Here is a 113,316-nt window from a genome sequence, read left to right as displayed (position 1 = left end):
CCGGCCTCCCGTTTCATGAGGGCGAGGAGCCGCGCGGCGAGCGTCGCCTCGAGGTCCGCGAGCCGAACGGACGAGCGAAGCGGACCGACGGGCCTGCGTGCGGCGTCGCGGCCGCCGCGGCACGGCCGCCTCCTGTCGGTGCGCTTTGGTGGGAGGACTGGTCGCGGGTCTGCGGGGTGTCTGGGCATCGCATGCTCCTGTCTGGCGGTGTCGGAGGGCAAGCGCGGGCGACGGCGGCGGGAGGCCGCGCGTTCCGGGAGGGTGGAGGGGAAAGGGAGGATGGAATCCGGCGGGCGGCAGGGACCGACGGCCGAGTGCCGACGGCGCACCCGGGCGAGGCCGGGTCAGTCCCGGGATATCGTCGGGACGGCGCGTGCTGGAACGCCGGGGGTATGGATCCTGGATCGGGACAGCGGCCGGCCGGAGCGCCGCGGGAAGACGGGACGCATGGAGCGATGAATCCTACGAGGCACAATCGGTCATCGTTCGCCGGGAGGTGCGTTGCCGCCCGGCGCAGTTCCTGTGGGCTTCAGGTGAATGCCATTGACGAAAGCAAACATTTTGTCGTCGCTTGAGTCAAGTACGATTCGCGACATGTCGTTCAGCGGGGTTGTCAGTCCGACATCACATCCGGCGTTGCGGCCGACACCGAGCACCGTGTGGGCGCCCCTTGCCGGGCAAACGGTTGATGGCCGGGATCTCCCGGATCGAATCGAGCCCGGCCGGTTGGCGCGGGAGCCTCCTCAACGGGCTCGGGGCGGTAGGCATGACCCGAGGCGAGCATCGGCGCTGACAATTGACGCCGATCCGCGTGCTTGATCGATGACGGATTGGGGATAGGTGCGGCCGGTAGGGCCACCCCTCGGTACAACGGCGGACGGGCGGCGAGGAGGGAACCTATCCCGGTGTGGTTGATCCGGCTGCCCAACATGCCATGGCGCCACGACCCTCAAGCACCGCGCGTCATTTCAGGTCGGTGTGGTGAGCGGCCTCACGATAGGGAACGTTGCGGCGTCATCGTGGACAGCCGCTTCGTGCCGACGATCTCGGTTCCTCAAGCAGCCTCAGGGCGATTTCCGGCCGCCGAACCGATCCTGCCAGCCGAGCAGACGTGACGCATGAGATTGCCGCGGACGACCCTCAACGCGCTCTCGAACGCTCGCCGCTGCTCCATGGAAAATCCGTCCAAGGCATGGTCCTGCACAAGGCGGGACGCCGGGGCGATGCGCTCGAACACGGCTGTAGCCTCGGCCGTCAGGTGGATGCAGCGGGCGCGACGATCCCGGGGATCAATCCGGCGATCGACGAGGCCTCGCTTCTCCAGCACCTCCAGCATGGCGGACAAGGTCATCGGCTCGATCCCCATGAGGCCTGCAAGGTCGCGCTGCCGAGTGCCTTCGAAGCGCGCCACGTAGGTCAGGGTGCGAACTTCGCTGCCCGTGAGGCCCAGGTCGGCGTCGGAGAGGGCGCGCTCGACGGCTTGCCGCCACAGCCGCGCCGCGTCGCCCAACAGGAAGTTCAGTTCGCTGCCTGGTAGGATCCTATTCATCATGCACCTCATCCGTAGGCCGTGAGTTCCTCCCACCGATCACGAACCCCCTGCCAGCACTCTGGCGTGCGCCTCGTGGAAGATGCTTCTGGCTCGTCAAGCATGCATGGGGCTGCTTGATCACGTCAGAGCCAGCGGATCGTCGGGAATAATCTTGTGCTGCGACCGATCACCATCCGTAGCTGGATCGTGGAAGGGGCGCTCAACCTTGGCGAAGGCACTTCACATCGTCCGGGCGCTGAACACCATCCGTTAGCCGATGCCACGAGGAAAGCCGGTGCGAGCGGCAACCGTTGAGCTTCTGGCACGTCATCAGCCGGACTGAACGGATGCGAGACCGATGAGCAACTGCCCTTCCTATCCTGTTCCTCACGACGAGGAAGCCCGCCTCTCCGCCCTGGCAGCCATGGCCGTCATCAACACGCCGCCCGATCGTGCCTTCGACATCATCGTGGACCTCGCTGCCCACCTCTTCGAGGCTCCGATCGCGCTGGTCTCGCTTGTCGGCCGCGACAAGCAGATCTTCAAGGCACGCGTCGGCCTCGATGTCTGCGAGACAAGCCGGGACGTGTCCTTCTGCGCCCACGCGATCACCCGCAGGGACGAGGTTCTCGTTGTTTCCGATGCGAGGCGGGACCCGCGCTTTGCGACAAACCCACTTGTCACGGGCGCGCCGCACATCCGCTTCTATGCAGGTGCGCCCCTGATCGGCATCGGCGGTCAGCCGGTCGGGACGCTGTGCATCATCGACAGGGTGCCGCGCCCTGACCTGTCCGAGCACGAGCGCACGACGCTCCAGAAGCTTGCCCGCATGGTGGTCTTGCGGATGATGACGCGCGACGTGATCGAGGCCAACAAAGCCAGGCTGATGCCGCTCTCGGCTTGAGGAGAGCCGAGAGCGTGGGGAGGGGCTCACACGCGCGGTGCCGAATGCTGCCGTCACCTTGTGCAGGGTCTGAGCGCGCGCTTGCTTTGGGCGGCCACCCAATCCGCCATCCAGGCAAGGCTGGACATCGCCGCGAAGTCGCGGCGTCCGAAGAACGGGGCGGTGGCGCGATGGTCGGGGAAGGAAAGACGGAGTTCCAAGCCTCGGCTTGTGCATCCTCAAGCCTATCGAACTTGCCGGCAGTTGCTGCCCGCTTCGCACCTCACCGCGCAGTTCCTTCAGGTCGAGGCAAGACTGTCTGACGACATGCGGTTCTTGCGACCCTTGCGGGAGGCATCCATTTGATGCGGTGAGCAGGTCATGCCTGTTGGCACGTTCGACCATGCCGCCGGCTCGGACTTATCGTACGATCATCCATGTCGGATCAAGCGATGCCCATGGTGGGTTTCAGGACCGCGTCGCAGTTCGCTCGTGCGACAACGTCGCTTCGGCGGCCCCACCCGTTCTTCAGATGGGGTCGGGTCCGCATCTTACCTCGACTGGGCACGTCCACGCCGGCAACCGCGGCAGGGTCCAGGAGTTGTTGATTTGGAAACGGTCGCGGGCTAGACATGAGCCTGTCCTGGAGATTGATGATGCCTACCCTGACATTGGAGCGAGGAATTCCTGCGCCGGCTCAACGTCGTGTGAGCGTCGGCGATGGAGCTACGTCGGTAGGTGGCAAGAGGTCTTCCGTCGCCATGCCCCGTGCGGCAGCGGACACGGAGACCACGAGGAAGAGGTTGGTTCGCGTGGCCGACGAGGTCGACGAGGGCAAGGCGTGGCTGGCGACCGGGATGGACCGCACCGAACTGCACAAGCGTCTCTTCGGCCGCTGATCCCCGACCTTCCTCATGCGTTTGAAGCTGCCGCGCATCCAGCGGAGACCGAAGCTCGTCTATATCGCTGACAGTTGGCGCGACACGATCGGCATGGCCCAGCGTCCTGACCTGCTGCCGTTCTTCGACGTGATCCAGGATTGCATCGAAAGCGGGCACGAACTTCCCCGATGGGCTTACCGAAAGGGTATCGGCGTCACGCATGACGAGCTTCTGGAGGAGGACGGGATCATGCACCTCCACCTGGGCAGCAGGGATAGCAACGAGCTCCTCTACCTGATCCAGTATGCCGACCATGTGGCATACCTGGAGATCAACAATCACCTCCATTTCACCACGAAGCCGATCGGCGCCGTTCTGAGGCGCTTCCACGCCAAGGCAGTCGACAGGGTGGAGGCGCGGATCGCGGGCGAGGTGGCCGATCGGCTCCGCACGGTCAAGACGAGCATAGCCAAGGGCTTGCTCCCGAAGAGATGACAAGGGAGACGCCCTGCCCAGTTAGGCATCGGGCTCCCTTTCGCCCTTTCCGCTAACGTCCTCGATCGGAGAACCGCCCTGCGCCGCGGCAATGAGCTGCGTAGGCAACAGGCCCGAGCAAGGACGGCTGAGCCAGGCGTTCCGGAGCGGGACAGCCATCGGGTGCACGAGCGGCACGCCCCGGCTTGTCGTCGGGGCCCATCAAGCCGTGCCAACCCTCCGGTTCGACAACCCGACCCACCGGGCTGCTGCCGGCGGGCTCCTGTCGTCGGCAGTCCGGGCTAAAGACGCGCCTCGTGCAAACCACGGAAAGCGCCCCTGCCAAGCAGCCCTCGACACTTCAGCCACGACCGACGACGCGGCAACGAACGCACCTATCGCGACCCTCATCGGCGTCGGGCCTCTGCCCACGGCGATGTTGCCGCGCCCCCACCCCCCGACGGGTCGCAACTCAGAGCCAGGTGTTCAGCTCAGGCAGCCAGGAGCCTACCCAGCCATGCCGGCAGCTCGCCGGCCGATCCTTCCGTCTGCGAACTGCTCCGCGGCCGCTTCGTGGAAGGAGGCGCCGAGCCTCATGTGGCTGACCCTTTGCCGGACGTATGTCAGGCACTCACCATGTAAGTCTTTGCCCCACCTGGCTCGATGCCGTTAATCGTGGTCCATTCGGAGCCTTCATGAAGGGGAGCCGCATGGCCGCTCAGCATCCGTCGCGTCAGCCCAGGCCCATGAACCTATCGGGAAAGCGCATCCTGATCGTCGAGGACGACTACTTCATCGCCTTCGACATGGCCTGTGAGTTTCAGGACCTGGGCGCGGTGGTCCTGGGACCCGTCCCGTCCATGGCGCAGGCGCTCGCCCTCCTCGCCGCCGACGATGCCGTAGATGGGGCGACGCTCGACATCAACCTGCCGGACGGGGCGGTCTTTCCGTCGGCGGAGGAACTGCAACGGCTGGGCGTGCCCTTCGTCTTCTCCACCAGCTATGAGGAACAGCTCATCCCTGCCGCCTTCCGTCACGTGCCCTACCACCAGAAGCCCCAAGAAGCCGCGTGGTTGGCGCGCTCCCTGTTCGGAGACGGCTGACAGGAGCGGGCAGGCCGAACCCAGCCGTTCAATCGGAGCAAGTCCGGGGTGCGGGCTCGGGCGGATGCGGCACCTTGCTCCCGGTGCCCACCACGTTGCCGGAACCATTCATCGCGCCGCGGGCAACATGGGTCGGCGGCTCCGGCGAACACCCGGGCGGCATTGGACCCGCGGCCCTTCCGGCAAGATCATCTGTCGCCGGGCAGCGCTCGCGGACGCGGCGCGTGGGTCAACGAACGTTGGTGGAGGGCGGTCGATGGCGCCGGCGCGAAAGGTCGGCGGGGGATCGGGGCACAACCTGCTCGGCTTCTGGCGCCTCGACCCGACTTCGCAGGTCGTGCATGCCGACGAGAGGGTCTGCGCGGCCTTCGGCGTGGCACCCGAGGAGGGGCACGCCAGGACAGCGCTTTCGCGCTTCGCCGCCAAGATCCACCCAGAGGATCCGGAGCCTTTCGCGGCCAGCCTGCGGGAGGCGTACGAGAACGGAACGACCTTCGCCCCCACCTACAGGATCGTCGACGGCCATCCGGAACCGCAGCCCGTGTCTGGGCTCGGCCGCGCCTTCCATGGCCAGGGAGAGGTAACGCGGTACTATGCCGACGCTCTCTTCGAGGCACGACCCGCGAAGCCACAGGGCCACGCGCGCATCGACATGGTCAACCACCTCATCGCCGCCCTCGACCTCGCGCGGGAGCTCGACGAGGACATCCTGTCCCGGCTCATCGAGGCCGTCCTCCTGGAGGCGGGCCGCCGCCTCGCCGCCAACCATCGGGAAGATGCCGGACGGAACCGCCTGAACGCATCTATGTGCGTGGATGTCGCCCTTCATCGAGGTTGGCGAGTTCCCGCTCGAGGCGGATGCGGTCTGCGAGGTGAAGGCGCTGAAGGTCCTCGAGGTTCGCGAGCATTCTAAGTGCCTCGGCAGCGTCGTGACCTGCACGCTCCAATCTCTCCACGAGATCGCGTTGCCGCATGACGAGGCGGTCGGCCAAGGCGATGTGTTGGTGGGCCTGTGCAAGGCGTTGCAGGATGGAGCGCCGATCCATTCGGATGAAGTAGCAGGCCGGCTTCGTCTTGTCGTTGACGCCGATGGTTCCGGGGTCGGCGGCGATGGCAGGCTGCGGCGCGCTTCGCTTCGCCGGACGCCGCATTGCGGCAAGGACCCGCCGTCGCGGGAGAGACGCGACGGCGGGCTGGACCAACCATCATGCATTTCGGTCTACCGATGAGCGTGGGTCGGGAGGTCACCCGCGCGTCGGAGCAATGGCGGACGCGAGTTGCGCGTTCCGGAGGAAATGCATGAGCGACAACATGTTAGGTCGGCTTGTATCAGCCGGCGAAGCTTTGCGGGCCATCATCTGTCCAGCCATCATCAAATGATTGCCATGACTTGCCCACCGTGCCTGTTTGAGCGCGGACAACCTGCGGCGGATGGACCGATCATGACCCATGACAGCATGGACCAGGAGCCCCGGAACGCCTTCCGGCCCCAGCCGCCCAGCTTGAGGAACAAGCGCGTCCTGGTTGTCGAGGACGACTTCTTCGTGGCCGAGGAGACGGTCCGCGACTTCGAGGACTTCGGCGCCGAGGTGGTGGGGCCCGTGTCCTCGTTGACGCTTGCCTTCGATGTCGTCCTCAACGGGCAGGCCATCGATGGCGCCGTGCTCGACATCAACCTTCTGGGAGAGAGGGTCTTTCCTCTGGTCGACGTCCTGCGCAGGCGGGGCGTGCCCTGCGTCTTCGCGACGGGCTACGACCGGTGGACGGTTCCAACCGACTACCAGAGCGTTCCGCTCCTCCAGAAGCCGGTCGTCACGGCCGAGGTCGCAAGAGCCCTGTTCGGCTGACCCCGGGCCGATCCGCGGTCGGCTTCGGAGAGAAAGGGCTGTTCACGATGCGTGGTCGATCTCCGCGCATTCGGCGCTCCGGCCGGGTCCTGCGGCTTGTGCGGCGGGGCTGCGGGTCCGGCCATTGCCGCATCCCGGATCGGGCGCGGACGGCGCGCGTTGCCGCGCGCGGTCGCGTGGGGGGGCGGTGAGATCGAAGGCCGCTTGCACCGAAGCGGAGGCGGTGCGCCAACGGTCAATGCGGGATGGCCTTCGATTGGCGGAGTCGAAGTCCCGTGGCCCGTTCGCTTCCGTGCGGCGCCGCTTGCGGGCCACATTCCCCTGGGCGACCCTGAGGTGGCAGACGGGGGAGCGCGCATGACCATTCTGAGCTTCAAGGACATCTCGACCGGCCACCTCACCGACGGGGATGCGGCGATCCTGGACGGGGCCGACCATCCCGTGACGGTCATCCCGTACGAACACGGGTGGATCGTCTCGACCGCGTCGCTGGCGTCCGAGGACGTCCGGGACGAGACCCTGGCGCGGCTGCGCCGCTTCGGCTTCTCGGAGCCGTTCCTCGCCGCCGCGACGGCGGCGGGCGGCAGCGGCTGCTGGCTGCTTCGGTTCGACGCCGACGCGGACATCGACCCCGACCTCCCGATCGGCGGATACGGCGGGGTCGAGGAGAGCCCCGGCGATCCCGACAGCGCGACCGCACCCTCCCTGCGCACCGGAATGGCTTAGGAAGCCGGCATCGCCTCGATCGTCGGCATTCCCGGTGCGCGTCGGCTCCGCCGACGCGGGACGACCGCCCCTTCGGGCGCTCGCGTTGCCGTACGGGGAGGCGGGGTCAACCCACGCTCCGTTCGGGCCAGGTGGACGGGAGGGCGGAAGGACCGCCGCCGCGGGCCGCGCGGTCAGCGGGAAAGGATTGGACGAAGGATTCGACCAGCGGCCGGGCGTCGCGGCCCGCCTTGCGACCGTGCCGGGTCGACGCCGCGCCGTGCTTGGGGCACTATGGCCCTGCCGCGGCCTACGGGGCTGGGGCGGACTCGTGAAGGTCCGGCGGACACGGGCAGTGGCGCCGCAAGCCGACGGAACGCTTGGAGCGATGAATCCTACGAGGCACAACTGGTCGACGTTCGCCGGAAGCGTCGGCGCCCGGCGCCACGCCCGGTGGACACCGGATGCGGGCCTTTGACGAAAGACGGCATCCTGTCCACGTTCGGGGCCGGGTCGTCCCGCGTGGATGCCGACGTTCGCGAGCGCTCCTCGCCCTTTCCGGGAATGCTGCGCCCCGCCGGACGCATCGACGGGATCGCCTGCCGCGGCGCCCGCGCGATGCTCGGGCTCTCGCAGACGGAGCTGTGCCGCCTGGCCGAGTGCGGCAGGAACCTGCTCAACGAGTTCGAGGGAAGCGGCCACGTCCCGCGGGCGTCGAGCGTCGCCCGCATCAGGACCGCGCTCGAGATGGCGGGAGCCATCTTTCTCGATGCCGGCGACGGGACGATCCTCGTCGGGGTATCCGGCAGTTCGAAACCTGTCGCCATGGGAAGTCCATCCGCGGCGACGGAGGCCTAGCGGGGCACTTCCGCAGCTTGCGGCCTCGAGGATCTCACCGCTGCGGTGCGCTCGCGCGGCGACGGTTGCGAGCCGCCTTGTCCACGTGCGGCATCACCAGGAGGTCGCTTGGGAGCCCGCATGGCGCGTGAACGCAGGCTGGCTTGAATCGCGCTTCCGGAACGATCTCCTCGGGAACAGGATGGGGTCAAGCCCGTGCGCCGCCGCCAGGATGCGCAAGTTGCCGATCGGCATGGTGACCTGTCGAGCGTGCCGATGCCGGGGTGCAACAGGGGCCATCCAAGAAAGCTGACCATCCCGATGCATGGACGGCGAGATGCCGGGCGCATCGGATCGAGTGCGAGTTCCCACTTGTCGATGTCAGGAGGCCGCTTCCATGCCGAGGGCAATGAAGAAGTACCGAGTCGAGCTGCGCGTGATCGTCCGGGAGATCTGGGAAGTGGAGGCTGAGGACGCGAGCGAAGCGGAGCTCGGCTACATCACCGATCCTGATGCGTTCATATTCGATCGCGAAGACGTCGAGAGCGATGTCGTGAGGGTCTACGAAGTGAAATGACAGGGCAGGCCGTCCAAGGCAGGCTGGATTCCATGACGCTCGGCGGCGAAGCTCTTCGTTTCAGGGAATCGGCGGTGCAACGCAGATGCACGGCTCGCTCTGACGATTGATCGTCGAGCGGGGCCAAGCCGCCTCGGGTCAACCCGGCTGACAGGATACCGCGCTGATCGGCGTCGAAGCTTCAAGCCGATCCCAAAGGCCCGGCAAGTGCGTCTCGAACGAAGCTGCGGAATGCCTCATCCTCTCCGGGGATCGTAAACATGCGTCCGGTCTCCAGGCCGCAACCCATCGTCGGCGTTACGCGGCCTTCATCCCAGTCCGGCAGTCGAAGGAGCGCTATCGGCCTTCGGAGCTGGGTGGCGAACCTTACCGTATGGGCGGTTCCAATCCTTGAATTCCACTCGGTTGGTATGAGAACCCTTCCGAGCGCCGCCTGAAGTCGGTTTCGGCGAACGAGGTTCTTCGCACTGTGGCCTTCATCAGGCAGGTACTCCGTCGCGATCGCGCCCCCGCCTTCGATGATGCGTCCGCGTAGATCTCCTGCGCCCGGGGCATGGTCCGAGAGAATTCCTGATCCGAGGACGGCAACAGTCGGAACGCCAGCGCGGATGGAAGCTTCGTGGGCGAGTTGGTCAACGCCGACCGCCAAGCCGCTCACGGTTGCCGCGTTCCAGATCGACAGGCTTGCACCAACGTACTTCGTCAGCCATCGGCCGTCCTCGCTCGGGTTTCGCGTGCCGACGACGGAAATCGACGGTACCGACAGAGCCGATAGGCTACCCCTGACGAACAGCCAGTACGGAGGACTGGACAGATCCAGCAGGCGTTTCGGAAACGCATCTTCATGCCGGAACACGACGTGTGTGCCGTCTCGGGCAAAACCATCAGCCCAGTGGCGAGCTCTTGCAATGGCTCGAGCCCGTACGCTCCGCCAATCAGCCCAAGAGGCGCTGTCGATCCGAGCGCCGTGCCGCCGCAAAAGCTCGATCGCTTCATGCTGGATTTCGACAGACAAGACCGACTCAAACGTCTGCCCGCTGCCTGCAATGGAGGCGAGGCTTTCCGCGCCTACACCTTCGATCGAAGCCAGCGCAAGGAAGGCGATCTTATCGGGGTCGATCAAAGCTTGTGACAGCTGCTCATTCCTCGCGGAGGGGCGGCTTTGATTCAACGTGTTCATCCCGACCCATATCTTGGGTTTGTCCCGGCGAAAGTCGTTTGGTGCAACCGTCATGTTTCCTTTGGCTGTGCGATTGGCATGGGGCCGCAGTTTCGACGTCGATCAGCGCGATGACCTGTGGAGCGAGTTGGCTGCAAGCGTGTCAATAGGCTCTGTCGATCAACATCGTGCCTCGAGTTCGTCATTCAGATCCCCGACAGCTTTGCATTCTGATCGGTTGTGCAGCGCGACTGCGGTCAACATTCAGAACACGGCTTCCGGCTCCCAGAGCGCCATCACCTGCGCCTTGACGGCATCGTACTCGCGGGCGAGGTCGGGGTCGACGCGTCTCCTCGTGCCTCCGGGGCGGGCCGCCGGGCGTCGCGGCTTGCGCCGCTTCGTCCGCGGCCTGACGATCGGTCCCGCGTCGGCCTCGTGGAACGGGTTCGGGTCGAACTCGCCCTCGAAGAGCGGATCCGTCCGGTAGTCGATGCGGTCGAGCAGCCGCTCCCGCCCGTCCGAGAGCACGAGGATCCGTCCCTCCGCCTCCGACCGGGTGCACCCCGCCATCCCCAGCGTGTCGAGCGCGTCGCGCCAGCCCGCATCGGTCCGCGCCCCGAAGCAGGCGAGCGTCCGGCAGTTGTTGACCATCGTCCTCCAATCGTCGGGATAGGCGGAGCGGAGCTGCGCCCCGTCCTGCCAGAGCGAGAGGGTGGACAGGCCGTAGCCGCGAAGCAACGTGACCGCCGTGAGGAGGGGGCCGTAGTGACCGAGCTGGGCGGCCTCGTCGACGACGAACAGCGTCCTGCCCGCGGGCGGGCGGGTCCGCCGCTGGACCGACGAAAGGAACGCCCACGACCACAGGCGCAGCAGCGGCGCGTGGGTTTTCAGGAGGTGGGGCGGCAGGACGAGGAAGCAGGTCGTCGGATCGCCCCTCGCGAAGGACTCGAAGTCCACGCCCCCGCACTCGAGGCTGCGCTCCACGGGCTCCCCGCGGATGAAGCCGACCGCCTCGAGCGCGTAGTGGAGGATCCCGCCGACCGTCTCCGGCGACCCGAGCTCCATCGTCTCCGCGGCGCGCCTCACCTCGGGATCGTCGCCCTCAAGCTTCAGGGCCGTCGCCGCCGCCCCCGGCAACTGCTCGCCGCGCCTCATGGACCGCGCCCACCCGAACACGACGTCCCGAACCGACACGAGGGTCCGCTCCGGCGGCTTGCGCTCCCTCATGACGTGGACGATCGCCGTCGTCACGAACCAAAGCGCCCGGCTGCGCCAGAACGCGTCCCGCACGTCGTGACGCTCAGGAAGCATCATCTCCGCCACGGCTCTCGCGTCGTCGAGGAGGTCCTCGCTGTCGGGATCGATGAACCGGAGTGGGTTGCACGGCGATGGGCGCAGGCCGCTGACGCGGAACGGGTCGACGACGTGGACGGCGGAGCCGCGCCGTGCCCGGGCGCGCGCCGTCACCGCCGCCGCCTCGCCCTTCGGGTCGACCACGAGGACCGATCCCTCGTCGGGCCAGCCGAGCGTCCAGGGGACGACGAGGGAGAGCAGCTTGCCGGCGCCCGTCGGGGCGATCGCGATGGCGTGCCCGTCGAGCGGCGCCCCGACCGCCGTGCCGGGACCCTCCGGCCGCGGCCGGGTCGCGAAGCCGATGGACGGCCTCCCGGCGGCCTCTCGCCCCACGATCACGCCCCGGCGCGTCCCCGGCCCGTTCGTTCCGTCTGCCATGGCGATCACTCCGTCTCCGGTTTGGGTTGGTGGGGCACGATCTCGTGGGGGTGCATCTGCCAGGGTCCGTCGAAGCACTCGCGCAGGCGGAACACGTCCTCCGCGATCGGCTCGTCGTCCTCCATCACCACCATTCCCGAGGAGTCGATCCTCATGAGCGAGCGGAAGAGGCTCCCTCCGTAGACGAGCGTCGCGAGGAGGGCGGACGGGCCGTCGACCTCCTCGATCGGGCGGACCGCAGCGGACACGGTCTCGACCTTGCCGGGACGCACCATCTCCGGCGGGATCTCGTCCATGCCCTCGACGACCTGGAAGCGGGTGCCGCCCCCTTCCTCGCCGTGGACGCAGCTACAGAAGAAGCGCAGGTAGTGCCGGACCGTCGCCGGGTCGTCGAGGCCCTCGAGATGTTTGGAGTTGACCATGTGGAGGATGCCCGCCGATCCGTTGAGGAGCAGGGGCCTCTCGCTTCCAAGGAGGACGCGGGCCACGCCGAGGCGCTTGCCGAGCGGCCGGCCCAGGATCTCCAGGAGCGTCCAGCCGGGATAGAAGGGCAGGCGCAGGGCCCGCATGCGCAGGAAGCGTCCCGTCAGGTTCGGGAAGGCCCGCGCGTCCGCGAAGCGCTCCAGGAGGCTCCCCGTCCGCGCCACCACATCGTCGGGCAGGTCGAGCCAGTCGCCGGGATAGAGTGGCGGCGCGGGCCAGGGGGGCGGTTCGCCGATCCCGCGGAGCGGCGGCTTGAGGGGCGGCATCATGCGTTCTCCCTTCGTCGTGCCCGTTCGTGCGGAAAGCTGCCGTTGGCCGGACCGCCGCTGGCCTGCGGCGATCCGCTGAGGGGCGGTCGTGGAGACGGGTCGGAACCCGCCCCCTTGGCCTCACTCGTCGTCGAGGACCTGCGCGAGGGTCGAGAGGAAGCCCGCCCCGTCGTCGAACTCCCAGGCGAAGCCGATCTCGTCGAGGCGCTCCCGCCGCTCCTCCTCGCCCGCCCCCGCCAGCGAAACGAGCTCGTCTCGCAGGGCGCGTCGCTCCGTCGGGTCGAGGGTGTCGAGGAAGGCGTCGAGCGTGGGACCGAGGTCGCCGTCGAGGTCCGCCGTCTCGTGGAACACCTCGCCGGAAAGGCGCTCGAGCAGTTCGCGTCCGATTTCCATCTCGCCTCTCCCTCACCTTGCCGCCTTGCGGTCGGTCGCGGCGCCCGCCCGGCGCGTCGGGGCCTCGCGTCCGACGAAGAGCTTGGCCGTGTGCGGGTAGACACCCGCGGAGCCGCCCTTGCGGAGGATGAACTCGCCCCGCGAAGCAGGCGCGTGGCGGCCCGTGCCGGATCCCGGCATCGTCGTGTAGACCGTGCCGACGGGCTTTGCGGACGAGAACCCGAGCCTATAGCTGTCGCCCGGCTTCGCGGTCCGTGCCCAGGCCGCGACCTGCGCCCTCTCGCGGCGCATCGCCTGCTCGTAGATCCGGTCCATTGTCGGGCCGTTGCGGAACGAGCTGATCCGGGAGGGCCGCGCCCTGAACTGGGAGAGCGCCTCGGCCGCCTTCCGTCCCTTCCGCCCCCGCCTCGCCGCGGCCTCGAAGGAGAACCTCATGTCCATCGACTGCGTGCGGGAGGCGAGGTACGCGGGCGAGGCGCCGACGTGCTTGTGGAGGTGTCCCCCCGCGGCGGCCGAGGCCCGCACCGCCGAGCTCCTCGCCGTCCTCACGGTCGGGGGAGTGATGACCTTGGGGCCACTCCCGCCCCGGGGCGCCGCCCGGGCGTCCCCGCCGAACCCGAACAGGGCCGCCGCTCCGAGGATGGCCGCGCCGACGAGGAATTCGCGTCTAGTCCGCTTCATGGTCCTTCTCCTTCTCCTTGAACTCGATGTCGGCGTAGGCGAGGGCGCAGGCCGGGCTCGGCCACACGCAGTCGGCGTAGGTGAGGGTTGCGATCGGGCCCCGGAGGCGGCGCACGCCGAGGACCGAGCCGTCGAGGCGGGCGGCGGCCCCCACGTGCTCGCGGACGAGCGCGGCGAGGGCGGGCTGGTCCGCCATGTCGGGCGAGGGGACGAGGATGGCCGCGTCCATGAACTCGAGGCGCCGCCCGTTCGCCTCGCCGAGCGCGTCCGAGGCCGCCGCGAGAAGGCCCGAGGCCGCGTCGGCGGCGCCGTCGGCGCGCGCGCCCCAGGCCGGGTCGGCGACGAGGCCCTTGAGAGAGGCCACTGCGTCGGAACCGACCGAGAGGCCGCGGGCGGCGGCCGAGACCTCGTCCTCGAGCAGCCCGTCCCAGTCATAAACGATGAGGGCGAACGGCCGCGACGCGTCCACGGACGGGAGCTCGAACTCGCATCGATCGGCGTCGGGGCAGGGCACTCCGGAGCACGCCACCCGGTCCTGCACGGCGCAGGCCACGAGGTCGGCGGCCGAGATCGTGCTGACGTCGAAGGGCAGCCAGTAGACGCGCACGCCGTCCCACTGGAGCTGCGACGGGTGGCGGCCGTTCGCCGTCACCGTCACCGACGGACCCGCCGCGGCCGGACCTCCGGCCCAGAACAGGAGCATGGCGCCCGCAACGCGGAGCATCTGGGCGATCGCGCGCGCCATGACCGCTACGCGGCGGGAGAGAGCGCCCGCGATGTGTGGTGCGGTGGGAGGGCTTGGCAGGGTATCCGCTGGTCCGGTCATGGTTCGGATCCTTCGTTCCGGTGGGACTGCCGGGCCGTTTCCGGCAGCGGGAATGCGGGGCGGCACATCGTCCGCCCCGCACGTCTCAGTCCTTCGGCGCGAAGCGCGAGGAGTTGATGCTGTCGACCTTGCGGTCGACGTTCCTGATCGCCTCGTACCCGCTGGCGACGATCCCCTCGGCAGCCGCGGCCATCATCCCGGCCATGGCGTTCTGGGCGAAGCCCTTCACGGCGGGATGCATGTCCGACGACGAGATCTTGGCGTCGATCCTGGTTCCCGCCTCGCCCAGCGCGACGACGGAGTCGCCCGTCGCCTCGACGATCCTCCGCTTGGTGTCGCCACCGAGCGCGCGGATCTGCTCGGACGCCTCGCCTGTCGCCTCGAAGACGCGCCCCACGATGAGGAGCTTGGCTTCCTCCGCCCGGGCCTCGCCGTCCAGGAGCTCCACGTCCGCGGCCTGCTCCCACTTGCGGCGGTCGACCTCGCGCACGATCTCGGCGTGGTCCAGCGCCCGCTGGCGGTTGTTCCGCCTGTTCTCGAAGTAGCCGAGGCCCGAGTCGCGCCTGGCGACGGGGGCACGGGCGAGGTCATGGCTTCCCTGCCCGCGGACGGTGACGAGCGTCCCACGCCCGCCGCCGCCGAGTCGGTCGTTGTTCATCTGCCTTCTCCTTCTCACTCTGCGGCAGGGGGACCATCCCCGTCGCCGCGCCCGAAGATCGTGAAGCCGTCCGCCTCGGTCTCGCGGCGGAACTTGTCCATGAAGACGACGTTGTTGCGCTCGGCCGCGATGTCGGCGGCGAGGCCGAGTGAATCCTTGGCCAGCCGCAGCAGCCCGGCCCGCCGCCGGTGCTCGGCCGCGAGGTCCAGCAGACCCGGCCTGCCGATCCCGCCCACCATGAGGACGGTGAGCTCCACGGCGACGATGCCGGCCTCCAGGAGGAACGCGTACAGCTTGAAGGCCCAGGACTCGGCGAAGAGGTCGCCGAGGATCGAGATCCTCGTGAACAGGTTGTCGGTGAGGACGCGCCGGCCGGGGTTTCCGGCGACGGCGGCCTCAACGAAGGCGTTCCCGCCCTCGATCGTCTCCGCCTTGGCGGCGGCGGCCGCCCTCACGTCCGCGACGAGCCGGTCCCGCCGAGCGTGATCCGGTTCCGGCGCCACCGGAGGGGCGAGGGAGGTCAGAGCCGCCTTCGTCTCCGCGATCCGCCCGTCGATCTCCCGGAGGCGGGCCTCGCCCGCCTCGGCCGCCAGCGTCGCGAGCCTGAAGTTGCCGCCGGGACCGGCGGCCCCCGTGGCGCCCTCGCAGAGCGGGTTGGCGGAGACGCCCTCCACCTCGCAGGCCGCCAGCGCCCGATGCCTCGCCACGTCCGCGCTGACGGCGTCCCATTGCTGCTCAAGGGCGGACCTCGCCGCGGTCAGGCGCCGGGCCTCGCCCAGGTGCGCCTCCATGGCGGACCCATGGGCCGAGGCGGCTTCCGCCTCCCCGGCGTCGAAGGACCCGAGTTCCGCGACGGCGGAGGTCTCGGCCGCCTCGGCGGACGCGCGTATCTTGCCGAACTCGCGCTCCGCAGCGGTCCTGTACGGCTCGTCGATGGCCTCCTGCATCTCGGCGCGGCGCTGGTCGATGCTGCCGTCCATGAACTGGATGGTGCCGCCGACCCCGATGCCCGCCATGTAGACGAAGGCCGCCGCGTACCTGACGTATCTCGCCGGTCCCGGCGGTGTCGGAGGCGCGCCGCCCGCGACCTCCCAGTGCTCCTTGGCCGCCCTGTGCTCCCGCTCCACGCGGACGATCGTCAGGTCGGTGCTCATCCAGAGCAGGCTGCTCAGGGTACCGGTGGCGACCGACGCAGCGAGCGACAGGCCGAGCCCCTGCAAGCAGAAGGCCGTGACGGTTGCGTGGAAGGCCCCTCCCAGGAGGAGCGTGCCGGTGAACAGTCTCGCCTTCGAGCGCTCGCCGAAGGACGCGTTCCTCAGATCCTCGGGGGAATGCCCCCAGATGTGAGCAGTCGTATCGTCTACCCTTTTCGCCATCTCGACCTCCTTGGTCTTCGATGGCCGCATCATCGGCGGACCGCGGGGCCGCGTCGTCCGATATCGTCGGTAATCCGTTAAGATTCGTCGGTTCGGCGGGTACCTTCGCGTCCCGGCCGGCGGCGCGGCGATCTCAACGTACTGTCCGTACCTTTCGCGCGTCCGCTTTCCGCGACCGGGCGGCTCCGGCGGGAAATCCGTACCGATCGTACCGACGCGCTTGCCGCGGACCGGACGTAGGGTAAGGTGCGACGTCTCCACCTCGCCGGGTGCCGCCATGGCCGATCTCGATGACGTGCGTCTCCTGTGGGCCGAGCTCGCGCGCAGGGGCTTTCCCGAGAGCCTCGGGGAGAAGCCGCTCGAGGTGGAGGCGGGTGGCGCGCGGATCGTCTGCCGCAAACCCCTGGGGCTGCTGATGGCCACGGGAGGCGATCTCGGGATCATCCCGCGCCTCCTCTGCATCGAGGCCCTCGTCGGCGAGCAGCGCGGCACCTTCTTTGGCGACGTGGCGAGGGAGGCCCGCAAGCTCGAGCCGGACGAGCGCAGGCAGCGGCGGATGCCGACGCACGGGGGCAACATCCAGAAGATCGTCCAGATCGCCCATCATCGCGTCGGCGGCTTCAAGCTCCGGAGGTTCGAGCGCGGCATCTCGACCCTCGTGGCGAGGCGCCGCGGGCTTCCCTCGTTGGATCAGGAGACCGAGCGGGCCATGTTCGGGCGCCCGTTCGTCGGACCAGACGCGATCGACGCCTATGTCGCCTGGTTGCGCGGGGATGCCGGGGCCGTCGACGGGTCGCAGGATCCGCCGACCGTGGAGGCGGCGGGCGCGGGGAGCGGTGGAAGGGGCGGTGGGGACTTCCTCATGTCGGCACCCGATCGCGCGGGTTTCGCCGCATGGGTGGAGGGCGCGCTCGCGAAGGGGGCCGGGAAGCCGACCTTCGTCAACATCCACGGCAAGGGCCTCTGGTTCGGGCTCTCCGCCTGCGCGCGGTGGGTCGGCGACCTGGCGCGGGAGGAGAGGAGGACCCTCCTCCTGCCGACGCGGACGCGGACCGCTTCGGGCGGGTTCGAGATCCTCAACATCTCGCAGGTGCTGGGCCGCCTGCGCGCCTTCGCAGAGGGGCGGGACAGCGGGGATGCCGGGGGCGGCGCGCCGATGTCGGATGCCGATGGCCTGTTTGACGTGGTCCATCGCATCCGGCTCTCCCTCGCCGAGCGGCCCGCGATCCTCGTCTTCGACGGTCACCACGTCGACGACCGGATGACGCTGCTGGAACGCAGGATCGCCGACGACTACCTCGACTCGCTCTGGGCGCGCCTTCTCGAGCCGCCGATGGGCGGGGACCCGACCCTGGACCTGGCGACGTTCCGCGACAACCGGATCGTGGTGACGTCCAACGAGCGCCTCGACGAGGTCCGCCTCAAGCGGTTGGCCCGGGTGCCGGGAGCCGTCTCGCCCCAGACGTTCCGCCTGCCCATCCTCGACGGGGCGGAGTGGTCGGGCGCGGTCGACAGGAACCGGGTGCACCCGCCGACGGGCGACGGAAGGGACGGCGACACCATCGGGCACGCCCTGCGGCGCGTCTCGCAAGCCGACGGTTTCAAGTCGGACGGCACGGACGCCATCAACCTCGTCGAGGCGGTCCTGAGCGTCGCGCTGGAACTCGATCCCGACAGGTTCCCCGCGCGCGTAGACGAGCTCGTCCGGCGCTTCAGCGGGCGCCGCCTCGTCATTGTCGACAAAGCGGTCGAGGCCTTCCTCGCGATCCTTGCCGAGCGTTCGCCCCTCTGGCTGGAGATCGCACTCGTCGTGTCGATGACCCCGGACGGCTTGCGGCCAGGCACGCTGCGCCGCCTCGCGCGGGCCGGGCGCACCGTCCCGTGGACGGTGCTGCCGGAGATGGCCGCGAGCGAGGGGCGGGGGGAGCTGGCGGCGGAGATCGACCGCCTGTGCGGGCACGCCCTTCCCATCCTCGGGCTGGTGCGCAACGACGCCTTCGAGGGCCTCGACGGGACCTCCCCGAAGGGTGGATCGTCCCACCCGCTCGAGTACGGCCTGTCGGCCACGGACGGCGACGACACGTCCGCCCGGTCGGTCGACTACCTGTTCCCGGAGACGAAGCTCCTCGCGCGCGACGCGGCCGCAAGGCGGCTTTCCCGGCGGGACTTCCACGCCGTCCACCGCCTCCTCGCCGAGGACGCGCTGACCCAGCAGACGATCTCCCTCCGACACCTCGACAACACGGGCCTCCAGTCGATCCGGCCGTGGCGGCGCATGCTCTCGGTGATCTACAGCGGCCTCCAGAGCATCCCCGTGTCCATCGACGCGTCCGGCGCGATGTCGGTCGACGACGACCTCGAGTTCGGCACCCGGTCGTTGGTGACCTCCTCGAGGCCCTCGCAGTTCTGGCTGTATCTCTACGCCTTCTGCTATCGGAGATTGATCGAGAACCCCCCAGCGTGGAACCTGTCGCGGCTTTACGGCCTCGACGAGTTGAAGGGGGACATCCTCACCTACTTCGACGAACCCTGGCAGCTCTGGCCGAAGGCCATCCGGCCGGACCCGGCTCCGCCCATGGGCGCGGGGCTGGTCGAGTGGATGGGGCGGCTCGGAAGGGGCTTCGCCGACATTCCCGCGGACCACCGGGCCGCCCTCGCGCAGAGCTACCTCGCGGTCGGCGAGGTGCCGACGGCCGAGGGGACCCTCCTGTCCGCGCCGGATGTCGGAACCTCGTCAGCCCGGGCCTCCCTCGGACCGGAGATCCCGCACGGGGCCTTCAAGCGGCTGTTCGAGATCAGGCTCCTGAGCGGCGAGAGCATCGATGCCGCGGCCGTCGAGAGCCGCATCTCGCGCGCGCTCACGGCGTGCGGCGACGGCGAGGGGCTCAAGGCGGCGCTGGACGAGGCGCTGGAGCGGCAGGCCCGCAGGTACCTGGCCGTGCTGAGGCCGCCGGACCCGAGACTCGGGACCGCCACGCCGAGACTGCCCCCCAACGCCTTCGCGATGCCCCCCGAGATCGGCGAGGTCGCGGCTCGCCTCGGGGACGGCCGAAGCGCGGCGGCGGTCCTCCACGAGATCAGCGACGTCTATGCCCGCCTCGGCGAGCTCGGGGCGACCGTCGCGGACCTTGCGGGGGCGGCCGGCAAGCTCAACCGCCCGGCGGACGTCGGTTCATCGGGCGAGGGCAGGCTGCCGATCATGAGGGCGTTCCTGTCGGGTCCGGAGGACACGCTGGAGGAGCGCATCGACGAACTCTTCTGCTCGTCGTTCGCCCGGCTCGTCCTGTCCGAGCAACTGCGGCTCGCCACCTTCTCGATGGATCCGCTCGGAATCCATTACCTCGCGTCCGGCAACGCCGCCCGACAGATCGTGCGCGTCGCCCTGAAGCTTGAGGGACGTCGCTCTGCGGCCAAGCGGTGCCGTGCCGGCAACGAACCGAGCGTCTTCAGCCAGCAGGCCCGACGGACCCTGGACGGACTTTCGCGGAACCTGTTCCGCTTCAGCAGGGAGCGCTCGGCCCAGATCGTCCTCGAGGCCACCATGCTCCGGCTCCTGAGCAACGGCGACAACCTGGCGACACGCCTGCGAATCGCCGAGGCGTTCCTGGCGGAGGCGGACGCGCTGCTCGTCGGCCTCGGGCGGCGGGTCCGGGCCGGCCTGCGGCTCCGGCTGGAGCGCGCGAAGATGAACCGCACCTTCGTGGAGAACACCGAGCTGGAGGAGGACGAGAGGCGCAGGCGTCTCCTGCAATGGGAGTTCGACGTCAATCGCCTGAGGTCTCTCGCCGAGCCGATGCCGCTCCCGCTCTGGCGGATCCTCGCCCGCCTTCAACACGAGCGGTTCAGGCGGTACAGGGACGGCGTCCCGGCCCCGGGTGTGGGATGACGCCATCCGGCGGGCGTCAACGGCACCCTGCCGACCCACCCGCATCGCTGACCCCGGCAGCCGTGAATTCAAGGATTTGCGGGGCCGTTGCAAGTGATTGCGCGAACTCTGCAAGGAGCCAGGCTGACCTTGGGAGCTCGACTTCGCGACGTCAGCCAGCTTTCATGACTGCGCAGTCGCGCAAGAGCGTTCATTGAGGGTGCGAGACGACCGTTGCGAGCTCAGCCCGCGCAACAGGTGGTCGCGCCAATCGGCGCGGAAGCCGCGCGTTCGTAGGCACTGTAGACCATCCCGGCAACGTCATTGTCCGGCTATCGCGCAAACGGGGTTGCTCAAGGATCTGAGCGCTCCCTTGCGCCCCCAGCACCGCGGGGGTCTCCGAGCGGCGGTCCGGCCGGGGCTCGAGGCCATGGCCGGGGTCCGCCCGAGGCGCATCGCGGCGCCCCCACCGGACGGGGCGCTGGGCTCCGCCTCGCCGTGCGGACGAGGGATTCGCGCCCCCCGCGCTCACGACGGGTCGGACGGGACGTACTCCCGGCCCGGTGCGTCCTGTCAGGACGGGCCTCCTGCCGATTGCGACCTTCCTCCACTGCGCCCACGCGTGGCCTCGGCCGATCCACTCGGGGCCTTGCCCACGAGGTCGCGCCAGCAGTGTTCCCACTGCTTGGCGATCATGCCGTGGGCGCCGTAGCCGCGCCCGTGGTCCTTGGCAGGGTCGCCCGTCCTCGTCCGGCCCCTGCGCGACTGGGCGTGGAGCCAGCGCTGCGCCCTGCCGAAGTCGGCCGCCATCGCGCCCCGGGGCGGGATGGTCGTCGAGGCGGTCGTGGAAGGTGCGGACCTGGACGTTCATGCATCCAGGGTGACCCGGCCAGCGACCCCGGACAAGCGGGAACAGCGGTTGCGCTCGCGGGACGATGGAGCCGCTCGAGCAACCCCGCTTGCGCGATTGCCAATTGTCCGAATGAAGGCGGGGCAGGATCGGCTTGGGGCCATCCTGCTCGCGCCAAAGGTCAGCCATCTGTGGATCGGTGCGTAGCTTCGACGCCGATCGGCGCGGTAAACTGTTGAGCGCACTGACCTCAAGCTGGTCGTCACGAATCGCCGATCAACAGGCAGACAAAGGCTTGGACATTCGGGGGGCTCCGCCGCGGGTCCGAACGGCGTCCTTCACCACCTCATAGGGGCCGCCACGGAGCGGACGGTCAGCTTACTGGATCACGCTGTCATGCGGTGCAGCGCTCCATGTCCGACGACACGGTAAACTGGCCCCTCAACGACATGAGGAACTGACCCCCACGGCGGGGCAGCAGCTCTCGACCGCTGTCCCGAAAGCCGGTACGGTATCCCAGACTGGCTTACGCCGCCTTGCGATTCACCCGGCTCTCCGCGAGCTGAGTGAGCTTGGCGTCTGTCGCCTTCTCCTCAGAGAGCGTTTCCGCCAAGACGCTGGCGCAGTCTTCACGGCCCAGTTCTCGCGCCCACGCGATCAGAGTGCCATACTGCGCGATCTCGTAGTGCTCGACCATTTGTGCGGCGTTGGTGAGCGCGGCGTCGAGTACTTGCTTATCGGCGATGTTGCCGGCCATGGAGTTGCCGGCTTTGATGATGCCGTCTATCGCCGGGCAGGTCGCCTCCTCAGGCTCGGCACCATGCATACGGAATACCTGCTCCAGTCGCTTGATCTGGTTCTCGGTTTCCCGCAAATGCGTCTGGAAGCCCTGCTTGAGCTCGGGAGAAGTTGCATTGTCGATCATCGTCGGCAACGCCTCGGTGATCTGCCTTTCAGCGTAGTAGGTTGTCTGGAGCACGTGAACGAATGCGTCGTTCAGCGTCTCGATGTCTTTGGTGAAGAGGCCCATCGTACTCGTCCCTTGCAGTATCTGTTGAAAGCTTTCAGCGAGTGAGAGCTGCGGGAATGCGCAGCGGGCAAAACGCCTCCAGCGAGAAGCGGGAGGCGTCCTGATGTGCTATATGTCTGTGGCGACCTACGAGCTGGTGCCTGACTTGGTGGTGCCCAAAGCCGAACTTGTTCCCGTCGCGGAACCGGTCTCGGACAGAGAACTGCCGCTGGTCCTGCCTGTGCTGGTCCCAGCCCCCATGCCCATAGCTGTTCCCGTTCCCGATATGGTCGAGCCGGCGCTGGATTGGACGCGTAGGTTGTTCTGGACATGGGTGACGCCGGACACGCGCTCGGCGCAATCTTCTGCCCGACGCTTCTCGTCCCGGCTTGAGACGTAACCGTTCAGCGTGACCTCGCGATCCTTGACGCTGACCTCGATGTCAGAAGCATCGACGTAGTGGTCGTCGGTCAGGCGGTCGTTGACGTCATCCTTGATGCGATCGTCCGAGCGGGTGTAGCTGCGCGGACCCTTGCCGGAATGGCGTTGGTCCTGCTCGCGCCGCCGGGCGGCATCCTCGTCGCCGAACCAGGACGAGATCTCGTCGCCCATGCGATCCATGAAGCCGCGCTCGCCGCGGCCACGTTCCGAGTAGTCACGGTCGCGGCCATAGCCGTAATCGGGCGATTGACCCATTCTCGAAGTGCGAGCGCCATAGTCGCGGTCATAAGAACCTGAGCGCTCGCCATAGGAGCTTGCACGGTAGGAGCCCGAGCGCGAGCGGTCGAAATCCACGCCGCTGTAGCTGCCTTGTCCGTAGCCGCGTGAATAGTCTGAAGGGTAGCTGCTCCGCGAGGCGTCGTAGTCGGAACCGCGACCTTCGGAACCGCCGCCGTAGCGTTCGCTTCCATAATCCCGATCCCAGGCTTCATAGCCGCTCAATCTGCCAGAGTCGCCGGACCGGCTGCGGCCAAATCCATAATCGTCTTCGCCGTAGCCACTCTGGCCACCGCGCCCATATTGGTTGGAGCGATCACGATCCTGATCGCCGTAGTACCCACCTGAGCGGCCTTCGCCTCCATAGCCTGATCGGCTGGAGCGATCCGAACTGCGGTACTCATCGTCCCGGCGGCCGTTCCAGTCGCGGCCATAGCCGCCATAGCGCCTTTCATCGGCCATTGTGGCCTCCCTTGTCTTGCCGATTGTCCCGCAAGCCCACTCAGGATGCTTGGTCTCGTAGGGGATGCGAGGACAACGGGACCGAGAGGTGCTTGTTCCTCCGAAGGCTTGACGACACACAGCGGCCGGGTGTCGAGGACTGGGTACCCTGAGGGACATCATGAAGGCGGCTCAAGCCGCCTTTCCACTGATGGGCTCCGTTGCTCCTATGCTCGCAACGAGCGCAGGATCAACGCCAGATTGGGCTCATTCACGACGCCGGCCGCTTTCTCAGGCTCGAACCATAGGCGTTCACGCTGGCCGGCTTCGGGCCACCTATCCTCCAGCCGCTCAACGGGCAGCGGAAAAACAGTGGTGTTGCAAGGAATGGTTGCGCCACTCTCAAGACGCTTCTCGTAGTCGTAAGCGCCGAGCGGCCGCTTGTCAGCCGTGCCGATCACACCCGCTTCCTCGTAGGCCTCGATCGCGGCCGCCCTGTGCGGGTTGCGGTTCTTCGTCGGCCTGCCCTTCGGAATGACTCATCGTCCGGTCTCGCGCGAGGTGATCAACAGGACGTTCAGTTTTCCCTCCTCCTCCCGATAAGGCAAGGCGGCATACTGCTTTCTGCGTGTCATCGAGAAGTCTTAAGGCGCTTGCGACCCGCGGACGTCTTTGTGAGACGATCAAGGTTCCGTCGCTCTCTAAGATCGTTGTTGTTGATCGGAGATGCGCGCCGACCAGGTCGAGGTCAATCCGCTCAACAGGTTACTGCCCCTATCGGCGTCGAAGCTGTGCGCCGATCCACATCCCGGCGCGCCGCCACGTGCCGCGCAACCTCAGCGGCCGCAACGCGCTGCCCGCGCACGTGACCTTCGAGCGCGTCCACCGCGTCTTCTCGAACCAGAAGCGCTGGGCGCTCGGCACCTTCCACGGCTTCCGCGAGAAGCACATGAACGCCTACCTCAACGAGTTCGTCTTCCGCTGGAACCGCAGGCGCTCGTTCCAGTCGGCCATGGACCGCCTCCTCGGCGTCGGGCAGTCGCTGCCGCGGACCACCTACCGCGACATCGTCGGCGACACCTCGGAATGGCGGCGGGCGCACCGGGCTCAGATCCTCGCCATGGTGTCGCCGGACCGCCTGTCGATGGCCAAGGCGCTGGCGCGGCAGGAGGGCATGGACCTCCTCGACGCGCTCGACGAGATCGGTCCGCGCACCGACGTGCGCTACGTCAGGGGCAAGCCGACGCGCCCGGCATTGCCGACGCGGCGGGCGGGCGAGGAGCGCTCGACCGCCCGCTACCGACATCCGCCCCGCGCCAGCAGGGAGGAGGTCGTCGCGGGCCTCTGGCGACACCTTCTCCCCGGATCGGGCGTGGCCCTGCGGGACTAGCGGAGACCCGGGGACGCTCCCTGCGCGTCGAGCGGCTCGTCGCCTTCGTCGGGAGGAGCGTTGGGTGCCCGGTCGAGGATGGCCAAGGCGACACGCTGCCGGGGTTCCATCCGATCGTGGAGCACGCGCAAGACGACCGTGACAGCGTCCGCATCGTCGGCCCGGGGCAGGAAGTAGAGGCTGTGGGATGCCGCACCCCTGCGCCTCGCCACGTCGGCCAACCGTAGGGAGCGCACGCCGGGGCCGATGTCCTCGCGCTCCGACGTGACGAGCCCCCTTGGATCTGTCCCGACCCGCCCGAGCGCCTGCTCGATCAATGCTGAATAGGCCTTCAACTGGTTCGGGCCGAAAAACTCCAACGTATCCTCGAGGATGCGCTCGATGTCTCGGTCGGCTGCCTCGGTGAGTCGTAGCCTCAACGCCGCGTCGCCCTTTGCATCACCCCTTCCGCGATCTCGGACACGGTTCGGTCGGAAAAGCGCTCCGCGCGGGCCTGCTCGAGGCCGATGCCGACCTCACGCCGCAGGATGGCAGCTTTCTCCTGTTCGATGGCCCGCTCGTGGCGGAGTAGACGCAGGGCCTCGCGCACCACCTCGCTGGACGAACTGTAACCGCCGCTGGCCACCATGTCCTCTACGAACTCCACCATCGGGGTGGGTAAGCTCACGTTCATCGTTGCCATGTCGGACCTCCATGGACCCAAGAGATGACGGATTGGCAAAAATTGTCAATCGCCTCCCCCTCGGTGCATCACCAAAAGGCGTTGGAGACTACGCATAATCGTCGTCGGCCGTCACTACATACGGTAGGTGGCTGAGCGAGGGGGATAAGCAGTTTCTAAAATGGGGATGGGCATGAACAACCGAAATCTGCTGCTGGCTGCGACAATCCTGATTGCTGCCGTGCAACCCTCACTTGCCGCCTCGGCAAAGGTTGGGCTTCTGTCCTGCGACGTTTTGAAAGGCGTGGCTTTCATCGTTGAACAGAAGTAATCGATGATCTGCACCCTCACTCCTCAGCACGGCGCTGAGCAGAGCTTTACCTGCTGATCGGCACGGCGCAAGCGGCACCGGATCGTCGCCGACAGCGCGTGCGTGACCTGTGTGAGGACAGGTGAACGGACGACGTCCGAAAGCGAACATCCGCTTCCGGAAAGCCGAACGAGACCCCGCAACGTCTTGGAAGGTCCGCTGGCGGACCTCATGCCAGATCGATGGACTGGCTCTCCGCCAGACGCCGGGCGAGCGCCTCCACCTCATCCCGCCGCCGTTCGACGATCAGCCTCGCGTCCCTGAGGCACCCAGCCAGCATAGCTTCGACCCGAAGGCGTAGGCAGGGGTCGCCCATGATCAGTTCGGCGGGGCCGGTCGTATCGGTCCAGGACACCGAGACCAACTCCGAGCCAAGGCCGAGTGAACGCTCCGCCGAGGCCGCGAGCTGCGTCGCCCGCACCAGGTCGGCGTCCGCCGTCCCGCCCGAGCCGCTTCCGCGCGAGCCGAGCAGGACCTCCTCGGCCGCGAGGCCGGCGAGCAGGACGACGATGTTGGCATCCAAACTCCGCCTCGTGCGGTCGTGCCCCTCGACGCATCGGAAGTCGGTGCGTGGTTCCCTGCCGTTCCTGACGGTCCGGCGCACGGTTGCGCTGACCGGGACGAGACCGGAGCTCTCGGCGAGCTCGAGACCCACGACGACATGGCCCGCCTCGTGCACGCACAGACGCCTGAAGGCCGCATCCGACAGAGTGATCCCCGGAGGGCTCGCGGTCCGGAGGTCGTCCGCCCGCAACGACCTGCGCTCACGACGGGCCAGGCTCCGCGCCTCGCGCACGACCTGGGCGAGCGTCGCCCCGGATGCCTCGCCGATCTCCTCGGCGATGCATTCAAGGTCCATGTCGGCCAAGTCGCCGCGCAGGTGGTGCCGGAGGATGCCGACGCGTCCCCGCAGGTCGGGAAGGCCGATCTCGATCTGCCGCCCCAGGCGTCCCGGCCTTCTGATCGCCGGGTCGATCGCCGACGGGTTGTTCGTGGCGCCGACAACCACGATGCCCTCGCGCCCCACGGAACCGTCAAGGCACTCCAGGAGGCAGTTGACCACCTGCCTCTGGTAGGAGGCGTGCTCGCCGAGCGGCTCGTCGCGGCTGCCGACCGAGTCGAGCTCGTCCACGAAGAGGACGCACGGTGCGGCTTTCCGGGCCTCGTCGAAGGCCGCCCGCATCGCCTTCAGCATGTCGCCGAGATGCCCGCGCGCCTGCCAGGCCGCGACGGAGTGGGCGTGGAGCGGAAGCCCGCAGGATCCTGCGAAAGCGGCCGCGAACATCGTCTTGCCCGTTCCGGGGGGGCCATGAAGGAGGGCGCCGCTCTCGATGTCCTGCCAAGGGAGTTCCGCGGCTCGGAACGCCTCGATGTCGCGCGCGAGGGCGAGGCCCCAGCGCTGCGCCTCGCCCATGCCGGGCAGGTCCTCCAGCCGCTCCGGCCGGACTGACGGTGGCGGGGGAGCGGCCGCAGGCGCCACCTTCTTCCCCGATTCGCCCTCGTGCGAGCGCCGCTGGCGCGACGGGTGGGTGTCGAAACCGTGTCGGCGCAGCCCTCTCGCCAGCAGCTCCATCCGCTGGCGGTCCACGCCCGGCCGCAGGATCAGGTTGGTGACCTCGAGCGGAAGGGACGTCAGGTTCTTGAGGAGCTTGCCGTCCGGCCGGAAGCCGCCGACCTCCTCCGCAACATCGGCGACGAGCGTCACGCGATCCGCAAGGGGCAGGACGGCGTCCGCGAGGATGGCGAGCACCGGAGGGATGACGGAGCGTCGGGAACACAGGACGATGACTGGCCTGGAGGTGCGGGAGATCTCGAGGATCAGGCGATCGAGATGGTCCTCGCGCAGCCGCTTGGGCTCGGTCCAGTCGCGCGCGAGAGCGTGGATGTTCGGAGGGCCGGCCGGGTCGTCCGAGACCAGGTACTCAGCGGCGTCGTGCAGGATCGAGCCGTCCTCAGGCCTCACCCCGTGGATCACGACAATGCCGGCCGCGCCCCGGAGCACGCGCTCCATGCCGCCGTCGACAAGCGTGAGGCGCAGGATCTCGTTGGCGAGGCGGGCAGCGGGTGTGAGCAGCCTCGCGGTTGACGGGGAGGGGCTGTGTGACGGGAGGGAGAGATCGTCAAGCATCGCTCGCCTCCACCGCCGGCGTGCCGAGGCGCCAGAAGCGGCTCTCCGTTCGTGCGAAGCCGAGCTCGAGCGACAGGACGTACAGCGGGGAGGTAAGCGCGTCCTGGCGGCCGGAGAGCCGCGGATGCCCGGACGGTCGGCCATGGAGGCAGGCGACGGGACGGAAGGCGGGTGACCAGCCGTGGAGAACGGGCGCTTGGTGGAGCGTCTCCATCGACGGGCGGACATGCTCGCGCAGGTGTTTCAGGTCACGCAGGAGTTCGGCGGCGCGCTCGATCTCGATGTCGAGCTCGTCCGACCGCACCGCGGCGGTGAGGAGTACCGGCATGGGTGAGGCTCTCGCTCTGGCCGCTCAAGCGGCACGGGACTGACGATCGGCGGATCGGGTCAGCGGGAGAGGCCTATGTGACGGGAACGCCAGTGTGGTGGGCGACGATGTGCCCGGCACGCGTGCCCCGTCGGTGAGGGGAGTGGATGGCATGCTTCGGGACCGTTCCCGATCTTCGCGACCTTCGGCCTCCCGAACAAGCCGGGCGTACCCTCGTGTGCGCGTCGGCGATGGTCGGCGGCGTCCATGCGGGAATCGGGGGCGCTTGAGCGAACAGCCGCACCGCTTGTCTCAGTGCGCCGGACGCAGGCCTCTGAGGGTGGCGGGCCCTTGGGCCGACAATAGAGACGTGAATGGCACATCGGGCACGCTCCTGCGGACGGAGGCGACCTCTCGTCCGGCATCCGGAATGGGATGTCGAAATCAGCGAGCGGATATGCGGGAGGCGGTCGACGCACGCCCACCCGAGATGCGCGCCTTGCGCATCGGGATGCGGAGCTGGGATCGAGCTTCAACCATGACGCCAAGCTAGGGCAGGGAGGATGCCGGAGTCAACGATCCGCGACGGGCCATCGGAACATCGTTTGCGCAGGTGGCGCCCGCCATGGTGGAAGTGAGCCGACATCAGAGCGGTGCTGGCTTGCGGTCGCCAAGCTCGTATCCTGCCTGCACCCATCCAGTAAGTCGCGCTCGCTCCTCCCTGACGATGGTTTTGGGAATGCTGGGGCACCTTGCCATCGAACTCCAAGGGCGCTGTGTCACCCGCCAGAATATGACTGACATATTCATGTTTGTGGCACGGCTCCAGCAATCGTGCCATGGTGGTGTCATGATTGACGATTCCCCTCTCTTCATCGTCCTGGTCACGAGCGCCGTCATGGGGCTGGCGTTCGCCTTTGTCGGTCACGCGTTGCTCTAGGATGGCTTGAAGCCAAGTGGCCATCGCACTTCCGCCGGAACGCGAAGCCATGCTCCCCCAAATTGCCGAACGACTCGGCAGGTCGCCGGCCGACCTGATCGGTGAGTTGATCCTCGGCTACGTCGGGAACGGCACCATCGATGACCGCGCCGATGGCGTGTCCCTGGCGGTCGACGGTGGCCACGTCTTGTTCAGCATCGCCGCGAAGAGAGAGGGAACGATCCGGGGCGGCTTCCTGAACGCAGCGGAATCCCGCCGGCTTGCCGACGCCATCGAGGTGGCCGCGGGTGCGTCGGAGAGGGCGGAGCCTGTTTCGGCGGTGACGCTCTTCAAGATCGCGATCTCCCGCGCGGGTCCCGGGGGTCGCCTTCACGCAGGGAACCTGCCGACGCGTCGTGGCGCCCAGTGTCGCGCTCGACATCGTACGGCAGCTCCGTACGGTTGCTGCTTCCCTGGGATCCTGACAAGGCTGGAGGGGATGCCGCGCGGCCCCTCCCTTTGGAAGCGAGGGCTCGTGTTCGTCATCCACTCCCGAAAGAGTGGAGCGTTCGTCGACCACATGTACCGAGGCGGAGGAATAAGCCAGAGGGCGCGGACAGTGATCGACAGTCGGCGCCCTCAGCGTGCCATTCGGCACACTCATTCACGTCCTCGCCCGGCATCCGCCGACGCCGCCCGGCATGCCGTGGCTGTCCAAGGCAAACTTCGCCCACACTGCCGCTCACCTCGAACGTGGCTTGTAAGCCCGGCCCTCGCCGGATTTGAACCGGATTATGTTTGGGAGCGATCCGCCTCCCTCATTCGGGAACCGGCAGACAGGCTTCGCAGATCGCAGCCAAGTGGCGATGGTCCGTCCCGCAGCAGCCGCCGAGAACCCGAAGATTGGGAAAGCGGCCGCGCAGCCTCGCGTAGCGGCGGCCCAGATCCAGGGGATCGCCGATGTCGAGCGTTTCGGCCTCGTCAAGTTCGGCATGGCTCTTCGTCGAAGCATTGGCGCGTATGCCTCCGAGCCGTTTGGTCCACCCTGCACCCTCCGCCAGTGAGCCGTCGAAGTGGCTCGGATGCGCACAGTTCACCATGTAGTAAGCGGGAGAGCCGTCGGTTGCCTCGTCGACGTGCTCGACTGCCTCGCGCAGGCTCTCGCCTCCGACGAGCCGTCCATCTGTCTCGACTGTGAAGGACACAACGCAGGGTACCGCTTGTGCTTTGGCAGCGCGGGCAATTCCGATGGCTTCACCGACCGTGTTCATGGTGATGGCTGAGATCAGATCGACCGCAGAGGCCGCGAAGGCCTCGACCTGAGGCGCGTGGTAGTCTTCGGCTGCGTCTGCGTCCACATCGCCGGCCTTGTAACCGTCGCCTCGGGGTCCGATCACCCCGTTGATTGCGCAGGGGCTGAGCGGCGTCTGCCAGCGCGAGCTCAGGTCTTTGACGAAGGTGACGGCGTCCTGATTCACTGTTCTGAGCGCGGCAGGGCTGTAACCGAGTTTCTCACCCCAATCGGTGTTGGCCCGCCAAGTCGGCGTGTCCAGAACGAAGCCGACGCGGTGGCGGCGGGCCAGAGCAAGGTAGGGTTCATAGTAGCCCTCGAGCTCCCGGCGGCCCTCTGGTGAGGCGAGGAGCACGAAGGCCGCGAAGTGTGGCAGCTCGATGCCGCGATGAAACACCAGCGTGGTTTCCAGACCGCCGTCGGTCAGGAGCGATCCAGAGACAGGAAGATGCAGTTCACTGATTTGCGTGCTCATGTCGTGACCTCGCGTAGCTGCGTTTAGGGGAGCAGGCGGAGCGATCCGAGGTGAGAGCTGGCACCGCGAAGTCACTCGATCGTCTGCCTGCTGGCGAGGCGGTGCCGGACGTCGTTTCGCGTCAGGCCGATGTCGCGAAGCAGGTAGTCGCTGAGTTCGCTTAGGGCGAGTTGGCCAGCGCGGGCGCGCTGCCGCTTCTTGAATGCGTTGATCGACACCGGGAACATCGGTGAGCTCCTTTCAGACAGGCGTGCCGACGATGTTGTTGGCAAGAAGTCGCCAGCATGGTTCATCGACGCGCCGATGCGATCGTGCGACGATCTTGCAACTGAACGTCAAGTCGCCGGGAAGGTCCGGCTCCCTTCAAACGGCCGAGGCTCGGTGGCCGAGAAGACGACGTTGTCAACTTCCATGGGCTGCGTTCATCTTATTCATGGGATCGGCGACTCGGATGGGCGCATCTCAAGCTTTGGAATACCGGGCGCTGCCCGGAGCCGGGCCTCTTCCACGAGTGCCTTCTCTAACCGATCCCGGTGTCACCAAGATTTCAGGCGGTTGCTGCATCGGTGGGTGCTTGTTTCCCCAACGTTGCGTCAACATGGCTGCCGCCTGCCGGAGGGCGGATTGCCAGGCTTGCGACGGTCTCCAGCAGTTCAGCCCACAGACCATCGATCTGCGTCGCACGTTGCTTGCGGAAGCCATTTTGCCATACGGTTCGCCGCACCACCTCCCGACTCGGTTGCGGCGAGGGACCACGCACGATGTCGGCCGCGGCCCGCAGGTTCGGTGGAGTGGCTAGAGGCGTAGGATCACCTGGACCCGGATGACGATTTCGTCCTGCCGGAACTCGCGCTCGAGGCGCTCGCGAAGGGCGGACCACCACCCTCCGTCGACTTCCTCCGCCATCACCTCGAATATGACGATCTGGTCGCGGTCAGTGCCGTCGTCACCTTTCCAGAAGCCTTCCGCGGGGCCTTGAGCGAATACGGTCACGCCGCCGAAACGATCCGTCAGCTCGCTTCGAAGCGTCTCGAACCGTTCCGTCAGGAACGGCAGACCATCGTTGTCGGCGGTTGGAAGAAGGATTTGGACAAGATGCATTGGGTTCTCGGAGGAGACGTGGCTCGGCAGCAGGCGAACGACATCGGCGCGAGGCGGCGTAACGGGATCGGCTTCCAAGTCAACGGCTCCGCTAGGCTCAACAGCTTCTCGTCGTCTTCATCGTCGCCTGGATGTCCCGCGCGAGGCCGCGGGTGACGAGGGGGATGGCAAGTCGCCGGCCATCTTTCGAGCGCTCCCAAGAACCCCGACAGGTCGAGCGACGATCGCGCCTTCTTCGGGTTAACCTTACGTCATTATGAGCGATTGCGCGCCAAATGGCTTCTACCTAGGCGGTGTGGACGGATTACGTCCTGTTGATCGCGCAGGGATTCCGGTTCGGCATCCGATCTGATTCATAGGTGGCCGACTGATTGGAGGTCGGCGATGTCTACGACGATGACCGAGCGGGACATGGCGGTTGCGCTGGAGGTGCTTCGTGCCTCGTTGCCGCGCCGGGGCGACAAGGGTCGCAACGACCGGCTGTTCCTCGAAGCGCTGCACTACTTCTCCACCCACAACATCACCTGGCGAGCGCTGCCGGAGCGCTTTGGCAAGTGGAACAGCGTCTGGAAGCGCTTCGATCGATTGAGCAAGGCGGGCGTGTTTGAGATCTTCTTCGATCATCTCGCCTCACTCTCATCCTCGGCGCATCTGGTGCAGATGTTCGACTCGACCGTTGTTCGAGCCCACGTCTCGGCGGCAGGCGCAAAGGGGGGCAGACGAGGCACGCGCTCGGCCGATCGCGCGGCGGCTTCTCCACCAAGATCCATCTGAAGACCGACTTCGACGGGCATCCCATCGCTTTCGACCTGACCGGCGGGGAGAAAGGCGACGCACCGCACTTCCCGATCCTTCTTGGCCTTGGCCCCGACACCGATCCTCGGGCTGCTATCGGCGACAAGGGCTATGCCAGCAAGGCCAACCGGGCGGCGGCTCGCAAGCGCGGCATCATCCCTGTCATCCCGCACAAGGCCAACGAGAAAGCGAAACCGGGTTTCTTCGCCAAGGCGCTTTACAGGGGTCGCGCTCGCATCGAGCAGACCGTCGGCAAGCTCAAGCGCTTCAAGCGCGTCGCCCTGCGCTGCGAGAAAACAAAGCGGAACTTCGCCTCCATCGTCTCTCTCGCCGCCGGCTTCATCTTGGTCAAATCCGTCCACACCGCCTAGAAGTATGGGCTCCCTCGTCGTCGCCACAGCCGATGCTTGACGCGCATCAACACCCGGAGGCATGCCATGGCAATAAACCCTTTGGATGTCTCGATAGGGGCGCGACTGTCCGAAATGCGCAAGAAGAAGGGGCTGTCTCTGTCAGCGGTGGGCAGGGGAGTCGGCACCACCTACCAGCAGGTCCGCAAGTACGAATCAGGAGAAAACCGGATCAGTGCATCGAGCCTCTACCGGGTGGCCCAGCTTCTGGACGTCGACGTGGCGGAGTTCTTCAGGGACCTTCCAGTCCGGGCAAACGCAGGCACGCCACGCCCCGGCGACGATGCGAAGGCTCGCGACGACGCGTTTGCACACATCGCGGATCCCGAGATCCGCCAGCATTTGGAAGCGCTCCTGCGGGTGCTTGGCGGCAGGCGGTGAGCATGCGGCGCATCCGGGATCTGGGCGCCTCCGGGATGCCGGTCCCCAACTCACGACAAGCCGTCCCTGACGCCGGGCAATGGTTGTGGAGCCCCATGAAATCCCCAAAGTCCCCAGATACACCAGCCGTGGCATATGCGAAGGGAAGTTTCCTCGGCTCCGACCTCGACAGTTCGGCACGCGATTGTCCTTACCTGCATGACCAACGCGAGTTGCGGGGCGAGTGGATGAGGGGGTTCGGCGATGCACGCGGCGCCCTGAAGAGGCCGGTCGAAGCCGACGGGCACGGTTGAGATCGGAACGGCGGTCATGCCGGACCCTGTTCTCGCTCAGACCGGCAACGTCGGGTCGATCTCCTCCTGCTCCAGCGTGCGATGCGGGTTGCCCGCGAGGTAGTCGACCAAGTCGGATGTGCCGGAACCAGCGGCGGCACCGATCCCAAGCCTTCCCTCTTGCTTGCCGGGAACTCCGAGACGCTCCGCCAACTTGCGCGACATCAGATGGGGACGCAGGGCATGGCCGATGCAGTTCTGTCGATCGAAAAGTGCCCAGATCACGCCGATGAGAAGCACGATCTCGGAGACAATCGACATGAGCCAGCGGACAAGGGCGCGGTCGGCGCCGATCATGTCGCCCGTTCCGGCGTCGACGACGCGCAGGCCCAAGCATCAGCTTGCCGGGCGTGCCGCCCAGCGCCGCGTTGAAGCCGACGAAGTAGATCGCGGCGAGGAGCATCAAGAGCAGGAGCGATGCCTCCGGCTGTACCCTGACTCCTTAAAGGGGCATCTGCACGCCGGCGAGCAGCGATGGGGAGGCAACTGCCATCCGGTCGGCTCAAGGCCTCCGGGGCGAGTGACCTGATCCATCAGTTCGGAGCGGCCGCTTGACCATCGTCATGGCCGCCCTGGCCAAACCCTTTTCCGGCCGACGGATCGGGAGAACCCACATGCGGTCCTGATGCCCGGACGCGCGGCTTGGCGCGTGGAGACAAGGTACGATCAGATACCATGCAGGATCATGAGGCACTCCATGTAGGCCTCGCCGCTGCGCCATGGTCCGTTCGAGGGCGTGTAGAAACGCACTTCCCGAACATAGTCGATCGGCTTGTCTCTCGGCCAAGGCCGATCCGCCTCGCCAGGCCTGCGATGAACCAGGGGCTCGTAGTCTCGGTTGAGCAGAACTTGCGAACCGTCGGCGAGGATGAAGGCGCCATAGGGCAGCTTCTTGCGCATGGGGAAGAAGTCGTGCGGTGGCGCCTGATCCTCCAGGATCAGGAAGTCCTGCCGCGTGGCGGCCAAGCCGCTGGGCGGCGTTCCGTCCGTTTGGACGATGACGTAGGTTGCTTCCCGGCGGACGATGATCCCGATCGAGCCGAAGCCACAAGGGTCCCGTCTGAGCCGGACCCATGTCCCAACCTCGACCAGTTCATTCACGCGCATTCCCGGGGCAGCAGGATCGTCGACGGCCACAAGGGCCGGTCCGTATAACCTAGAGGGCTCCGATGCTGATCCCACCGCTCGTGCACCCACCTACGCTTATTGCGCCGGGCCTCTGGGGGCGGCGGTGGAACACATCCAGGCGCCCGAACACGGTCGCCACCTCGATGCTTCGGCCTCGGAAAGTCGGCTGCTCGTCGATGTCTTGAAGCACCTCATGCCTCGACGTTCCCATGGCACGTCCTGCGCCCGGCCCCGCAACAGGTCAAAGCCGCGATGAGCGGGGCAGGGCCGTTCCCGGCCGCAGGGATGGCCTTCAGGGCACCGTCAGGGCAGCTTGCCGCGCCGTTCCCGGATTGCCCCCGGTGCCGCCCTCGGCAAGGCGTAGCGCGAGAACGTCGCCGAGCCGCTCCGCCGCCAGACGCGCGGCGCAGTCGACGGCCGAAAGCGGGCGGTCGAACAGGTAGCCCTGTCCGAGGTCGCATCCCGCCTCGCGCGCGAGCCGCGCATGCTCCTCGGTCTCGATGCCCTCGGCCACAGTGCCGACGCCGAGCTTGCCCGCCAGGTCGCAGATCGATTGGACGACCACCTGGTGGTTTGCCCCGCCGCTCGAGCCCTGCACGAAGCTCCGGTCGATCTTGATGACGTCGAAGGGAAAGCGCGTCAGGTAGCTCAGCGAGGCGTATCCCGTCCCGAAATCGTCGAGCGCGACACGGATCCCCATTCCGCGGAGCGTTTCGAGCGCGCCGAGGACGCCCCCGTCGTCCCGGATCAACGTGGACTCGGTGATCTCCAGCGTCAGGCGCTCCGCCTCGGTCCCGCTGTCGGCCAGGGCCGCGGTGATGCAATCGACCAAGCCGGAATCGGAGAACTGGCGGGCCGAGATGTTGACGGTGATCCTCACGTCCCCGGGCCAGTTGGCGGCCGTGCGGCAAGCCTCCCGGATTACCCATTGTCCGATCGGCAGGATGAGGCCGCTGTCCTCGGCGATGGGGATGAACTCGGCGGGCGAAACGGATCCGCGGCAGGGATGCTGCCAGCGAAGGAGTGCCTCGAAACCCGCGGTGCGCCGGGTTGCGAGACATACGATCGGCTGAAACGCGAGACGCAGCTCGTCGCGCGCGACGGCGTGTTCGAGATCCTTGGCAAGGCTGCGGCGCGCGGCGTAGGCCCGCTTGAGCGATGTATCGCAGACCTGCAAGGTGCCGCGCTGTCCCTCCTTTGCGGCGTAGAGGGCGAGGTCCGCGCCCTTGAGGAGGTCGGCCGCCCCCTCGTCCCCGGACTCGAGCACGCAAAGGCCGATGCTCGTCGAGATCGTGACGGGCACGTCCGCCGGCATGAACGGCCGGGCGAAGCACTCCAGGACGCGCTGCGCACCCCGGCTTGCCGCCTCCCTCGCACGCTCTCCCACAAACAGCGCCGCGAACTCGTCACCGCCAAGACGCGAGATCGATGCGGCATCCTTGAGGACCGGGCGCAGGCGGTCCGCGGCCTCGCGCAGCAACGCGTCGCCCGCGGCGTGTCCCAAGGTGTCGTTGACGTGCTTGAAGAGGTCGAGGTCCAGCATGAGGACCGCCATGGAACCGGGCGCCCGACTGCGGTGCGCGGCCAGTTCGATGGCTGCGTTGAACGAGCCGCGGCTGGCGAGGCCGGTCAGGGCGTCGATTTCCGCGGCGGTTCTGGCCTGCTGCCGCATGCGGCGCAGGAGGAGGACGAGGGCGAGGCCCGAGAGCGTCAGGCCGACGACCTGAGCCGAGACCGTCCGGAAGATCCACGCCAGGCGCCATTCGCCATCCGCGATCCTGCGCGACGCCATCGCGGTCGTCAGGGAGGCCAGCCGCGCCGCCCTGGCGTTTAGTGGCTCGAGAACCTCCAAGGTTCTTGTTGCGTCGAACTCGGTGCGCAGGTTCCGGATCGTGGGAGCGACGGAGCGTACCGCCCCCACCATTTCCTCGACGAGCTTCGACGCTTCGGGATCGTTCCGCCGTAGTTTGCGGGCGTCGTTCGCCGTCAGCACGTCCAAACGATTGAGGACGATGTCGAGGCGCAGTCCGACGTCGTCGTCGGTCACCTTGGGGTCGGGCATGAAGCGCGCGGCGATCGTCGCTTGGAGGCGCGTCAGCTCCGGTGCCGTCGCCATCACCTGGTAGACGACGTTGTTCTCGGCCGACTGTGAGATCCGGCCGACCTGGTGGGCGCCAACGAACAGCATGCCGACGGCGGCCAGGGCCATGGCCGACGTCGCCGCGACGAGCGGGATCTCCCAACCGCTTCGGAAGCGGAACCTGCCGGGCATGCGGGACATGGGTCGCGCGATCAGAGGACGTCGAGCCGCGCGAGCTGCCAGGCACAGCGGGAGAAGACCTCCTGCCGCTTCAGCTCCTCGCGCTGGTCGAACGGGTACATGATGAAGATCGGCCCCTTGTCGGCGACCGGCATCGGTCGCCCGTTGCGGCGCATGGCAAGTATGGCCCCGTCCTCGGCCAGTCCGTCCATCGGCAGTTCGGTGACGTAGTCGTTGAGGGCGGTGGCGCGGATCGCCGTGCCCTCGGCGCCGAGATGCTCCATGAGGACGGAGAGGGGCACACCTTCCCAGAAAGGTGCCCCGTCGGTCCACGGCGTGGCGGTGGCGAAGCTGCGCGTGCCGAGCGCGTCCAGCATGTCCATGTCGAAGACGGCATCGCAGCCGTCGTTCACGATCTTGACCCCACCTCCAACCCGCAGGATCGGCTTGCCGAGAGGCGAGGGGAGGGAGGCAGCGGCTGCGGAGCGACCGCTGGCGAACGGCATGAGAAGACCCGATGCGAGGAGCGTCAAGGCTTGGCGGCGCGTTGTGAGAGCTTGCATGTCTTGCGCGATCCGATCGGTTGCCGGGTCAGTATCGGCGCGCCTCCCTAAAATTCTCTTCCTTCATCCGGGCGCCGAGCCCTTATGCCCCCCACGACATCTTCGAAACAGTACTGTTCCCTTGGATTTGTTTACGGATCCAGGAATGTGCTTGCCGAGCACCTGACTTGCCCTTGTATCCCCCGGTTGCGCGGGTGCTCGAGATTGATCCTCTTGATGCTTTGGAGGATCGGTCCATGCAGGCCGCTCAAGTCGCCCGAGGGGAGGGCTGTGGATCGACGGCAGGTGCCAACTTGTGGAACAGCTCGCCGTTTCGATGCCGGCCGGCGCCGCAACCTGTGGAGGCTATCGGCCTCAGGACGGTCAGCATGCGTCGCCGACCCACACGCAAGGATGCGTTCACGATGCTCATCGATCGGCTCATCCGGAACCGGGAGTCCTTAAGCATCCCTGCCGAAGCTGGCATCGTCAACTGTGAGACTTGCCATGCTCCCCTACATCGTCGACGCCATCCAGAACGAGGAGGCGCGCCTCAACGCGCTGCGGGACCTGAACCTGCTCGACACCTCGCCCAGCGACAGCTTCGACCGCCTGACGCGGCTGGCAAGCAAGCTCCTCGACGCCCCGGTTTCGACCATCTCGCTCACCGACCGCGACCGCCAATGGTTCAAGTCGAAGGTCGGCGTCGACATCACGGAGATCCCGCGCGAGCAGGCACCTTGCAGCTACGCGATCGGGAACGACGAGATCTTCGTGGTTCCCGACCTCACGGCCGACCCGAGGTTCGTGGGCAGCCCCCTCGCGCAGGCCGGCATCCGCTTCTATGCGGGCGCTCCGCTTTTCACCCGGCAAGGCCATGGCCTTGGAACGCTGTGCGTCGTCGACGAGAGGGTGCGCGAACTCGACGACGAGGGACGTCAGGTGTTGCGCGACCTGGCGGGCATGGTCATGAGCCAGATCGAGCTCAGCAACACCATCGGCCGCACGGACGCCGCCACGGGGCTGCCGAACCAGCACCAGATGTTCGAGGACGTCGAGGACCTTGCGCGTCGTCACAAGGGAGCGGCGGCATCGGGCCTGATGGTCGAGCTTGTGTCCCAGCAGCAGTACGGCCAAGGGCAGCGGGTGCTCGGCGGCAGCTTCACCGAGTCCCTGATCCGCGGCGCGTCGGCCCGGCTGCGGCCCGCCTTCGGGAACTCGTCGAAGCTCTACCATGTCGGTCCGACACGCCTCGCGGTCCTCCTCACGCCGGAAACCGGCCTGGAAGTGCCAATCATGGTGGACAGGATCATCGAGCTTCTGCGCGAGCCGCTGGAGTGCGACGGCATCCCCGTCCTGCCGACGCCGGCCCTCGGCTCGTGCGAGTTCGTGCTCGGCGATCTGGCGCCCCGGGACGTCCTGCGGCGCATGCTGAACGCGGTGGAGGACGCCTCCCTGTCCGACACCGCCCGTGCCGAGTACTGCCCGGCCCACGAACTGCGGCACGCCCGCAGCTTCATGCTCCTCAACGACTTCAGGACGGCGCTCGAGAGCGGCGATCAGCTCCGTCTCGACTACCAACCGCGGATCGAGCTCACCACGGGTAGGTGCCTCGGTGCCGAGGCCCTGATGCGCTGGACGCACCCGCTCCTCGGGCCGATTCCGCCGGTCGAGTTCATCCCGGCCGTGGAGCAGACGGCGCTCGCCAAGCCGATGACGGAGTGGGTGGTCTCCGCCGCCCTTGCGCAGATCGCCGCTTGGCAGGCTCAGGGTCTCGACCTTCGGATGTCGGCCAACGTGTCGGCCCTGAACCTCGACGAGCCGGATTTCGCGGCGCGGATCCTTGCGCTCGTGCAGCGGTCCGGCGTGCGCCCAGAGATGCTGGAGCTGGAGTTCACCGAAAGCGCAGTGGCGCGGAACCCGACTCGCGCGGCGAGGCAGCTCGAGGCGATCCGCTCGGCTGGGGTTGCGATCGCGATCGACGACTTCGGCAGCGGCTACAGCAACCTGTCCTATCTCCAGACTCTGTCCGCCTCGGTGCTGAAGGTCGACCGCGCGTTTATCGGCGACCTGGAGAGTTCCGAGCGTGACCGAACCCTCGTTCGCTCCGTCATCGACATGGCGCACGACCTTGGCTACCGCGTCGTGGCCGAGGGCATCGAGACGAGGGACGCTTTCGAGCTCCTCAGGACATGGGGTTGCGAGGAAGGGCAAGGATACCTGATGGCCAGGCCGATGCCCGCCGCCTCCCTCGAAGCGTGGCTGCGTCAGGAAATCGGGGCCGCGGCGGCCTGAACGCGCGGCGGCCGGCGCCGCGGCGATCGGGCGGCGCATCGGAGTGGCCGACATGTCCAGCTGCCGGGCAGCCTCCCCGCTGCCGATCATCTCCCCTGTCTCGAGATCCCGCATGGCGGTTGATCGCCATGCGGTGTCGTGGCGTGTCCGATCGATCGGAAGGGGACGACGCGGATGCATCCCCCGGGCCAGCAGGACGGCAGACGCGATGTGAAGCCATCCAGCGGCCACGTCCACCGAAGGGCTTGGGTCGGGTGCGGGGCCCACGTCCGCATCCGCGCGACCGCTCGACCAATTCCGGCAGATCGAATGCTGGGACACGCCCCCGCGCCGCGAACAGGGCGCGCCTCGAACAGGGCTCAGTCCCGCCTGTCGAGGATGTCCCTCACACGGGTGGCGAGCGCCGTGAAGGTGAACGGCTTCGTCAGGAGTTCGACGCCGTGGTCGAGGCGTCCCTGGTGGACGATGGCGTTCCGCGCATATCCCGTCGTGAAGAGGACTTTCAGTTTCGGCTGGCGCTTCCTTGCCTCCTCGGCGACGACGGCGCCGCTCATGCCGCCTGGAAGCACCACGTCCGAGAAGAGGAGGTCCACCTTTCCGTCCTCGCGATCGAGGAGCCGCAGCGCGGACGCTCCCTCGCCCGCCTCGAGGACCCGGTATCCGAGTTCGCGCAGCACCTCCGCCGAGTAGGCGCGCACGTCGTCGTCGTCCTCGAGCACCAGGATCGTCTCGAGTCGGTTCCCCTCGGGAGCCACTCCCTCGCCCCCGGCCTGTTCCTCGGCAGCCGACCCGACGCGACGCGGCAGGTAAATCTTGACCGTGGTGCCCTCGTCCACCTCGGAGTAGATCTTCACGTTGCCGCCGGACTGCTTGACGAAGCCATACACCTGGGACAGGCCGAGCCCGGTGCCCTTGCCCACCTCCTTGGTCGTGAAGAAGGGCTCGAACACCTTCGACATGGTCTGCTTGTCCATGCCGGTTCCCGTGTCGGACACGCAGATCACGACGTACTGGCCCGGCTGGACCTCGGCATTGTGGGCGACATAGCCGTGGTCGAGATAGGTGTTGGCCGTCTCTATCGTCAGCTTGCCGCCTCCCGGCATGGCATCCCGGGCGTTGACCGCGAGATTGAGGATGGCCGCCTCGAGCTGGTTGGGATCGGCCTCCACCTGCCACAGGCTGCCCGAGAGGATCGTCTCGATCTCGATGGTCTCGCCGAGGGTGCGGTCGAGGAGGTCCGACATGTTCGTGACGAGGCGGTTGACGCTGATGGGTCTCGGCTCGAGCGGCTGCCGCCGGGAAAAGGCGAGCAGCCGCTGGGTCAGGGTTGCCGCGCGCTTTGCGCCCGTCATGGCGTTGCCCGCGGCACGGCGCAGGCGCGCCGCCTCCTCCGGGAGGTTGCGCTGGATGAGGTCCAGGTTGCCGATCACGATCTGGAGGAGGTTGTTGAAGTCGTGGGCGACGCCGCCCGTCAGCTGGCCGACCGCTTCCATCTTCTGGCTCTGGCGGAGTGCCTCGTGCGTGCGCTCGAGCTCCTCCGTCCGTTCCGCCACCAGCGTCTCCAGTTCCTCCCCGTGCCGGGCGAGCGCCTCGCGCGCCGCCTTCTCGTCCCGGATGTCCCTGACCTCGATGATGGTGCCGACCGTCTTGGCCGCCTCGTCCCGGATGGGGCTGGCGGTGAAGGCGACCGGATAGAAGCTGCCGTCCCGGTGGACGAACACCTCCTCGCCCCTCGTGTTGTTGTTCTCGGGGAAGGCGCGGTCGATGGCGCAATCCTCGATCGGGAACGGCCGTCCGTCCGGGTGGGTGTGGTGGATGACGTCGTGGAGCGGGCGGCCCTGCACCTCGTCCAGCGAGTAGCCCGTCAGCCGCTCGGCCGCCGCGTTCATGTAGACGCAGTGCTGGCGCTCATCCATCAGGAAGATGGAGACGGACGCGTTGTTCAGCACCGCGTCGAGGCGCCGCGTCGTCTCCCTGAGCCTCGCCTCCGTGCGCGCCTCCTCGATTGCCGTCGAGGCGAGCTGCGCCAACTGCAGGAGGATGGCCTCGTCGGAGGCGTCGAACTCGCCTCCGCCCTCCTTGTCGGAGAGCTGTATCAGGCCGAGGTTCCGTCCGTCCCGGGCGATCATCGGCGCGGCCAGCCAGCCCCGCATCGGCGGGTGGTCCGGCGCATGGCCCCCGAAGCCGCGCCAGCGAGGGTGCGCCTCCAGCTCGGCCTGCGTCATCCGTATGGGCTCGTTCACCTCGCACGCCCACGCGTAGATGCCCGACCCGTCCGGCATCCTGCCGTAGTCGCGCCAGCGGTCGTAGCGCTCGGACATGGAGACGGCGTTGATGGCCTGGCTCCAGTCGGGACCCCGCGTCATGCTGACGACGGACTGGTGGGCGCCGACGATCCGCCGGGCGATTCCGGTGATGGCCTCGAGCTTGGCCTCCATCGTCGGTGCCGCGCCGACCTCGAGGGAGGCTTGCGCCAGGGCCTGGAGCTGCGCGGCGTGGCGGCGCGACATCCCCGCGTTCTCCTCCCGCTCGGCAAGCGCGAGGCGCAGGCGCATCTGGCTCATGGCCTGCCGGGCGAGTGCCCGCAGCGTGCCGAGCTGCCTCTCGGTGAGATGGCGGGGTTCGTAGTCCAGGACGCAGACCGTGCCAAGCGGCAGGCCCTCCTCGGTCTTGAGGAGCGCACCCGCGTAGAAGCGCAGTCCCGCCTCGCCCGTGACCAAGGGATTGTGCTGGAGGCGGGGATCCTTCCTGGCATCCGGCACGACCAGGAAGTCACGCTCCAGCAGGGCATGTCGGCAGAACGAGGTGTCCAGGGGCGTTTCGCGCACCCCGAGGCCAACCTCGGCCTTGAAGAACTGCCGGTCCCGGGAGACCAGGTTGACGACGGCGATGGGCGTCCCGCAAACGTCCGCCGCGATCCGGGCGATGTCGTCGAACTCCGTCTCCGGGGGCGTGTCGAGGATGCGGTAGCGGTCCAGCGCCGCCACCCGCTCGTCCTCGTCCCAAGCGGCTTCGATGGGTTCGTTCTGCAAGCTGTCGACCCCGGTTTCCAAGTCAGGCGCATCTAAGGCAAAGCGGCAGCGCCGGCAATGACTTGGGAGATGCTCTTCGGAGAAGCGGGCGCCGTCCGGCGGCTTCCCGGGTCCTCCGGGGTCGGCATTCGTGAAGGCAGGAACACGTCGGTCTGCGGAGGCGGAACGGTATGGGGGAGCACCGACCTCGTTTTGGGGCCATGCGCCTGCCGGGGGTACGGAGCCTGATGGGCTACCCTCGCGGCGCGGCAGCCATCATCGTCGCATGGCAGGGAGGTTGCCCTTGCGCGATCCCGGCGAGGATGGCGGCGTCGTAGGGCTTGGCGATCAACGGCCAGCGCGTCGGCCTTACATCCGTGTACCCGGACGCGAGCACGATGCGCAGGGAGGGCCACCGTTTGGATGCCTCCTCGGCGAGTTCGGGGCCCGTCATCCGGGGCATGCGGCAATCACTGAACAGGAGCGACACGTCCGGCCTTCTCTCCAGAATCTCGAGCGCCTCGACGCCGTCGCGCGCCTCCAGAACCTCCACGCCCAGGTCCTCGAACATGTCCGCGGCGTACATGCGAACCAAAGGCTCGTCGTCCACGACGAGCACCACCTCTCGGCTTCGCGACTCCAATTTCTGCCGACCTCCGATCGTCCGTCACACTGCCCACACGCGAGAGCCTCCGCCGTTACGCGGACCCCCTCTTGTCCCGTGGTTCGTCGTTCTCCGAGAACAGTCGGACTGAACTAGGCGGCTGCCGCCATTCGTCAACCCGCGGGCGGATCCGGATCGTTCCCGGTCCCAGCGGACTCAAAGTCGATGCGCAGGGTGAAGACGAGGCCGTCCGGCGCCAGAGTTGTCGTCCCGGTGCCGAGGGACTCGACCAGCCGCGCGATCAGCCTCGAGCCGAAGCCGCCGCCGTCGCGGGGTGGACCGGGTGCCTCTTCGAGGGGGGCGGTGCCGTGCTCCCGCCATCGGAGATCCAGCATCCTTCCGCCGTCCTCACGCACCTCCAGTTGCCAGGAGATGTCGAGCCGTCCGCCGGGCCCTGCCTGGCAACCGTACTTGACCGCGTTGGTTGCAAGTTCGTGGGCGATCAGGGTGAGCGGCATGCCCAGCGAGGACGGTAGGACGATAGCCGGGCCCGACAGCTCGACGTCCTCAGGTCGCGGCATCGCTTCGACCTCGGCGCGCAGAAGGGAGCGCAACTCGACGCCCTCCCAGTTCCGCGCCGTCAGAAGCTCGTTGGTGCGCGCCAGCGCCTGGATGCGCTGCGAGAAGACGGACCGGAACTCGGCCGGGGTGGACGTGCCCGCCGCTGTCTGCGTCCCTATGGCCTGCACCATCGCCAGGAGGTTCTTGACGCGGTGATGGAGTTCCGCGACCAGGAGCTCCTGCTGGCGCGCGGCCGCCAGCGACCGCTTCTCGATCGCCTGCCCCATCGCGTCGAGGGAGGCCGTCACGGTCTCGAACTCCCGCGTCGGGATCGGCCGGCGGGTTGCTGGAGGCGTTCCGCCCGACCATGCCTGCGCGAGTTCGACGAGCTTCCGGACCGGACGCTGGATCAGGGCGGCGCCCGCCGCCAACGAGGTGAGCGCAGCGCCGACCAGGCCGGCGGTCAGCAGGGCGAGGTTCCACCGCCAGCCCTCGCCGGCCATGGCCTGGACCTCGGCCAGGGCATAGCCGCTCGAGACGTAGATGCCTTCTGGAGGAAGCGCGGCAGGGCTGTAGGCAACGATGCGCCAGGTGCCGTCCTGGCTTTGCACCTCCTCCACGCCGGCAGCCGTGGCCTTGACCCACCGGTCGACGAACTCGTCGGGTATGCGGGTCCCGACGAACCGCTCCGGCAGCGGGGTGCGGGCGAGGATCGTGCCCTCGGAGTCTGCGATCGTCAGCGATCCATTCGGGGGCAGGCTGAAGGCCTGGACGATCGACTGGAGGTGCGACAGGCGAAGCCCCGCCGCCACCACGGCGACGATGCGCCCGTCCTCTTCCCGCACCGGGGCGGCGAACGGCAGGATCCTGGCCGAAGGATCGGCGCGGCCGACGGTGTAGCGGCCTACGACGAACCGTCCGGTGTCGATCGCCGCCCTGAAATAGGGGCGATCGGCATAGTTGGGCGTGGGGCGGACGGGATCGTCGCCGCAGCGTGGGCGACCGTCGAGGCCGAGAACGGCAATGCCCTGGAGATGGGGCAGGGCCTCGACGAGCGACGAAAGGTAGCGTGCGCACCGACCGGCATCGAGCTCCATGACGGTGGGCGACGAGGAGACCGCGAGAAGCAGCGTCCTCTGCCCCTCGATCACGCGCTCGATCTGTGTGTTCGCCTGCGCCGTCCGCCGCCGGGCAAGATCGCGGATCTCCGCTTCCCGGCCCGCCTGCAGCTGTTGCTCGAGCATCCAGAGAACGCCGAAGACGGGCAGCAGCGCCAGGAGGGCGAACAGGAAGAGGCGCGACGTCAACGACGTCGGCAGGCCCAGCGAGCCGCGCGCCTTGCTTCCCACGAATCGCCCCTTCGAAAACCCCACGCCACAAGAGCAGAATCGATCCCCCGGGAAAACCGCTGCCTGTCGTTCACCTTGCCCGCCGGGAGCGGAAACCCATCAGCGCCAGCTCCAGCGTTGCGTCGGCTACGTCCATTCGCCGCGAACGCCGTCTCAGGCGTGGTCGATTGCCTGCCGGATACGTGGACCAGGGAAGGTTTGGCGGAGCAAATCGCCGCCCCAGGCCGAAAGCCTTGATCGGCGTACACCACCCCACGGGCGGCCAACAACGGACGGCAAACCGCTGGGTCGATGATCTCGATCAAGGCGCCGTCGATCCGTCTCGGATTGGATCATCCTCGCACGTCTCTCGCCAGGCGCGCATACTCAGTCCCTCCAACGCGTCCCTGGTTCGTAATGTCTCTCCTCGTCCATACCTGCCGCGTCGACGCTTCCCGCGTCGTGCCGCTGACGCCCACTCCTTCCGACATGGCGATCACTGCCCTCGGCGTGGTCATGGACACCAGCCGGGCTCTGTCGCCGTCCCTGGCGAAGGTGGTCGGCGCCATCGGCTTGCTCGGTTGTCGGCTGGAGGCTTCCGCCTCATACGGAGAAGGACCCATCTCCGGGGTCTCCCCGGCAGGCTCCGCAGAACGGCGGGGGATCGCGAGCTTCTGGCAGGGGCTGGGCATCGGCGAGGACGGGGGAACCACGGTTCAATGACGCGCAAGCAGAAGCGGCTGGCGGGGATCGGCGGCATGGTCGGCGTCGTCGCGGTGGCGGTCGGGCTCGTGCTCCAGAGCCTGTCGACGAGCATCGCGTTCTTCAACTCGCCGACCGACATCGTATCCAACACGCCGGCGCCTACCCAGCGCATCCGCCTCGGCGGACTCGTCGAGCAAGGCTCGGTGGAGCGCGGCGCCGATTCCAAGGTGCGCTTCCGCGTGACGGACTCGGTGGAAACGGTGCCCGTGGTCTATGCCGGCTTGCTGCCCGACCTGTTTCGTGAGGGGCAGGGGATCATCGCGGAAGGGACGCTCGGGCCCGACCGCGTCTTTCTCGCCGATACGGTGCTCGCCAAGCACGACGAGACCTACATGCCGAAGGAAGTCGTGGACGACCTGAAGGCGCGTGGCCTGTGGGAGGACGGCAAGGGCATGGTTGCGCCGAAGACCGGCGAAGCGCCGGCCGGCGAGCCGATCGCCGCCGTGACGGAGGCAGGCCGCCCTCAACGGAATAGCGTATGTGCCGGGCCTGCCTGCCTGCGCGAGCCTGACTTGCCCGGATGCCCGATGATCCCTCAAACCGCGACGGAGTGTTTCCCGCCGTGGCCGAGGTAGGCATCGAACTCCGAAGCGACGAGGCGCGCGATCTCGTGACGGTGCACGCGGATCGACACCCGACTGCCGTCGACGTCGACCCAGCCCGCGTTGACGAAGTGCCGCAACCGGCGGACATCTTCGTCGAAGACCGATACGGGAGCCGAATGCCGAGCCGCGACCGCGGCAAGGTCAACCTCGAAGCGGCACAGCACGGCCTCGATCGCGTCGGCGCGCATGGCATCCTGACCATCGAAAGCCTTCCCCCGGGCGATCGCGAAACGTCCTTCCTCGATCGCCCGGCGCCATCCGGGAACGTCGGCGGCGTTCTGCGCATAACCCCAGGGCATTCGGCTGATCGAGGATGCGCCGATGCCGACGAGGGTCTCCGCGTCGTCGTCGGTGTATCCTTGGAAGTTGCGCCGCAGCCGCCCCCCGGCCTGGGCGACGGAAAGCGGGTCATCCGGATGCGCGAAGTGGTCCATGCCGATCTCCACGTAGCCTCCGCCCTCCAGGATCCGCCTCGCTACTGCCGCTTGGGAGAGACGCTCCTCCGGCCCCGGAAGGGCAGCCTCGTCGACGAGCCTCTGGTGGGTCTTCATCCATGGGACGTGCGCGTAGCCGAAGATGGCAAAGCGGCTGGGCGCCAAGGACAGCATGAGTTCCGCCGTGGCCGCGACGCTGTCGTCGTCCTGGAACGGCAGACCGTACATGAGGTCCGCGTTGATCGCCTCTATGCCGGCCGAGCGCAGGGACTCGAAAGCGGCCCGGACCGTAGGAAGCGGTTGCACGCGCCCTATCGCGGCCTGGACGGCCGGATCGAGGGTCTGGACCCCGAGGCTTGCGCGGTTGACGCCGAGGCTTGCCAGAGCCCGCGCGCCTTCGGGCGTCACATGACGCGGATCGAGCTCGACTGCGTGCTCCATGTCCGGACGAAACGCGAAGCGGTCGCCGAGGTCGCGGACGATCGCCTCGAAGCAGTCCGGCGGCAGGATGTTCGGCGTGCCGCCGCCCCAATGGATGCGGGACACCTCGGCACGCCCCAGGTGCGCGGCGAGAAGGGCGATCTCGTGGTGCAGCACCGCGGCGTAGGCCCTGATCGGCTCGTCGCGCAACGAAGCCTTGGTGGTGCAGCCGCAGTAGTTGCAGATCGTCCGACAGAAAGGAATGTGCAGGTAGAGGGATACGGGAGAGCCAGCTCGAGCCACACGCCGCAGCCACTCGGCATGGACCTCCGCCGTCACCGCGGACGTGAAGTGCGGCGCGGTCGGATAGGAGGTGTAGCGTGGAACCGAGCGACGGGCGAGGTCGCGAAGTGCGTGCGGAAGAGCGAAGGGTGCGTTCATGCACGCCTTGTCCCGCAGCCGCCGTCGCGGGTCATTGAGCGGGATCAAATGCTGCGGGATCGAGGGTTCGGCACCGCGATCGCCGACGCGGTCGAGCTTCGCCAGTCCCGGGACGCTCCGCACCCATCGGCGGAGGAACCGGCCGCAGCCTCAGGTGATCGCCGCGATGCGGCAGTCGTGGCGCCGCGCACAGGGCAACGGCAGCTGGGCGGCTCAGCCAACGATCCCGCATTCCGCCCGAGTACGGCCAGGTTGGCGGTTCAGCACGGTTTGGCACGTTGGCAAGGCGGTCAGCCTGCTGCCGGCTCGAGCGCGGCGACATCCGCGCCCGGTTTGGCACGGGCATCCGGAAAGGCTGCGAGCACGTCCAGGATGTCGAGTTCGCTCTTGGGCAGGTCGCCGAAGGTGTAGCCGTCGAGCACGGCGAGAAAGGCTCTCGTCGCTTCCTTGAGAATGCCTCGGATGCCGCACGCCCGTGCGATGATGCAGGAGCCGGAACTGCAATCGACGAGATCGAAGCCGTCCTCCGTCAAGCGCACCACCTCGCCGACCGTGATCTCGCTCGCTGGACGCGCCAGCTTGATGCCGCCCGATCGCCCCCGCACCGTCGTGACGAGGCCCGCCCGGCCGAGATCGTGCACCACCTTCATGAGGTGGTTCTTCGAGATGCCATAGGTCTGAGAGATCTCCGAAATCGAGGACAGGCGCTCGGTTCGGGCGGTCAGAAACACCAGCACGCGGATCGAATAGTCTGTGTAGAGGGTCAGCCGCACGAATAGAGGTCCTTCGCTTCGCCGAAAACATACAAGGCGTTTGCATCTTTTCGGCAGCGTGCTACGCCGCCGTTATAGATGCAAGGCTTAGGCATCTTTCAGCGAGCCTCCTCCCATGACCCCGCTCACCTCCTGCCCTGACCCGCAACCGCTCAGCGAAGCTGAGTTGCGCCGCCTCGTCGTCGCCTTCTACGAACAGGTTCGAGCCGACGATCTCCTTGCGCCGATCTTCGCTCGGCAGGTGACGGACTGGGCGGCACACACCGGCCGTCTCGGCGACTTCTGGTGCTCGGTCATGCTCGGGACCGGCACCTATAAGGGCAACCCGTTCGGCGCCCATCTTCCCCTTCGCGACACCCTCGCCCCGTTCCACTTCGAGCGTTGGCTGTCCGTCTTCCGCGAGGTTGCGGCGCGCGAACTAGGCGACCAGCGTAGTGCGGCGATCGTTCGGAAGGCCGAGCGCATCGCCGAGAGCCTCAAGGCGGGACTCTTGTTCAGGCCCATGCCACTCGGCGAGAGCTCGCATGAAACCTCTGCACTCGGCGGCTGACACCCTCCCAGCCATCGTTCGGGAGGCTTAGCCAGAACCTCGCCCTCCGCAAGCGGGCTGTCGCAACGCCCGATAGCACCACCCTGCCTTTCATCGAGGCGCACGAGCTCCGCGATCGTCAGAACCACCTACGAGCACATGTTCCGCGATTGGCAGACGCCGGACTGCAGGTCGTGATTATGCCTCCGAACTCTCACGTGCTTTCGAGGGTGCGATGCTTTCCGGCCTCGAGAGGGGCGGGGCCATCGAGTTGGCCGAGGCGCCCGTTTGGAAGATGACCCTTACGCCACTGCCCGGGCCATAGCGTGAAACGAGAAGCGGCTTCGCCGCCGATCGGCGCGGTAACCTGTTGAACGTGCCGACCTCAAGCTGGTCGCCACGAGTAACCGATCAACAGGCAGCTCATTGCCAGCCGCGACCGTTGCGTTCGCCGCAGCCGTTCCGCACCGCGTTCGCCGGTGCCCTCCGTCGGCCGATCGTGACGAGCCACTCGTCGCGCCGGCGCATGCGGCACTCCCACGTGAAGCAGCCTCCCTGGAAGGTTTCGAAGCGACGGAGGAGGTCAACGGGTTCGCGATCGCTCACGAGCTCGAAGTGCCCGCCCGGAGGGAGGATGTCGAAATTTCGGAACACGGCGACGTGGCGCTCGGTACCGGTGAGGGGACGGATGTCCAAGCTTCGGGCATGATCGTTCGACTGCGACATGTCGGCTCCTGAGATTGTGGCTCAGGAGCCGAGTAGCGGCAGTCGCCAAGGAGCGCCTTGCGCCGGATCAAACGCCCCGAGCATTGCCTCCGCTCTCGTTCGACATCCGATCGATGCGCAGGTGCATGGATCCTGGCATGATTCGCCATCCGCCTAATCGGCATGATCCTTGACAACCGGTGTGCCGATGACCGAGCCACGCTTGCCGTTCCGCCACCTCGGAGTTGGCCCTCGGCAGGGAGTTGGCACGAAGGTGGTCGTCTTCCCGGTCCGATGTTGCGAGGCGGCCGGAAGACCTCAATTCATGAAGCTGCGTACGGAGTGGGGACGTGCAGCCTGAACGGGAGGCGACAATCGCGCCGCGCCAGCATGCCGCAAGTTTATGGGCGGGGCTGTTCAAACGCCCATCCGCGCTAGTTCGCGTCTGCGTCGACGATGCGACATGACGGAGGCAATCCCGACCATACGGATGTCCCCTTGCTGATGCCCCCAACAACCTCGATCTCGTCCCGAGGATCCTCGCGATCGGCAAGACCGCGCGCGCCTACATGGGGCTGCAACTCGCCGAATTCGGCCTTCATCCGGGACGGGACAGGTTGCTTCTCGCACTCTACCCGGGAGGTTCGGTGTCGGTCTCGATCCTGACCGACGTGCTCAACGTTCGCCCCTCGACGGTGTCCAAGATGCTCGACCGCATGCTGGTGGCCGGGCTTGCCGTCCGCGAGCCCGATCCGGCCGAGGGCTGCCGGACGATGGTCTCCATCACTCCCGCCGGCATGGACGCGCAAGAGCGCATTCGAGAGGTGAGGCGAAGGTTGGAACCGTCTTTGAGAGCTTCTCCCGCGAGGAGCGACGCCATGCAATCCGGTCCATGGATCGAGTGCACGAGGCCTTGTGGGCGCGTCTGCGTCGCATCCGTTGAACCTCCTCGATGCGGCGTGGGCGCCCGCCAGATCCAGCCGCTCCGGGGACAGGTCGATGCGGCGAAGGATGCCGCGCTCCTTGAGATGAATCGGGAAGGCCATCGCGGAGGCACGGTGACCGCCGGTACCCGGCCTGGGAGCGGCGGTCACCGTGAAGGGGCCGCTCCGCCCCGCCGATGCAGGTTCGCAAGGCGTGGATCCCGCGCGTCCCTCACCCACCGGGCGCGGGCGAACGCGAAGCGGCGCCGGCACACATGAACCCGGCTCCCACGGAAAACATCGCGCTCGGGCCCGCGCCCAAGAGGCGGAAACGGACCCGGTGCGACTTCGCCCTCGCGGTCACCGCTGGTGCATGGACGAGCCGCTTCTTGCTCGGACGTTCGACCGGACGACAAAGCGCCCTGCCCTTGATCCCGATCAAGGCGCTCCGCGCGGCCGGGGCTTATGGATCCCCCGTCAGCAGGCGGCAACCGGTGCTCTCGTCGCCGAAAAGGCAGCAAGGCGAAACGGTCATCGTTTTCCCGAACGCTTCGACGTGGGCTTCCACCCGAAGGATCCGACTCGGCCGCACGCAACACGATCCCGGGCCTGACCGCCCGGAACCGCACCTCGCGCGGTGATGGTCCCCTTGGTTCGATCGAGCGTTCCCAAAGGAGAGCCGGCACCGCACGGTCATCAGGAGAGCGACCATGTACGCCCATATCCTCGCAGCAACGGACGGATCGGACCTCGCGTCCCGAGGCGTGACGCACGCCGTCCGCCTGGCCAAGGCACTCGGGGCGCGGCTCACCCTCGTCACGGTGACGGAGCCGTTCCCGTTTCTGGCAGCCGGGACAGAGGCGGGGTGGGGAGTGGCGGCAGAGGACATCGCCCGGTTCAGGCAGGTCAACAAGCAGGCTGCCGAGCAGGTGCTGACCGAGGCCCGGCGCTTGGCGGCCGAGGCGGATCTCGAGGCGGGAATCGTCCACGTGGCCGACGCGGAACCCGCCTCGGGCATCGTCGACACGGCACGGAGGGAAGGCTGCGACCTCATCGTCGTCGCCTCCAACGGCCGCCGCGGACTGCAACGCCTGATCCTGGGGAGCGCGGCCTCGGAGGTCCTGGTCACCAGCCCCGTTCCGGTGCTCGTCATCCGCTGAGACCCGGGAACGGCAAGATCATCAGCCGAGCGGAGCGTGCTTCGAACAGATCCCGATCCACCGGAGATCGGCATCTCGGACCAAGAGTGAGAGACAACATCATGTCGCACGGTTACAAGAACATCCTCCTCCCGCTCCTGCCGGAAGTCGAGGCCCGAGGTTCGCCGAGCCCCGCCACGAAGTTCGCGATCGACATGGCGCAGCGCTTCTCCGGCTTCGTCAGCGTCGACTTCCTCCTGCCGCTGGCGGCCTGGGTGCCCTACAGCCTCCTGACCGACATGCCACGCCAGCTCCTGACGGCCGAGACCAAGCGGCTGGAGGAGGGCGCCGAGGCGAGTCTGAGACTCGCAGCCGACGCGATCTCGGATGCCGGCATCTCGGTGGAGAAGCAGCTGATCTCCCTCGACTTCCTCGCGCTTCTCGGGCGCGCGGCGCTTCGCGCCCAGCTCCAGGACGTCATCGTCATGGATGCCGGAGCGAGCGCCCTGCGCGAGGAGCGGGAAGTCGTGGAGGCCTTCCTATTCCGCACGGGACGGCCGCTGATCCGGGTGCCGGCAGCGCCGGCGCCGGGCATGCCGCGCAACGTCCTGGTGGCTTGGGACGGAAGCGTTCCGGCCGCGCGGGCGGTGCGCGAGGCGCTGCCCATCTTGCGGACGGCCGAACGGGTCGAGATCGTCACCGTGCGGGGCGAGAAGGACGTGTCCGACATCGCTCCGGGCGAGAGACTGGCGACCTATCTCGACCATCACGGCGTGGTGACGCAGCAGACCATCCTCACCGCGCCGCATCGCGACGTCGCCGAAACGCTGCGCGATCACGCCGGTGAGGCAGGATCCGACATGATCGTCATGGGCGCCTACGCCCATTCCAGGCTTCAGCAGGCCGTGCTCGGCGGTGTCACGACCGCCCTTCTCGACCGCTGCCCCGTCCCGCTGCTGCTCGCGCACTGACGCTCCGAGCCGACCGGCGCGGCGGCGGAGCGGGAGCGTCAGGCCAGATCGGTGGCGCTCTCGCGCAGGCGAGCGGCGATCAACCGGACCTCGTCGCCGGATGCGCCGGTTCGGTGCAGGAGGGCGCTGCCGAGGATGATCGAAGCCTCCAGGAGTTCGACGACCGCCTCATTGGCTCCCGCGCGAAGAAGCGCGGCCCTGTGGGCAGCATCGTGCGCGCGCGCCACGATGACGAGGTCCGGTCGCTCGCGCCGCAGGGTCGAGACGATCGAGAGCGAGCCGGACGGATCGTCCATGGTCAGGATGGCGGCTGAGAAACGGCCGCTGCCGAGGGCATGAAGAACGGCTTCCCGCGAAGCGTCGCCATAGACCACCGGCTGCCCTTCGCGGCGTGCGCGCGCGACCATGGCCGCGTCATGGTCGAGGCCGACCCACGCCTCGCCCCGCGCGTCCAGCATTGCCGCCACCGTACGGCCCACGCGCCCGAAGCCGGCGACGAGGACGATCCCGCCGGCCGGGTCGATCGCGGCGGCGATCGGCCGGTGCCCTTGCGCGCGGCGCTCGAGGGCGTGCGCCGCGCGCCGGCCCGCCGATGCGAGGAGGGGCGTCGCCGCCATGCTGAAGGCGACGACGGCGATGAGAAGCTGGCTGCCCTCGAAGGTCACGACACCTTGCTGGGTGGCGATGGCGAGTAGCACAAAGGCGAATTCGCCGCCCTGCGCCAGGTGCAGGCCGACATGGGCGGCCTGCGGCAGGGCAAGGCCCGAAAGCCTTGCCAGCAGCGCGAGGACGAGCGCCTTCACAGCGATCAGCCCGGCAGCGAGGCCTAGGATCTCCGGCAGCCGGGCGAGAACGAAAGCGGGGTCGATCAGCATGCCGACCGACATGAAGAAGAGGCCGAGAAGGATCCCGCGCACGGGCCGGATGTCGGCCTCCACTTGATGGCGGTACTCGGTGCCCGCCAGCATCAGACCCGACAGGAAGGCGCCGAGCGCCATTGGCAGCCCGGCCTGTGATGTCGCGAAGGCCGTGCCGAGGACGACGAGCAGCGTGGCCGCGGCGAAGAGCTCGGGGCTGCGCGCGCCGGCGACCATGCGCAGGAGAGGCCGGAGCAGCAGGCGACCCGCGGCCAATATGACCAGCATCGCCGCGATGGCCTTCGTCCCGGCGGCGAGGAGCGCCGGAGCGAGTTCCTCGGGCGGCGAGCCCAGGGCCGCGACGAGCGCGAGACCGGGAACGGAGGCGAGATCCTGGAGAAGCAGCACCGACAGGATCACGCGCCCGGTGCGGCTCGCCAGCTCGCCCCGCTCGGATAGGATCTGCAGGACGAAGGCCGTCGAAGACAGGGCCAGCGCGCCTCCGAGAACCGCCGCCGTCGGCATCGCTGCGCCGGCCAGCATCGCCACGCCGCCCAGCAGCGTCCCCGTTACGGCGACCTGCGCGAGGCCAAGGCCGAATATGTAACGCGCCATGGTTTTCAGGCGCTCCATCGTCATCTCCAGCCCAATGGCGAAGAGCATGAAGACGATGCCGAACTCGGCGAGGCGATGGGCGCCCTCCGCGTTGCCGATCAGTGTGAGTGCGTTGGGACCGAGGACGACCCCGGCGAGCAGATAGCCGATGACGGGACTGGTGCGCATGCCGCGGAAGAGCGGAACGACGATCACCGCGGCCGACAGGAAGATCAGGATGTCTGACAGGATGGAATCGGCATGGGGAGTGGGGGACGGCATGGCTGCACCTCGGTCGTGTCGGGCTCGTCCTAGCGCTCCGGCCGGCTCCGGGCGAGGGAGGGGCACGATCTCGCGTGGAAAGCACCCGCGGGATGATGCAGCGAAGCTTCGCCGTAAGAGCTCCGGTTAGCGTTCGTGGCTGCCCGGGAGTTGTGGCCGGTTCCCCGGGCGCGGGGACAAAGGCTTCCGGAAAGCGTTCGACGATGCCGACGCTCCGGCGCTCGAACGCCAAGCGGGCCACGATCCACGCACTCGATCTCCGAGGCCCCTTTCCTGGGTCCATCCGGATCAGTTCGGCGTGCATTTCCAATGCCAACACCAATGCCGATGCCGGCGCTCGATGCATCGCTGCGGACGGGCGCTTGCATGTCTCCCCGCTTGTTCCCGTCCCGGCCGGGATGGTAAAGGGAACCGCAGGCGCCCCGGACCCTCCGTAATCTCCGCATCGACGCGCCTGCCTTGATCGGGCGGCAGACCGCCCACGACCCTGGACAACGAAACCATGCAGGCACTTCGGTCGATCGAAAGGTCCGGCATCTGCGGCGAGCCAATCGCCTGCGTCGGCTGCGAGGCGCGGGCGCGCGGCGTGTGCGGCGCGTTGGCCGGCGACCAGCTCGTCTCGCTCTCGCGCGTGTCGGATCGCCGGGTGATCCGGCCCGGCGAGCATGTCGGGCGCGCTGCCGGAGAGTCCGAGAGCGTCTCCAACATCCTGTCCGGCGTCGTCAGCCTGGCCAAGCGCCTGCCCGACGGGCGCCAGCAGATCGTCGGCCTTCAGTTCGCGCCGACCCTCGTTGGCCGTCCCATCGCGGGGGACGACGCCATCGAGGCGACTGCCGCCGGTCCCGTGCGCGTCTGCACGATCCCGCGCTCGGCCTTCGAGGGCGTCCTAACCGCGAACCAGGCCTTCGAGCGCCGCGTGCTCTCGCAGGCGCTGAGCCAGCTCGACGAGACGCGGGACCTCCTCGTGACGCTCGCGCGCAAGACGGCGCTCGAGCGGGTGGCGACCTACATCAATATGGTCGTGCGGCACGCGAGACCGGTGGGATCCCCGGGAGAACCGGGCGAGATCCCCCTGCCGCTGAGCCGGGGCGAGATGGCGGACTTCCTGGGGCTGACCATCGAGACGGTCTCCCGCAAGATGACGGAGCTTCGCAAGGCGAAGATCGTCGACTTCGCCAACGCGGCATCGTTGCGCATCCTGTCACAGACGCGCCTCGACCAAGCCGCCGGCGGCTGAAACCCGGACGCGAGGGATGCTCGCGGGGAACGCCCCCGCCGAGTACCCGACGCTTGACCGTGGTCAAGGCGTCGCTGCCGTTCCCCGGGGTATGGCGAGCGCCCGGGGCGCTGCTGCCCGAGCGGAGAAAAGCCATGGACCTTCGCGAAGGATTCGAGGAATTGGAAGCCATCGCCGATCTCATGGTCGCGCAGACCCGGCTTGCCGACCGGCTGGAGGCGATCGCGGATGCGCTGCCAAGATCGAGTCCGGAGGAGTGCCGCGTGCTCGCGCGCGAGCTCCCGTCGACCCTCGCCCTCCTGCATTCAGTTGAGGAGCGATGCCTCCTGACACCGCTTGCCGGCCGTCTGCCGCAGGGCTCGCCCTTCAAGGCGACCCTCGAGCGCATGCGCTGCGAGCATCTCGAGGACGTCGACGCCGCAACCGAGTTGGCGGATGCGTTGCTTCGGTTCTCAGAGGCGAAAGGCGGCGTCGGCTCGGACACGCTCGCCTACCAGCTTCGGTCCCTCTTCGTCGCCCTGAGGCGGCACCACGCGCTCGACCTGGAGGTGTTGCTCCCCGAGGCGCGTGCCCGCTTCACGCCGGCCGACCGCGCGCGGCTCGAGGCGGCTCTCCGGCTCGAGGCGTGCGGCCGAGGTCCGAGCGGACGAACAGCTTTCACGGGATAGGCCGGGGACACGACCCGTGCCCGGACATTCGAGCGATGGGGCCGCGTGCAGCTTCCGCCGGACCTTGGACCGGGACGGCGGCTCTGGCACCCCCCGGCTGGGGCGGGATTTCAGTCAGACTCCGTTCCGGTGGGCTGGGTGCTTCCATCCGAGGCGTGGTCGTTCGCCGCTCTTCGATTGACGATCGCATTCCGTGCGATCCTCCCATGCCAACGGGATGGCCAGGAGGTTCCAACTGGCGGGATCAAACGGATTGGGCCGAAGCTTCGTTCGTGACAGGGCCGGCGCCGGGCCTTTCCTCGCCATTTTCCGCTTCCGTTGCGGCGATGGGGATTTCCATGACGCAGCGAACGCCACCGGTGCCGATCTCGTAGAGAGTGCTGGCGCCGAGCATGGATGGGAGGGCCCGCTCAATCAGCTTGCGCCCGTAGCCGCCTCCGTCGGGCGCACGCATCCCGCTGCCCCGACGGTCGCGCTCGTTCCCGCCGCCCTCGGTCCACTCGATGCGAAGGAGGCGCTCCCTCCCGTCGGGATCGGCAACCGACCAACGCACCGACAGGCGCCCGTCCCCGTCCGCGAGTGCACCGTACTTCCTCGCGTTGGTCGCCAATTCATGGACCACGAGAGCAAGGGCCTCGACCGCTCCCCTTCGCAGCGGGACGTACGGCCCGTCGACCTCCACCCGGTCTTCGCCCCGGGCGCTACCCAGCGCCTCGAGCTCGCGCTCCACCAAGTCGCGGACGCTGACGCTCTCGTCGTCGCGCAAGCTCAGCAAGTCCTGAACCCGGGCGAGGCTCGCCAAGCGTTCGGAAAAGCTCGCCAGGAACCCGTCGGCCGCGCCCGACTCCCGGGCGGTCTCGTTCGCGATCGACTGGATCAGGGTGTAAGAGTTGCGTGCGCGGTGTCGAAGTTCCGTTACGAGGATCTCGAGCGTCTCCGCCCGCCTGCCGTCACGCTCAAGGACCGCCCGTCCGTTCATGTGGACGTATGCGATGCGGCCGTCCCCGTCGTGCACGGGCGTGAGCACGGCGTCGAAGGTCGAGGTCCTGCCGCCGCCGTCGACGTCGAGCCCTTGCGCGGGAACGTGCACGCTCTCGCCGGCAAAGGCGCGCTCGTAGAGCGGGCCGACGCTCGCCCAGCCTTCCGGGAAGGTCTCGGGCAGGGGCTTACCCAGGGCACCGGGATGGCGGTTGCCATAGTTGCGGGCGGCCGCGTCGTTGTAGATCAGGATCCGCTCGGGACCGCACACGAGCGCCGACACCACCGGGCAGGCGAGCACCTGCTCCACCATGAGCTTGAGCCGCTCCGGCCAAGCCTCCATCGGACCGAGCGGCGTCGCGGACCAGTCGAGGGAACTCACCAGGGCCGCCATGCCCACAGCCCTCGCCGGGGCGGCATCCAACCCCAGGGCGTCCGCTCGTGACTCTCGGGCACCATGTTCTTGCCGTTCGCTCGCAGGCAACATGTCGTGACCTTGACCCTGTGGCATCCGACTTGCCGATGGACACTCGAACTCATGCACAATTATCCAGTTCGCAAGGAGTCGCAACATACGCCGCGCCATTGCTGTCACGAGCCTGTCTCCGACGGTTTAGGTGGGGGCAGACCTCCATGCACCTGCGTCCTGATCAGGCCGAGCGCGACCTGACGGACGCGACGCGCTCGCGTCCATCAGGTCTGTGCCCCGCGGTTCAAGCTGAGCATCGTCCCGCGAAGATGTGTCTCCGACCATGCGCCAACGTGCCGGTGACGAACGAGCGCACCGCTAGGTGGAGCAACGACGCCAATGTGCGGTCCGCATCGCATCCGACTCCACCAACCTCCAGCACCTCGTTAACCTTCAGGAAGGGACCGAAGTGATTGACCGGGCGATCGAGGACGAGAGAAGGCTGGCCGATCATCGATTGCGGTCACCGGTCGTGCGGTGGAGCGCCCCGCGTTAACCGTGACGCAACCGGATCGGGCCCGTTCGGCCCCATTCCTGCCGGAAGGGTGCCCCGATGTCGACGGCGTGAAAAGGCAAGGGGACGTGGCAGTCGACTTGGGTCACCTCGTTTGCGGTGGCTTGGTTTCGGCAAACCGCAGTCTTGTCGCCGAGGAGGGCTGCTCCGATCGATGGGCGACATGGCACGCGACCACCTGTTCGCGTGAACTCCTCGCCGCGGTTTGGCATGATTATGGTGCCCACATCCTATCGGATGGGCACGGGGCCGGCTCCGCGAGCGGCGCCTTTGCGGAGCCCTGGTTACCGCAAGCGGGTGTATCCCGGACGCGGCTTGTGCCCGCGGTCGCGGCTGGGGCAGCAAGAACAAGGATGAAGCGGCTGATTGACTCGGGATCATGCCGCAACCGTGAGGAGGTAGACCGTTGCCAACCGTTGGAATTCCATCGGCTCCCCGACCGACGCCATCGGTGCCTGCCGGGTAGGATTTTGGTCGAGATCCTCGAAGCGGAGCCATGGATGTCCGACCTTGTTCAGCCCTTTTCGGTCGCGGAAAGTGACGAGGCGCCCGCCTTGCTGCCGGCGCTCATCGCCGTGAGCCGCTCCTGCCGACAGTTGATGCAGATAAAGCTCTCCGCCCTCGGCGTGATGGCGGGCCAGGACCAGCTTCTCGATGCGCTGGGACCGGGAGCGCCCGTTCCGGTCGGGCAACTTGCCGCGAGGCTCAACATCCGGCCGTCGACAGCGTCGAAGATGGTCGACAAGCTGGCGGACCATGGGCTTCTTGTCAGAGTTCGGGATGCTGGGGATGCACGTCGAACATGCGTGGCGCTGACGCCCTCGGGCAAGGAGGCGCTGGCGCGTGTCCGGAACATCTGGGCGGAACTGGAAGGCGATCTCTCCGACGCCTTGGCGAGGGAGGGAAGTCTCGCCGCGACAGGGCAGTCCATCGACAGGCTGGCCGACGTGCTGGCTGCCCGGTTGGCCCCCTTACGCTAGGTCCCTGCAAGCCGGTCAAGCACGCCATTCAGTTACTCAGGCCTGAGTTGTTGCTTCGGAGCGTCGATCGATTGCGGCACGTCCCTTGTCCGTCAGGCGGACCCAAAACAGTTCCTTCCATCCGACGATGACGACGCAGAGGCGTCGATCGATCAATTCCGCGACGGCCTCCATCTCGGAAGGTCCCATTTCGGCAAGTTGCTCGCCAACATCGTCCTCGGCAGGGCCGCAGCGGCCGAGCCGCGCCAGGAGCTGCCTCGCGAGCGGCGATACGTCGGGATGGGCGAGTGACATCTGTTTCCGTCTGTCCGTGGGCATGTGGATACGAAACAGAAAAAGAATGCAGCAAGCGGCGTGCTGGTCGAATTCCATGTGTAACCGTCGCGACGTCGTGATTTTGCGAGGCATCCTTGCGTCATGTGCCCTTGACTCGACTTTGGCCATTCATGCGGCGTGACAGAGGGCGTAGGCCCAGGGGCTTGGCAGTCGGAAGCGGGGTTTCGTACGGGGTTGTCTGCGCGGCGATGTCGCCAAAGTCCTCTCGCGCCAGGTCGCCCAGCGCACGGCGGCGAGGGCGTCGGCGAAGGTCGGGCGCGGCTTGTGATACCATGCGGCCGTGGCGAACGATCGCCGTTGGCGGGCCGGGAGCCGGGCGGCCAGGAGCGTGACGATCGAGAACAGGGCGAGCAGGCAAGGCGTGGTGCGGGCGATCGCGGTGTCCGACCACTGGCGCTGGGTCTCGACGCCCAGATGGGCGCGCGCTTCCTGGAAGGTGACCTCGACGCTCCACCGCCGCACGAACCACGACAGGATCTGGGAGGCGTCGCAGGCGAGGTCGGTACACAGCAAGGACTGCGGCGGGAAGCGGTTCTGAGGATCGCGTACGAGCACCCAGCGGATCGGCACGACGGGCAGGCCGCCGTGCCGCCACACTGCGGTGCCGGAGACGACCTCGATGCTGCACGGGTTTGGCCCATACCAGCCCGGCACGGTGAGCCGATGCCAGAGGGTATCTTCGGCCGCGAGGGTCGCGGCGAGCGTGGGCAGTCGCGCACCCTTGGTGCGCGGACGTCCGATCGTGCCCGGCGGCCGCGGCGGGGCGGGCTCGTAGAGGGCTGCGTCAAGCCGAAGGCGAGTGACGGCCGTGATGCGGCCACGACGCATGGCGTCGAGGAAATTGAGGGCGCAGAAGCCGCCGTCGCCCACCAGCACGAGGTCACGCCCCGGCAGCCAGCGCCGGGCCTGAAGGGCGAGTTGGCGCCCGATGTCGAGAAGCGGCTTGTGCCGACGACCCCGCTCGCGGCAGGCGCGTTCGGACGGCACCAGGGCCGTGAGGAAGGGCAGCGCCCAGATGCGCCCTGCCCAGGGGATCGGCGCGAGCAGCATCAGGCTCATCCAGCGCAGGCCGCTCGCTTTGACGAAATGGCTGTCGGACGAGCGCACCGGATCGCGGTAGATGCCCTTGGCCGCGATGCGCCTGCCGCGACGGCGCTCGATCGTGTCGTCGATCCCGAGCACCACGGGACCGCGCGGCACGAAGGCGGCAATCAGCAGCCCGAGCAAAATGCGCCCGCCGGTGCGAGGGCACCAGGCGGCGCGATTGAGGATGCGGTGGACGTTCACGAACCGCCGATCCTGCGCCCGGCCCATGATGCGCAGGACGCTCGTCACCGTGCGCTGGCCCGGCGTCAGGATCGCGCCGATCATCAGGATTTGCGCATGCCGCCACGAGCGGTGGACGAACAGCGGCTTGAACGCCAGGATGAGGCCGGCGAAGCAGGTGGGCAGATCGGGCATCGGACGTCTCTTGGTCGGGACACTCCAAGCCTATCCGTCATGCCCGCTTCGTCACACTGCTCCGCTCGCCACACCATCGGATTGGCCAAAGTCGAGATTAGGAGCCCACTCGAAGCTCCAGACGGCTGTCGCTTGAAGAGCGACCGCACCCAACCCTGACAACTACATTACGCATGAACGAAGAAGATTGCGAGCAGGATAACAAAGATGATGAGAGCGGCGGAGAAGAGAGCTGCTATGATGTCAGTATCGCTCACTCCGCCCTCCCCCTCACAGTTCGCAGAACTATGCTCGGCAGGGATCACCGCCGCCACCCTCCAGTTAGATTGACCCCAACCTCTTCCGGTCTCGGTTGTTTATGGTGGAGCATCCACCAATAATACGACATGGCTCCGGAGGCACAGCCGCCTCCTACCACCTCGATGACTCGTCCTCCGTCGGCATGCGTCCATGCGGCGTCATTCCATCGACAACGCCCGGCAGCACCTGGGAAAGTTGGGAGAGAAGATCGTCGCGTCCCATTCCGGTCTGCTGCGACAGCGCATGAACAGTGTCCGGCCCGAGCGCCTCACCGAGCTGGTGCGGGGCGATCTGCCGGTTCGGACCAGAGCCAATCCAAGAGTTCGCCACGTCGCCATGGCCGCTCCTCTGGAACATGTCGATGAGCCCGCCGAGCCCTCCCATGCCTCCAGCCCCCATGCCGGCACCGCCCATTCCGCCTGCGCTCGCGCCTCCGGTGATGCCACCGAGCAAGCCGCCGAGACCGCCTCCCATCCCACTGCCTGACCTCGAGGCGAGCAGAGCCATCAGGGCCATGACGAGCGGCGACATGCCTCCGCCGCTCGCGCCGCCGAAGCCTCCACCCAACCCGCCGGTGCTACCCTGCTGGTAGCCCTGCTGCTGGCCCAGCACGTTGCCGATGACCTGATCCAGAAGTCCCATGACTTACCTCCTTTGCGCCCTTCGCACGGCCGGTGGAGCAAGCCCACCGGCCGAGTCGTGGTTCCTGGTTCAGTAGCCGGTGCCGCTTCCACCGCGGCGGCGGGCGAGTTCGTCCTCGCTCACGGTCGTGCCGCCCAAAGTGCGACCGGTACGCTCGTCCTCGATCTCGACTTCAGTCCGGCGCACGCTGTCGCGGATCGTCTCGTCACGGACCTCGACATCCTTGTCGAGGCGCACTTCCTCGACGACGCGCGCTTCCTTGGAGACCACCGCCTCCTCGCCGCGTGCCTCTGCCTCGATCACCTGCTCGCGGAACAAGTGGTCGGCGTCCGTCGCGGCGCGATTGACCGGGTTGCGCTCGACGCGAACCGTCTCGTTGCGCAGCGCGACGCTCTCCTCGACCGGCGTTTCCACGACGTAGGAGCGGATGCGCACCCGCCCATGATCGACCTCGCGCTTGCCAACCCGAACCTGCTCTTCCGCTACGGGGATGTAGTCGGAGCGCGCCTCCACGCCTTCAGGGGCGGCGTAGCCGGTGCTGCTCGCAGACGTTCCTGCCGCGCCATACCCAGTCGAGGTCGAGGTCGAGGTGGTGCCGAGGTCCGTGTAAGCGGTGCCGGCCGTGCCGGTCGCGCTCGTAGCAGTCGTGCTGGTGCTTGCCGTGCCTGCGTCGTAGCCGCTCCAGCCCTCAGAGCGCCACTGCGCTTCCTTCGTGTCGAGATCGGCGGCACCGGCATTCTCAAGGATGTCCGACACCACGTTGAAGTCGGCGTTGTCAGCCCTGACGGTCAGAACCGAGCCACCCCGGCGCAAGCCTTCGGAGTAGGAGTAGCGATCTTCATCGGGCATGAAGACGTCGCCGAGGGAGGCCCAGAACCCCTTGTCCTCGCCCGTTCCTGTCGATCCGCTCGTGCTCGCGGCAGTGCTGCTGGAGTCATGGATGCTGATTTCGCTCGGTGTAATGCCTGCGGCCAGGAGCTGATCGTAGGCATTCTGAGCTTCCGTGCGGCTGTCGAAGTAGGCGGTGATCGTCCGGCTCATGAGGTTTTCTCCTTTTTGGTTTCGTCACCTGCACCCAGCCGCTCGATGACGGCCTCCTGTTTGCGCAAGATGACGGAGGTTTGGACGTGCTCCACCGAGCGCGTCCGGCGGATATGCACCTCTTCCTTCAGGACGAGGCGCTTCTCGACGACGAGGATCTCCTCGACGATGGGGATGATCGTGAGATCACCGTCTTCCCGGATGGAGGGAACTGCATCGATCTCGTGCCCGATCGGCACTCTCGTGACCTCAACGGTCTCGCCGGCCAGATCCTGAGCAACCAGCTCTTCGGCTTCGCGGGTGACGGTGCGGACCCGCACCCGGTCTGTGACGACCTCGCGCTTGCCGAACCTCACCTGTTCCTCGGCGAGGAGAAGCGCGGCTTGTGTGCTTGCATCGTCTGCGAGCCTGACGTTGCCGTCCTTCTTCGTCATGGCGCTGCTCCTTCCGGATCCAGCTCTCAGAGGCTGCCGCCCGTGCCGCGCACATCGCGAGCCTCAACAACCCGTCGGCTGGGGATCAGGCGATCGGCATAGACCGGATGAACGACGCCGGAGCGCCCCCCGAGCCAGCCGGCAACAGCGCCCAGAACAAGGGCGATGAAGGCCAGGATAGCGCCCGTCGAGGCAACCGAGGCGGCCGTATCGGCGGCCTGGGTCGCAGCCTCACGGGCCTGATCCACCGTCTGGCGGTACTGCGCTTCGATCTGCTGAACCTGCTGCTGGGCCTGATCGAGCGGGATGCCCCGAGCTTCCGAGAGGGCCTGGGCGGCCTGTTGGCGAGCCTGTTCGGCGCCCTGCTCGTCGCTCGTAGCCAACGCCCGCAGAGCGTTCACGGCACGCGCTTGCAAGGCTTCAGGATCCGCTCCGGCAGCGCGGACCTGACCCTCGAAAGCATCGAGCGGGTTGGAGTTGGCGAGCGCGGGAGCCGCCGTCTGGGCAACCGTCTGACCAAGACCGCCGATCGCGCTCGTCACGCCGCTGAAGGCGCCGCCGATCAGCGATCCGACGGTGCTGGTGAGGAAGTAAAGAACGAGAAGGGTCGTGACCGCCCAGGTGGTGAGGCCGTGCAGGGCGCCCGTGGTGGCGACCGTCTTGCCCGACAAGCGCGCGGCGATGTAGCCGCCGATGAACGAGGCGATGATGCCGGACAACACGTACCAGATGCCGGCGGTGATCGAGAAGGTCGAGGCAGCCGGGTTGTCGCCGGTGGCCGGATCCAGCGTCGCGATCCCGATGCCGACGCCGAGCATCGTCAGCAGCACCTGCACGACGAGGGCGACGGCGACGCCGGAGAAGATGGCGCCCCAAGACACTTTGTTGATGAGGATCGTGTGCGCGTCTTCCGCGGCCGTGGCTGCGTGCCCGGGGCGGTTGAAGGAGCCGTCATCGTGGATGTGGGGCCTGTTCAAGTCGGTCATGCGGTGCAACCTCGCCTAGCTTTCGGAACGGGCTCGGGGCACACGTTCTCGCTGATCGGGACGGTTTAGGAATGCGCATCGAGTTGGCGGAAAAGAACCAAACGCCTAGCTGATTTCGATATGAATTTGGTCGTACGACTTCATCACTGGGCAGCTGAGCCAGCGACACCCCGCTCGCGCGCCCAGACCATTGCGGCTCCCCTGCGCTTGACCCCAATCTTCCGGAACACGGACGAGAGATGGTTGCGTACCGTATGTCGCGACAGGCGCAGCCGTTCCGCTATCTCCGCGTCGCTGAGTCCCTCGCAAACCAGCTTGAGGACCCCGAGTTCCTTCTCGGTGAGGCATTCGGTTCCGGCTGCAGAGGGGGCATGCTGGGTGGCCGAGCGCAAGGCAGCCAGCTTCTCGACGATGGTGCGGCTGAACCAGGACGTCTCCGACATCACCGTCTCAATGGCCGTCATGAGCTCGGCCTCCGAGCGCTTCCTCTCCGTGATGTCCTGCATGACGCAGAGCACGCACTTGCGGCCATCGAGGTCGATCGTCTCGGCGCTCAGCAGGCAGTCCACCGGCGAGCCGTCACGCACCCGGATTCGTATGTCCGCACCGGATATGGATCCTTCCCCTTCCAGCAGCGCGCCGAGCTTCCTTTGTTCCAGGGGATCGGCCCAGAGGCGCAGGTCGAGTGGCGTCCGGCCGACTATCTGCTCCTTGGCGTATCCTGTCAGCCGGACGAGCGCCGTGTTGGCCTCGATGAACCGGAAGTCGGCCGCGTCCCAGATCCACGAGGCGACGGGCGAGAGCCCGAACGCCTTGGCGAAGCGCTCCTCGCTGGCTTCCAGGGCCCTCTCGGCCCGACGTCGCGGCTCGAGGTCGGCGAAGGTGAAGAGCATGCAGCGCTCGTCGGATATCTCGATGGGCTGACCTGCGACGATGACCCGCTTGCCGGCACCGTTCGCGACGCGGAGGTCCGCCTCGGTCTGCGGGACGGTCCGACCCTCGTGCAGGTTCCGGACGGCGGCGTCCCGGTCCGCGCTGCCCGCGAACACGTCAAGCTCGACCGCGGAGCGCCCGACGACATCGTCGCGGGAGAAGCCCGTCATCTCCAGGAAGCCGCGGTTCACCCTGACGTAACGCAGGTCCGACAGCCGGCAGATGAGGGCCGGTGCGGGATTGGCGTTGAAGGCGCTCTCGAAGCGGTCCTCGGCCTCGAAGCGCCCCGTCTCGTCGTCGATGACGAGCACCATGTACTCCGGATCCCCGGCCTCGTCGTAGATGACGAAGCAGCGGATCGTGTGGGTCCATGGATTGTCGGGTTGGTGAACCGGGGAGACCTCGATGGTGACGGCGCGGGGCGTCTCGCCCTTCATCGCCCTCTCGATCGGGAAGTCCTCGCGATGTACGGGCTGCTTGTTGCGGTAGGTGAGCTGGAAACGCTTCCTGTATTCCTCGATGGTGGAGCCCAGTTCGTCGAGGTGCTTGACCCCGTGCAGCGCGAGCGCCCGCTCGTTTGCCCAGAGAATGACCCTGTCGAAGCCGACCAGAACGACGCCATCGTCGAGACCGGTGATCAGTTGCTGGAGCTGACGGTGGCGCAGTTCCGGAATCGGAGAACTCTCTTGCATCGACGGCACCTCGACTTCAGCAAGGCGGCATGTCCCCCTTTGCCCTTGCTGCCTCAAAACCCGCAGCAGGCCGTCCGTTCCCCGGACGTGCGCGTTGAAGGCGCGTCCCCTTGCGGTCGAGCGCCCTGGGCGCCCGTGCTCGGGCGTGCCGCCGGGGAGGGCGGCCGCGCCGTCGGGTTGCGGTTCGCAGCTTCGCCGCCGATCGCGGCGCTCACCATGTCGGGTCCGCGCTGTGGGCCTAACCCCGATCGGTGAGTTATCCCGATGGCTTCCGCCACGGCCTGGATTCACGCCGGCGGACCGAGGGCGCCTTGTTCCGGTCGCATCGGCGGGCTCGGCGCCGGCGTCCGCCGAGAGGGCGGTCTGGGGTTCGGGGCATATGCATACCTGCCGGCCGGCCGCTTGGATCACGCCCGCAGAGGCGTCCTCACCCAAGGCGCCTGGCCGCGGCGCCAACCCTGTCCAGGAGCCAGGCGAGGGGCTCCGGCCGGTGCAGGTAAAGCCTCTGTCCGAAGCCGATCCCGCGTGCGCGCAGGAGCTCGACCCCTTCCGCATCCGGTACGCGCTCCGCCACGACCTCGACGCCGAGCTCGCGCGCGATCGTGCCGACCGCCGCGCAGATCGCCTGGTCGAGCCCGTTCCTCGCGACGTCCTGAACGAAGGCGCCGTCGATCTTGATGCCGTCCACCGGAAAGCGGCGCAGATAGCCGAAGGAGGACAGGCCGGCGCCGAAGTCGTCCAGGCTGACCCGGCAGCCCGCCCGGCGCGCATCGCGCACGAAGCGCTCGGCGGCGGCGAAGTTGTTGACCGCCGCCGTTTCGGTGATCTCGAAGCAGAGCCGTTCGGCCGGCTGGCCGGTTTCGCCCAGCTGCGCCTCCACGAAGGACCAGAGCTCCGGGTCGCTCAGCGACATGGCAGACAGGTTGATCGAGAGCACCGGCGCCTCGGACGCCGGCCGGAGGCCGGCGAGGATATCGAGCGACTGGCGGATGACGCGGCGGTCGAGGACGCCCATGAGGTCGAAGCGCTCGGCGGCCGGGATGAAGGTTCCCGGCATGATCAGCGATCCGTCGACCCCGGCGAGCCGCGCCAGGACCTCGATGCGGCGCGAGCGCCGCGCGGGATCGGACAGGTCGCGGATCTCCTGCCCGAAGAGCCGGAGCCGGTTCTCCTTGAGGGCCTGCAGAAGCTCGGAGGCGGCCCGCACCTCGGCGAAGCCGCCGGCGGCCGCGCCGCCTGCCGGATCGTGGAGCGAGACCTTGTTGCGGCCGCGCGACTTCGAGGCGTAGCAGGCCGCGTCGGCCAGGGAGAGCGCGGTCAGCGGGTCGGGGCCGGCGTCCGCGAGCAGGACGATGCCGACGCTCGCGCCCACGCCGTGGACCCGGCCGCCCCAGGACAGCTGCTGCGAGCCGACGGCCTTCACGACGTCGCCGCCGGCGCGATAGGCCGCATCGGGCCCGGACGCCTCCATCAGAACGGCGAACTCGTCGCCGCCCAGCCGCGCGATCTTCGCGCCGGCCGGCAGCACGGCCGCCATGGCCTTGGCCACGAGCTTCAGGAGGGCGTCGCCGGCGGCATGGCCGGCCGTGTCGTTGACCATCTTGAAGCGGTCGAGGTCGACGTAAAGGAGGGCGAGGCCCGCGCGCTTCGCCGGATCCTCGACCGCGCGGGCGAGAGCCTTGTCGAAGGAGGAGCGGTTGAGAAGGTCGGTGAGCCCGTCATGGCGTGCCAGGTGGGCCAGCTCGCGCTGGCGCGCCTGCTCGCGCGTGACGTCCTGGACGATCAGAACCGTTCCCACCACCGCGCCGGCCGCGTCGTAGAGCGGCGAGGCCGTGTCGCGCATGACGCGCCGCTCGCCGTCGCGGCGCTCGAAGAGGGCCGGCTCATCCCGCTCCGTCGTGCGCCGCTCGGCGCAGGCGAGGGGGGCCGACGGGGGCAGCAGGACGCCCGTCCGCTCCTGCCGCAGCGGCAGGACGTCCGCCGTCCTGCGGCCGAGGAGGTCGGCCTGCTCGGCCAGGAGCAGCCGCTCGGCCGCCGGATTGGCGAAGGTGATCGCGTCCTCGGCATCGGTGGCGATCACCGCGTCGCCGATCGAGCGCAGGATGACGCGCAGCCGCTCCTTCTCCGCCGCGAGCTTGTCCGACACCTCGACCTGCTCGGACACGTCCCAGATGCTGCCGACGACGAGCGGCGGCTGGTGGGGCGGGTGCACGAGCCGCGACAGGGCGAAGATGTGCCGCACCGCCCCGTCCGGCCGCAGGATGCGGTAGGTCATGCGCACCGGCGTGCCCTCGGCGAGAAGGGCGCTCGCCGCCGCTTCGGCGGCGGCGGCGTCGTCCGGGTGCAGGCGGGCGTGCCAGGTGCCTTGCGGAACCTCCTCAGGTCCCGGCCCGAGCCCGTAGATCTCGCGCATCCGGGCGTCCCACGAGGTCCGGCCGGTCTCGGTCTCGTAGCTCCAAAGGCCGATGCCGCTGGCGTCGAGGGCGAGCTCGATGCGCTGGTTGAGGAGCGCCAGCCGGGCGGCGGCTTCCTTCTGCGCCGTGATGTCGGTCTGGACGCCAATCATGCGCGTCGGCCGCCCCGCCGCGTTGCGCTCGACGACCTTGCCGCGGTCGAGGACCCAGATCCACCGCCCGCTCCGGTGGCGAAGGCGGAACTCGCATTCGACGCTTTCCGCCTCGCCTTCGAGATGGCTGTCGCCGCTGGCGAGCGCCCGCTCCCGGTCGTCGGGATGGATGAAGTCGAGCCAAAGGTCCGGATGGTCGCGCAGCTCGTCGTCGCCGTAGCCGAGCATGCGCTTCCAGCTCGGCGAGTAGTAGCAGGCGTTGTTGACGAGGTCGGCGTCCCACACCCCCAACTCGGCGCAGTCGAGCGCGACCGCGAAGCGTGTTTGGCCATGGGAGGTGCGGTCAGCGTGGCTGATCATTCTTGCCGCCTCCGCCGGACGCCGGGCTCATCGAAGGTCCGTACGTCACGCACGGGACGGCATCGAGCCTCCTCCGTGTTTGTCTTCGTGACAACCGATGCCTTCTGTGACTTCGGCACGACTGTAGGGTCAGATCGATAAGGATCGATGAAGCGGCGGCAGCGCATCAGCCGAGCACGTCCATGACGGCAACGAACAGCATCGGCACGGCGCGACGCGCGAACCTTGAGACAAGGCGGAGACGTCTCACGCGTGCGGTCCCGGCTGCCGGCGGCCTCCTCCTCCCGGGCGGCGCGGTGATCGTACCATCCCGACCTTTGGGGAAACGCCCGCCGCCCGCATCGGTTGTATCGACGGCAGGGTGGACGACCGGAGCGGCGGCTGTAGCGGGGACCAGGACCATCGGTATGGCCGCGCAACGCATGAGCTGCCGTGAGCCATCCATCGCGATGCGCGTGCCTCGCGCCACCCGGACGAACAAGGCCCCGGCAGGACCGGCACTCGGCACGTCCGGTGGCGGCAAGCGGGACGGGCGGTTGAGGCGCGACGGCGTTCGGGTGAGTGAAAGACCTCGGCGGAGCCGGCGCGTAAACCAAGAGACAAAGTTTTTTGCGACCAATGGCGGTTTCGCCTTTTGCGCCATTCGCAAGCTGATTAGTATAGTGAAGTTTCGGTTAGCCAGTAAATTGTAGAGATTGTCGAGTGGACGGCATTCTGTCCGCAAGCGGCCTGGGCTTTGTTTTGAGTGGTGTGGCGCGTTTCTGTTGGCCGTCCCTCGAGCGAGGGCTCGAAGCCGAGAACGTGGCGTTGAAGGCCGGCGAGTTGCGGACCCTGGTCCAGATCGCGGGGATTCCGCGCCTCACCATGCGCGGGTTGGCCGGCCGGATGGGCGTACAGCCGATGACCGCATCGGACTTCGTCACGCAGTTGGAGGCGCGTGGCCCCGTGGAGCGCACGATCGATCCGGAGGACCGTCGGGCGCGTCGCCTGGAGGTGACCGCCGCCTCGGACCGCGTCTTCCGGAGGATCGCGCCGGTCGCGCTGCGAGTGCACCAACTCTCCGTACGGCGCCTCGACGAGGCGGAAAGGAACGAGCTGACGCGGATGCTTCTGATGGTGCGCGCCGGCTTCATGGATCCTCAGGACGAGGACCGAAACCCTCGGTCGAACCGCTGAGCCGTCGGGGCGGCGCGTCGGCTCCCTTTCGCCGGTCTCAAGCCTCGCCGGCGTTCTCGGCGGTGAGCCTGTCCAGCGGCGCGACGATCCGGCAGGAAACCCCTTCGGGCGCATACGAGATCTCGACAGGCCGGCCCGTGGAACCCGCGAGCCCGATCTCGATCAGCCGCGTGCCGAAACCCTTGCGTTCCGGCGGGGTCACCGGCGGCCCGCCGCGCTCCGACCACTCGAACACGAACAGCGGTGGGGCCGCGCCGTGCGCGTCGACCCTCCAGCTGATCGACACCGATCCCCCGGGAGCGGACAGGGCACCGTACTTGCCCGCGTTCGTCGCCAGCTCGTGGCAGGTGAGCGAGAGGGCCAGCGCCGCCGTCGGCCCGATCGTCACCTCCGGCCCGGACAACGTGATCCGACCCTCGCCGTCCAGGACGGAGACGGCGCCGCGCACGATCTCCTCGACCGAACCGGCATCCCGAGATCCGCGGAGCAGGAGGTCGTGGGCGTTCGCCAGGGCCTGGATGCGCGCCGTCAGCGCGGTCCGGGCGCTTGCCATGTCCGGCGCCGAGCGCAGCGTCTGCGTCGCGATTGACTGAACGGTCGCGAGCGTGTTCTTCAGGCGGTGCGAGAGCTCGCGGTTGAGGAGCTGGCGCTGGCTCTCGGCGGCCACCCGGTCCGTGACGTCGCAGAACAGGATCCCGACCTGGTTGGGCGCGGGATCGTCGAGCCGAAAGGCGTAGACCTCGAACCAGCGGCCATCCATCGGCTCGGCCCGGTGGCGGAAGCGGACGGCCTCGCCCGTCGCCGCCACCCGCCCGTAGGTTTCGTACCAGAACTCCTCGAGGTCCGGCACCATCTCCCGTGCCGTCCGACCCTCGGCTCCGGCGAGCCCGGTATGCCGCTCGAAGGCCGCGTTGTGCTCGACGAAGCGGTAGTCCACCGCCCGCCCGCCGTCGAAGATCATCTCGACGACGCAGAAGCCCTCGTCGATGGAGTTGAACAGCGTGCGATAGCGCCGCTCGGCAGCAGCAAGCCGAGCCTCCGCCTCGACGCGCCCGGTTACGTCGGCACCCTCGACGAAGATGCCCGTCACGTCGCCGGCGGAGCTGCGAATCGGCTGGTACACGAAGTCGAGGTGCCGCTCCTCGACATGTCCGTCCGCACCCGTCCGCAGTTCGACCGGCTGGCCGAGCGCCTGATGCGCGGTGCCGCTGCGATAGACCTCATCGAGGATGTCCACGAAGCCTTGGCCCACCACCTCGGGAAGCGCCTCGGCGACGGTCTTCCCGACGACGTCGCGGCCACCGACAAGCTTGGTATAGCCGGGGTTCACCTTCTCGAAGCGGTGCCCGGGGCCGCCCAGGAGCGCCATGAAGGTCGGCGCCTGCTCGAACATGGCTGCCAGGAGTTCGCGCTCGTCCTCGAGTTCCCGGCGGGCCAGCACCTGGTCGGTGATGTCGCGGGACACGCCGACGAAGCGGATCGGTCGCCCGTCGACGTCGCGCTCGAACTCGCCCTTGCGCGCGATCCAGCGCAGCTCGCCCGTCCGCGGATTGCGAACGCGGTACTCCACGTCCGTCGGAGCCAGGGCCGAGCGGCGGGTCGAGCCATGCGAGACGAGGCCCTGATCCTCGGCCAGGACGAGGCGCTCGAAGTCAGCGGCCGGGCGGCGCTCCCGGTGCTCCAGTCCGTAGAGGCGCGAGAACTCGGGCGACGCGGTGATCACGTCGTCGACGACGTCGATGGTGAAGACGCCGACGCCAGCCGCTTCCTGGGCTTGGCGAAGACGAGCCTCCGCAAGGCGCAGGCGCTCGCCGGCCAAGTGCTCTGAGGTGCGATCGCGCAGGATCTTCACGAAGCCGACCGGCACGGACGCGTCGTCCTTGAGGGGCATGATCTCGCCGGACGCCCAGAACCGCGAGCCGTCCTTCCTGAGGTGCCAGCGCTCGTCCGCCGCCCGTCCCTCCCGAAGGGCCTTGTCCATCTCGATCAGGGGAACGCCGGCAGCCACATCCTCCGGCGTGAAGATGAGATCCACGGCTTGGCCGAGCACCTCCTCCGCGTTCCACCCGAGGATCGCCTCGGCGCCCGGGCTCCATTCGGAGATGTTCCCTTCGAGATCCGTCACGACGAAAGCGAAGGTCGTGGCGCTCTCCACGATCATGCGATAACGCGCATCACCGACACTCTTCAGCCGCACAGATTGTCCCCGCCGCCTCGATCAGACAAGGCCAGCCAAAGGCCAAAAATCATTTGGATGCAAGCGCTTCAGGTCGTGCACGGCTAACTCTTCCGCACCGTGGCAACTTGGGGCGCCCGGAGGCTCTCCGCCTCCATGATGGGCTTGCCGATCATGCCGAGCGACTCCCACGCAACAATCAGTGCGCGGAGCCCGTCGTGCGCGGATCCGCTCGGCCGCGGATGTCCCGGAACTTGGTCCGGCCGGCCGGCAGCATGCATCATTCGAAGGAGACGACCGCCAGGCAGATCGCCAGCAGCGACATCAGCCAGGCCACCGACGCCCAGCGCTCCGTCCCCCGCCGCGCGGGAACGCGATCGGGTCCGCCTCGCAGGCGCCGTCCCGACAAGCGTTGGGCGGCGTGGGCCAGGGTGAAGAGCGCGACGAAGGCCAGCTTGGCGTAGAACCAGGCGCTGACCGCAGGCTCGGGAGCGTGCGCGCGGCTCCACAACAGCGCGGCGCCGCTGATCCAGACGAACCCCACCGCGAACGTCGTGAGTTCGGCGAGCGTCCGCCGCGCGAGGGCAAGTCCCGCCTCGTCCTCCCGTCCGACGCTGGCGCGAAGGACGACGTAGGAGGAAAGGGTCGAGCCGGAAGCCATCGCCATCATGATGAGGTGGGCGATCTTGAGCAGCTCAAACATGGCGCCCGTCGCCTTCCCTTGTCACCGCCTCCGGCTCATCGTCGAGGAGGATCCGCGCGCCCGCTCCCTCCAGGTCCTCGTACTGGCCGGACCGGAGCGTCCAGAGGAACGCGGCAAGGCCCGCAAGGCCGAATCCGAGCGCCACGGGGATGAGGTAGAGGAGGGCGTTCACGGCCGGTCTCCGCGCGACGTCGGCCCCGTTCCGTCCGCAGGGCGGAGCGCGCGCCAGGACAGGGCGAGGGAGTTCGCCACCACCAGGATCGACGAGGCCGACATGGAGACGGCGGCGATGAGCGGCGTCGCCAGGCCGAGGACGGCGATCGGCACCGCGACGACGTTGTAGCCGATGGCGAGAACGAAGTTCTGGAGGATCTTGCGGCGGGTGGCCCGCGCCGCGGCGATCGCCTCGAGGACCGGGCCCAGCCGCTCGCCCGTGAAGACGAGGTCGGCGGCGGCCTGGGCGATGTCGGCGGCGCCCGCCGGCGACATCGAGACGTGCGCGGCGGCGAGCGCCGGCGCGTCGTTGATGCCGTCGCCGACCATCAGGACGCGGCGTCCCGCGAGCGTGAGGTCGCGCAGCGCCTCGACCTTGGCGCCGGGCAGGCATTCGGCCGTGGCGGAGCCGATCCGGACCTCCTCCGCGACGGCGGCGACGGCCGGAAGGGCGTCGCCCGAGAGGAGATGGGCGTCAAGGCCGAGCGCGCGCAGGCCCCGGACAGTCTCGGCGGCGTCCGGCCGCAGCTCGTCGGCGAAGCCGAAGCGGTGAGCCGGACCCTCGCCGATCCTCAGCCAGACCTGCGTGCCCGCCGAGCGGCCGGCTGCCTCGCCGCTCACCCATTCCGGGCGGCCGAGGCGCACGGGAACGCCCGCCAAGCTCGCCGAAACGCCATGGCCCGCAAGTTCCGCGCGATCGTCGAGGGGGATGGGGACGATGCCCCGGCTCCGCGCCGCCTCGGCGATGGCGAGCGAGAGCGGATGGCGGCTCGCTCCGGCAAGGCCTGCCGCTACCTGCCAAACCGTCTCGTCCGCCGTGTCCGGCGCCTGCGCCAGTCGCGGGCGCCCGCGCGTCAGCGTGCCCGTCTTGTCGAAGACCACCGTGTCGACCTCGCTCAGCTTCTCCAGGCCCGCCCCGTCCTTCAGGATGATGCCGCGCGACAGGAGGCGCCCGGCGGCCGTCACCTGGACGGCGGGCACGGCGAGGCCGAGCGCGCAGGGGCAGGTGATGATGAGGACGGCCACCGCCGCCGTCACCGCGGCGTGGATGCCGGAGCCCAGCGCGAGCCAGCCGAGGAGGGTGATGAGCGCGGCGGCGTGGACGACGGGCGCGTAGAGCCGGGCGGCGCGGTCCGCCAAGCGAACGAAGCGCCCGTTCGGCCGCTCCACGGCCTCCATGAGGCGCACGACGCCGGCGAGCAGCGTTTCGCCGGACGGCGCGTCGACGCGGACCTCCAGAAGGCCCGTCAGGTTCATCGAGCCGGCATGGACGGAACCGCCGGCCGCAACCGCCTCGGGCAGGGACTCGCCCGTGAGGAGGGAGCGGTCGACGTCGCTCGATCCCGCCAGCACCGTGCCGTCGACCGGCACGCGCTCGCCGGGCAGTATGCGGACCCGGTCCCCGACCCGCAGCGAGGCGGTCGGGAGGCGCTGCATGCGCCCGTCGGCGAGGAGGAGGGCGGCGTTGTCGGGTGCGAGCGACAGGAGCCGCGCCGCGCTCGACCTGGCGACGCCGCGCATCCGCTCGTCGAGCACCCGCCCGACGAGCAGGAAGAAGAGCAGCGAGACGGAGCCGTCGAACCAGGCGTGCGGGCCGGAGGTGACGGTCTCGTAGAGGCTGAGCAGCGTCGCCACCACGACGCCGATCGCGATCGGCACGTCCATGTTGGTCGTGAAGTGCCGGAGCGCCCGGCCGGCCGAACGGAAGAAGGGGCGGCCGGCATAGATGACCGCCGGGACGGCGATGGCCGCGGAAAGCCAGTGGAAGAGGTCGCGCGTCGCGCCGTCCGCACCGGACCAGACCGAGACCGAGAGCAGCATGACGTTGGCCGAGGCGAAGCCCGCGACGGCCATGCAGCGGATCAGCTCCTTCTCCGCGCCCGAGTTCTGCGCGGCGAGCGCGGCGGGGTCGAAGGGCCGGGCGGTGCGGCCGGCCGCCTCCAGCGCGTCGAGCACGGCCTCCGGGGCGCCGGCGGGGTCGATCGCGACGCTGAGCCGCTTGGTCGTGAGGTTCGCGCGCGCGTGGGAGACGCCGGGCACGCTCGCCGCCGCCCGCTCGACGCGGGCGAGGCAGCCGGCGCAGTGCATGTCCTCGACCATGAACTCGACGTGGCGGGTTCCGTCCGGCGCGAGGCGCAGGAAGGCGGGGTCGAGCGGCTCCCGGCGCGGGGGCGCCGGGCTCGGAACGGGCGAGGGGAGCGGCGCGGCCGCGTCGACGAGTGCGGACATCGGGGCTTTCCTCAGTCGGTGGAGAGCGCGCGCGTTTCGCGCCAGGCGAGGCTCGGGCCCTGCCGCGCCTCGATCTCGACGAGCCAGCGGCCGCGCTCGAGGACTTCCCCGGCCTCGAAGCCGTCGCCCGCCGGCGCCAGGCGCAGGAGCCGGTCGGAGGCGGCGCTGGCGGGCCGGCCGGCGAGGGCCCGGACGTCGAGGCCCGGCACCGGGCGGCCGGCCGCGTCGCGCAACCGGAATTCGAGGCGGCCGCCGCGGAGGGTCACCGTCGAGGTCCAGCCACGCGCTTCCTGCTCGGCCGCCTCGTCGAGGAGGAGGTTGTAGGTCTGGCTCGCGACGTAGCTGTTCTTCGCGTTGAGGCCCGGAAAGGTCGAGATCGCCTTGTAGGCCATGACCACGTTGACGCCGATGATCGTCCCGAAGAACAGGGCGACGACGCCGACCATGTGCCGGCCGGTGAAGACGAAGCCGCGCCTCGCCGCCGGACCGGAAGCTTTCGACGGGTTCATTTGCGCGTGACCTCCTTGGCCTCGAAGCGTGCATCCTCGACGACGGTCTCGTTCGAGCGCGGGTCGGTGAGGACGAAGGCGAAGTCGGCGGGGGCGGCGTTTGCGGCCGGGCGCAGGACGAAGACGCGCAGGTCCCGCACCGAGTCGGGCGGCACGTCGACGACCGCGGAGCGGGTGCGCTCGCCGTTCTCCGCCGTCCACATCGTCGCGTCGGGCAGCCCCTGGATCGCCAGCGCCAGGCTGCGCGGCTCCCCGGCCTTGTTGACGAGCTTCAGCTCGTAGCCGTTGCGCACGCTGCCGTCCGACAGGGTCGTGAAGAGCGGCGCGCGGTCATGGAGCACCGTCATGCCGATCTCGCCCCTGGCGGCGAGCGCGACCAGCATCGCGACGCCGATGGTGGCCCAGAGTCCGAAGTAGAGGATGGTGCGCGGCCGGAGGACCTTCGAGATCGAGGGCCCCCTCTGCTCGGCACGGGCCGTGTCGCGCCCGAGGGTCGCGGCGGTTTGCGCGTGACGCTCGTAATCGGCGAGCGTCGAGTAGGACACGAGGCCCCGCGGCTTGCCGACCTTCTCCATGATGCGGTTGCAGGCGTCGATGCACAGGGCGCAGGTGATGCATTCGAGCTGCTGGCCGTTGCGGATGTCGATGCCCATGGGGCATGCGGCGACGCAGGCGTTGCAGTCGACGCAGTCGCCGACGTCCCGGCCCGCCGCGATCGCCTTCTTGGCATGGCGCGAGCGCGGCTCGCCCCGCCAGTCGTTGTAGGTGACGATCAGCGAGTGCTCGTCGAGCATCGCGCCCTGGATGCGCGGCCAGGGGCACATGTAGGTGCAGACCTGCTCGCGCATGAAGCCGGCAAGCCAGAAGGTGGTGGCGGCAAGGAGCGCGACCGTCGTGTATGCGACCGGCGCCGCAGTGCCGGACACGAGGTCGACGAGAAGGGTGGGCGCGTCGGCGAAGTAGAACACCCATGCGCCGCCCGTGGCCGCGGCGATCACGAGCCAGAGGCTCCAGAGCGTCAGGCGCTTGCGGATCTTGGTGAGGGTCCAGGGCGAGGCGTCGAGCTTCGCCCGCGCGTTGCGGTCGCCCTCCACGAGCCGCTCGACGGCGATGAAGAGGTCCGTCCAGACGGTTTGGGGGCAGGCATAGCCGCACCAGGCGCGGCCCGCCACCGAGGTGACGAGGAACAGGCCGAGGGCCGCCATGATCAGGAGGCCGGCGACGTAGTAGAATTCCTGCGGCCAGATCTCGATGCCGAAGAAGTAGAAGCGGCGCCGCGCGAGGTCGAGGAGGACGGCCTGGTCGGGTGCCGCGGGCCCACGGTCCCAGCGGATCCACGGCGTTCCCCAGTAGATGCCGAGAAGGAGCGCGACCAACGTCCATTTGATCCGCCGGAAGGCGCCGTGCACCCGGGACGGGAAGATGTGCCGGCGCGCCTCGTAGTCCGAGCGCAGCTCGCGGTCGTTGACGGGCTCGGCGCTCCGCACGGGTTCGGCGCCGACGCCCTGGAGGCCCCGGCGCGGGCTCCGGGGGTCGTTCCGGATGGTGTCGATCAGGGTTGCCATCGGCGCGGCGTTCCTCGTGACTTCGTTCGGGGCTTCCCTACGTCCGCCGGGTTCGCCGCGCCTTGATCCGGGTCAATCGATCGCCCCGGCGCTGGCCTCGCGCGAGCCTTCTTCCTCGCCGCCGCCGAGCGAATGGACATAGATGGCGAGCTGCTTGACCGTGGCGGGATCGAGCCGCTGGCTCCAGGACGGCATCGCGCCGTGCTTGGGATTGTGGATCTGCGCGCGGATCGCCGCCGGGTCGCTCGAATAGAGCCAGACGGCGTCGGACAGGCGCGGGGCGCCGACGTCGCGGTTGCCCTCGCCGCTCGCCCCGTGGCAGGCGGCGCAGTTGTCGGCGAAGACCGTCGCGCCCGCCGGGTCGGCCGGCCCCGCGCCCGACAGCGACAGGACGTGGCGGGTGACGGCCGCGATCTGCTCGCGGTCGAGCATGCCGTCGCGGCCGAAGGCGGGCATCTCCGACAGGCGCGTCTCGTCGTCGCCCGCATGGCGCACGCCATGGGCGATGGTCTGCTCGATCGCCTCCAGCGAACCGCCCCAGATCCAGTCGTCGTCGTTGAGGTTGGCGAAGCCGATGCCCCCGGCCGCGTCCGCGCCGTGGCACTGGACGCAGTTGACCTTGAAGGCCGACTCGCCGCCGCGCACCGCGAGATTGCGGAGCGTCTCGTCGTCCGCCACCTGCTCGATGGGGAGGTTGCGGATGCGCTCGAACTGGTCGGCTCGCGCCACCGCGGCGGTGTCGATCTCCTCGGCGACCTCGGAGCGCGAGTGCCAGCCGAGAAGGCCGGTGGTCGAGTCCTTCAGGAGAGGGATCGCCGGGAACAGGACGATGTAGACCAAGGCCCATACGTGCGTGGCGTAGAACACCCAGAGCCACCAGCGCGGCATCGGCGTGTTCAGCTCCTTGATGCCGTCCCATTCGTGGCCGGTCGTCGCCGTGCCCGTGGGCTGATCGATCTCGCCGCGGTGGGGTTCGGATTCGGGAACGCGCGGGAAGCCCTCGTCGGCGCCGATGTTACTCACGGTTCCTGTCCTCCGGGTCGTACTTGAAGGGGATGTCGGCCTGGTCGCGGTAGGCGCGCTTGGAACCGGGCCGGAAGGCCCACAGGACGATGGCGAGGAAGACGAGAGCGAGGGCGAGCAATCCCCAGCTGTCGGCGAAGTGGCGGAGGGTCTCGTAGAGGTTCATCGCCGCCTACCGCAGGTTTTCGTGGGCGAGGGGCTCGTAGCGCGTGAAGTCGACCGAGGTGCCGAGCCCCTGCAGGTAGGCGACGAGGGCGTCCATCTCGGTCAGGCGCTGCGGGTTGCCGTCGAAGTCCCGGGCCTGGACCTTGGGGTAGCGGGTCTCGAGGCCCGCGGTGTCCGTCCCGTTGCGTCCCTGGGCGAGGAGGTCCGCCCGGGCCTCGGCGACCATCTCGGGGGTGTAGGGCACGCCGAGGGTCGCGTTCACCTGGAGGTGGTCGGCGATGTCGTCGGTCCTCAGGTCGGTCTCGGCCAGATGGTCGTAACGCGGCATGATCGACTCCGGGACCACCGAGCGCGGATCGGCCAGATGGCGGACGTGCCACTCGTCGGAATAGCGGTTGCCGACGCGGGCGAGGTCCGGCCCGGTACGCTTCGAGCCCCACTGGAAGGGGTGGTCGTACATGGACTCGGCGGCGAGCGAGTAGTGGCCGTAGCGCTCGACCTCGTCGCGCATCGGCCGGATCTGCTGCGAGTGGCAGGTGTAGCAGCCCTCGCGGACGTAGACGTTGCGACCCGCCAGCTCCAGCGGCGAGTAGGGCCGCACGCCCTCGACCTTCTCGATCGTGTTGTGGACGTAGAAGAGCGGGACGATCTCGACGATGCCGCCAATCGTGACGACCAGGAAGGACAGGACGAGGAGGACGGTGACGTTCCGCTCGACCTTGTGGTGGTGGCGGAAGATGAACTTCGACAGGGGATCGAGCATGGATGCTGCCCTTGGGAGGAGAAGGCGGTCGGGATCGGGCGAAGGAGGGACGGGCGCGGGGCCCGCCCCGAGGGTTCACTCGGCCGGCTGGACGACGCCGACGGGATGGGCGGCGGGAGCGGCCGAGCGGATGGTCCGCCAGACGTTGAAGGCCATCAGCAGGCCGCCGACGAGGTAGAGGAGGCCGCCGAGCATCCGGATGACGTAGAAGGGGTTCATCGCGGCGACGGTCTCGGCGAAGGACCAGACGAGGTAGCCCTCGGCGTCGTACTCCCGCCACATCAGCCCCTGCGTGATGCCGGCGACCCACATCGAGGCGGCGTAGAGCACGATGCCGATCGTCGCCAGCCAGAAGTGCCAGTTGACGAGGCGCAGCGAGTAGAGCCCGTTCGTGTTCCAGAGCCGCGGCACGAGATAGTAGATCGCGCCGAAGGTGATCATGCCGTTCCAACCGAGCGCGCCGGAGTGGACGTGGCCGATGGTCCAGTCGGTGTAGTGCGAGAGCGAGTTCACCGCCTTGATCGACATCATCGGCCCCTCGAAGGTGGCCATGCCGTAGAAGGCGACGGCGATCACCAGCATGCGCAGGACCGGGTCTGTGCGCAGCTTGTCCCAAGCTCCCGACAGCGTCATCAGGCCGTTGATCATGCCGCCCCAGGAGGGCATCCACAGCATCACCGAGAAGACCATGCCCAACGTCTGCGCCCAGTCGGGCAGGGCGGTGTAGTGCAGGTGGTGCGGGCCCGCCCAGATGTACATGAAGATCAGCGACCAGAAGTGCACGATCGACAGGCGGTAGGAATAGACCGGGCGGTTCACCTGCTTCGGGATGAAGTAGTACATCATGCCCAGGAAGCCGGCGGTCAGGAAGAAGCCGACCGCGTTGTGCCCGTACCACCATTGCACCAGCGCGTCCTGGACGCCGGAGAAGGCGGGATAGGACTTCGAGCCGAGGAAGGAGACGGGCACCGCGAGGTTGTTGACGACGTGGAGGAGCGCGATCGTGACGATAAAGGCGAGGAAGAACCAGTTCGCCACGTAGATGTGGGGTTCCTTCCGGCGGACGAGCGTGCCGAGGAAGACGACGAGGTAGGCGACCCAGACGATCGTCAGCCAGATGTCGATGTACCACTCGGGCTCGGCGTATTCTTTCGACTGGGTGACGCCCATCAGGTAGCCGGTCGCGGCGAGCACGATGAAGAGCTGGTAGCCCCAGAACACGAACCAGGCGAGGTTGCCGCCGAAGAGCCGGGCAGCCGTGGTGCGCTGGACGATGTAGAAGGACGTCGCGATCAGCGCGTTGCCGCCGAAGGCGAAGATGACGCCCGACGTGTGCAGCGGCCGGAGCCGGCTGAAGTTGAGGTAGGGCTCGAGGTTGAGGTCGGGCCAGGCGAGCTGGGCGGCGATGAGGACGCCGACGAGGAAGCCGACGATGCCCCAGAACACGGTGGCGACCGTGCCGTAACGGATCGGTCCGTCCATGTAGTACGGCATGCCCGGCCGTGTCTGCGCCGGGCTGGCGGCCAGCGCCGGGACAGGGCGGGCGGGATCCATCGTGGCCACCCGCCATACGGACAGGCCGAGGGCCAGGAGCGAGATGAGGCCCATGTGAGCCGCGAACTGCGCGTCGTGCGCGTAGCCCGCGGCGAAGAACGCCGCCGCCGCGATCGGCAGCAGCACGAAGGGATTCACGAGTTCCATCGCACGTCCTGGTTCGTTCGGGGGCATGGCTGGGATGCCCGGGCTCGGGCTTACCCGAGCGCCGGCGTGCAAGCATTGACCGGGATCAAAGCCGCCGGATTTCTGTTGGGCGGAGGGTTCCCGGCAGGAGCGGGCGCGTCGGCCTCACGCCCGCCCGGCGGCCGCCTCCAACTGGCGGAGGTCTCGGACTGAGAAGCGCCTCCCGTCGGGAACGGTGATGGCGCCCTCGTTCTTGAGCTGGGAGAACTGACGGCTGACCGTCTCGATGGTCAGCCCCAGGAAGTCGGCGATGTCGCCGCGCGAGAGCGGCAGCTCGATCACACTCCCCTCAGGCGCGGGTTCTTCCGTTCGGCAGTGCCGCTGCCGCATGAAAAGGAGGAACCAGGCGACCCGCTCCCGGGCCGACTTGCGTCCCAGGGTCACGAGGAGCTCGCGCGCGTCGCGCAGGTCGGCGAGGGAGCTTTCGTGCAGTTCGTGCTCGAGGGCATGGTTCTCTCGCGCGAGGTCCTCGAGCGTCGAACGCCGAAGCAGGCAGACGTCCACCTCCGTGGCCGCGACCGCCCGCGTGTCGTCGCGGTCCGCGAAGGGCGCCGCCACGATGCTCGGCGCGGTCGCCAGGGCGACGATCTGCTGGCGTCCGCCCTCGAGGTGGCACGACAGCTTGGCGACGCCCGAGACGAGGCTGGCGCACAGGTCCTCGGCACGGGTCGGCGGGAGGATCTGCGAGCCGGGCGGGAAGCGCCTGCGAAGCGCCGTCGCCGCCAGGCGGCGCAGCTGGTCCGGGGTCAGTACGCCGCAGGCGCCCCGCTCGTAGGAAAGGCATGAGGTGCAGTGGCGGGGAAGCGGCGGCGCCGGCTCCCCGGACAGGCGGAAGGTGTCGCTCGGGGGCATGGGCTCACCGCCGGCCCTTCTCGCGCCAGTAGCGGGCGCGAAGGCGGGGCGCGATGGCCCAGGCGATCGGCGCGGCAAGGACGAAGCTCGCCACCACGACGATCGGGATCAGGACCTTCCACTGCTCCTGGAGGGAAGGGATCGACAGAACGGTGATCGCTCCGGCGCCGAAGAGGACGGCGTTCACCATCCCGTAGATGAGCAGGGAGATGCGGAATTGCGTCGACAACCTTGGCTCCTGGGATCGTTGGCTATTGTCGTGCGGTGCATAGGGGGTCGCGGAGCCAAGCGCCTTGATCCGGATCAAAGGCTTCCGCCGATCCGTCCCCGGCGCCGCGCGGTGGTGGCTGCGCGGTTCGGCCGTCGTGACCCCGATGTCGATCGATGGCCGACACAAGCGCGTTCGACGCGCGTCCCGCGCCCGAGCCGGGACGTCGGCCGGGCACGTGGCAGACCAAAGCTCAAGGAGTGAGCCGCGCAACGGAGAAACCACGACCCGAAGCGGGCCGCCCCTGGCCCCGAAGCCGGGAGACCTCGATTGCCGCTGTTGATGTGCGCTTCGCGTTGCTCCGCCCGATCCCGGCCCACGCTATGGGTGGGCCCACCTATCGGAGCGGAAGCCCGATGCCGCTCCACAAGGGGAGTGCATGGCGTCCGACAGGCAGCGGACCCGCCATCGGATTGGGCGGGGACGTTCCCGGCCGGCGTCGTGGTCGCGGTCCTCGCCGGGCCTTTGCCGACAACCCCGTCGTGTGGGGCAGGTCGAGCCACTGGATCCTTGAGGCCGGCGTGGACCGTGCCGAACTCATCCTTCCTCGACCTGCCGGGCTTGTCGCCCATGCAAGAGGCACCTCCCTGCCGGTCGGCATACAGGGGGCCTTGTCAAGGACGCTCTCCTTGAGGCACCCTCCGTCTTGCATCCGAGGGTTGCGGTGCGTCGATCGCCCTCGAGGGAGAGGAAGCCTTTCCCCAGCAAGCCATAGGCAACCACCAGGCGGGAGGCCCTCGTGACCGAAGCCAAGACCAAGCATGGCCGGAAGTTCCTCACTTGGTTGGAGACCATCGGGGATGGGCGCCGCGACCTCCCCGACGCCGAACGGAGGATATTCGGCGAACTGCCCCGGCCGTCCCGGGAAAGCACCGGGAGCAAGGGGATCCTGACGCTGATCCGGACATCGGTCAGCTCCAAGACGTCGTGTCGCGAGGCGGCTCCGGAACTCGAGAGGCTCGTCCGCGCATGACCCGGATCCTTGCCCCCTCTGCGGCGACGCAGAAGGTCCGGGCGCCGCTTGAGCCCTTCGGCGCTGACGGGCTCCGGTTCGGTGAGCTCGTCGAGCTCTGCCTCCGCGATCGGGTCATGAGTTACGAAGCGCACATCAAGCTCTACGCCCTCACCGGCAAGCTCCGGACCGACGGCCGGTTCTTGAGCCAGCCTGTGGGGGAGTACCTTGCCGAGCTCGGCTTCGAGCTTCGGCAGACGTGCACCTATGCCCAAGCGGCACGCTTCGTCCGTGGGCACATGAAGGCCCGCAAGCCCCGTAGCCGCGTCCCGGCCGATTCGTAGAAGGCAGGAGGTCCTCGTCCGGCGCCGCGGGAGCCGGGATCGCGCCCGGGTGTCGGGCGTGAAGCCTGCCCGGGTGTCCGAGCTTCCTTGTGGCGCTCCTAATGCAGCCTCTTCGACGCGCCTCGGAGACGCTCCGTCCGCGCCTCGGCGGCCGCGGGCTGTTCCGGACCCTTCGAGGCTTGGCCGTCCGTCTCCGCCAACTGGTTCTCGACCTCGGCCATCAGGTCCCGCATGAGGGCGTCGAAAACGTCGAAAACGGCGAGCATGTTCTTTACGCGGTCGAAGGAGCTCATCGGGGTGTGGATGGTTTGGGACGCTGGCTAAGACTCTGGCTCGGAACGATAATCATCGCGTTGTCGTGCTTCAAGGATCGAGATGCCGCAGCTTGGCGGGTGACTGACGCCGTCCGGCGGGCCCTTACCGTCCCCTAACCCTGTGACGGCACCCAACGCAATTGCGGGGGCTCCCCATTCCTTGCTTGCGCCCGCAAGACTGTCGACGATCGTCCCAAGGATGACGCGCGCGCTATGCTGGCCGCCGAGCATCCGTCCGCGACGGGGACGGTGCGCGTCGACGCACCTGACTTCAACTTCCCCGACAAGTGTGCATGCCGACCGTCGCCGAAGCGCGGTACCGTACCACGGAGTGGAGGCCTCGCGTTCGATCCTCCGGGGAAAAGACCCACGATGTCGATCCGGCCACGAACGCCGTGACCGCCGCCAACGGCTTGCATCCCCGGCGGCGATCACTGCTTCGGTGATCGAAGGAAACTGACGTCCAGCGAGGTCCGCTGCCGATGCCGATGAAGCCGGACATGGCCAGTTTCCATGAGGGACGCGGGGCATCCGCGCATCCACCCGGCACTGAAACCCTGGGTGCCGAAGCTCTCCGACCCGCGTCTGGATCGTCATCGCGCCGCAGCCTCTTGGAATGGCCGGGGCAGGCGGATGCTGCCGAACGCGAAAATCTGCAAGTTTCAGTGCTTTAACGATAAGGCAGCCGAGACCGGGATCGATGGCGTCCCCAGATTGACAACGATGGCCGAAATAAGGCGAATATGGCCACATTCCCGCCCGGCGCGAGTTCTGCGCCTTGGAGTTCTCCATGACAGACAATGACGTCCCGAACGGGACGACCGTCACCGCCATGCCCCAGCGGGACCTGCGTCCGATCGGCGGTCCGCCGCCGCATCCACTCGACGCCGAGTGGTACATGCTCTCGAACGGCCAGAGTTACGGGCCCTATACGGGGCACCGGATGAAGGAACTGATGCTCGACGGGCGCCTCGATCGCAACTGCGACGTCGTGCGCGTGGGTACCTCCGAATGGATCAAGGCCGGCGATGACGCGGCGCTCTCCACGATATTCCCGCCCGCGATCCCAACCGTGCAGCCAGCCCAATCGGCCGGGCATGTCACGGCCGAACGGGGCTCGACCGTGGTGCAGGTCACCAACCACATCGATGCGCCGCGTCCGCAGGTGATCCTTCTGGACGGCGAGGCGAAGGCCAAGTCGGCGGGCCTCGCCTTCGTTCTGTCGTTCCTGATCACGGGGCTCGGCCAGTGCTACAACGGGCAGGTCGGCAAGGGTGTCCTGATGTTCGTCGGCACCGTGTTCCTATGGTTCTTCTTTCTCGGCTGGATCATCATGATATGGTCCTGGTTCGATGCCTATGGAACGGCGAAGAAGATGAACCGCCGCTACGAGCAGCGTCTCGCGGCAGCGGGCGTGGTGCTCTGACATGGTGCGTTCCACGCCGCCCAGGCTCCACGGCAGCGCCTCGGTGTCGGGCGCCGTCGAGGCCGCCGCACGCCGGACGATGCGCACGGTCCCGTTCGAGCGCATCGTTCTTGTCCTTGCATGTGTGCCCATCCTCCTCGGCCCGCCGCTGGCAGCGCTCTTCCTGATAGGGCGAGAGGCGATGCGCACGCCCGGCTTCCGCTTCATCGATTGGCTGACCCCAGCGATGATCGCGGCAGTGAACCTGATCCTCAGCGTGCTGATCCTCCGACACTTGGGCGGGGAACTGATCGTCATGTTGAGGGAAGTTGGGGTCTGGATCCAGCAGGACGGATCGGCCTCTCCGAGCGGCGTGCCGCTGAGAGGCATCTGAAGCACTCGATCTTCGGGCATGTCGGCCGCGGTGCCGGGGGGCGGGCATGGAATGGTACTACGCCAAGGATGAGGAACCGAGCGGGCCCCATGCTCAGGATGAGCTCGAGAAGCTTGTCGCCTCCCGGCAAATCGGTCGTGACACGCTGGTCTGGCGCGAGGGTATGGGCGACTGGGAGCCGCTGGGGGAGGTGGCGCAGTTTGCCGCCGTTTTGGGACGCTTGCCGCCTCCGCTCCCGCTCTGTCGCTCGCGCGCTTCCGTCACCGACAGCGGGGCGACAAAGGCGCCGCATGACGAGCCGTACCTTCCTTCGGCCATGCCGCCTGTCCTTCAGGCACCCGCCCAAGTTCCGGAGCCGTTGTCGGCGGAGCCGCCGCGCATCGTTCCCGTGGCGGGCGACGGCCCGATCGAGGACGAGGCGCCCGCATCCGTTGCGGCCCTGGCGGGCCACGATCCGGCCGGCCCGTGGTCTCGCTATCTCGCGCGACAGTTCGACCTGACCTATCTCGCCGTCGTGGCGGGCGCTTTCGTTGCCTTCGCCATGCCCGATGTCCAAGACCGCCTTCTGGAGGCTCCGGAGGCAGGCATCGGCATCGCCTCCGTCGCGGCGGGCGCCTTCTTGAATGCCCTGATCGTCGGCATCTTCGGCACCTCGCTCGGCAAGAGGATGTTCGCCCTCGAGGTCGTTCGAACCGATGGCGGCGATCCGCCCGGTTTCTCCTGGAACACCGTCCGCGAGTTCAAGGTCTGGTTCTACGGCCTGGCGATGGGGCTGCCCGTCATCTCGCTGATCCCGCTCCTCAACAACTTCCGAGAGGTGAAGGATCGCCAGCCGGCGCGCTACGACATCGGCAGCGCGACCGTCATCGCGCACCCGATCGGTGCCCTGCGGCAGGCAGCGGCGACATTCCTGTCGATCGTGGTCGTGTTCGGCGTCCTTGCCTTCAGCCGCGTGGTCGATCATCCCGACCATGGCGACGCCGCGGGTGCCCCGCCGACGAACTGGACCAACCCGGTGACCGGCGACTCGGTCCACCTGCCGGCGGGATGGATCTCGCAGGAGATGAAGGCGCCGGACGGGACTGACCTCAGCACCTTCGCGCCGGGGGACGAGAGTGTCCTCCTCTATCTCGGCGCCGAGCCCGCATCGGGCATGTCCATGACCGATTATGCGGGCGCGTTGGAACTCAACGCCAGTTCGCAGGTCACGATGAGGGGGCGCTGGCAAAGCGACATACTTTGGGGAAGGTCCGTGGTCCAGCGCGAGGCCCTCACGATAAAGAGCGATTGGCCCGCCACCTACACGTTGTGGAGATCGGGTAACCTCTTCTGGCGCCTGATCATCCTCAATCCGTCCCCCGAGGGAGGCCCCGTTCGACCTCAAGCGCTGCCGGAGGCAAAGGCGGTGCTCGCAACCATCCGCTGAGGACCTGCCCTCGAGTGCCGCTGTGCCGCCCCATGGGCCACCGGACCTTGCAACGGATCGCTACGCATATCGACGTCGAAGCCCCGCGCCGAACCATGGTCGCAAGGCGCGAGTTCATCGTCTCGGCGCCATCGAGGGACTTCGGGTGCTCTTTCTGCCGCCGGGCGCAGCGGCATGGAACGGGCGAAACAGCCGCAGCCACATGCGGCGGTCGACTGCCTCACGCTTCCCGAAAGCCGGGGCGGATCGTACGCACGTTCGGCCGTCCGTATCGCGAAATCAACGTCTGGCTGGTGCCGTCCTGGCGACCTCACACCACTCGGGCGCACTGCCGGGCGATAGGCGATGGCAGCCGGCAACCATCGCGCATCAGCCTCCGCTTCCCAGGCACAGCTCACCGATTTGCTTGGCCGGGTCCGCCATGCTGATCACCCCGACGATGGCAACCGACCATCCGAGCGGGTTCTTGAGGTTGCGGACGGTGCCGCGCCAGCGCGAGAGAAGCACCGCGGTCCCGAAGCCGGCGACGAGAACCGGGGGGATCGTCGCCAAGCCGAAGCCCGCCATGAAGATCGCGCCGCCGGCGAAGGACCCAGACAGCATTGCGGTGAGGAGCGCGGCATAGACCATCCCGCACGGCGCAAGCCCCCAGCCAAGACCCGCCACGAACGGGAGCACGCTCCCGTTCCGGGGACGCGCCGCACAGCAGGAACGAGCCCCTTGCGCCGATGTCCGAACCCGGCGACCGGGGAGACGAAGGACTCCGAGCATCGACAGGCCCATCAGGACTAGGCTCACGGCGGCAAGGACGCGCAACGCATGCTGTGCTCCTGCCCCGCCGAGAACGAGGCCCATCGCGCCGCCTCCGGCTCCCACCACACTGCCAAGGGCGACGTAGGCGGCGAGGCGGCCGAGCTGGACCGCCAGCACCCGTCCGGCCGCAACCCGCGGAGGAAGCTTGCGCCCGCCCGCCACTGCGAGCGACGCGGCGATGCCGCCGCAGAGACCGATGCAGTGGGGACTGCCCGCCGCGCCGGTCAAGAGGCCGCCCAGGAAGCCGAGTTCGGCGTTCATGCCCTTCCCGCCCGCCGTGCTCGGCCCGCGCGAACGGGAAGGTCGTGCCGTCCGCTGCTCGTTGAGGCCCACATGCGGAGGTGCGGTCTCCCGAGCTTCCCGCCGGCGCAGATCGCCTCCCGGGTGGTCGGGGTGGGGGCAAGGGCGACCGCGCGTGTCGTCGGACAAGCGCGGTTGCGGTTCCCCGGCTTCACCCTCCGTATGGCTTTGGACGTCATGGCGCTCCGCGTTCCGGTCTGCTGTCGGGTTCGAGCCGGCACCGTGGCCCGGACACGGGATGCCTGCATTGATCCAGGACAAGGGCAACGGCACCCGAAAGCGCTATGGTGCGGTATGTCGAGCGCGTGACCGTGCGGCGCGACTTGCGGGCCAGACGAAGGGAGGCGCGCGGCTCGTGCCCTCGGGCGTCCCGCGCACCGCCTTGCCCGCGCCGCTGCTTCCGGCGCATGCCGCGAGAAAGAGCGGAGCGCGTACGACGCATGAGGCTCAACGCGAACAAGGAGGTCATGGAAATTCATGAGGGCGAAGGATCTGATGACGGTCCCGGTGATCACCGTCTCTCCCCTGAACGGCGTCAAGCAGGCCGCCCGACTGATGCTCGATCGCTCGATCAGCGGGTTGCCCGTCATCGACGACGACGGCAGCCTCGTCGGCATCGTCACCGAGGGGGACCTCCTCAGGCGGGTCGAGCTCGGCATCGGGACCCTGGCGACCGCGGACGACCCGACATCCCCGGAGGAGCGCGCGAGAGCCTACGTCAGGAGCCACGGCTGGAAGGTTTCCGACGTCATGAGTTCGCCGGCGGTGACGGTGGCTCCGGATGACACGCTGGCGGAGGTCGCAGCGACGCTCCATCGTCGCCGCATCAAGCGGGTGCCCGTGACAAGGGACGGGCGGATCGTCGGCATCGTCAGTCGCGCCGATCTCCTCCGGGCTGTTGCGATTGCCAAGCCGGAGCCCGTGGCGGCAGGCGACGGGGCCCTGCGACGCGCGATCGTCACCCGGTTGCGCGACGATGCGGGAGTGGATCCCTCGAACCTCGCGATCGAGGTCGAGGGCGGCGAGGTCCGGATCCGCGGATGCGTGGGCTCGAGCGTCGAACTGGAGGCCGTCAGGACCGTCGCGGAGGCCATCCCCGGCGTGAGCGGCGTTACCATCGACCTCTCGGTTCCCACCGACTGAGTGGGCGCTTGGGAGCCGCCGGTCCCCGTCGGTCGCGGACGTGCGAATTCAAGGAGGCGCGAGCGGCTGACCGCGGCTGCTCCGAGGAGGGACGTCCGACCCTTCCGCCCGCGCGTCCGGATCGCAGACGATCCTGTCGCGGCCTTCCCTCTTGGCGACGTAGAGGAGGGTGTCGGCCCTGGCGAGAGCGCTTGCGATGGGCTCGCCCGCCGCCACTTCGGTGATCCCGAAGCTGACCGTCGGACGCAAGTCCGATCCGAGCGAGAGGCTCGCCAGCTCGGTGAAGCGGTGGCGGACCGTTTCCGCCAGGGCGCGAGCAGCCTCCGCCGACGAGCCCGGGAGGAGCACGGCGAACTCCTCGCCCCCCAGCCGCCCGACGCATCCGCGCGCGGGAACGGTCCCCCTCAGCAGCGCTCCGAGGATGACGATCACGCGGTCGCCGGCATCGTGACCGCAAGTGTCGTTGATCCTCTTGAAATGGTCGATGTCGACGATCGCCACGGCCCCGGGGCCGCCATGGGAGGCCATCGACAAGCGGGGGCGCTCTCGCCCAGGCCGCGCCGGTTCAGCGCGCCGGTCAGGGGATCCGTATTCGCGGCCTCGGACAGGCGGTCCACGACGTCCAAGGCCAGTGCGAGGCAGACCGAGAAGGTCAGCAAGACCGCGATCAAGCCCCCGGTCACCATGAACGTGAACCCCCATGCCGACGCCGACCACGCTCCCGCCACGCCCCTCGGCGTCGCCGAGAACGCATATGCCAGGCTTTGGGCGCCCAAAAGCGTGGACAGGAGGCCGAAGGCGACCAGAAGGACCCTGTCCGCCGGGCGGCGGCGGTGCCGCATGGCGAGGACGCCGCAAAGGAGGATGAGGGCGCATCCACCTTGCACGACGGCCGTCTCGACGGGAACGCTGCCCAGGATTGCCAATGCATAAGCGGCACCCGTGATCGCGGCCACGGCCACGGCCACGGCCACGGCCGCGACCGCGACGCGATTGGCCGGCCGTGAGGCGCGGCTTGCCATGGCCTCCGTCATCAACGCGGCGCCGATCAGGAACAGCGAGTCCTCCACCAGCGGCTTCCTGCTCGACCAGGCGGCCGGGGTGAGTTGCATCGTCCCGTAGGCGAGGCCGAGCACCAGGAACGCGGCCGCCCAGTGAGCGGAGGCGAGACCCTTCCGGTGGAGCGTCCAAAGCACCGCCGCGGCAAGCGCGAAGGCTGCGGGCACCATCCAGATGAGAATGAGCGCCCGCATGGTTCTGCGTGATCCTCTTTCCCGACGCCAAGTCCGGAATCCGTCGGAACGCGTTCCTAACGCCTTCCGTCTAAGGTGCGGTAAATGAGCCGGTGCCGCGGGTCCCCGGTGAGCCCGCCACCATCTTGCGGTTCGATCGAGGGTGTGCGCGCCGGTCCTTGGGAGCGTCCTCCCGGATCGAGGACAGATGGCTCGGCGGCGCGGTCGCGGTCGGTGCGGGTGAGGCCCGGCGGTGCCGGCGCCATCGTTCCCGACGGGGAGGAGCCGACATGGGCGGAGCGGATGCCGGGGCCAAGTTGCGGGTGCGCCTTGGCGGGGCGGCGGATGCCGCCCGCTACAACGCGCGCCGTTACACGGGGAGGGTCGACGGCGAGTACGTCGATCGCGGCACCGCGGGTGCTTTCGAGACGCGGATCCTCCACCTCGTCGGGGACGATGCGGCGATCCGGGCGGCATTGGACGACGTACGCTCGGCCGCAATGGACCTCGAGCGCCGGCTCCGTCACGGCGAAAGCGAGGCCGAGGCGCGGCCGGCGCGCGTCCGCCTTCTCGAGACGATCGACAGGCTCGAGCGCACTGTCCTCGATCGCGGCCGGGCGAACGATCGGGCGGAGGCGCTCGGCTTGCTCGCGGCAGGTACACCGATCGCCTAGCCGCCACGCCGTCCCGCAGGAAGGGGATCCCCCGAAGCCGAACGGGAGGGCGCAAACGATCTTATGCGGCGCCGTGGCTCGGATCCGCTCCGTCGGACGCACGCTTTCCCGACGGCGCGGTGCCCTGCGCGATCGAAGGGGCCGCCCTATGCCGCCACCTGCCCCGCATCCGGCTCGGTACGTGATTTCACCATCTGGCGGGCGCCGGTTCGCGGCGGCATAGAGCGGGCGAGGGGAGAGGACCATGATCAATCCCACGCACTCGACCGGCATGTCCCCGCTCTTCGGCGAGGCCGTGTCGTACCTGCTCGCCAAGGGCATCCATGTCCTGCCGAGACAACTCGACGGAGGGGCGGTCTGCGACCTGTTCGGTGCGGTCTCCGCAACAGGCCTGACAAGGTCGCAGGTTTACGAGATCGCGCACGGCCTCGGGTGGACTGCCAGTCGGCGTCCGTGAGCTTGCCCCCGGTCATGAGGATCACGTCCGCGGCCCCGGAATGAGCCGGTTCCGTCCGGCGTGACCCGCAAGGCGGGGGATCCGATCGCCGGCGCGATCCGCTGCGGCTCGCCCTCACGAGCGAACCGGCATCCACGACGGCAATCGGCAGGGTTCCCGCAGATCCGGAAGCAGGCTTCGAGGGGCTGCGGAAGGACGGCACCGCTTGATCGGAGCGACAAAGGCGGAAAGCTGCCTCGCGCTAGCTCCCTCGCGCGAACCCCATCGGTGGCACGAAGCCATGGCAGGGCGGATCGCGATCCGTGTCGCGTTGCCGGCCGGCGTTCGATGGCCGTGTCGACCCTCAGGCGTGCCGGCGCCGCTCAGCCATGGTCCGCAACTCGCCAACCGTCGTGTCCGGTGCCAAGCCATGCACATCCACGAGGAGGGCGATCTGCATGAACTCGGCGACAGGACGGATGTCCGTGGCCCTCGCGATCCGGTCGGCGATCCTGCGGCCGAACATGCCGACGATGGGATCCGTCGTTTCCTGCAACAACATCGAACATCCTCCGTGCGCCGCAGCAACGCATGTGTTTTTGTTTGCACCGCATCACGACGCGAATGCCTTGCTGCTGTGGAGGAATGACACCACGCTGGGATTAACCGGAGCTATCCGGAGATCTCTTCTTCGGACCAGGGTTGCCGATGCGCAGCCACATCATCGCGCCCGGCCACATGAGGTCGGCCACGATCGGGGGAGGGCGGCTCGCCGACTGGGACGCATGCTGCAGCGTCGTCGAAGGTGGCGTCATCCCTCGGTGGCGAAGGCCGCGTCGTCGCCCGTGGGTTGGTACGAGCACCGCTCGGCGGCCTCCAGGGCCTCGAAGGCCGCACGCGTGTTCTCGTTGACGGGGTCCGATCGAACGCCGCGCCAAGCCTCGAGCGCCTTCTCGCACTCGGTGGCCAGCTCCTGCGAAGGAGCGACCGGCTTCTCAGGCGCACGGCTCCAATGGAGGTACTCCGAGGTCGGCCACGGCACGACGTTCAAGCTCTACCTTCCGCGCTTCCGGGGCGACGCGCCGACGGCGGTGCGCCGCGCACCTGCGGTCGCGAGGGGCGGCGTGCCCTCGGAGATCGTGCTGGTGGTGGAGGACGAGGAGCGCGTGCGCAACTTTACCGTCGAGACGCTTCGCGAACTCGGCTACACCGTGCTCCACGCGGGGAGCGGTCCCGAGGCCATGGTGGAGCGCGGGCAGGACATCACCCTGCTCTTCACCGACATCGTCATGCCCGGCATGACTGGACGCCAACTCGTCGATCAGGCGGCCGCGCTGCGATCGGACCTCAAGGTGCTCTACACGACCGGGTACACGCGCAACGCCGTCGTGCACAACGGCGTCCTCGACCCGGGCACCAACTTCCTCGCCAAGCCGTTCGGCATCGACCAGCTCGCGGTGAAGATTCGGGAGGTCCTGGACGCCTGATCCCGTGCTCTCCCCGGAACGTGGCCGGCCTCCCGCCTGTGTGCCGTGCGACGAGGCTGCCGCTGACCTCGTCGGTCACCTTGCCCCAGCCGCCAGGAGGTCGTCACGGCCGCCGATCGTTTCGGGAGGCCGGACGCATCCGGCCGGGCCGAAACGCACACGACGTCCGGCAGCCGCGTCCTTGACCGACCCGATCGTCGCGGCGCGGGGGCGCTAGAGCGAGCCGGGGAGCACGTCAAGCCCGTTCAGGTGCGCCCCATGAGTTCGTGCAGGGCCTCTATGACCTCGGCATGGCGATAGGGCTTTCCGAAAAACCGGGCATGCCTCGGCAGTTCCTGGCGTCCCGGGCGGATCCGCCCGGACATGACGATCACCGCCGCGTCCGGGTACCTCTCATTCGTGATCCGGGCCAGTTTGACGCCATCGATCGACCCCGGCAGCTCGATGTCGGTGAGGAGGGCCATGATGTCTTGGTGGCGCTCGAGCTCCGCCAAGCCGTCGTCGGCATTGTCGGCCTCGATGACGCGAAAACCCGCCTCCTCGAGTTCGTCGACCATGACCATGCGGACGAGTGCCTCGTCCTCGACGACCAGAACCGGTGGGTTCCTTTCACTGGCGCTCGACGACATCGTCAATCCTCCGCGGCTTTCGACGCAAGGTGATGAGCGCCGCCCGTCCACGGAATGCCGCAGCCCGCGCCGTGTTCCGTGGACGGGTGCGCCGACGCTGCGACTTGCCCGGGCGACGGACCCCATGCGCCGTGGGTTCCATTGATCCGCGAGCGTGGTGCCGTCGATCCGGCTTCGAAGACCCGCGGCCACGGGTGGACAGGCCCGTCGGATCGCGTCGCGAGGTTGGAGTGAACGGATGCGGTCGCGTCCCCGGTCGGGTGCCGCTGCCGGGTGCCTTTCCGTGACGTGGGTCGCTCGTAGGAGGAGCGAGAGCGGGAACGTTCCCGACGGATGGGAGATCGGATATCGCCTTCTCCGTCCGCGTCGAGCCCCATGAAATCGCGGGGCGCCGGTCTCCCGGGCGCCCCGCGACAAGGTCGCTCCTCGACCATGATTGGCTTGCCGTGCGGGCGTAACGTAACCTTAGCGCCGGTTGATCTAACCCTGGAGCATATCGGGATTGGATCTCATGCAGCGACCGAGCTCACGCACTGTCTCCGAGTTGGACCGCCTTGCCGCGCTGGACGCGCTCGGCGCGGTCGACATGCCGGCCTCGCCATCGCTCGATCGGATCTGTGGCCTCGCCCGCGACATCTTCGGCATGCCCATCGCCTACATCTCCGTGCTCGACGGCAGGACGCAGTGGCTGAAGGCGCGCTGCGGAACCGATCTCTGCGAGACGCGCCGAGCCGATGCCCTCTGCGATCACGCCATCAGGGCGGATGAGGTCTTGGTCGTTCCCGACACCCTCGACGACGAGCGCTTCGCGGGCAATCCCCTGGTCGTCGGCGGCCCCGGGATCCGATTCTACGCGGGAGCTCCCCTCCTGCTTGAACCCGGTTTGCGGCTCGGGTCCCTCTGCGTCGTGGACACCGTGCCTCGCGAGTTCTCGTCCCGCGAGGCGTCGATTTTGGCCAGCCTCGCCGAGGCGGCGACGGACGAGCTGCGTCGGCACCGTGCCGACCTCGACGCGATGGCGCGGCGCGACGAACTCGCCCGCGTGCGCCATGAGAAGGCACGGCAGGACGAAGACCTTCTCAAGCAGAACATCCTCCTGTTGCACGCCGAGACCGTGAGCGCCTCGGGGAGCTGGGAGGTGGATATCTCGACAGGGTCGATCACTTGGTCCGACAGCCTCTACCGCCTGATCGGAGCCGATCCGGCAGGCGGTGGCGACCCGGCGCAGCTCTTCCGTCGAGTGGTCCATCCCGACGACCACCACATCCTGGACGAGGCGTTGGCCGCGGTCGCGCAGGTCCGGCCCTTTTCGCTGGAGATCCGCATCATCGACGGCAACGGCGGCACGCGGCACCTGTCGAGCCGGGGCGGTCCGATGGGCAGCACGGGCGGGCGCCCGCCGCGGATGGTCGGCATCCTCACCGACATCTCGGCAGCCAAGGTCGCCGAGGCGGCGCTCCGGGAAAGCGAGGACCATCACCGTCACGCCGTCGAGCTGAGCCCGCAGATCCCATGGATTGCCGATGCCGGCGGGCGCATCACGGAGGCGGGACCGCGCTGGGAGGCGCTTACCGGACTGACGCTGGAGCGGACCCTCGGCGACGGGTGGGGCGCCGCCCTGCACCCGGACGACGTCGAGCGGGCCCGCGACCTTTGGAAAAGCTCCCTGGAGACGCTCCAGCCGTACGACTGCGAGAGCCGCGTGTGTACCCCGTCCGGCGACTGGCGTTGGATCCGGTCATACGCCGCCCCGCGCCTTGCCGCCGACGGCCGAGTGATCCGGTGGTACGGAACCGTGGAGGACATCCACGAGCGCAGGGTAGCCGAGGCGGCGCTCCGGGAGAGCGAGGACAACCATCGCCACGCCGTCGAGCTGAGCCCGCAGATACCTTGGACTGCGGACGCCAACGGCCGGATCCTGGAGGCGGGGCCGCGCTGGATCGAGCTTACCGGGATGACGGTCGAGCGCACGCTGGGCCATGGGTGGAGCGACGCGCTCCATCCTGAGGACCTCGCGGCCACGAGGGAGCGGTGGTCAGCCGCGGTCGGGGCAAGGTCACCCCTGGACACGGAGTACCGCCTACGGCTTCGGTCGGGCGCCTACCGTTGGTTCCGGGCCTATGCGGCGCCGCGCCTGGCGGCGGACGGCTCCGTGATGCGGTGGTACGGAACGGTCGAGGACATCCACGAGCGCAGGACCGCCGAGGAGGCGCTCCGCCAAAGCGAGGCGTTCAGCCGAAGCGTCCTGGACAGCAGTCCCGATTTCGTCGTCGTCCTCGATCTCGACGGACGGGTGCGCTCCATGAACAGGGCCGCCGCGCTGCTCTTGGGCCCGGAGGCGGCAAGCGGGATCTCCGACCGCTCCTGGGCGGACGGCTGGCCGGGAAGCCACCGGGACATGGTCCGGGAGGCAGTCGCCGGCGCTCTCGCGGGCGCGAGCCGGCGATTCTCCGCCCGCTTTCCGGGCCGCTCCGGCCGCGAGGCCTGGTGGGACGTCACGGTGGACCCGGTGCGCGCGGACGACGGCGCGATCACCCACGTCCTCGCCATCTCCCGCGACGTCACCGAGCGCGAGCGGATGCGGGGCGAGGTGGAGGCCGCGCGCGGGCAGCTCGCCGAGGTCCTGGAGAGCACCACCGACAACGTGATCGTCCTCGACCGCGAGTTCCGCGTCTCGTACATGAACCGCCACGCCAGGACCTTCGTCCGCCTGACGAGTTCCCTCGATGTCGGCGGGTGCCTCTGGGACGCCTATCCCGAGTACCTCGAGAGCGACATCGGCGAGCGCTTCCGGCAGGTGCTCGACGGCGGTGGCGCGACCCAGTTCGAGATGTTCGCCCGACGGGCGGGGATCTGGCTGGAGGTTCACGCGTTCCCGGACGGGAGCAAAGGCGTCTCCATCTTCTTCCGCGACGTGACCGAGGCTCGGCGCGCCCGCGAGGAGATCGCCCATCTCGCGCATCACGACTCCCTGACGGGGCTGGCGAACCGAGCGAGCTTCAACAAGGCACTCGAACGGGCATTCCGTGGAGGGGCAGCAGGCGGGGCCGCCGTTCTTTTGCTGGACCTGGACCTCTTCAAGGAGGTCAACGACAGCCTGGGGCATCCGATCGGGGACGCATTGCTCCGGCAGGTGGCGGCGCGCCTGCGCGGGGCCGCGGGCGAGGGGGTCTTCCTGGCCCGTCTTGGAGGCGACGAGTTCGCCTTGGTCATGCCGCGGGAAGCCGGCGAGCCGGCGGTCGCACTGGCACGCCGCCTCGTCGCCAGCTTGATGGGGCTCTTCCACATCGACGGTCACGTGATCCGGCTCGGGGCAAGCGCGGGCGTTGCGGTCGCCCGATCCGGCATCGACACAGCGGAGGACCTCTTCAGGGCCGCCGACGTGGCGCTCTACCGGGCGAAGGCTGCGGGCGGCGGCGTCGCCTGCCTGTTCGAGGATGAGATGCTCGAGCGGGTGAACGCCCGGCAATCCATGAAGCGCGATCTCGCGCTCGCGCTGGAACGCGGCGAACTCGAGCTCGCCTACCAGCCGCTCCTGGACCTCGGATCCGGCCAGCTCCGCGGGGCGGAGGCCCTGCTGCGATGGCGGCATCCGACGAGGGGAGCGGTGTCGCCCGGGGAATTCGTCCCGCTGGCCGAGGAGACGGGCCTCATCTCGGAGATCGGCGATTGGGTCCTGGAGAGGGCCTGCCGGCAGGCGGCGGGATGGCCGCGGGAGATCTGCGTCGCCGTAAACGTGTCCACCGTTCAATTTCGGGGCGACAGTCTCCCGTTGAAGGTGGCCGGAGCCCTCGCGCGCACCGGCATCGACCCGCGGCGCCTCGAACTCGAGATCACCGAGTCCGTGCTCCTCCAGGACAGCGAGCACAACATGCGGATGCTGAGGAGCCTGAGGGAGATGGGCGTGCGGATCGCGCTCGACGATTTCGGCACGGGGTTCTCCTCGCTGTCGTACCTGCGCCTGTTTCCCTTCGACAAGCTCAAGCTCGACCGCTCCTTCGTGAGCGACATCGGGCGCTCGCCGCAGGCGGAGGCTATCATCCGCGCTGCGGGCGAGATGGGACGGGCGCTCTCGATGACGACGACGGCCGAGGGCGTGGAGACGCCCGAGCAGCTCGATTGGCTCAGGGTCAACGGGTGGTCACAGGCTCAGGGCTACCTGATCGGCCCTCCGGTCGAGCCGGAGCGCCTGGAGGCGCTGCTTTTCCCCGCGAAGGGACCGGCCCCTAGTCGGGGAAGGCATCGAGGAAGCAGGCAGCCTGAGATATCTTCGGTGTCACGGGAGACGCGGGCCGCGGCGTCGTGAGCCTCCACCCCGCGCCTCCCGACCAGCGGGGATGCCGCAGGGCACGGCCGGTTGCCGAGCGCTCTCCTCCCTTGCGGGCCGCTCCATGTCGTCTCCGCCCGGCTGCGGGCCGCGACATCGTCCCGGTCGGGCGAAGGGATTTCGGTCGGTCGCTTGCGGCGTTCGCCGGCAGCCGGACGGCTGCCCCGAGGCCGCGCGAAGCCCGGGGCAGCTGCCCGCATTCGGAGCGCATTCGGCATGGGGCCGCCGTCGCGGATGACCAACCCCGGTGCGGTCGGGCATGCCCGAGGTGTGGATCGGCGCGCACCTTCGATGCTGATCGGCGCGGTGACCCATGGAGGGTGTTGAATCCAAGTCGATCAGGATGCCTCGCCGAGCAGCACCCATGGATGTCGCGGGCGGCGCGCTGCCGCGTCGGTGACCTTGGCGTGCGCTCTACCCAGCCTCCCCACGTGCCGCCGACCCGGTGAGGAATGCCCTCTCCTGACCCGAGCCGTCCGACATCCAGTTCGGCGAACGCTCGGACTCGAAGCACTCCTCCCAATCGGAGGGATCAACCAGGATCTCGGAATTTCCGAGGACGAGGCTCTCCTCGAGGTCGCGCATCTCCTCGGGCGTGCACTCCCGCCAGATCCGGCCGTCGGGCGCCTCGACCTGCGCCGCCGCAAGCTTCCAGGTCCGCCTGTCGAATGCCCAGCGGATCTCCACCTCGGCCGCTTCGTCGGAGAATGGATGCATCCAACCCTCACAGGCCACAAAGCGGGGCTTCGAGGCGTTCTCCCGCACGCGCACAGCCGCCTCGAGCCGAAGCTCGCGGTCCTTGAGGATGCGCACGCCGCGAGCGGGATCCCTGCGGATGCCGTCGGCGAGCAGCATGGCGACCAGCGCCTCCTCATCCCGTGGTTCCATCCTTCCCGATCCCCGTTCGAGCGGGATCAGGAGCGTCCCGCACCTGTCGAGGATCGCCGGAGGTCGCGGGGAGCGCAAGCGCCGCGGTTCGGCTGGGACGCACCTGCGGGCCGACAGCCTACGACGGAGGTTAACCGAAGGCGGCGCGGCTGCTAGCCTGTCGCCCGTTCGAAAGTCGAATCCGAGGGTTGATGGGAATGTCTGCTGCCGGTGCCTGGATCGCGCTTCCCGATGTCGCTGACCTCCAGCTCGTTTCGCTCCTCGTGCCGATTTCCAAGCACGTCCGCGCGCTCCTCGACCTCAAGCTTCAGGACATCGGGTTGGAGGTCGGGCAGGATCAGCTGCTACTCGAACTCAGCCGGGAGAAGACCCAAAGAAGCAGTAAGCTGGCAGAGAAGCTCGCCATTCGCCCATCGACACTTTCGAAAATGGCGGACAAACTCGCCGCGAAAGGGTTCGTCATGCGCGAGAAGACGCCTGACGATCGCCGCCTGACCATTCTCAGGCTGACGGAGGAGGGCGGCCGGATGAAGGACCAAGTCCGCCGGATCCACAGCTCGCTGAACGACGAATTGGCGGTTGACCTCCAGGTGGGCGAGAGCGGGAGGGCACTGGAGGCCTTGACCGCGATTGCAGACACCCTCGCCAGGCGGCTGGCTCGCCTGCGCTGAGCTGAGGAAAACGCGACACCACGAAATTGTGGGCACCGGGTTTCACCGACTCTGCCACGTTGTGGGTGTCGCCTCGCAGCAGCGAAGGATCACCCTGCCGAGGGCGCCTCTCGATCGCGGCAGGCAATGGCATCCTTCGTCGGCACGAGCGCGACACGCTATCCGTCGAGGGGGATCCGGAGCGTCGCCTGAAAGCCCGGCGGGCTCCACGCGAACGAGGCTTGGCCGCAGAGCTGCCGCTCCACGACGTTCTTGACCATCCGCATCCCACCCTCGAAACGGGGCGGCTCGCCGATCGCGCCCGCTCCCCGCTCCCGCCAGTCCAGGCGCAGTCCCTCCGGCTCGGTGGACCAGCCAACCTCGACGAAGCCGCCGGGCTTCGAGAGCCCGCCATGCCGCAGGGCATTGGACATGATCTCGTGAAGCACCAGGGACAGCGGCTGGACAAGCAATGCCGGGAGGAGGGCCGCCGTCCCGCTTGTCCGCACGCGTTCGCGCATGTGAGCCGGGATCTCGCCCGCCAGCAGGGCGCCGACGTCGGCCCCCGTCCATCCGGAGACGGCAAGAAGGCGGTGGGCGCGCGCCAGAGCGGCAACGCGTCCGCGGATCGAGGCGGAGTATTGCGCCGGACTTTCGGAACGGGAAAGGTTGACGATGCCCTGTACCAGGGCGAGAGCGTTCATCGCCCTGTGGTCCACCTCCTTCAGGAGGAGGCGCTCGGCGATCTCGAGCTGCTCGGCGCGGCGGCGGGCCGTGACGTCCTTCTGCGAGGCGAAGTAGTAGAGCAGTAGGCCCGCCTCGTTGCGCACCGGGCTGATAACGAGCTGGTTCCAGAAGCTGCTGCCGTCCTTGCGGTAGTTGAGGAGTTCCACCTCGAAGTGATCGTTTCCCGCCGCGAGCTCGGCCCTGATCGCCTCGACGTCGGCCGGATCGGTGTCGACCCCTTGAAGGAAGCGGCAGTTCCGGCCCAGCACCTCCTCGGCGGCATAGCCGGTGAGTTCGAGGAAGGCCTCGTTGGCGAGGATGATCGGGTTGTCCGGCTGCTTAGGGTCTGTGATGACCATCGGCATGCGCGTGCGCTCCATGGCGACGAGCGCCAGCTCGCGCCGGTCGATCAGCACCTCGCGACGGGCCGCGACGGGTGCGTCGCCCTTGAACGACGGGTTCGGATCGTCGGACATCATGTACGCCCCCGCTTGTTGCCCCAGCGGGAAAGGGATGCGGACAAGCCGTTGTCGATGCTGCGTTGTCCCCGCCGCGGTGGGACGTAGGGCGAAGTCGTGTCGTCGCAAAGGATCTGGTCGCGGATGTGCGGAAGCTGGCGATGGATGGTTGCTGTCGCGGGATCCGGGCGACGGATCGTCCCGCTGGCCCGATGCAGGCAGTCCGCCGCGTCGATTGCGAAGTCGAGCTGGTTTTTGCGGGACAGCCCGTTCAGTGGAGTTACCGTTATGATCGGCATGAAAGCCGCGTGCCGGCCTCCAGCATGCGCGGCATGTGGGTTTGTTTCGCCGCCATGCGCGGGGCCGTCCTCACCATCAAGCGCGTCATCCGCCGCGGAATGTACTGTCTCATCCGGGGCGCCGTCCGTTGGGAATTTGAACGGGTGCTTGTCTCCTCGGGCTTCTCCGCCTATCCGCCGAGACGGAGCCGCGCGGGCGGGGAGTGCGACCTCGGCAGATCGGTCGGGTTCGATGGGGAGAGCCGCGCGGAACTGGAATGTTCACGTTTGACGAGATCGAGGACTTCCTCGGTGCCGAAGCCAGAACCTACGCCGAGAACAAGCGGCGCGGCGGAGACAACAACGAGGGCGGTCACGAATTCGAACGCCTGCACGTGGTATCCGAGATCGCACGTCTTGCTGCCGAACACCTGGATCGGATCGAGAACCAAGCCAACACCCTCCTGCACACCCAGGTTCACGGCTTCGTCGACGACTTCGCGATCGAGACGGACGGCCTTCACGTTCTCGCCCAGATCAAGGACGTCACGGAACTGTCCTGGACTTCGGGCAGGCGCCCCATCGCGGAAGACTTCCGGTTGGCGCAGAAACTGGCGGACCGCAAGGGCGTCGATGTCGAACTCAGGCTTGTCGTGTCCAGGCCCGGAGTGCTCGCCGCCCTGCAGCGAACCCGACCGGACGACTTGGGCCGCGTCGTTCTCACGCAGCATCCGAGCGGCACGATTCCAAGCGATATCGAGAGCGTTCCTCGCTTCGTGGACAATCTCAAGGTGATCTGCTGGCCGTTCGCGGATCGGTCTTCGGTTCGCAACACCAGCGAGTTCATCCTGTCAGCGTGGCTTCAGCACGGAGGATCGGCGCCGCTCGCGGCGGTGCTGGCGATCGCGAGCGAGCGGTCGGAGTTCGTCGTCCGGACGCTCGAGGAGGATTTTGCCCTCGATCCGGACGTGTCGAACATCCTCGGTGCGGTGGAGGACTTCTCGTTTGCGATCCGGGGCACGACCTTCGCATACAGGTGTTTCGGCGGACTCTTGAAGGGGACGGCCCCGTTCGGGTGCGGAAGCCCCGGCTGGACCCGGTTCGAGGATGGCTTGCGGAGCCTGTCCGAAGCAGCCGAGAACGGCCCGCCACTGAGCTTTCGCGACTTGCTGCCTTTGCTTACGGAGCGACAGGGATGACCGGAAGGAAGCTCCGCTTCGGGGCGGGGGAGGAAAACGCTCCCCTGTTGTCCCTTGGCCTCGAGGCCTTGGTCGACCCGTCGTCGGACAGGGAGGCGTACCAAAGGGCGCTCGATGTCCTCGGTTGGGGACTCGCCGTCAGGCTCGCCTCCCGGGAGATCGACGTTCGCGGCAGGACTTGGTACGTGGCGGCGACCGCGGAGGATCTCGACGGTCTGGGCGCGGGTTTCATCCGGGGCCTGAGGGAGGCTGGGGCGACAGTTGCCGTCGCATGCCTGTGGATACATAGGACCCAGGTCCACACGCCCGAGCCCGTCGACGTCGCGCAGATTGTGCGCGAGTACGTCGAACCCCCTCCCTCGAGGGTCGATCACTTCGTTGCCCTGAAGTCGATCATCGCGAGCTCGTGCGTGATCAGGACGAGCATCCTGCGCATGCTGACCGCCTTCGAGCCGTCCAGCATCCACGTGGTCGCGCCCGTCATCCTGGCCGGTGCCGAGGAGCGTCTGGAGTCGCAATTCCCCGCTTCTGTCGCCCGGCGGTTCAGGTACCTGGCCCTGGCGGAGGACAGTGTCGTCGACGAGCTGGGCAACGTGCGGCCCGGGGTGGGCGGCAACGTCTACCAACGCTTGGGCTTCGACAATCAAGCCGACAAGAACGCGTTCTTCCCGAACTTCCTCACGGAGATCATGGGGAGCGCGCCAGACCGCAGTCGTCGCTCCTCGTCGAACGGGCCGTGACGGCTTCGCCGGATGCGCGGGATTGCCGTCGTACCTGCCGATCGGCGAAGCGCGCGGGCCGGCACGAGGCCAACTTCTTGCCGGCCACGGGCTCGGGGCCGCCGTGTCGATTCCGGAATGGGGCAGCTGTGATCCAGGCCAAGTGGGCAGGACGGGACGATCGATCCGAAACCGTCCTGCGAGCGCGCGGCCAGCACGCCGACGGGAACCCGTCGCATCCGGACGATCTCCCGGCAAAGGCCGCCGATCGACATTCGCGCTTCGTTGCTTGCCTTTCTGGTGCCTTGCCTTGCTCGTGTCCACAATGGCCGCATGGGTGCCTGAGGAGGGATGCGGTCATGCGGGAACGGACATTCGAGATCGACAGGATGTACCGCGGCGGGACAGAATGTCTGGTCGAGGGGGTGAAGTATCCCGGCGACCCTCACCGCAGGTGTCGCCTGACGGTGAGCGCGGACGGGTTCTCCTACAGGGTGGAGGGCCACCTCAGCCCCTTGCATGCCGCCGAGGTGGCCGCCTTGCTGCCAAGGCCGCATGCCGGCATCGACGGCATCGAGGCCGGAATTGTGGGATATGGCGCGGGGGACTGGCGCCTGACCGTCGAGGGATGCCCGCCATTCTCATGCCTCACCAGCGGCGCTACCTATCCGGTGGCCGGGTTCGGGGTCGCCGAGCCCATGGCGGCCGATCCGGATGAGGAGGTCCCGGAGTTGGCCGCGCCGCGCTTCCGCCACTGACGGGAGCGGTGGTGCGGACGGGCGCGCGACGGTCGGTTCCGAAGGTCCGGGCGACCGCTCCGACGCGCGCGCGGAAGGCATATGCTTCGGGTCCTTGACGAAGCAGGGCGAGCGTCAGCCTGGGGCTCGTGACCGCCGGGGCAGCTGCCGAAGTGGCCAAGATCGACATCGGGTGGCGGCGGGGTTCCCGCCCAAGAGCGATCGGCACCCTCCATCCAGGCTTCGGATGTGGAATGTCTCCGGTATCGTTCTTCGTCCGAGTGCGATCGAGCAAGGCGCGCCAGCTCTGGCCGAAGCGCGAAGCCTGGTCGACCGCTTCCAGTCCATCGTTCGTCGCAAGGCCGAAGCCGATCTCGACCCCTGGCTCAAGGACGCCGGCTCCAGCCTGATCGCCTCGTTCGCCCGCGGCATCGCCAAGGATCTTGCCGCCGTGCGTGCTGCCGTCACCGAGCCCTGGTCGAACGGCCAGACCGAAGGACACGTCAACCGCCTGAAGCTCATCAAACGCCAGATGTACGGCCGAGCCAAGCTCGACCTTCTCGAAGCGCGCCTCCTCGGAGCGCCTTGATCGTCATCGAGACTGCGTCAGACCCCCGTTTGGACGCCGTTTGACACCCGTCCACAACGATGAATTCCTCGCGGCCGGCTGCGGCCTCGAAGCAGCGGTCGTAGTTGGTCGTGAAGATCCGCACGCGCGCCTTGCGGGACGGCCGCCGCGCGATCCGTCGCAGGAAGTTCGCGTGCGTGTCGAGGGTGACGTCCGCGGCGAGGAAGTCGACGGCTTCGAGGATGACCCCTTCCGCGATGGCCAGCAGCCTCTCCTGTAGGATGCGGACGGGTTCGGGAGCGAGTTCCGTCGCAAGCTTCGCCCGGGACAGGACGTGCTCAAGGTTTTCCTCGCCCTCGGCCACGTTCGCTGCGGCCGTGAAAGCGGACCAGCGTCCGCGCTGGTCAGGCAGGGGATCGGCGGCGTCGAGCCGGGCGAACTCGGCCCTGACCCGCTCAAGCAACTGCCACATCGTTGGCGCGAGCCTCTCGTCACCGCGCCTGACGCAGAGCGACGTGCCAAGCCCGGAAAGAACGACGAGATTGGCCGAGCGCACGGCCTGCGACAGGTGGCGGGCGGTTTCCTCGGCGCCGATGCCGCCTGCATCGCCGTCCTCCCCGGCTCCGTCGACCTCAATCCACTGGCGCGATGTTCGGCTCGTCCTGATTCGCAATCGATCGCCCTCCGCCGGAGCAGCGAAGCAATCGGTGGCGGCCGGCGCAAGCTCCAACTGGCAGCCCCAGCAACGCGGATGGGGCTCCCCGGATCTAAGGACCACGGCGGTCTTGGATCCTTCCATGCGTGACGGAGATTCGGTTTCAGAAGACCTTGGGCGCAGTTGAAGGGGAACGCTGACGACGGGGTCGGGTGGAAACCCGACTGTCCGCATCCTGGCGTGATCGGGCTCTAGCTGCCGTTTGGCTCAGCGCAAAAGAACGGGCCCAGGGTATGGCCGCCTGAGCTGACGGATGCCTTCTCTCCAACCGGATTTTATGATCGGGACCTGGACACCGCTCGCGACAGACCGCTTTGCCTGATCATGTTCTGAGAAGGGCGAGCACGCGCTTTGCGTTGTCCGCGCAGTCGAGCCCATCGGGACGGTTCTCGATCCCGTCGATTACGGCGACGAGCTGCGCCTTCCTTTGCGCCAGTTGCTGCTCGAGCGCGGCGATCTCCTCGACCTTCCGCTTCATGGCGGCGACGAGCCCCTCATGCTGCCAGCCCTGCGACCCTGTCGGCAGCAGGTGGCGGACCTCGTCCAGTGAGAAGCCCGCCTGCTGGGCACTCGTGACGACGAGGAGAAGCGCCTCCGCCTCCGCCGAATAGCTGCGATAGCCGTTGGGTCGTCTTTCCACGGGGCCAAGCAGCCCGGCGCTCTCGTAGAAGCGGATCCGGGACGGCGTGAGCCCCGTGCGTTTGGCCAGCTCGCCGATCCTCATGCGTATCCCGACACCGTGTTGACCTTCAACCTCGCTTGAACGTTATGGTCGCGGCTGGGTCAAGCGGACTGCACCGCTCGCCGTCGACAGGCGCTCGGGTTCATCCGTCCACCAACCGCCAATCAAGGGAGCGGCACATGGAATACGTGACTACGAAGGACGGCGTCGGTCTCTTCTACAAAGACTGGGGGCCGCGGGACGCCCCGGTGATCTTCTTCCACCACGGATGGCCGCTGAGTTCCGACGACTGGGACGCGCAGATGCTGTTCTTTGTGAACCAGGGCTTTCGCGTCGTTGCCCATGACCGCCGCGGTCACGGCCGCTCCGAGCAGATCTGGGACGGCCACGACATGGACCACTACGCCGACGACGTCGCCGCCGTCGTCGACGAGCTCGGCGTCCAGGGCGCGATCCATGTCGGTCATTCCACAGGCGGCGGCGAGGTCGTGCGCTACGTCGCCCGACACGGGGAGGACCGCGTCGCCAAGGCAGTGCTCGTCAGCGCCGTGCCGCCCCTGATGGTCAAGACGGAAGGCAACCCGGACGGAACGCCGAAGGAGGTGTTCGACGACTTCCAGGCGCAGCTTGCCGCCAACCGCGCCCAGTTCTACCACGACGTGCCGGCGGGTCCGTTCTACGGCTACAACCGCCTGCTGACCAAGTCGTCCGAGCCGGTCGTCCTCAACTGGTGGCGGCAGGGCATGATGGGGTCGGCGAAGGCGCACTACGACGGGATCGTTGCGTTCTCGCAGACTGACTTCACCGCGGATCTTCGGAGCATCTCGATCCCGGTCCTCGTCGTCCACGGCGACGACGACCAGGTCGTTCCCTACAAGGCGTCGGGACCGCGCTCGGCGGAACTGGTCCGGAACGGCACGCTCAAGACCTACAAGGGTGCGCCCCACGGCATCCCGACCACCCATGCCGACGAGCTGAACGCCGACATCCTCGCCTTCGCCCGGAGCTGACCGGGCCGGCCTGCAAGCCGCACGTTCGGGCGCGATCGAACGATCCGTGCTCGAGCGTGTCCGACAACCTCAGCCCAGGGCCATCATGACGAAGCGCATCCTCCACGTCGTCACCAACGTCGCGCACTACGACGACCCCTCGAGGCCGACGGGTCTGTGGCTGTCCGAGCTGACCCATGCATGGGACACCTTCGCCGTGGAGGGCTTCGAGCAGAGCCTCGTCAGCCCGCTCGGCGGACACGTGCCGCTGGAGCCCCGCGCCCTGAGGTGGCCGCTGCTCGACCGCTCGGCCAAGGCCTGGTAGGGCGATCCGGCTCGGATGGCGCTGCTGGAGACGACCGGACGCCCCGACGAGATCGACCCGGCGGAGTTTGACGCGATCTATTTCACGGGTGGCCATGCGGTAATGTGGGACTTCCCGGAGAGCGAGGGCTTGCAGGCCCTGACCCGTGCGATCTGGGAGCGCGGCGGCGTCGTCTCCGCCGTCTGCCACGGCTATTGCGGGCTCCTCAACGCGCGTCTCGCCGACGGGACGCTGCTCGTCGCCGGCCGGCGCGTCACCGGCTTCTCCTGGACGGAGGAGGTGCTGGCGGGCGTTGCCCGGCACATGCCCTACAACGCCGAGGCGGAGATGCGGCGACGCGGGGCCCACTACCGCAAGGCAGCCATTCCCTTCCTGCCGCATGTGGAGACGGACGGTCGCCTGGTGACAGGCCAGAACCCGTTCTCGGCCCACTTAACGGCGAGGAAGGTCGTGGAGCTGCTCCAGGCGCCGTCCCAGTAGACGGACGCGACATTGCTCCAGCGAGTTACCGTACCGCGGCTGCCGCCTTCCTGTTCCGCGACCAAGCTACGAGGTCGGTGAAGATCGGCTTCAACGCGTAGGCGGCCTCGGTCAGCTCGTAGTCCACCCTGGGCGGGATGGTGGCGAACGCCGTCCGGTTGACGAGCCCGTCCGCCTCCAGCGCACGAAGCTGCGCCGTCAGCATGTTCTGCGTGATGCCAGACAGCGTGCGGCGCAGCTCGCCGAAGCGCTTCGGGCCGGAGAGGAGCACGAACAGGATGTCGATCTTCCACTTGCCGATCACCGTGTTCACCACCCGGCGGAACTCGGCGACCTCCTCAATCGAGGGAATGCAGACGGCGTCATGCCCAGAACTGCCTATGGTATCCATTTTCAAACCAGGTTCGATTTTCTTGCCTACTTGAGAAAGAATACCGTGGATCGGACATCGGGACCATCCCGGCATCGCACCCGCGACCGCCCAACCGATGGACCTCTCCGATGGCCCGCGCCAACTTGATCCTTCTCGCCTGCCTGTCCCTCGCAGCCTGCCACACCACGGGCTCCGACCGCTCCATTGCCTACCCCTCGGCGCCGCCGATCTCGGCCATGCCGTTCTGACCCCCACACGTTCAGGAGATCGCAGAGATGAAGGCGCTGATGCTGACCCGCTACGGCGGCCCCGAGACGATGGAGCTTCGCGACGTGCCGAGGCCCGAGCCGAAGGCTGGCGAGGTTCTCGTCCGGGTCATGGCGGCCGGCCTCAACCCCGTCGACTACAAGATCCGCGAGGGCAAGCTGCGGGCGGTCTACCGCTGGCGCCTGCCGGTGGTGATGGGCGGTGAACTGGCGGGCGTCGTCGGGGCCTGCGGGGAGGGCGTGACGGAATTTGCGCCCGGCACCCGCGTGTTCGCCCGCATGGACAAGACCGCCATGGGCGCCTTCGCCGAGTACGCCGTCGTGCCGGCCCCCCTCCTCGCCCGGATGCCGGAGAGCCTGCCCTTCGAGGCGGCCGCCGGCGTGCCGCTGGCGGGCCTGACGGCGCTCCAGGCGCTGCGCGACGAGTTGCGCCTCGAGCCCGGCAGCCGGGTCTTCATTCCGGGCGGCGCGGGCGGCGTCGGGACCTTCGCCATCCAGATCGCCAAGGCGCTGGGAGCCAACGTGACGACAACCGCCTCGCCGCGGGGCCGGGCTCTGGTCGAGAGGCTCGGCGCCGACGTCGTGATCGACTATACGACCCAGCGCTTCGAGGACCATGTCCGTGACATGGACGGCGTGTTCGATCTCCTCGGCGGCGAGACGCTCGACAAGTCGTTCGGCGTCGTAAAGCGCGGCGGAACCGTCGTCTCGATTGCGGGCATGCCCGAGCCCCAGTCGGCACGCAAGGACATCGGACGCGGCGGTCTCCTGCCAGCCCTGTTCTGGCTAGCGAGCCTGCGCACGCGAGGCCAAGCCAGGCGGCACGGTGCCCGCTACCGCTTCCTCTTCATGCGCCCGAACGGCGCGGAGCTCGCCGAACTCGGCTGCATGATCGGAGGCGGCCAACTCGAACCCGTCGTCGATCGCGTGTTCCCGTTCGAAGAGATCCGGGAGGCGTTCGCATATCTCGAAGGCGGCCGGGCAAAGGGGAAGGTTGTCGTCCGCTTTCGGGAGGCGGCGTAGTCCCATCGACGGGTCGGGAAGGGTCCAGGCCGTGTCAAAACGTCGAGCTGGGTTGTTGTTTGACGTTTAGGCATTGATCGCCTTGACTGGGCACTGAGAGACGGCGCTCTGCGGCTGTGTTTTGCGGTCATGGGGGGACAGGACGATGCGGTCGGCTCGCGTGATGGGATGGAGCGAGACGTCGTAGCCGCCTGATCAGCCTCTGATGGCGGCGAGGAGCCTCTGGCTGCCCATGATGTTCAGGACCCGCGTCAGATTGTAGGCCAGGACCTGGAGTGCCATCTCGGCCGACACACGCGGTAGCGTCCGGGTCAGAAAGTGGGTGGCGCCCATCCGGGCCTTCAGCGTGCCGAACGGATGCTCGACCGTCTCGCGCCGCACTCGCATGGCCAGAGGATCGGCATCGAGCCGGCGCTGTACGGTCTCCAGAACGTCCTCGTGTTCCCAGCGCGTGACGCGCCGCTCCTTACCCGTCGTGCAGTCCGCCTTCAGGGAGCAAGCCTGGCAGGCGTTCGTCCAGTAGCGGCTGAGCGTCATGCCGTTCTCGACCGTCGTGTATCGGTAAGGGAGCGTCTCGCCCGCCGGGCAGCGGTAGGCGTTCTCGTCGTGGCGGTACAGGAAGTCTTCCTTGCCGAACCGTCCCGCCGCCTTGGCGCCCGACGTCATCGGACGCGGCAGCGTGACGGCGATGCCGGCGCGCTCGCAGGCCAGGATCTCCTCACCGGAGTAGTAGCCCCGGTCGGCCACGGCCTCGAGCCGATCGATCTGGAGCGCCTGCTTGGCCTGCTGCGCCATGCCGCTGAGTTGGGCCCGGTCCGATCCTACATTGGTGACCTCGTGCGCCACGATCAGGTGATGCTCGGTGTCCACTGCTACCTGGACGTTGTAGCCGACCATGCCCGACCCGCGTCCGCTGGTTGCCATCGAGCGGGCGTCCGGATCGGTCAGGGAGACCTGACGATCGGGCGCCGCCGCCATCTGCGTCTCCAAGCCGGCGAGGCGCTCCATCTCCTGACCGAGGCGGGCGATCTTCTCGTTCAGCCGAGCGACCTTGGCGGCGAGTTCGGGTGTCGGCTCCTGGCGGTCGGCCGTGTCGAGCTGAGCCAGATAGCGTGAGACACTCTCCTCGATCTGCTCACGGCGCCGCTCGAGCTTGGCTTTGGTGAAGTTGCGGTCGCGGTTGTTGACCGCCTTGAACTTCGAGCCATCAATCGCGACGCGCGTCCCCGTCAAAAGACCCATCTCGCGGCACAGAGCCACGAAGCGAGCGCAGACGCGTCCAATGGCGGAGCCGTTCTGCCGACGGAACTCGGCAATGGTCTTGTGATCGGGCGACAGCCGCGCCGTCAGCCACATGACCTCGACGTTGCGACCGGCCTCGCGCTCTAAGCGCCGACTGGAGGGAATGCGGTTCAGGTAGCCATAGACGTAGAGCTTCAAGAGAGCCGAGGGATGATAGCCGGGCCGTCCCGTCGCGGCCGCTTCGACACCCTCAAAACCGAGAGAGCCCAAATCCAGCGCATCGACGAAGACGTCGATCACCCGGACCGGGTTGTCATCTGCGATCCAGTCTTCGAGGCAGGGTGGAAACAGCGTCGCTTGTTCGCGATCGGCACCGACAACGAAGCGTCCCATGCCACCCTCCGGTCAACCCGAACGAGCATAGCATGGGTGGGGTTTTGACACAGCCAGGGTCGACAGCAGTCGATGAGTTCGAAGCGTCCGTCCTGCTCAAAGGCCCACGCGGAGAATTGCTTAATCGGCAGCTTCGAGATCTGGGCAGTAGCCGTGCCGTCCTCCCTCAAGGACGGCCGTACTGCATGTCACCGATCATGTCCCCCGCGTGCGGAAGAACTCCAGCTCGGCGCGATAGCCGCTCGTCGCCATAGGTTGTCCACAGGGCAAGGCGGGACGACGTGTCGAATCGATCGCGTCATTGACTCTTCGCTCCCTACGGACTTAGCCTGGTGACCATGCGACAGTCTCTCGCCCACATGCGGACTTGCCAGCGCCCCTCCGGCGCCTCGCTTCCGCGCGTCGCATCCACCAAGCCGCCCATACGCTGACCGCTTCACCCTTCCGAGGTTGACGGACGCGAGGCGATGCCCCGTCCGATGCGGAGCATGCCCATGCGCGCCGAGCGGTCACAGCCCAGCGTTCCATCCGAACCCGGCGGCCACCCGTCGACCACGCCCCGTGCAGGGTTCGAGGCCCGGCACCGTCCCCTGCGCTGCGTGGGCGAGGCGGCGTTCGCGTCCGCTGGCGGCGGACGTCGCGCTGCTCCTCGACGTCGACCCATGCGTCGATCGCTGGCGGTGCCGCGTGGCGGTCGGCGACGCCGGCCTCGTGGCGGACTTCGAGACGTGGGGCAGCCGCGGCCGGGAGTTCCTGTTCGTGGCAGCCGACGGCGCCTTGTCGTTCGCTTCTGCTCCCTTGGAGCTTCCGCCGAACGCCAGGGTCGTCGGCCCCGACGACGTCGATCCAGTCAGGCTGGAGAATGCAAGGGCGATCTTCCCCCATGCCCGCTGGCGCGTGACCCTGGACGACCGCGTCAGGCTCCTCGCCGCGCTCGACGAGGAAGGCTCTGTCACCCTCGCGGACTGCCTCGGCATCTTGAGGCACACCTCGCGGCCGGTCGCCGCCGTGGCCGCGCTGGCGCTTGCCAGGCTGGTCGACCTCGACCTTGACGAGCCGCTCGGCGCGAGGACGCGGGTCATACGCCGCCAGGCCTGACACCTCCGCATCCCTTCCCTTCCTTCGTGTCCGTCCGCATCGCGGTCGGCGACCGGAGACTTTTCGTCATGGCGATCTTCGTCCCGCCTTCCGGCGCACCCCTCAACCTTCAAGACGAACTCGAACGTCTCCGCGGCGTCGTCGCGGACATGGAGGCGCTGGCCAGGGGCGAGCACCCCGGGCATGCCCTCCTCGCCGACGCCCCGATCCTCGATGGTTGGGCACTCGGCTCCCGTACCGTCCCCTGCCTCACTGGCGTGGTCGCCGGACACTCCAAGATCGGGACGGGTAGACTCGTGATGACGTCCGAACTCTGGATCCTCGCGCCCCCGTACGGCTACGCGCGCACCCTGTCCCGTATCTACCGTCTGGGTCGCCCCAGCACGCGCAACGGGAGGAGCGACGCATGACCCGGCTCGACGACTTCCGCTCCTTCGACGACTTTCCGGTCTCGCCTCGCGGCACACCATTCGACCTGACCGACTTCGTGACCACGTCCCTGGGTCGTGTCCCTTGGCGTGGTGTAGCTCGCGAAGGGCCACCACGGTTGCCGGCTTGGGCCGGGCAGATCAGACTGCGAGGGTTGGCAGGCTGACGAGGGGATCATCGCCGATCGGGGCGATGCTTTC

Annotated in this window: 105 protein-coding genes and 5 pseudogenes; 45 read left to right on the top strand and 65 right to left on the bottom strand. The window is 68.1% G+C overall.

Features of this window, described 5'->3' with window-relative positions; genetic code table 11:
* Positions 1–1,054: 1,054 nt before the first annotated feature.
* Entirely contained in the window at positions 1,055–1,552 is a 498-nt protein-coding gene (locus tag FZN60_RS18755; protein ID WP_158875028.1) for a MarR family winged helix-turn-helix transcriptional regulator, read from the bottom strand.
* A 337-nt stretch (positions 1,553–1,889) separates the two neighbouring features.
* Here FZN60_RS18755 and FZN60_RS18750 point away from each other — a divergent pair, with 337 nt between their 5' ends.
* From FZN60_RS18750 to FZN60_RS18710, 9 genes are all read left to right on the top strand, one after another.
* Positions 1,890–2,435: a GAF domain-containing protein gene (locus tag FZN60_RS18750; RefSeq protein ID WP_158875027.1), complete on the top strand. Its 546-nt coding sequence runs from the start codon at positions 1,890–1,892 to the stop codon at positions 2,433–2,435.
* Between the two features lie 893 nt (positions 2,436–3,328).
* Positions 3,329–3,790 (top strand): hypothetical protein, encoded by a 462-nt coding sequence (locus FZN60_RS18745; protein ID WP_158875026.1) that lies wholly within the window; start codon positions 3,329–3,331, stop codon positions 3,788–3,790.
* 689 nt (positions 3,791–4,479) lie between these two features.
* Positions 4,480–4,872: a response regulator gene (locus FZN60_RS18740; protein WP_246726960.1), complete on the top strand. Its 393-nt coding sequence runs from the start codon at positions 4,480–4,482 to the stop codon at positions 4,870–4,872.
* On the top strand, positions 4,772–5,785 hold the full coding sequence (locus tag FZN60_RS29325) for a PAS domain-containing protein (RefSeq protein WP_369413053.1): 1,014 nt from the start codon (positions 4,772–4,774) through the stop codon (positions 5,783–5,785). The genes FZN60_RS18740 and FZN60_RS29325 overlap by 101 nt, the downstream gene beginning before the upstream one ends.
* Entirely contained in the window at positions 5,688–6,101 is a 414-nt protein-coding gene (locus FZN60_RS18730) for a hypothetical protein (RefSeq protein WP_158875024.1), read from the top strand. The genes FZN60_RS29325 and FZN60_RS18730 overlap by 98 nt, the downstream gene beginning before the upstream one ends.
* Before the next feature lie 213 nt (positions 6,102–6,314).
* Positions 6,315–6,719 carry a response regulator gene (locus tag FZN60_RS18725; RefSeq protein WP_246726959.1) on the top strand — a complete coding sequence of 135 codons (405 nt, stop codon included), beginning with the start codon at positions 6,315–6,317 and terminating at the stop codon, positions 6,717–6,719.
* A gap of 357 nt (positions 6,720–7,076) precedes the next feature.
* Positions 7,077–7,445, top strand: coding sequence for a DUF5983 family protein (locus FZN60_RS18720; RefSeq protein WP_158875023.1), 369 nt, complete (start codon positions 7,077–7,079; stop codon positions 7,443–7,445).
* 453 nt (positions 7,446–7,898) lie between these two features.
* On the top strand, positions 7,899–8,282 hold the full coding sequence (locus FZN60_RS28685; protein WP_199266599.1) for a helix-turn-helix domain-containing protein: 384 nt from the start codon (positions 7,899–7,901) through the stop codon (positions 8,280–8,282).
* Between the two features lie 376 nt (positions 8,283–8,658).
* Positions 8,659–8,838, top strand: coding sequence for a hypothetical protein (locus FZN60_RS18710; RefSeq protein ID WP_158875022.1), 180 nt, complete (start codon positions 8,659–8,661; stop codon positions 8,836–8,838).
* A 181-nt stretch (positions 8,839–9,019) separates the two neighbouring features.
* Here FZN60_RS18710 and FZN60_RS18705 read toward each other — a convergent pair whose 3' ends face one another.
* The 8 genes from FZN60_RS18705 to FZN60_RS18670 form a co-directional block, all read right to left on the bottom strand.
* Positions 9,020–10,072: a DNA-processing protein DprA gene (locus FZN60_RS18705; protein WP_246726958.1), complete on the bottom strand. Its 1,053-nt coding sequence runs from the start codon at positions 10,070–10,072 to the stop codon at positions 9,020–9,022.
* A gap of 189 nt (positions 10,073–10,261) precedes the next feature.
* On the bottom strand, positions 10,262–11,728 hold the full coding sequence (locus FZN60_RS18700; RefSeq protein WP_158875021.1) for a type IV secretory system conjugative DNA transfer family protein: 1,467 nt from the start codon (positions 11,726–11,728) through the stop codon (positions 10,262–10,264).
* A gap of 5 nt (positions 11,729–11,733) precedes the next feature.
* Positions 11,734–12,480 (bottom strand): hypothetical protein, encoded by a 747-nt coding sequence (locus FZN60_RS18695; RefSeq protein ID WP_158875020.1) that lies wholly within the window; start codon positions 12,478–12,480, stop codon positions 11,734–11,736.
* 120 nt (positions 12,481–12,600) lie between these two features.
* On the bottom strand, positions 12,601–12,873 hold the full coding sequence (locus FZN60_RS18690) for a hypothetical protein (RefSeq protein WP_158875019.1): 273 nt from the start codon (positions 12,871–12,873) through the stop codon (positions 12,601–12,603).
* Positions 12,874–12,885: 12 nt separating this feature from the next.
* A complete protein-coding gene (locus tag FZN60_RS18685; RefSeq protein WP_158875018.1) occupies positions 12,886–13,554 on the bottom strand; it encodes an RNase A-like domain-containing protein in 669 nt (222 codons plus the stop codon).
* Entirely contained in the window at positions 13,541–14,299 is a 759-nt protein-coding gene (locus tag FZN60_RS18680; protein ID WP_158875017.1) for a hypothetical protein, read from the bottom strand. The genes FZN60_RS18685 and FZN60_RS18680 overlap by 14 nt, the downstream gene beginning before the upstream one ends.
* Before the next feature lie 166 nt (positions 14,300–14,465).
* Positions 14,466–15,038 carry a hypothetical protein gene (locus FZN60_RS18675; RefSeq protein ID WP_158875016.1) on the bottom strand — a complete coding sequence of 191 codons (573 nt, stop codon included), beginning with the start codon at positions 15,036–15,038 and terminating at the stop codon, positions 14,466–14,468.
* Positions 15,039–15,052: 14 nt separating this feature from the next.
* A complete protein-coding gene (locus tag FZN60_RS18670) occupies positions 15,053–16,414 on the bottom strand; it encodes a DUF4407 domain-containing protein (RefSeq protein WP_158875015.1) in 1,362 nt (453 codons plus the stop codon).
* Between the two features lie 277 nt (positions 16,415–16,691).
* Between FZN60_RS18670 and FZN60_RS18665 the strand changes: the two genes are divergently transcribed.
* Positions 16,692–20,300 carry a hypothetical protein gene (locus tag FZN60_RS18665; RefSeq protein ID WP_158875014.1) on the top strand — a complete coding sequence of 1,203 codons (3,609 nt, stop codon included), beginning with the start codon at positions 16,692–16,694 and terminating at the stop codon, positions 20,298–20,300.
* Positions 20,301–21,655: 1,355 nt separating this feature from the next.
* Here the strand turns inward: FZN60_RS18665 and FZN60_RS18660 are convergent.
* The 3 genes from FZN60_RS18660 to FZN60_RS29315 form a co-directional block, all read right to left on the bottom strand.
* Positions 21,656–22,159 (bottom strand): YciE/YciF ferroxidase family protein, encoded by a 504-nt coding sequence (locus tag FZN60_RS18660; protein ID WP_158875013.1) that lies wholly within the window; start codon positions 22,157–22,159, stop codon positions 21,656–21,658.
* Between the two features lie 126 nt (positions 22,160–22,285).
* Positions 22,286–23,317 (bottom strand): BON domain-containing protein, encoded by a 1,032-nt coding sequence (locus tag FZN60_RS29440; protein ID WP_246726957.1) that lies wholly within the window; start codon positions 23,315–23,317, stop codon positions 22,286–22,288.
* Between the two features lie 206 nt (positions 23,318–23,523).
* Positions 23,524–23,757: an NUDIX hydrolase gene (locus FZN60_RS29315; protein ID WP_369413052.1), complete on the bottom strand. Its 234-nt coding sequence runs from the start codon at positions 23,755–23,757 to the stop codon at positions 23,524–23,526.
* A gap of 362 nt (positions 23,758–24,119) precedes the next feature.
* On the opposite strand from FZN60_RS29315, the gene FZN60_RS29435 reads away from it, so the two are divergent.
* Entirely contained in the window at positions 24,120–24,686 is a 567-nt protein-coding gene (locus tag FZN60_RS29435; RefSeq protein WP_158875012.1) for a transposase, read from the top strand.
* On the opposite strand, the gene FZN60_RS18640 is transcribed toward FZN60_RS29435, so the two are convergent.
* From FZN60_RS18640 to FZN60_RS18605, 8 genes are all read right to left on the bottom strand, one after another.
* On the bottom strand, positions 24,683–25,105 hold the full coding sequence (locus FZN60_RS18640; RefSeq protein WP_158875011.1) for a type II toxin-antitoxin system RelE/ParE family toxin: 423 nt from the start codon (positions 25,103–25,105) through the stop codon (positions 24,683–24,685). The two genes, FZN60_RS29435 and FZN60_RS18640, sit on opposite strands and share 4 nt — an antisense overlap.
* Complete coding sequence (locus tag FZN60_RS18635) at positions 25,102–25,368, bottom strand: type II toxin-antitoxin system ParD family antitoxin (protein ID WP_158875010.1); 267 nt, start codon at positions 25,366–25,368, stop codon at positions 25,102–25,104. The genes FZN60_RS18640 and FZN60_RS18635 overlap by 4 nt, the downstream gene beginning before the upstream one ends.
* 518 nt (positions 25,369–25,886) lie before the next feature.
* On the bottom strand, positions 25,887–27,845 hold the full coding sequence (locus FZN60_RS18630; RefSeq protein ID WP_158875009.1) for an AAA family ATPase: 1,959 nt from the start codon (positions 27,843–27,845) through the stop codon (positions 25,887–25,889).
* On the bottom strand, positions 27,838–28,173 hold the full coding sequence (locus FZN60_RS18625) for a DUF6634 family protein (protein WP_158875008.1): 336 nt from the start codon (positions 28,171–28,173) through the stop codon (positions 27,838–27,840). The genes FZN60_RS18630 and FZN60_RS18625 overlap by 8 nt, the downstream gene beginning before the upstream one ends.
* Before the next feature lie 511 nt (positions 28,174–28,684).
* Entirely contained in the window at positions 28,685–29,080 is a 396-nt protein-coding gene (locus tag FZN60_RS18620; RefSeq protein WP_210253423.1) for a hypothetical protein, read from the bottom strand.
* An 809-nt stretch (positions 29,081–29,889) separates the two neighbouring features.
* Positions 29,890–30,837, bottom strand: a complete 948-nt coding sequence (locus FZN60_RS18615; RefSeq protein WP_158875006.1) for a homocysteine S-methyltransferase family protein — start codon at positions 30,835–30,837, stop codon at positions 29,890–29,892.
* A 71-nt stretch (positions 30,838–30,908) separates the two neighbouring features.
* Positions 30,909–31,064 (bottom strand): YjiS-like domain-containing protein, encoded by a 156-nt coding sequence (locus tag FZN60_RS18610; protein WP_158875005.1) that lies wholly within the window; start codon positions 31,062–31,064, stop codon positions 30,909–30,911.
* Positions 31,065–31,632: 568 nt separating this feature from the next.
* Positions 31,633–32,016, bottom strand: coding sequence for a hypothetical protein (locus FZN60_RS18605; RefSeq protein ID WP_369413051.1), 384 nt, complete (start codon positions 32,014–32,016; stop codon positions 31,633–31,635).
* Between the two features lie 306 nt (positions 32,017–32,322).
* Here FZN60_RS18605 and FZN60_RS29310 point away from each other — a divergent pair.
* The 3 genes and pseudogenes from FZN60_RS29310 to FZN60_RS18590 form a co-directional block, all read left to right on the top strand.
* A pseudogene (locus FZN60_RS29310) lies at positions 32,323–32,538 on the top strand (transposase); the annotation flags it as partial.
* Positions 32,539–32,576: 38 nt separating this feature from the next.
* Positions 32,577–33,104, top strand: coding sequence for an IS5 family transposase (locus FZN60_RS29305; protein WP_158875059.1), 528 nt, complete (start codon positions 32,577–32,579; stop codon positions 33,102–33,104).
* Positions 33,105–33,170: 66 nt separating this feature from the next.
* Complete coding sequence (locus FZN60_RS18590) at positions 33,171–33,524, top strand: helix-turn-helix domain-containing protein (RefSeq protein WP_255476069.1); 354 nt, start codon at positions 33,171–33,173, stop codon at positions 33,522–33,524.
* A 329-nt stretch (positions 33,525–33,853) separates the two neighbouring features.
* Here FZN60_RS18590 and FZN60_RS18585 read toward each other — a convergent pair whose 3' ends face one another.
* From FZN60_RS18585 to FZN60_RS18570, 4 genes are all read right to left on the bottom strand, one after another.
* A complete protein-coding gene (locus FZN60_RS18585; protein WP_158875002.1) occupies positions 33,854–34,189 on the bottom strand; it encodes an RDD family protein in 336 nt (111 codons plus the stop codon).
* 333 nt (positions 34,190–34,522) lie between these two features.
* A complete protein-coding gene (locus FZN60_RS18580) occupies positions 34,523–34,993 on the bottom strand; it encodes a hypothetical protein (RefSeq protein WP_158875001.1) in 471 nt (156 codons plus the stop codon).
* A gap of 283 nt (positions 34,994–35,276) precedes the next feature.
* Positions 35,277–37,256, bottom strand: coding sequence for a putative bifunctional diguanylate cyclase/phosphodiesterase (locus FZN60_RS18575; RefSeq protein ID WP_210253422.1), 1,980 nt, complete (start codon positions 37,254–37,256; stop codon positions 35,277–35,279).
* A gap of 20 nt (positions 37,257–37,276) precedes the next feature.
* A complete protein-coding gene (locus FZN60_RS18570; protein WP_199266598.1) occupies positions 37,277–37,657 on the bottom strand; it encodes a putative pterin-binding protein in 381 nt (126 codons plus the stop codon).
* 636 nt (positions 37,658–38,293) lie between these two features.
* Between FZN60_RS18570 and FZN60_RS18565 the strand changes: the two genes are divergently transcribed.
* On the top strand, positions 38,294–40,081 hold the full coding sequence (locus FZN60_RS18565; protein WP_158874999.1) for a putative bifunctional diguanylate cyclase/phosphodiesterase: 1,788 nt from the start codon (positions 38,294–38,296) through the stop codon (positions 40,079–40,081).
* Positions 40,082–40,440: 359 nt separating this feature from the next.
* On the opposite strand, the gene FZN60_RS18560 is transcribed toward FZN60_RS18565, so the two are convergent.
* The 3 genes from FZN60_RS18560 to FZN60_RS18550 form a co-directional block, all read right to left on the bottom strand.
* A complete protein-coding gene (locus tag FZN60_RS18560) occupies positions 40,441–43,113 on the bottom strand; it encodes a GAF domain-containing protein (protein WP_158874998.1) in 2,673 nt (890 codons plus the stop codon).
* A 232-nt stretch (positions 43,114–43,345) separates the two neighbouring features.
* Positions 43,346–43,714 (bottom strand): response regulator, encoded by a 369-nt coding sequence (locus tag FZN60_RS18555; protein WP_158874997.1) that lies wholly within the window; start codon positions 43,712–43,714, stop codon positions 43,346–43,348.
* A gap of 155 nt (positions 43,715–43,869) precedes the next feature.
* On the bottom strand, positions 43,870–45,606 hold the full coding sequence (locus FZN60_RS18550) for a sensor histidine kinase (RefSeq protein ID WP_158874996.1): 1,737 nt from the start codon (positions 45,604–45,606) through the stop codon (positions 43,870–43,872).
* Positions 45,607–46,304: 698 nt separating this feature from the next.
* On the opposite strand from FZN60_RS18550, the pseudogene ccmE reads away from it, so the two are divergent.
* A pseudogene (gene ccmE / locus FZN60_RS18545) lies at positions 46,305–46,781 on the top strand (cytochrome c maturation protein CcmE); the annotation flags it as partial.
* A 104-nt stretch (positions 46,782–46,885) separates the two neighbouring features.
* Here ccmE and hemN read toward each other — a convergent pair.
* On the bottom strand, positions 46,886–48,373 hold the full coding sequence (gene hemN, locus FZN60_RS18540; protein WP_369413050.1) for an oxygen-independent coproporphyrinogen III oxidase: 1,488 nt from the start codon (positions 48,371–48,373) through the stop codon (positions 46,886–46,888).
* Between the two features lie 167 nt (positions 48,374–48,540).
* Positions 48,541–49,023 carry an Rrf2 family transcriptional regulator gene (locus FZN60_RS18535; protein ID WP_158874994.1) on the bottom strand — a complete coding sequence of 161 codons (483 nt, stop codon included), beginning with the start codon at positions 49,021–49,023 and terminating at the stop codon, positions 48,541–48,543.
* 115 nt (positions 49,024–49,138) lie between these two features.
* Here FZN60_RS18535 and FZN60_RS18530 point away from each other — a divergent pair, with 115 nt between their 5' ends.
* Positions 49,139–49,573, top strand: coding sequence for a group III truncated hemoglobin (locus FZN60_RS18530; RefSeq protein WP_158874993.1), 435 nt, complete (start codon positions 49,139–49,141; stop codon positions 49,571–49,573).
* 402 nt (positions 49,574–49,975) lie between these two features.
* Here FZN60_RS18530 and FZN60_RS18525 read toward each other — a convergent pair whose 3' ends face one another.
* The gene (locus tag FZN60_RS18525) at positions 49,976–50,278 is read right to left on the bottom strand and encodes a DUF2249 domain-containing protein (RefSeq protein ID WP_158874992.1); all 303 of its coding nucleotides are present in this window, start codon (positions 50,276–50,278) and stop codon (positions 49,976–49,978) included.
* A 548-nt stretch (positions 50,279–50,826) separates the two neighbouring features.
* Here FZN60_RS18525 and FZN60_RS29300 point away from each other — a divergent pair.
* The 3 genes from FZN60_RS29300 (at position 50,827) to FZN60_RS18510 (ending at position 53,290) form a co-directional block, all read left to right on the top strand.
* Positions 50,827–51,459, top strand: coding sequence for a MarR family winged helix-turn-helix transcriptional regulator (locus FZN60_RS29300; RefSeq protein WP_158874991.1), 633 nt, complete (start codon positions 50,827–50,829; stop codon positions 51,457–51,459).
* 431 nt (positions 51,460–51,890) lie between these two features.
* Positions 51,891–52,340, top strand: coding sequence for a universal stress protein (locus FZN60_RS18515; RefSeq protein ID WP_158874990.1), 450 nt, complete (start codon positions 51,891–51,893; stop codon positions 52,338–52,340).
* A 101-nt stretch (positions 52,341–52,441) separates the two neighbouring features.
* Positions 52,442–53,290 (top strand): universal stress protein, encoded by an 849-nt coding sequence (locus tag FZN60_RS18510; RefSeq protein ID WP_158874989.1) that lies wholly within the window; start codon positions 52,442–52,444, stop codon positions 53,288–53,290.
* Between the two features lie 38 nt (positions 53,291–53,328).
* Here FZN60_RS18510 and FZN60_RS18505 read toward each other — a convergent pair whose 3' ends face one another.
* Positions 53,329–55,023: a monovalent cation:proton antiporter-2 (CPA2) family protein gene (locus tag FZN60_RS18505; protein ID WP_158874988.1), complete on the bottom strand. Its 1,695-nt coding sequence runs from the start codon at positions 55,021–55,023 to the stop codon at positions 53,329–53,331.
* 502 nt (positions 55,024–55,525) lie between these two features.
* Between FZN60_RS18505 and FZN60_RS18500 the strand changes: the two genes are divergently transcribed.
* Both FZN60_RS18500 and FZN60_RS18495 read left to right on the top strand, forming a co-directional pair.
* Positions 55,526–56,260 (top strand): Crp/Fnr family transcriptional regulator, encoded by a 735-nt coding sequence (locus FZN60_RS18500; RefSeq protein WP_158874987.1) that lies wholly within the window; start codon positions 55,526–55,528, stop codon positions 56,258–56,260.
* A gap of 59 nt (positions 56,261–56,319) precedes the next feature.
* Entirely contained in the window at positions 56,320–56,928 is a 609-nt protein-coding gene (locus tag FZN60_RS18495) for a hemerythrin domain-containing protein (protein WP_246726970.1), read from the top strand.
* A gap of 244 nt (positions 56,929–57,172) precedes the next feature.
* Here the strand turns inward: FZN60_RS18495 and FZN60_RS18490 are convergent, their stop codons facing one another.
* A complete protein-coding gene (locus FZN60_RS18490) occupies positions 57,173–58,300 on the bottom strand; it encodes a sensor histidine kinase (RefSeq protein ID WP_158874985.1) in 1,128 nt (375 codons plus the stop codon).
* Between the two features lie 1,089 nt (positions 58,301–59,389).
* Here FZN60_RS18490 and FZN60_RS18485 point away from each other — a divergent pair.
* Positions 59,390–59,869: a MarR family winged helix-turn-helix transcriptional regulator gene (locus tag FZN60_RS18485; protein WP_158874984.1), complete on the top strand. Its 480-nt coding sequence runs from the start codon at positions 59,390–59,392 to the stop codon at positions 59,867–59,869.
* A gap of 36 nt (positions 59,870–59,905) precedes the next feature.
* On the opposite strand, the gene FZN60_RS18480 is transcribed toward FZN60_RS18485, so the two are convergent.
* The 8 genes from FZN60_RS18480 to FZN60_RS18445 form a co-directional block, all read right to left on the bottom strand.
* Entirely contained in the window at positions 59,906–60,241 is a 336-nt protein-coding gene (locus FZN60_RS18480) for a hypothetical protein (protein ID WP_158874983.1), read from the bottom strand.
* A gap of 72 nt (positions 60,242–60,313) precedes the next feature.
* Positions 60,314–61,666, bottom strand: coding sequence for an IS701 family transposase (locus FZN60_RS18475; RefSeq protein WP_158874982.1), 1,353 nt, complete (start codon positions 61,664–61,666; stop codon positions 60,314–60,316).
* Between the two features lie 411 nt (positions 61,667–62,077).
* Positions 62,078–62,608, bottom strand: coding sequence for a YidB family protein (locus FZN60_RS18470; RefSeq protein WP_158874981.1), 531 nt, complete (start codon positions 62,606–62,608; stop codon positions 62,078–62,080).
* Positions 62,609–62,677: 69 nt separating this feature from the next.
* Positions 62,678–63,649: a YsnF/AvaK domain-containing protein gene (locus FZN60_RS18465; protein WP_158874980.1), complete on the bottom strand. Its 972-nt coding sequence runs from the start codon at positions 63,647–63,649 to the stop codon at positions 62,678–62,680.
* Positions 63,646–64,083, bottom strand: coding sequence for a YsnF/AvaK domain-containing protein (locus FZN60_RS18460; RefSeq protein ID WP_158874979.1), 438 nt, complete (start codon positions 64,081–64,083; stop codon positions 63,646–63,648). Before FZN60_RS18460 ends, FZN60_RS18465 begins: the two co-directional genes overlap by 4 nt.
* 26 nt (positions 64,084–64,109) lie before the next feature.
* Positions 64,110–64,919, bottom strand: a complete 810-nt coding sequence (locus FZN60_RS18455; protein WP_246726955.1) for a PhnA-like protein — start codon at positions 64,917–64,919, stop codon at positions 64,110–64,112.
* A gap of 293 nt (positions 64,920–65,212) precedes the next feature.
* Positions 65,213–67,105 carry a helix-turn-helix transcriptional regulator gene (locus FZN60_RS18450; protein WP_246726953.1) on the bottom strand — a complete coding sequence of 631 codons (1,893 nt, stop codon included), beginning with the start codon at positions 67,103–67,105 and terminating at the stop codon, positions 65,213–65,215.
* Between the two features lie 16 nt (positions 67,106–67,121).
* Positions 67,122–69,620 (bottom strand): EAL domain-containing protein, encoded by a 2,499-nt coding sequence (locus FZN60_RS18445; protein ID WP_158874978.1) that lies wholly within the window; start codon positions 69,618–69,620, stop codon positions 67,122–67,124.
* A gap of 702 nt (positions 69,621–70,322) precedes the next feature.
* Here FZN60_RS18445 and FZN60_RS18440 point away from each other — a divergent pair.
* Positions 70,323–70,796: a MarR family winged helix-turn-helix transcriptional regulator gene (locus tag FZN60_RS18440; RefSeq protein ID WP_158874977.1), complete on the top strand. Its 474-nt coding sequence runs from the start codon at positions 70,323–70,325 to the stop codon at positions 70,794–70,796.
* Positions 70,797–70,833: 37 nt separating this feature from the next.
* Here the strand turns inward: FZN60_RS18440 and FZN60_RS18435 are convergent, their stop codons facing one another.
* The 12 genes from FZN60_RS18435 to FZN60_RS18380 all read right to left on the bottom strand — a co-directional run bounded on the left by FZN60_RS18435 (position 70,834) and on the right by FZN60_RS18380 (position 82,963).
* Positions 70,834–72,957 (bottom strand): PAS domain-containing sensor histidine kinase, encoded by a 2,124-nt coding sequence (locus tag FZN60_RS18435; protein ID WP_158874976.1) that lies wholly within the window; start codon positions 72,955–72,957, stop codon positions 70,834–70,836.
* 295 nt (positions 72,958–73,252) lie between these two features.
* On the bottom strand, positions 73,253–73,675 hold the full coding sequence (locus FZN60_RS18430; protein WP_158874975.1) for a hypothetical protein: 423 nt from the start codon (positions 73,673–73,675) through the stop codon (positions 73,253–73,255).
* Positions 73,668–73,847, bottom strand: coding sequence for a cbb3-type cytochrome oxidase assembly protein CcoS (gene ccoS, locus FZN60_RS18425; protein WP_158874974.1), 180 nt, complete (start codon positions 73,845–73,847; stop codon positions 73,668–73,670). The genes FZN60_RS18430 and ccoS overlap by 8 nt, the downstream gene beginning before the upstream one ends.
* Positions 73,844–76,117, bottom strand: a complete 2,274-nt coding sequence (locus tag FZN60_RS18420; protein ID WP_158874973.1) for a heavy metal translocating P-type ATPase — start codon at positions 76,115–76,117, stop codon at positions 73,844–73,846. Before FZN60_RS18420 ends, ccoS begins: the two co-directional genes overlap by 4 nt.
* Positions 76,118–76,128: 11 nt before the next feature.
* Positions 76,129–76,626: a FixH family protein gene (locus FZN60_RS18415; RefSeq protein WP_158874972.1), complete on the bottom strand. Its 498-nt coding sequence runs from the start codon at positions 76,624–76,626 to the stop codon at positions 76,129–76,131.
* Entirely contained in the window at positions 76,623–78,191 is a 1,569-nt protein-coding gene (gene ccoG, locus FZN60_RS18410; protein ID WP_158874971.1) for a cytochrome c oxidase accessory protein CcoG, read from the bottom strand. The genes FZN60_RS18415 and ccoG overlap by 4 nt, the downstream gene beginning before the upstream one ends.
* 72 nt (positions 78,192–78,263) lie before the next feature.
* Positions 78,264–79,214 (bottom strand): cytochrome-c oxidase, cbb3-type subunit III, encoded by a 951-nt coding sequence (gene ccoP, locus FZN60_RS18405; RefSeq protein ID WP_369413049.1) that lies wholly within the window; start codon positions 79,212–79,214, stop codon positions 78,264–78,266.
* Complete coding sequence (locus FZN60_RS18400) at positions 79,207–79,380, bottom strand: cbb3-type cytochrome c oxidase subunit 3 (RefSeq protein ID WP_158874970.1); 174 nt, start codon at positions 79,378–79,380, stop codon at positions 79,207–79,209. Before FZN60_RS18400 ends, ccoP begins: the two co-directional genes overlap by 8 nt.
* A gap of 6 nt (positions 79,381–79,386) precedes the next feature.
* Positions 79,387–80,142, bottom strand: a complete 756-nt coding sequence (gene ccoO / locus FZN60_RS18395; protein ID WP_158874969.1) for a cytochrome-c oxidase, cbb3-type subunit II — start codon at positions 80,140–80,142, stop codon at positions 79,387–79,389.
* Between the two features lie 75 nt (positions 80,143–80,217).
* Positions 80,218–81,843 (bottom strand): cytochrome-c oxidase, cbb3-type subunit I, encoded by a 1,626-nt coding sequence (gene ccoN, locus FZN60_RS18390; RefSeq protein ID WP_158874968.1) that lies wholly within the window; start codon positions 81,841–81,843, stop codon positions 80,218–80,220.
* Between the two features lie 144 nt (positions 81,844–81,987).
* Entirely contained in the window at positions 81,988–82,734 is a 747-nt protein-coding gene (locus FZN60_RS18385) for a Crp/Fnr family transcriptional regulator (RefSeq protein WP_158874967.1), read from the bottom strand.
* 4 nt (positions 82,735–82,738) lie between these two features.
* A complete protein-coding gene (locus tag FZN60_RS18380; protein ID WP_158874966.1) occupies positions 82,739–82,963 on the bottom strand; it encodes a hypothetical protein in 225 nt (74 codons plus the stop codon).
* 778 nt (positions 82,964–83,741) lie between these two features.
* Here FZN60_RS18380 and FZN60_RS18375 point away from each other — a divergent pair.
* The 6 genes and pseudogenes from FZN60_RS18375 to FZN60_RS18355 all read left to right on the top strand — a co-directional run bounded on the left by FZN60_RS18375 (position 83,742) and on the right by FZN60_RS18355 (position 87,837).
* Positions 83,742–83,975: a hypothetical protein gene (locus FZN60_RS18375; protein ID WP_158874965.1), complete on the top strand. Its 234-nt coding sequence runs from the start codon at positions 83,742–83,744 to the stop codon at positions 83,973–83,975.
* Positions 83,972–84,298, top strand: a complete 327-nt coding sequence (locus FZN60_RS18370; RefSeq protein ID WP_158874964.1) for a hypothetical protein — start codon at positions 83,972–83,974, stop codon at positions 84,296–84,298. Before FZN60_RS18375 ends, FZN60_RS18370 begins: the two co-directional genes overlap by 4 nt.
* A gap of 1,104 nt (positions 84,299–85,402) precedes the next feature.
* A complete protein-coding gene (locus FZN60_RS18365) occupies positions 85,403–86,038 on the top strand; it encodes a DUF4339 domain-containing protein (protein ID WP_158874963.1) in 636 nt (211 codons plus the stop codon).
* 43 nt (positions 86,039–86,081) lie between these two features.
* The gene (locus tag FZN60_RS18360) at positions 86,082–86,411 is read left to right on the top strand and encodes a hypothetical protein (protein ID WP_158874962.1); all 330 of its coding nucleotides are present in this window, start codon (positions 86,082–86,084) and stop codon (positions 86,409–86,411) included.
* Between the two features lie 46 nt (positions 86,412–86,457).
* Positions 86,458–86,601, top strand: a pseudogene (locus FZN60_RS29295) (DUF4339 domain-containing protein); the annotation flags it as partial.
* A 168-nt stretch (positions 86,602–86,769) separates the two neighbouring features.
* The gene (locus FZN60_RS18355) at positions 86,770–87,837 is read left to right on the top strand and encodes an RDD family protein (RefSeq protein WP_246726952.1); all 1,068 of its coding nucleotides are present in this window, start codon (positions 86,770–86,772) and stop codon (positions 87,835–87,837) included.
* 369 nt (positions 87,838–88,206) lie between these two features.
* Here the strand turns inward: FZN60_RS18355 and FZN60_RS18350 are convergent, their stop codons facing one another.
* The gene (locus FZN60_RS18350; protein ID WP_158874960.1) at positions 88,207–88,911 is read right to left on the bottom strand and encodes a sulfite exporter TauE/SafE family protein; all 705 of its coding nucleotides are present in this window, start codon (positions 88,909–88,911) and stop codon (positions 88,207–88,209) included.
* A 534-nt stretch (positions 88,912–89,445) separates the two neighbouring features.
* Between FZN60_RS18350 and FZN60_RS18345 the strand changes: the two genes are divergently transcribed.
* On the top strand, positions 89,446–90,093 hold the full coding sequence (locus FZN60_RS18345; protein ID WP_246726950.1) for a CBS domain-containing protein: 648 nt from the start codon (positions 89,446–89,448) through the stop codon (positions 90,091–90,093).
* A gap of 48 nt (positions 90,094–90,141) precedes the next feature.
* Here FZN60_RS18345 and FZN60_RS18340 read toward each other — a convergent pair whose 3' ends face one another.
* Both FZN60_RS18340 and FZN60_RS18335 read right to left on the bottom strand, forming a co-directional pair.
* Positions 90,142–90,621, bottom strand: coding sequence for a GGDEF domain-containing protein (locus FZN60_RS18340; protein ID WP_246726965.1), 480 nt, complete (start codon positions 90,619–90,621; stop codon positions 90,142–90,144).
* A complete protein-coding gene (locus tag FZN60_RS18335) occupies positions 90,522–91,346 on the bottom strand; it encodes a hypothetical protein (protein WP_158874957.1) in 825 nt (274 codons plus the stop codon). The genes FZN60_RS18340 and FZN60_RS18335 overlap by 100 nt, the downstream gene beginning before the upstream one ends.
* A 269-nt stretch (positions 91,347–91,615) precedes the next feature.
* Here FZN60_RS18335 and FZN60_RS18330 point away from each other — a divergent pair, with 269 nt between their 5' ends.
* Positions 91,616–91,999 (top strand): hypothetical protein, encoded by a 384-nt coding sequence (locus tag FZN60_RS18330; RefSeq protein ID WP_158874956.1) that lies wholly within the window; start codon positions 91,616–91,618, stop codon positions 91,997–91,999.
* 244 nt (positions 92,000–92,243) lie between these two features.
* Complete coding sequence (locus FZN60_RS18325) at positions 92,244–92,456, top strand: hypothetical protein (RefSeq protein ID WP_158874955.1); 213 nt, start codon at positions 92,244–92,246, stop codon at positions 92,454–92,456.
* Positions 92,457–92,799: 343 nt separating this feature from the next.
* Here the strand turns inward: FZN60_RS18325 and FZN60_RS28680 are convergent, their stop codons facing one another.
* Together FZN60_RS28680 and FZN60_RS28675 are read right to left on the bottom strand one after the other, a co-directional pair.
* Positions 92,800–92,997: a hypothetical protein gene (locus tag FZN60_RS28680; protein ID WP_199266597.1), complete on the bottom strand. Its 198-nt coding sequence runs from the start codon at positions 92,995–92,997 to the stop codon at positions 92,800–92,802.
* A 249-nt stretch (positions 92,998–93,246) separates the two neighbouring features.
* Complete coding sequence (locus tag FZN60_RS28675) at positions 93,247–93,486, bottom strand: hypothetical protein (protein WP_199266596.1); 240 nt, start codon at positions 93,484–93,486, stop codon at positions 93,247–93,249.
* A 73-nt stretch (positions 93,487–93,559) separates the two neighbouring features.
* Between FZN60_RS28675 and FZN60_RS28670 the strand changes: the two genes are divergently transcribed.
* On the top strand, positions 93,560–93,922 hold the full coding sequence (locus tag FZN60_RS28670) for a response regulator (protein ID WP_199266595.1): 363 nt from the start codon (positions 93,560–93,562) through the stop codon (positions 93,920–93,922).
* Between the two features lie 245 nt (positions 93,923–94,167).
* Here FZN60_RS28670 and FZN60_RS18315 read toward each other — a convergent pair whose 3' ends face one another.
* Complete coding sequence (locus FZN60_RS18315; RefSeq protein ID WP_158874953.1) at positions 94,168–94,551, bottom strand: response regulator; 384 nt, start codon at positions 94,549–94,551, stop codon at positions 94,168–94,170.
* Between the two features lie 511 nt (positions 94,552–95,062).
* On the opposite strand from FZN60_RS18315, the gene FZN60_RS18310 reads away from it, so the two are divergent.
* Complete coding sequence (locus tag FZN60_RS18310; RefSeq protein WP_158874952.1) at positions 95,063–98,857, top strand: EAL domain-containing protein; 3,795 nt, start codon at positions 95,063–95,065, stop codon at positions 98,855–98,857.
* Between the two features lie 435 nt (positions 98,858–99,292).
* Here FZN60_RS18310 and FZN60_RS18305 read toward each other — a convergent pair whose 3' ends face one another.
* Entirely contained in the window at positions 99,293–99,733 is a 441-nt protein-coding gene (locus FZN60_RS18305; RefSeq protein WP_158874951.1) for a hypothetical protein, read from the bottom strand.
* A 230-nt stretch (positions 99,734–99,963) separates the two neighbouring features.
* Here FZN60_RS18305 and FZN60_RS18300 point away from each other — a divergent pair, with 230 nt between their 5' ends.
* Entirely contained in the window at positions 99,964–100,437 is a 474-nt protein-coding gene (locus FZN60_RS18300) for a MarR family winged helix-turn-helix transcriptional regulator (RefSeq protein ID WP_158874950.1), read from the top strand.
* 158 nt (positions 100,438–100,595) lie between these two features.
* Here the strand turns inward: FZN60_RS18300 and lov are convergent, their stop codons facing one another.
* Complete coding sequence (gene lov / locus FZN60_RS18295; RefSeq protein WP_158874949.1) at positions 100,596–101,621, bottom strand: blue-light-activated histidine kinase; 1,026 nt, start codon at positions 101,619–101,621, stop codon at positions 100,596–100,598.
* Positions 101,618–101,899, bottom strand: coding sequence for a hypothetical protein (locus tag FZN60_RS18290; protein WP_158874948.1), 282 nt, complete (start codon positions 101,897–101,899; stop codon positions 101,618–101,620). The genes lov and FZN60_RS18290 overlap by 4 nt, the downstream gene beginning before the upstream one ends.
* A gap of 257 nt (positions 101,900–102,156) precedes the next feature.
* Between FZN60_RS18290 and FZN60_RS18285 the strand changes: the two genes are divergently transcribed.
* The 4 genes and pseudogenes from FZN60_RS18285 to FZN60_RS18270 all read left to right on the top strand — a co-directional run.
* Complete coding sequence (locus FZN60_RS18285) at positions 102,157–103,077, top strand: hypothetical protein (protein WP_158874947.1); 921 nt, start codon at positions 102,157–102,159, stop codon at positions 103,075–103,077.
* Positions 103,074–103,817: a hypothetical protein gene (locus FZN60_RS18280; protein WP_158874946.1), complete on the top strand. Its 744-nt coding sequence runs from the start codon at positions 103,074–103,076 to the stop codon at positions 103,815–103,817. Before FZN60_RS18285 ends, FZN60_RS18280 begins: the two co-directional genes overlap by 4 nt.
* Before the next feature lie 338 nt (positions 103,818–104,155).
* Complete coding sequence (locus FZN60_RS18275) at positions 104,156–104,554, top strand: hypothetical protein (protein WP_158874945.1); 399 nt, start codon at positions 104,156–104,158, stop codon at positions 104,552–104,554.
* A gap of 259 nt (positions 104,555–104,813) precedes the next feature.
* Positions 104,814–105,122 (top strand): annotated as a pseudogene (locus tag FZN60_RS18270) (transposase); the annotation flags it as partial.
* Here the strand turns inward: FZN60_RS18270 and FZN60_RS18265 are convergent.
* Together FZN60_RS18265 and FZN60_RS18260 are read right to left on the bottom strand one after the other, a co-directional pair.
* Positions 105,055–105,900: a hypothetical protein gene (locus tag FZN60_RS18265; RefSeq protein WP_158874944.1), complete on the bottom strand. Its 846-nt coding sequence runs from the start codon at positions 105,898–105,900 to the stop codon at positions 105,055–105,057. The pseudogene FZN60_RS18270 and the gene FZN60_RS18265 overlap by 68 nt on opposite strands.
* A 238-nt stretch (positions 105,901–106,138) precedes the next feature.
* Entirely contained in the window at positions 106,139–106,540 is a 402-nt protein-coding gene (locus FZN60_RS18260) for a MerR family transcriptional regulator (protein WP_158874943.1), read from the bottom strand.
* Between the two features lie 137 nt (positions 106,541–106,677).
* Between FZN60_RS18260 and FZN60_RS18255 the strand changes: the two genes are divergently transcribed.
* Complete coding sequence (locus FZN60_RS18255) at positions 106,678–107,508, top strand: alpha/beta fold hydrolase (RefSeq protein WP_158874942.1); 831 nt, start codon at positions 106,678–106,680, stop codon at positions 107,506–107,508.
* A gap of 85 nt (positions 107,509–107,593) precedes the next feature.
* Positions 107,594–108,292: pseudogene (locus FZN60_RS18250) on the top strand (type 1 glutamine amidotransferase domain-containing protein).
* A gap of 25 nt (positions 108,293–108,317) precedes the next feature.
* On the opposite strand, the gene FZN60_RS18245 reads toward FZN60_RS18250, so the two are convergent.
* Positions 108,318–108,683: a winged helix-turn-helix transcriptional regulator gene (locus FZN60_RS18245; RefSeq protein ID WP_158874941.1), complete on the bottom strand. Its 366-nt coding sequence runs from the start codon at positions 108,681–108,683 to the stop codon at positions 108,318–108,320.
* A 257-nt stretch (positions 108,684–108,940) separates the two neighbouring features.
* On the opposite strand from FZN60_RS18245, the gene FZN60_RS18240 reads away from it, so the two are divergent.
* Positions 108,941–109,954, top strand: coding sequence for an NADP-dependent oxidoreductase (locus FZN60_RS18240; protein WP_158874940.1), 1,014 nt, complete (start codon positions 108,941–108,943; stop codon positions 109,952–109,954).
* A gap of 195 nt (positions 109,955–110,149) precedes the next feature.
* Here FZN60_RS18240 and FZN60_RS18235 read toward each other — a convergent pair whose 3' ends face one another.
* The gene (locus FZN60_RS18235; RefSeq protein ID WP_158874939.1) at positions 110,150–111,589 is read right to left on the bottom strand and encodes an IS1182 family transposase; all 1,440 of its coding nucleotides are present in this window, start codon (positions 111,587–111,589) and stop codon (positions 110,150–110,152) included.
* 687 nt (positions 111,590–112,276) lie between these two features.
* On the opposite strand from FZN60_RS18235, the gene FZN60_RS18230 reads away from it, so the two are divergent.
* Together FZN60_RS18230 and FZN60_RS18225 are read left to right on the top strand one after the other, a co-directional pair.
* The gene (locus FZN60_RS18230) at positions 112,277–112,687 is read left to right on the top strand and encodes a hypothetical protein (protein ID WP_158874938.1); all 411 of its coding nucleotides are present in this window, start codon (positions 112,277–112,279) and stop codon (positions 112,685–112,687) included.
* A 68-nt stretch (positions 112,688–112,755) separates the two neighbouring features.
* Positions 112,756–113,097 (top strand): DUF6634 family protein, encoded by a 342-nt coding sequence (locus tag FZN60_RS18225; RefSeq protein ID WP_158874937.1) that lies wholly within the window; start codon positions 112,756–112,758, stop codon positions 113,095–113,097.
* Positions 113,098–113,316 lie beyond the last annotated feature (219 nt).

Source organism: Antarcticirhabdus aurantiaca, assembly GCF_009765365.1.
Lineage (GTDB): Bacteria > Pseudomonadota > Alphaproteobacteria > Rhizobiales > Rhizobiaceae > Antarcticirhabdus > Antarcticirhabdus aurantiaca.
This window is presented reverse-complemented; position numbering and strand designations above follow the sequence as displayed.

Coding starts and splice junctions, on each gene's coding strand:
- FZN60_RS18435 (WP_158874976.1), bottom strand. CDS start 72,957: ATGATCGTGGAGAGCGCCACGACCTTCGCTTTCGTCGTGACGGATCTC.
- FZN60_RS18675 (WP_158875016.1), bottom strand. CDS start 15,038: ATGAACAACGACCGACTCGGCGGCGGCGGGCGTGGGACGCTCGTCACC.
- FZN60_RS18625 (WP_158875008.1), bottom strand. CDS start 28,173: ATGCCGGTACTCCTCACCGCCGCGGTGCGGTCGGACGAGCTCGACATC.
- FZN60_RS18350 (WP_158874960.1), bottom strand. CDS start 88,911: ATGAACGCCGAACTCGGCTTCCTGGGCGGCCTCTTGACCGGCGCGGCG.
- FZN60_RS18510 (WP_158874989.1), top strand. CDS start 52,442: ATGTCGCACGGTTACAAGAACATCCTCCTCCCGCTCCTGCCGGAAGTC.
- FZN60_RS18300 (WP_158874950.1), top strand. CDS start 99,964: ATGTCTGCTGCCGGTGCCTGGATCGCGCTTCCCGATGTCGCTGACCTC.
- FZN60_RS18365 (WP_158874963.1), top strand. CDS start 85,403: ATGACAGACAATGACGTCCCGAACGGGACGACCGTCACCGCCATGCCC.
- ccoN (WP_158874968.1), bottom strand. CDS start 81,843: ATGGAACTCGTGAATCCCTTCGTGCTGCTGCCGATCGCGGCGGCGGCG.
- FZN60_RS18610 (WP_158875005.1), bottom strand. CDS start 31,064: ATGTTCCCGGTGTCGATCAACGCATTCAAGAAGCGGCAGCGCGCCCGC.
- FZN60_RS18635 (WP_158875010.1), bottom strand. CDS start 25,368: ATGGCAACGATGAACGTGAGCTTACCCACCCCGATGGTGGAGTTCGTA.
- FZN60_RS18285 (WP_158874947.1), top strand. CDS start 102,157: ATGTTCACGTTTGACGAGATCGAGGACTTCCTCGGTGCCGAAGCCAGA.
- FZN60_RS18485 (WP_158874984.1), top strand. CDS start 59,390: ATGTCCGACCTTGTTCAGCCCTTTTCGGTCGCGGAAAGTGACGAGGCG.
- FZN60_RS18575 (WP_210253422.1), bottom strand. CDS start 37,256: ATGCCCGGCAGGTTCCGCTTCCGAAGCGGTTGGGAGATCCCGCTCGTC.
- FZN60_RS18420 (WP_158874973.1), bottom strand. CDS start 76,117: ATGTCCGCACTCGTCGACGCGGCCGCGCCGCTCCCCTCGCCCGTTCCG.
- FZN60_RS18430 (WP_158874975.1), bottom strand. CDS start 73,675: ATGTTTGAGCTGCTCAAGATCGCCCACCTCATCATGATGGCGATGGCT.
- FZN60_RS18755 (WP_158875028.1), bottom strand. CDS start 1,552: ATGATGAATAGGATCCTACCAGGCAGCGAACTGAACTTCCTGTTGGGC.
- FZN60_RS18690 (WP_158875019.1), bottom strand. CDS start 12,873: ATGGAAATCGGACGCGAACTGCTCGAGCGCCTTTCCGGCGAGGTGTTC.
- FZN60_RS28680 (WP_199266597.1), bottom strand. CDS start 92,997: ATGTTGTTGCAGGAAACGACGGATCCCATCGTCGGCATGTTCGGCCGC.
- FZN60_RS18400 (WP_158874970.1), bottom strand. CDS start 79,380: ATGAACCTCTACGAGACCCTCCGCCACTTCGCCGACAGCTGGGGATTG.
- FZN60_RS18665 (WP_158875014.1), top strand. CDS start 16,692: ATGGCCGATCTCGATGACGTGCGTCTCCTGTGGGCCGAGCTCGCGCGC.
- FZN60_RS18740 (WP_246726960.1), top strand. CDS start 4,480: ATGGCCGCTCAGCATCCGTCGCGTCAGCCCAGGCCCATGAACCTATCG.
- FZN60_RS18750 (WP_158875027.1), top strand. CDS start 1,890: ATGAGCAACTGCCCTTCCTATCCTGTTCCTCACGACGAGGAAGCCCGC.
- FZN60_RS18685 (WP_158875018.1), bottom strand. CDS start 13,554: ATGAAGCGGACTAGACGCGAATTCCTCGTCGGCGCGGCCATCCTCGGA.
- FZN60_RS18275 (WP_158874945.1), top strand. CDS start 104,156: ATGCGGGAACGGACATTCGAGATCGACAGGATGTACCGCGGCGGGACA.
- FZN60_RS18490 (WP_158874985.1), bottom strand. CDS start 58,300: ATGGCGGCCCTGGTGAGTTCCCTCGACTGGTCCGCGACGCCGCTCGGT.
- FZN60_RS18710 (WP_158875022.1), top strand. CDS start 8,659: ATGCCGAGGGCAATGAAGAAGTACCGAGTCGAGCTGCGCGTGATCGTC.
- FZN60_RS18445 (WP_158874978.1), bottom strand. CDS start 69,620: ATGATCAGCCACGCTGACCGCACCTCCCATGGCCAAACACGCTTCGCG.
- FZN60_RS18305 (WP_158874951.1), bottom strand. CDS start 99,733: ATGCTGCTCGCCGACGGCATCCGCAGGGATCCCGCTCGCGGCGTGCGC.
- FZN60_RS18590 (WP_255476069.1), top strand. CDS start 33,171: ATGGCAATAAACCCTTTGGATGTCTCGATAGGGGCGCGACTGTCCGAA.
- FZN60_RS18530 (WP_158874993.1), top strand. CDS start 49,139: ATGACCCCGCTCACCTCCTGCCCTGACCCGCAACCGCTCAGCGAAGCT.
- FZN60_RS18720 (WP_158875023.1), top strand. CDS start 7,077: ATGACCATTCTGAGCTTCAAGGACATCTCGACCGGCCACCTCACCGAC.
- FZN60_RS18470 (WP_158874981.1), bottom strand. CDS start 62,608: ATGGGACTTCTGGATCAGGTCATCGGCAACGTGCTGGGCCAGCAGCAG.
- FZN60_RS18325 (WP_158874955.1), top strand. CDS start 92,244: ATGATCAATCCCACGCACTCGACCGGCATGTCCCCGCTCTTCGGCGAG.
- FZN60_RS18680 (WP_158875017.1), bottom strand. CDS start 14,299: ATGGCGCGCGCGATCGCCCAGATGCTCCGCGTTGCGGGCGCCATGCTC.
- FZN60_RS18315 (WP_158874953.1), bottom strand. CDS start 94,551: ATGTCGTCGAGCGCCAGTGAAAGGAACCCACCGGTTCTGGTCGTCGAG.
- FZN60_RS18695 (WP_158875020.1), bottom strand. CDS start 12,480: ATGATGCCGCCCCTCAAGCCGCCGCTCCGCGGGATCGGCGAACCGCCC.
- FZN60_RS18260 (WP_158874943.1), bottom strand. CDS start 106,540: ATGAGGATCGGCGAGCTGGCCAAACGCACGGGGCTCACGCCGTCCCGG.
- FZN60_RS18660 (WP_158875013.1), bottom strand. CDS start 22,159: ATGGGCCTCTTCACCAAAGACATCGAGACGCTGAACGACGCATTCGTT.
- FZN60_RS18335 (WP_158874957.1), bottom strand. CDS start 91,346: ATGCGGGCGCTCATTCTCATCTGGATGGTGCCCGCAGCCTTCGCGCTT.
- FZN60_RS18500 (WP_158874987.1), top strand. CDS start 55,526: ATGCAGGCACTTCGGTCGATCGAAAGGTCCGGCATCTGCGGCGAGCCA.
- FZN60_RS18290 (WP_158874948.1), bottom strand. CDS start 101,899: ATGCCGATCATAACGGTAACTCCACTGAACGGGCTGTCCCGCAAAAAC.
- FZN60_RS18525 (WP_158874992.1), bottom strand. CDS start 50,278: ATGTCGCAGTCGAACGATCATGCCCGAAGCTTGGACATCCGTCCCCTC.
- FZN60_RS18565 (WP_158874999.1), top strand. CDS start 38,294: ATGCTCCCCTACATCGTCGACGCCATCCAGAACGAGGAGGCGCGCCTC.
- lov (WP_158874949.1), bottom strand. CDS start 101,621: ATGATGTCCGACGATCCGAACCCGTCGTTCAAGGGCGACGCACCCGTC.
- FZN60_RS18630 (WP_158875009.1), bottom strand. CDS start 27,845: ATGCTTGACGATCTCTCCCTCCCGTCACACAGCCCCTCCCCGTCAACC.
- FZN60_RS18235 (WP_158874939.1), bottom strand. CDS start 111,589: ATGGGACGCTTCGTTGTCGGTGCCGATCGCGAACAAGCGACGCTGTTT.
- FZN60_RS18475 (WP_158874982.1), bottom strand. CDS start 61,666: ATGCCCGATCTGCCCACCTGCTTCGCCGGCCTCATCCTGGCGTTCAAG.
- FZN60_RS18245 (WP_158874941.1), bottom strand. CDS start 108,683: ATGGATACCATAGGCAGTTCTGGGCATGACGCCGTCTGCATTCCCTCG.
- FZN60_RS18465 (WP_158874980.1), bottom strand. CDS start 63,649: ATGAGCCGGACGATCACCGCCTACTTCGACAGCCGCACGGAAGCTCAG.
- FZN60_RS18385 (WP_158874967.1), bottom strand. CDS start 82,734: ATGCCCCCGAGCGACACCTTCCGCCTGTCCGGGGAGCCGGCGCCGCCG.
- FZN60_RS18505 (WP_158874988.1), bottom strand. CDS start 55,023: ATGCCGTCCCCCACTCCCCATGCCGATTCCATCCTGTCAGACATCCTG.
- FZN60_RS18700 (WP_158875021.1), bottom strand. CDS start 11,728: ATGGCAGACGGAACGAACGGGCCGGGGACGCGCCGGGGCGTGATCGTG.
- ccoG (WP_158874971.1), bottom strand. CDS start 78,191: ATGGCAACCCTGATCGACACCATCCGGAACGACCCCCGGAGCCCGCGC.
- FZN60_RS18370 (WP_158874964.1), top strand. CDS start 83,972: ATGACCCGGATCCTTGCCCCCTCTGCGGCGACGCAGAAGGTCCGGGCG.
- FZN60_RS29325 (WP_369413053.1), top strand. CDS start 4,772: ATGAGGAACAGCTCATCCCTGCCGCCTTCCGTCACGTGCCCTACCACC.
- FZN60_RS18255 (WP_158874942.1), top strand. CDS start 106,678: ATGGAATACGTGACTACGAAGGACGGCGTCGGTCTCTTCTACAAAGAC.
- FZN60_RS18460 (WP_158874979.1), bottom strand. CDS start 64,083: ATGACGAAGAAGGACGGCAACGTCAGGCTCGCAGACGATGCAAGCACA.
- FZN60_RS18670 (WP_158875015.1), bottom strand. CDS start 16,414: ATGGCGAAAAGGGTAGACGATACGACTGCTCACATCTGGGGGCATTCC.
- ccoO (WP_158874969.1), bottom strand. CDS start 80,142: ATGCTCGATCCCCTGTCGAAGTTCATCTTCCGCCACCACCACAAGGTC.
- FZN60_RS29440 (WP_246726957.1), bottom strand. CDS start 23,317: ATGGCCGATGAAAGGCGCTATGGCGGCTATGGCCGCGACTGGAACGGC.
- FZN60_RS18310 (WP_158874952.1), top strand. CDS start 95,063: ATGCAGCGACCGAGCTCACGCACTGTCTCCGAGTTGGACCGCCTTGCC.
- FZN60_RS18705 (WP_246726958.1), bottom strand. CDS start 10,072: ATGACGGTTGCACCAAACGACTTTCGCCGGGACAAACCCAAGATATGG.
- FZN60_RS18345 (WP_246726950.1), top strand. CDS start 89,446: ATGACGGTCCCGGTGATCACCGTCTCTCCCCTGAACGGCGTCAAGCAG.
- FZN60_RS18330 (WP_158874956.1), top strand. CDS start 91,616: ATGGGCGGAGCGGATGCCGGGGCCAAGTTGCGGGTGCGCCTTGGCGGG.
- FZN60_RS18515 (WP_158874990.1), top strand. CDS start 51,891: ATGTACGCCCATATCCTCGCAGCAACGGACGGATCGGACCTCGCGTCC.
- FZN60_RS18615 (WP_158875006.1), bottom strand. CDS start 30,837: ATGAGCACGCAAATCAGTGAACTGCATCTTCCTGTCTCTGGATCGCTC.
- FZN60_RS29300 (WP_158874991.1), top strand. CDS start 50,827: ATGGGGCTGCAACTCGCCGAATTCGGCCTTCATCCGGGACGGGACAGG.
- FZN60_RS18415 (WP_158874972.1), bottom strand. CDS start 76,626: ATGAACCCGTCGAAAGCTTCCGGTCCGGCGGCGAGGCGCGGCTTCGTC.
- FZN60_RS18225 (WP_158874937.1), top strand. CDS start 112,756: ATGGCGATCTTCGTCCCGCCTTCCGGCGCACCCCTCAACCTTCAAGAC.
- FZN60_RS18745 (WP_158875026.1), top strand. CDS start 3,329: ATGCGTTTGAAGCTGCCGCGCATCCAGCGGAGACCGAAGCTCGTCTAT.
- FZN60_RS18480 (WP_158874983.1), bottom strand. CDS start 60,241: ATGGAATTCGACCAGCACGCCGCTTGCTGCATTCTTTTTCTGTTTCGT.
- FZN60_RS18340 (WP_246726965.1), bottom strand. CDS start 90,621: ATGGCCTCCCATGGCGGCCCCGGGGCCGTGGCGATCGTCGACATCGAC.
- FZN60_RS18240 (WP_158874940.1), top strand. CDS start 108,941: ATGAAGGCGCTGATGCTGACCCGCTACGGCGGCCCCGAGACGATGGAG.
- FZN60_RS18280 (WP_158874946.1), top strand. CDS start 103,074: ATGACCGGAAGGAAGCTCCGCTTCGGGGCGGGGGAGGAAAACGCTCCC.
- FZN60_RS18730 (WP_158875024.1), top strand. CDS start 5,688: ATGTCGCCCTTCATCGAGGTTGGCGAGTTCCCGCTCGAGGCGGATGCG.
- FZN60_RS18725 (WP_246726959.1), top strand. CDS start 6,315: ATGACCCATGACAGCATGGACCAGGAGCCCCGGAACGCCTTCCGGCCC.
- FZN60_RS18265 (WP_158874944.1), bottom strand. CDS start 105,900: ATGGAAGGATCCAAGACCGCCGTGGTCCTTAGATCCGGGGAGCCCCAT.